Raw genomic sequence first — 110,858 nt, 5'->3', positions numbered from 1 at the left:
CCTCATCCCCACGATGATCCGGCTGGGCATCTGGCAGATGGACCGCTACCACGAGCGCGATGCCAGGAACCAGCTGGTCACGGACGCGCTCAGCGCGAAGCCCGTACCCGTGGAGGACCTTGCGTCCCCCGGCCACGTCGTCAACAGCCACGAGCGGTACCGCTCGGTGACCGCGAAGGGCCGCTTCGACACCGACGACGAGGTCGTGGTGCGGCGCCGCGTCAACTCCAACGAAGAGGTCGGCTACCACGTCCTGACCCCGTTCGTCCTGAAGGACGGCAAGGTCCTGCTGGTCAACCGCGGCTGGATCCCGGCGAACGGGGCGCAGACCTCCTTCCCGAAGGTCCCCGCCCCGCCGCGCGGCGAGACCACCGTCACCGGCCGTCTGATGCCCAATGAGACGACCGAGGCCAGCGGCATCAAGGACATCAAGGACCTGCCCGACCGGCAGGTCATGCTGATCAACAGCAAGCAGGAGGCCGAGCGCCTCGGCAGAACGGTGCTCGGCGGCTACGTCGCCCAGACCGCGCCCGAATCGAAGAGCGGAACCCCTGAGCTGGTCGGAGCCCCCGGCAAGGAGGACTCCGCGCTGAACTACGCGTACGCCATCCAGTGGTGGCTGTTCGCCGCCGCGGTGCCCGTGGGCTGGGTGGTGCTGGTGCGGCGCGAGCTGCGGGAGCGGCGCCGCAAGGAAGAGACGGCCACGTCCGAGGACGAGACACCGGCCGCCGTCGCCTGACCGAGCGCCTCACGGGTCCCACCCGAAAAGCGACCCACCCGAAATGTGATGCAACCCCGGGCCGATGACGGGGAACCCATGGCGTGTGCGCCCACATATCGAGGATTACGCCCTCATCGGTGACCACCAGACCGCCGCCCTCGTCGGCAGGGACGGGTCGATCGACTGGCTGTGCCTGCCCCACTTCGACTCCCCCGCCTGTTTCGCCGCGCTGCTCGGCAGCGAGGAGAACGGCCACTGGCGGCTCGCGCCCAAAGGGGCCGAACACTGCACCACGCGCGCGTACCGCCCCGGCTCCCTCGTGCTCGACACCGAGTGGGAGACGCCGGACGGCAGCGTTCGCGTCACCGACTTCATGCCGCAGCGCGACGAGGCCCCGGACGTCGTCCGCATCGTCGAGGGGCTCAGCGGACGCGTCACCCTGCGCGGCACGCTGCGCCTGCGCTTCGACTACGGCTCCGTCGTGCCGTGGATGCGGCGCTGCGACGGGCACCGGGTCGCCGTCGCGGGCCCGGACTCGGCATGGCTGCGCAGCGAACCGGGCGTCCACACGTGGGGCGAGGACTTCGGTACCCACTCGGAGTTCACGGTCGAGGCCGGCGAGACCGTCGCCTTCGTCCTGACCTGGCACCCCTCGCACGAGCAGCGTCCGGAGCTGATCGACCCGCACGAGTCGCTGCGGCACAGCCTGGAGGACTGGCAGGCGTGGGCGGACCGCTGCCGCTACGAAGGTCCGCACCGGGAGGCCGTGCTCCGCTCCCTCCTCACGCTGAAGGCCCTCATCTTCGCGCCGACCGGCGGCATCGTGGCCGCCCCCACCTCCTCGCTGCCCGAGGAGATCGGCGGCGTACGGAACTGGGACTACCGGTACTGCTGGCTGCGCGATTCGACCCTGACGCTCGGCGCGCTGCTCTCGGCCGGCTATCTCGACGAGGCCGAGGCCTGGCGCGACTGGCTGCTGCGGGCCGCCGCGGGCGACCCGGCCGACCTGCAGATCATGTACGGGCTCGCGGGCGAACGGCGCCTGCCCGAGCAGGAGCTCGGCTGGCTGAGCGGCTACCGCGACTCCCGCCCCGTGCGCGCGGGCAACGACGCCGCGCACCAGCTCCAGCTGGACGTGTACGGCGAGGTCGTCGACTCCCTCGCGCTCGCCCGCCGCGAGGGCCTTCAGGCCGGCTCGCACGCCTGGCGGCTGCAGTTGGCGCTGCTCGACTTCCTGGAGGAGGCGTGGCGCGAGCCCGACGAAGGGCTGTGGGAGGTGCGCGGTCCGCGCCGGCACTTCGTGCACTCCAAGGTCATGGTGTGGGTCGCCGCCGACCGCACCGTGCGCGCCATGGAGGACGACCCGAGCCTGCCCGGCGACATCGACCGGCTGCGCAAGCTGCGCGACGCCGTCCACCGTGAGGTGTGCGAGCGCGGCTACGACGCGGAGCGCGGCACGTTCACCCAGTTCTACGGCTCGTCCGAACTGGACGCCGCGCTGCTGCTCATCCCGCGCGTGGGCTTTCTGCCGCCGGACGACCCGCGGGTGCGCGGCACGGTCGACGCGGTGCGCGACGAGCTGTCGTACGACGGTCTCGTGCACCGCTACAGCGCGGACGAGTCCGTCGTCGACGGGCTTCCGGGCCAGGAGGGCGCCTTCCTGGTCTGCTCGTTCTGGCTGGCGGACGCGCTGCACATGACGGGGCGCACGAAGGAGGCGCGCGAGCTGTTCGAACGGCTCGTGGCGCTCCGCAACGACGTGGGGCTGCTCGCCGAGGAGTACGACCCCGTGGCCGGCCGGCAGCTCGGCAATTTTCCGCAGGCGTTCAGCCATATCGGCCTCGTGGGCACGGCGCTGACCCTGTTCGGCACGGCGGGCGAGGGAGAGGGAGGATAGGGCCATGGATCTTGGACTGAAGAACCGTGTGTACGTAGTCACCGGCGCGACGCGGGGCCTCGGCAACGCGGCCGCGCGCGAGCTGGTCGCCGACGGCGCCAAGGTCGTCATCAGCGGGCGCGACGACCAGAAGGCCAAGGAGGCGGCGGCCGAGCTCGGGCCGAACGCGTACGGCGTCGCCGCCGACAACGCCGACCCGGACGTCGCCGAGCGGCTCATCGGGGCGGCCCGCGAGCAGTTCGGCGGCTTCGACGGGATTCTGGTGAGCGTCGGCGGGCCCGCGCCCGGCTTCGTCGCCGACAACACGGACGAGCAGTGGACGGCCGCGTTCGAGTCCGTGTTCCTCGGGGCGGTGCGGCTCGCGCGGGCGGCCGCGGCACAGTTGGACGAGGGCGGGGTCATCGGCTTCGTGCTGTCCGGCTCCGTGCACGAGCCGATCCCCGGGCTGACCATCTCGAACGGACTGCGTCCCGGGCTGGCCGGTTTCGCCAAGTCCCTCGCGAACGAGCTGGGGCCGCGGGGCATTCGGGTCGTGGGGCTGCTGCCCGCGCGTATCGACACGGACCGGGTGCGCGAGCTGGACGGTCTCGCGGCGGACCCGGAGGCGGCGCGGACGGCGCAGGAGTCCCGCATCCCGCTGCGGCGGTACGGAACTCCGGAGGAGTTCGGACGGGCGGCGGCGTTCTTCCTGTCACCCGCCGCGTCGTACCTCACCGGTGTGATGCTGCCGGTGGACGGCGGCTTCCGGCACGGGTTCTGACATCTGAAAGAAGAAATCGAGCCCGTCCGGCGATCGCCGGACGGGCTCGAAATGTGCTCGCGTTCACATGCTGAGCGGGCTCAACTCACCCGTTCCGCACGGTGCTTGACCGCCCTCAGCCGGACCTCCGTCGGGAGTTCCTCCAGGCCCGCCGACTCCCTCGCCTGCCTCAGGGAGTCCTGGCTCAGCAGCCGCAGCGCCTCGCCCGGGACCGCGTGCGGCTCCAGGGTGAGGGTCGCGCGGGCCTGCGGAGTGGAGCGGCGGCCGGTCAGCCGCACGCCGGCCCGGTCGACCCCGTCCAGGGACTCCGCGCCGCTCGCGAGGACGTTCTCCAGGGCCCGGCCCCGCAGCAGCGCTCCCTCGCCGTCGCCGCTGTCGACCAGCACCTCGGCGAGCCTGCGGCTGCGCAGTTGGGCCACCAGCCACCACAGGGCGAGCAGGACGACGACGGCGAGCACGGCGATCACCGTCGGCCAGAACCAGCCCTCGTCGTGCCAGCGCGCCCGGTCGGCATCGCTGACCAGCACGTCGTCCGGGCCGTCGTGGATCCACCACGACGGCGCCTTCACCCCGAGCCCGACGGCGAGCACCGAGCCGCCGCCGACCACGAGGACGAGCCCGAGCACCCCCAGCACGATCCGGTTGACGGTCCTGAGCACGCCGCTCACCCCTTCTTCCCCGGCCGTGCGACATGCACGGAGAGGCCGGGGGCCTTGCCGAGCCCGAGCTGCTTGATCCCGTCACCGAGTGTGGCGTCCAAGTCGGCCCGTACGTCGTCGAGTTCACGGAAGTGCGAGAGCGCCCGCACATCCACCTTGCGGCGCTTCATCCGGACCCGGGCGGACTGCACGCCCGACACCTCCATGGCCCGGTCGCGCAGCACCATCGCGGCGGCGTCGCGGTGCAGCACCGCACGGACCTCCGGATGGGTGTGGCGCATCGGCAGCAGGGCCCGCAGTCCCGGCGTCACCGCGAGCACGAACAGCCACAGGCCGAGCGCGGCCGCGACGCCCGCACCGATGAGGACGGCGGTGTCGTCGAGGGTCCGCGTGGAGAGCTCGTCGGCGAGCGTCCGCCGCCACTGCATGGACGCGTGCCCCGCCCGCACGGCGGCCACGTCGTAGAGCAGCAGTCCCGCGGCGGCCAGGATCACCAGGGCCACGAGCGCCGCGGGGACGCGCCGCCCCGACCAGAAACGGCTCGCCTTCTGTTCGCCCTCCAGCGTGGGATGCGGCTCGTACGAAGCGGCGGACGCCGACTGGTCGAGCTCGCTCTCCTCCCGCTCGACCACCGGAATCGGCCGGGTGGGTTCGCTCATCGGATCCTCCCCCGGTCCGTCCCACGGGTGTGCGCCGAGTGCAGCCGCTCGACCTGGACGGCCACCTCGGGCACTTCCATTCCCGCCAACTCCCTTACCCGCTGGGACACTTGACGACGCACGGCACCGCACTGGCGGCCGATGTCCGTCGGATACTCCAGCTCAAGGCTGATCCGGACCCGCGCGCTGTCCTGCCGCACGGTGACCGTGGCGCCCGGCGCCGCCCCGTCCTCGGGGATCCGGTCGAGTGCCTCTCGTGCCGCGTGCGCGGCGATCTTCGCGACGACCCGGTCGGCGATCCGGGTCGCGCCGCGCTCGGCCGGCGCGACCTGTGCCGCCATCGGTCACCCCCGCCGATCGCCGCGCGAACGGAAGAACTCGCCGACTTCCAGGTCCCCTTCCAGGAACCGGCCCGCGACGAAACCGATGGCGCCGAGCGCCGCCACCAGCAGGAAGGCCCCGAAGCCGCCGAAGTATCCGGCGAATCCGAGGGCCATGCCGGCGATCATGCCGACCACGGCCAGATTCATCGTGCGCTCCTCCTAGGGAAGCCCGTAGCTACGCCCGCAGATCTCATTGGAGCCGTGACTCCGGCTCTTCGTCCTCCTCGTCCGGCAGCTTCACGTCGCTGACGGCGATGTTGACCTCGACGACCTCGAGCCCGGTCATGCGCTCGACGGCCGTGATCACGTTCTCCCGTACGTCGCGCGCGGTGTCCGCGATCGACACGCCGTACTCGACGACGATCTCCAGATCGAGCGCCGTCTGCACCTCGCCGACCTCGGCCTTCACGCCGCGCGACACGGACTTGGTGCCGCCGGGCACCCGGTCGCGCACCGCGCCGAACGTGCGGGAGATGCCGCTGCCCATGGCGTGGACTCCGTCGACGTCGCGCGCCGCGAGGCCCGCGATCTTCTCGACGACGCCGTCGGCGATGGTGGTCCGTCCCCTGCTTGCGGGGTCGCCGCTGCCCCGCTTGGTCACATTGGTCCTGGCTGCGGTCGAACCGGGCGTCTCGCCCGGCTTCTGCGCGGTGTCACTCATCGGGCCGTCCCCTCGGTGAGGTGGGATCTCGGTGGGGTGCTGCTTTCTTTTGCCCACATTAAGTGCGCTTACGCGAAGGCGCGCCCGCTATGGGGCAGCCTGGGGCAATGACGGCTGATCGATGGACACAGGCAGTGCGTACGCAGCTGGGGCTCGGCAGGCTGTTGCCGCTCGGCGGGCCCGGTGACGGTGCGTGGATCACGGAGCCGGCGGCGACACAGGCGCTGCGTCGTGCGGTTCAAGGGGTGCGCGGCGTACGTCTCGGCGCACTGCGTCTCGGTCTCGCCGACCCCGACGCGGCGGAGGAGCCCGCGGTGCCGGCCCCGCCGAGCGCGCTGCCGCCTGGACCCTTGCGGCTCACGGCGGACTGCGCGGCGACGGCCGAGGAACCGCTGCCGGTTGCCGCCGATCGGCTGAGGGAGGCGCTCGCGGGGGCGGCGGATCGGGTCGGCCTGGTGGTGGCGGAGGTCGACCTCCAGGTCACGGCGCTGCTCGATGAGGCCGATCAGGTGGCGGACGCGGAGCCCGGTTCCGCCGATGAGCCGGAGGCGGAGCCGGCGCCCGCCCCGAAGCCGGGCGGTTCCGGGGACGTGGACCGGGTGGCGGAGGCGGTGCTCGGGGTGCCGGGGGTGACGCGGCTGACCGGGGCGCTCGGTGGGCTCGGGCGCGCGGTCCACATCGAGGACCACTCCGGCGAGGCGGCCCTCCCCCGGCGCCATGTACGCGTGGAGTTGGGGGTGGCCGCGGACACCCGCGCCATCGAGGTGACCGGGGCTGTCCGGGCGGCCGTGGCCAGGGCGCTGCCGAACAGTCCGACCGTTGCGGTGCTGGTCACGGAGCTCACGACGTAGATCGCCCCCGCCGCCCCTTCCCGTCCCGATCCCTGGGGGCTGCGCCCCCAGACCCCCCTGTCCTCAAACGCCGGACGGGCTGAGAGGCGCCGGGCGGGCTGAAGTGGCGTCAGTAGACGTCGCGCGGGCTGAAGTGGCTCTCAGTCGCCGAGGCCCGCCAGGTCGCGCAGGCGGCGGCCCTGGGCCGCGCGCTCCGCGGTGCGCTGGTCGTCGAGGGTGCGGTCGGACGCTCCCTGGAGCAGTGCCTTCGTCTCGATCACGGCGTCGCGGGGCGCGGCGACGAGGGCCGCGACCAGGTCCTGCGTCGCGTCCGCGAGCTCGCCCGCGGGGACGGACACGTTGGCCAGGCCGCTGCGGACGGCCTCGTCGGCGTGGACGTAGCGGCCGGTGACGCAGATTTCGAGGGCGCGCGCGTAGCCGACCAGCGAGACGAGCGGATGCGTGCCCGTCAGGTCCGGCACCAGGCCGAGGCTGGTCTCGCGCATGGAGAACTGCACGTCGTCGGCGACGACGCGCAGATCGCAGGAGAGGGCGAGCTGGAACCCGGCCCCGATGGCATGCCCCTGCACCGCGGCGACCGACAGGATGTCGCTGCGCCGCAGCCAGGTGAACGCGTCCTGGTACTCGGCGATCGTCGCGTCGAGGACGTCGTCGCCGCCGCGCGCCAGGTCGAGGAAGGACGGCTCACCGTCGAAGCCCTCGGGCGTGAAGGCCCGACGGTCGAGGCCCGCGGAGAAGGACTTGCCCTCACCGCGCACCACGACGACCCGCACGGACCCCGGCAGGGCACGCCCGGCCTCGCCCAACGCCCGCCACAGAGCGGGACTCTGGACGTTGCGCTTGTCCGGGTTGGTCAGGCTGACCGTGGCGATCGCATCGTCGACGGTGAGCCGGACGCCGTCCTTGTCGAGCAGCGGTGCGGGCAGGTTCATCTGGACCTCCGGGTCTGCGCAGCCGTACGGCACGTAGTCGTACGAGACGTAAGTGACTGCACAGTAACCACCCGGCCGGACAGCGGACCGACCGGGTGGTCAGTTGGAGCCAGTGAGCAGAACGAGCCCTGCGAAGGTCAGGCCGACGCGGCCTTGTTCTTGCCTCGCGTGGCCCCGCCGCGACCCCGCAGCGTGACCCCGGATTCGCTCAGCATCCGGTGCACAAAGCCATACGAGCGACCGGTCTCCTCGGCCAATGCCCGAATGCTCGCACCGGAGTCGTACTTCTTCTTCAGGTCTGCCGCGAGCTTGTCGCGCGCGGCGCCGGTTACCCGGCTGCCCTTCTTCAGAGTCTCGGCCACCCGTGCCTCCTCGTGGGAAGTGCGCTCTGGATTTCCCATGATCACCCCTTGCGGGCTTCCTGGCCACCCATTCGGCAAGGTCCATAGACCCTCAATTCCGGGTGCGACGGGGATCCACACGAGTGGAATCGGGAATTCCGGCGGGTTTTCGCGGCCCCGGAAAACGCCTGCGCGACAGAACTGGCAGGTCAGCCACGGCCCAGGCGCCGCAAGGGCGCCATGCACGACGAGGCGCCGAATTCCGTGCACGACACACCTGGGTACGAGGAGATCTCACCCAGATGATGGATCACGGATCGGCCGAATGATCCAGACGGAGTGGATCATTCAATGGATCAACCGGTGCCCACCGAGTGGATCACTCGGTGGGCACCGAGTTGATCATGCGAGGGCCACGAGATCCGCGTACGTCTGGCCCCACAGGTCCTCGATTCCGTCCGGAAGCAGAATGATCCGCTCCGGCTGCAGGGCCTCGACGGCGCCCTCGTCGTGCGTGACGAGGACGACGGCGCCCTTGTAGGTGCGCAGCGCGCCGAGGATCTCCTCGCGGCTGGCCGGGTCGAGGTTGTTCGTGGGCTCGTCGAGGAGCAGCACGTTCGCGGACGACACGACGAGCGTGGCGAGCGCGAGACGGGTCTTCTCGCCGCCCGAGAGGACCCCGGCCGGCTTGTCGACGTCGTCGCCGGAGAACAGGAACGAGCCGAGCGTCTTGCGCACCTGGATCAGGTCCAGGTCGGGGGCCGCGGAGCGCATGTTCTCCAGGACCGTGCGCTCCGGGTCGAGGGTCTCGTGCTCCTGCGCGTAGTAGCCGAGCTTGAGGCCGTGGCCCTCGATGACCTGTCCCGTGTCGGGCTTCTCCGCGCCGCCGAGGAGCTTGAGCAGGGTCGTCTTGCCCGCGCCGTTGAGGCCGAGGATGACGACGCGCGAGCCCTTGTCGATGGCCAGGTCGACGTCCGTGAAGATCTCCAGGGAGCCGTACGACTTCGACAGGCCCTCGGCCATGAGCGGCGTCTTGCCGCACGGCGAGGGTTCGGGGAAGCGCAGCTTGGCGACCTTGTCGGACTGGCGGACCTCTTCGAGGCCCGCGAGGAGCTTGTCGGCGCGCTTGGCCATGTTCTGCGCGGCGACGGTCTTGGTCGCCTTGGCGCGCATCTTGTCGGCCTGCGCGTTCAGCGTCGCGGCCTTCTTCTCGGCGTTCTGCCGCTCGCGCTTGCGGCGCTTCTCGTCGTCCTCGCGCTGCTGCTGGTAGAGCTTCCAGCCCATGTTGTAGACGTCGATCTGGGAGCGGTTGGCGTCCAGGTAGAAGACCTTGTTGACGACCGTCTCCATGAGTTCGACGTCGTGGGAGATGACGATGAAGCCGCCGCTGTACGTCTTGAGGTAGTCGCGCAGCCAGGCGATCGAGTCCGCGTCCAGGTGGTTCGTGGGCTCGTCGAGGAGCAGGGTGTCCGCGTCCGAGAAGAGGATGCGGGCCAGTTCGATACGGCGGCGCTGACCGCCGGAGAGCGTGTGCAGGGGCTGGCCGAGCACACGGTCCGGGAGGTTCAGGGCGGCGGCGATGGTGGCGGCCTCGGCCTCGGCGGCGTATCCGCCCTTGGTGAGGAACTCCGTCTCCTGGCGCTCGTACTGCCGCAGGGCCTTGGCCTGCGTGGCGCCCGAGCCGTTCGCGATGCGCTGCTCGTTCTCGCGCATCTTGCGGATCAGGGTGTCCAGACCGCGGGCGGAGAGGATCCGGTCACGGGCCAGCACGTCGAGGTCGCCGGTGCGCGGGTCCTGCGGGAGGTAGCCGACCTCGCCGGAGCGGCTGATGGTGCCGCCGGCCGGGATGCCCTCGCCGGCCAGGCACTTCGTGAGGGTCGTCTTGCCCGCTCCGTTGCGGCCGACCAGGCCGATGCGGTCGCCCTTGGCGATACGGAAATTGGCGTTCTCGATGAGCATGCGCGCGCCCGCGCGCAGTTCGATGCCGGATGCGGTGATCAAGGGAGGTACTCCAGGACAGGATTAACGGCTGGTTGACAGGGCGGGGGCCAATCAGCGCCGCTAATGCACCCAGAGAAGAAACGTCATACGAACCAGTTTACCGGTGCCGTGCAAGCGCTTTTCCCAGGTGTGCGCGTCCCCCGTTCGGCCCTCGGATCAGGACCCGCTGACCAGGGACGTAACAGGATGAGGGGGTCGGTGACCGGCGAGAAGGCGGTGCGCATGCAGTTCGACGACGACGCGCGTCTGGACACATCGGAGGTCCAGGACGTGCGCGGCAGCCGGCTTCCGGGCGGCAGGGCCACCATGGGCGGCGGCCTCGTCGGCGTGATCGCGCTCGTCCTCGGGCTGCTCTTCGGCACGGACCAGTTCGGGCTCTCGGACGGGACCACCGGCGCCCCGGCCGTGCAGATGTCCAGCGAGGCGCAGGTCCAGGAGCAGTGCCGGACGGGTTCGGACGCGAACAGCAGGCAGGACTGCCGGACGGTCGCCGTGGTCAACAGCGTGCAGGACTTCTGGGGCTCGGAGTTCGGGCGCAGGGGCGCCACGTACACGCCCGCGTCGACGGTGTTCTTCACCAACCAGGTCGCCACCGCGTGCGGCTCCGCGACCTCGTCGGTCGGGCCCTTCTACTGCCCCGGCGACCGGCGGGTCTATCTCGACCTCGGCTTCTTCGACGAGCTGCGTACGAAGTTCGGTTCGACCGGCGGGCCCTTCGCGCAGGCGTACGTCGTGGCGCACGAGTACGGGCACCACGTGCAGAACCTGATGGGCACGCTGACCCGCGCCCAGGACGGGCGCACGGGCGAGAACAGCAACGCGGTGAAGGTCGAGCTCCAGGCCGACTGCTACGGCGGCGTCTGGGCGCGGCACGCGACGAAGACGCCCACCGAGTCCACGGGCCGGCCGCTGATCACGAGCCTCACCGACGCGGACATCCGCGACGGCCTGGACGCGGCCGCCGCGGTCGGCGACGACCGGATCCAGGAGCGGTACCAGGGCCGGGTGACGCCCGAGACGTGGACGCACGGCTCCGCGCAGCAGCGCCAGCAGTGGTTCTACCGGGGCTTCGAGAGCGGCGACATGGCCCAGTGCGACACCTTCCGGTGAGACCGGGCCGCCGAGGCCGCTGACGTCCTACGCGCCGCCGGTGTGCACCTGGAAGGCCGCCCTGCGGACCGCCTTCGCGAGGGCCGGGTCGGGGTGCGCGGCGGCGAGCGCGACGAGCACCTGCACCGTGCGCGGGTGCCCGACGGCGCGCACCTCCTCGATCAGCGCGGGCACCGTCGGCTGCACCGCGGCCTCCAAGTGCCGTACGAGGAGCGGGGCTTCGCCGTGGTCGGCGACGGCTGCGGCGGTGTCCACCCACAGCCAGGTCGCCTCCTCGCGGCTGAGCACCGTGTGCACGTCCTCGGGGTCGGCGCCCTCGTACTCGGCGAGCCACAGCAGGACGTAGGGCCGCAGGTGCGGGTCGTCGGCGGCGCGACGGACCTCGGGCTCGGCGGGGGCGCCGACGACGCGCAGCGCCTCGAAGGCGAGGCCCCGCAGCAGGGCGTCCTCGCCGCGGGCGGCGTCGAGGAGGTCGGTGACGGCGGTGCCGATGTCGCGGGCGGCGAGCCAGGCCCGGTACTCGTCGCGCGCCGCCTTCGGGCGCAGCCGCGCGCAGCCGCGCAGCATGTCCTCGGCGGACACCTCGATGTTGCCCGCCGGGGACTGGGCGGCGACGCAGATCTGCTCCAGCTTGACCCACACCGCCCAGCTGCCCAGCGGGGTGAGGGTGGCGTGCCCGTCGTCGTACGTGAGCGCGCCCACGGCGGCGAGGCCGCGCAGGGACCAGTCGAGCAGCGGGCGCAGCGGGGTGTCCTGCGGTGGCGTCGGTTCCGGCTGGGGCCCGTAGGGGATCTCGCAGCGTTCCGTGCGCAGTTCCGTGACGCGCTGGTCGAGGAGGTCCAGGAGCTGGGTCGCGGCGACCCGGTCCGCCATCAGCTGCAGGAAGCTCAGCAGCTGCGGCATCGCCTCGACGACCTCGGCCACCGCGGCGGGGCCGACCTCCTCGGGCGCCGGGTGGACCAGCGACCAGGCGTCGAACAGGGCGACCCAGCCGCGCAGCACGGCGGTGTCGTCGCGGTCCCAGGCGCGCAGCCGCCAGCCGGGCCTGGCGCTGGCTCCGTGCACCTCGACGAGTCCGGCGAGGCGGGCGGTGTCCCAGTCCGCGCGGACCTGATCGACCGTCAGTCCGAGCTCCTCCGCGGCGCGCAGGGCGGTCGCGTCGGAGAGGGTGCCCTTGCCGTCGCGGGCGGCCATGTTGTTGCCGGGGCCGATCCTGGTGTCCGCCCAGCGGGCCACGCGGACGGCCGCGGCGAGGTCGCGGCGCGCCGCGCGGGCGAGCTCCGCGGGCGGTGGGGTGCCCTCCGGTGGGCGGGGTGCGGGACGGCGTGCGGCGACCGGCCGCGGGGTCGGGGCGGCCAGGGGCTGGCGGCGCGGGCTGACGAGTCGGAGCCGGGAGTCGCGCGGGGTACGGGACGTCACGAAGGGCAGTCTCTCGGTTGACCCTGCCAATTCCCAAACGGGCGCCCTGTGGAGCCGCCGCCGAGCCGCGCGCGGACGCCCCCAGGAGCCGCCCGTAGAGCTGCTACATCAAGGGCGTCAGGAACCTTCTCAGCGCTTCCTCGTAGCCCTTCGCGTCCGCGTTCCACATCGCGTTGTGCGGGGCCTCGTCCACCTCGTGGAGGGTGACCAGGTCCGGGCGGCGGTCCGCCAGGCGGCGGGAGAGCGCCCACGGGGACACCTCGTCGCCGGGGCCGTGGATCAGGAGCGTGGGGACCTTCAGGGCGCGCGGGTCCGCGACCTCCGCGAGGCGGTCGCCGCTCAGGCCCGTGCGGCCCTGCGCGGCGCGGACCGCGAGCGGGAGCAGCGGGCCCGGGGTGCGGCGGGCGCGGGCCAGGGCGCGCAGCGTCGCCTCCCAGCTGAGTACCGGCGAGTCCAGGACGAGGCCCTTGACGCGGTCGCGCAGCGCCGAGTGGGCCGCCGCGTGCAGGGCCATCGCGGCGCCCGTCGACCAGCCGAGCACGATGACGTCCCGGGCGCCGTAGCGCACGGCGTAGCGGATCGCCGCGTCCAGGTCGCGCCACTCCGTCTCGCCGAGGTGGCCGAGGCCGTCCGGGGAGCGGGGCGCGCCGAGGTCGCCGCGGTAGGCGAGGTCGAGCACCGGGAACTGGTGGCGGTGCAGGAACTCCATGAGGTTCATGGGGTGTTCGCGGGTGGTGCCGAGGCCGTGCACGGTGATCACCCACGTGTCCCGGGTGCCGGGCACGAACCAGGCGGGCAGCGCGCCGAGTTCGCCGGGCACGTCGACGTCGGCGTGGTCGAGACCGAGGGCGGCCTTGGGGTCGCCGATGTGCACCTGGGGCGTGAGCCAGGCCTTGGCGCCGGGCTCCAGGGTGCCGTGGGTGACCCGCTCCAGGCGGCGTACGACGGTGTCGGCGGAGGTCGTGGCCGATTCGACGACCGGACCGACCACCGCGTGGTAGCCGTCACCCTGCAACCCGTACCTGCCGGGGCGCAGCGAGGCCAGGTCGCGGGTCAGGGTGACCTGGCCCGCGGCGGTGGCGTGCACGGTGAGTCGCGGTTCGGTGGGCAGCGGGCGGCCCGCGGGCGCCTTGAGCGCTGCGTCGCTGGCCAGACGGCCCGCGGCGATCGCGGCGGCCGAGGCCCCTAGGACGGCGGTGACGGCAGCGGCCGTCGCTTTGGCGGTGCGCACCCGTCCAGTGTCCTGGCCCGCGCCCGCCCCGGCCAGTGGGGCGACGGCTACGGGTGACGCGAACGGCGCGGACCGGTCATCGCGCGCCCTGCTGCCCGTACCCGCTCAGCCGCTCCCCCACCTCGCGCAGCTGCTCCTCGGTCAGCAGCGACGGGGTCAGGCCGGGGACGGAGTGGGCGGTGAGCCACAGGCGGCACATCCACTCAAGCTGGGCGGTGCGGTCGTAGGCAGCGGCGAGGGTGTCTCCGTATGTGAGGGCGCCGTGGTTCTGGAGTAGGCAACCTGTGCGCCCGGCGAGCGCGCGCAGCATGTTCTCGGCCAACTCCTGTGTTCCGTACGTGGCATAGGGGGCGACACGGACGGGGCCGCCGAGCGCCGCCGTCATGTAGTGCACGGGCGGGAGCTCGGCCACGAGCGTGGAGACCGCGGTGGCGTGCACGGCGTGGGTGTGCACGACGGCGCGGGCGTCGGTGTGCCGGTAGACGGCGAGGTGCATGGGGAGCTCGCTGGTCGGCTTCAGGGTGCCGGCCCGCCGTTCGCCGTCGAGGCCGAAGGCGAGGAGCTCGTCCGGGCGGAGATCCTCGTACGGGACGCCGGTCGGGGTGACGAGAACCGTGTCGCCCACGCGTACCGAGACATTGCCCGAGGTCCCGACGACCAGGCCGTCGGCCACCGTCCGACGGGCCGTCAGCACCAGTTCCTGCCATGCCTCGTCGAGTTCCTGAAGCTGTGTCATGGCGCGCATCCTGCCAGCCGCCCGGCGCGGCGGCCGGAGCGGATGAACGCGGAGCCCGACCCTCCGGAATACCCCATATGGGGATTGATCACCCTCCCATGTTATTTGGCCGACCTTGACCGGGTAATTGATGATCTCTCGCTACTCTCTGGGAGTTCCCTGGGGATTTGTCATGCACGTCGTCACTTTCGGGGGTAACCATGGCTCGCAGCCGCACAGCGTCCCGGCGTCGCCACCGCGCCGCCGCGCTCACGTCCGTCGCCGCACTGACCATCGGCGCCACCCTGCTCGCGGAGCTTCCGGCCCAGGGCGCGGGCAAGCCGCGCGGGCACGACGTCTCGTCGCACCAGAAGAACGTGAACTGGCAGAAGGCGAAGAACAAGGGCGCCCGGTTCGTCTACGTCAAGGCGACCGAGTCGACGAACTACCGAAGCCCCTACTTCTCCCGGCAGTACAAGGGCGCCCGCAACGCGGGCATCATCCGCGGCGCCTACCACTTCGCGCTGCCGCAGAAGTCCTCGGGCAAGGCGCAGGCCTCGTACTTCGTGCGCAACGGCGGGGCCTGGCGGCGCGACGGCTGGACGCTGCCGCCCGCGCTCGACATCGAGTACAACCCGTACGGCAAGGGCAAGCACCCCTGCTACGGGCTGCGGAAGTCGACGCTGGTGTCCTGGATCAGCTCCTTCAGCAACGAGGTCGTCCGCAGGACCGGGCGCCGTCCGGTCATCTACACCAACGCGCGATGGTGGAAGCAGTGCACCGGCAACAGCGGGGCCTTCGCCGCCAACCACGCGTTGTGGCTCGCCCGGTACGACGAGCGCGCCGGCGCACTTCCGGCAGGCTGGAACTACTGGACGTTCTGGCAGTACGCCGACAGCGGCCGGCTGCCGGGTGATCAGAATCTCTTCAACGGCTCGATGGCCCAGCTCAAGCGGTTCGCGAGGGGGTAGTCGAAAGGCCTGGCCGAAGGTCCCCGGAGCCCCTGGTTCCGGGGCCGTGGCGTCCTCGAACCGGAACGGGCGGCGCCGCCTCGCGACAAGCCGAACAAGGCCCCTCCGGATCGGGTCACCGGGGCGCCCGGCCCAGTTCATCTTCCGTTCACCCGGGCTCTTTACGTTCCAAAGAACCACTGACGTCCAACCGAAGCCTGGGTAAATGGAACACATCACGCTGCTCCTAGCGATCGTGATCGTTACCGCGCTGGTCTTTGATTTCACCAACGGTTTCCACGACACCGCCAACGCGATGGCGACGACCATCTCGACAGGCGCTCTCAAGCCGAAGACGGCGGTGGCCATGTCCGCCGTGCTGAACCTCGTCGGAGCGTTCCTCTCCGTCGAAGTCGCGAAGACGATCTCCGGCGGCATCATCAACGAGGACGGCCTCAAGACAGAGGTCATCTTCGCGGCGCTGGTAGGCGCCATCCTCTGGAATCTGCTGACCTGGCTGCTCGGCCTGCCGTCCAGCTCCTCGCACGCCCTGTTCGGTGGCCTCATCGGCGCCGCGGTCATGTCGATGGGCTGGTCCTCGGTCAACGGCGGCACGGTCGTCACCAAGGTGCTGCTGCCCGCGGTGGCCGCGCCGCTCGTCGCCGGCATCGCCTCGATGCTGGCCACCCGCCTCACGTACCGCATCAGCAAGAAGACGGACCAGAAGGCGACCGCCAAGGGCTACCGCGCCGGGCAGATCGCCTCCGCCGGTCTCGTCTCCCTCGCGCACGGCACGAACGACGCGCAGAAGACGATGGGCATCATCACCCTCGCCCTGATCACCGGCGGTGTCCTCGGGCACGACGCGGACCCGCCGCTGTGGGTCATCGTCTCGGCCGGTCTGGCGATCGCGCTCGGCACCTACCTGGGCGGCTGGCGCATCATCCGCACCATGGGCAAGGGCCTCACCGAGCTCGCGCCGCAGCAGGGCTTCGCTGCGCAGACCAGTGCGGCGACCGCGATCCTCGCCTCCTCGCACCTGGGCTTCTCCCTCTCCACCACGCAGGTCTGCTCCGGCGGTGTGATGGGCGCCGGCCTCGGCCGCAAGGGCGGCGTCGTCCACTGGTCCACCGCCACCCGGATGTTCGTGGCGTGGGGCCTGACCCTGCCGGCCGCGGGCCTGGTGGGCGCGGGCGCCGAGTTCCTGACCAAGCAGGGCCCGTGGGGCATCGGCCTCACCGCCGCGCTGCTCGTGACCGGCTCGGCGGTCATCTGGAAGCTGTCGCGCCGCAACTCCATCGACCACACCAACGTCACGGCGGACGCGCCGCACACCGCCCCCGCGCAGGAGGCCCCGGGCGTCGTGACGACCGCGATCGCCTCGGTCTCCCCGCCGCCGGTGGGCACGATCGAGACGGTCGAGTCCGAGGCGAAGGTCGCCGACCGGCCGAAGGCCGGTGCGGTGAACGACCCCGCGCGCCCCGCCGGCGCCACGCTGTAGTCAGCGCCGTAGTCAGCGCCGTAGTCAGCGCCGTAGTTCAGAAGGAAGCAGGGCAGGAATGAAGATCGACTGGGCGGCCCTCGGCTCCGTCTTCGGTGTCTCTCTCGTCGTCACCGTGGCCCTCGTCGGCCTGTTCACCCTCGGCATCGTGGGCCTCTCCAAGCGGGAGTCGGCGGCGCGTGACGGTGGCTCGGCGGCGGTCGCGACGTCCGGGGCGTACGCCTGCTTCGCACTGTGCGCGGCGGCTGTGGCCTACGGGATCTATCTGATCGTGGCCTGACACCCAGGTCTGCGTGAGCGGGGTGCGGGACGTGCGACGTCCCGCACCCCGCTTGCGTGATCAACAGCAAGTTGACGTGCCAACTCGGAGCGTGGTGGACTTCCCCCGCCATATACGGCAGCAGTTGAGGAAGCCGGTGCGAATCCGGCGCGGTCCCGCCACTGTGAGCCCCCTTCTCGAAAGGGGCGAGCCAGGAACTCTCGCTGCCGGTCTCGTCGAACCAGGGCGTGGACACCCTGAGTGAGGACACCTACCGCCATGCTCGCCCCGCGCGGCACCTGGCGGCACGAGCGCGTGTACGCGTGCGGTGCCGCCGCCGGAATCTTCGCCGACCTTCTTCTCGGCGATCCGCGCCGTGGGCACCCCGTCGCCGGATTCGGGCGCGCCGCCGCGGCCGTCGAGCGCCGTCTGTGGCGGGACCACCGTGGCGCGGGCGCCCTGCACACCGTGGTGTGTGCCGGTGGCGCCGCCGCTCTCGCCGCCGTCGCCTCCCGTGCCGTACGCCGCTCCCCCGCCGCCTCCGTCGCGTTGACGGCCGCCGCCACCTGGGCCGTCGTCGGCGGGACCTCGCTGGGCCGGGAGGCACGCGGCGTAGGGGCCGCCCTTGAGGCCGGTGACGTGGAGCGCGCGCGGGAGCTGCTGCCCCGGCTGTGCGGCCGTGATCCGCAGGGGCTCGACGCCGACGGGATCGCCCGCGGCGTCGTCGAGTCCGTCGCCGAGAACACCTCCGACGCCGTCGTGGGCGCGCTCGTGTGGGGCGCGCTCGGCGGGGTTCCGGGCCTGGTGGCCTTCCGCGCCGTGAACACGCTCGACGCGATGGTCGGGCACAAGTCCGCGAAGTACCGGCGGTTCGGCTGGGCCTCGGCCCGCCTCGACGACGTGGCCGGCTGGCCGGGGGCCCGGCTGACGGGTGCGCTCGCCGTCCTCGCCGGTGGCCGCCCCCGGGAGGCGCTGGACGCGTGGCGGGCGGACGCCGGGCGGCATCCGAGCCCGAACGCCGGTGTCGTCGAGTCCTCCTTCGCGGGGGCGCTCGGGGTGCGGCTCGGCGGGACCTTGGCGTACGGCGGCCGGGTCGAGCACCGGCCGGTGCTGAACGCGCCGGGGCGGGCGGTCGAGGTGCGTGATGTGGATCGGGCCGTGCGCTTGTCGCGGCGGGTGTCTCTGTTGGCGTTGGGAGTCTGTGTGGGTGCGCGAGTCTGTGTGGGTGCGCGACGGATACGAGCGCGGGGGCGACGATGACGGGCGGCGGACTGCTCGTCGCGGGGACCACCTCCGACGCGGGCAAGAGCGTCGTCACCGCCGGGATCTGCCGGTGGCTGGCGCGCCAGGGCGTGAAGGTCGCGCCGTTCAAGGGGCAGAACATGTCCCTGAACTCGTTCGTGACCAGGGAGGGCGCCGAGATCGGCCGGGCGCAGGCCATGCAGGCGCAGGCCGCGCGGGCCGAGCCGAGCGCGCTGATGAATCCGGTGCTGCTCAAGCCCGGCAGTGACCGCAGCAGCCAGGTCGTGCTCATGGGCAAGCCCGTGGGCGAGCTGAGTGCGCGCGGTTACCACGGAGGGCGGCAGGCTGCCCTGCTCGACACCGTGGTGGGGTGCCTGGAGGAGCTGCGGGCCACCCATGACGCCGTGATCTGCGAGGGCGCGGGGTCGCCCGCCGAGATCAATCTGCGGCGGACCGACATCGTGAACATGGGGCTCGCGCGGGCGGCGCGGCTGCCGGTGCTTGTCGTGGGGGACATCGATCGGGGTGGGGTGTTCGCGTCCTTCTTCGGGACGACTGCGCTGCTGGCTCCTGAGGATCAGGAGCTCCTTGCCGGGTATCTGGTGAACAAGTTCCGGGGTGACGTGAGCCTGCTGGAGCCGGGGCTCGACATGCTCAAGTCCCTTACGGGGCGCGACACTTATGGCGTCCTGCCGTTCCAGCACGGGCTCGGGATCGACGAGGAGGACGGGCTCCGGGTGTCCCTGCGGGGCGCCGTACGGGAATCGGTCGTGGCGCCGCCCGTGGGCGAGGACGTGCTGCGGGTCGCCGTGTGTGCGGTGCCGCTGATGTCGAACTTCACCGATGTGGACGCGCTGGCCGCCGAGCCCGGCGTCGTCGTGCGGTTCGTCGACCGGGCCGAGGAGCTCGTCGACGCGGATCTGGTCGTGGTGCCGGGGACGCGGGGGACCGTGAAGGCGCTTGAGTGGTTGCGTGAGCGTGGGCTTGCGGAGGCTTTGAAGCGGCGGGCCGCCGAGGGGCGGCCGGTGCTCGGTATTTGTGGTGGCTTCCAGTTGCTGGGTGAGTCCATCGACGACGAGGTCGAGTCGCGGGCCGGGGTCGTGGACGGGCTCGGGCTGCTTCCCGTGCGGGTGCGGTTCGAGGCCGAGAAGACGCTGGCGCGGCCGGTCGGGGAGGCGCTCGGGGAACACGTCGAGGGGTACGAGATCCATCACGGGGTCGCCGATGTGCGGGGTGGCGAGGCGTTCCTCGACGGGTGCCGGGTGGGGTCCGTGTGGGGGACGCATTGGCACGGGTCGCTGGAGGCGGACGGGTTTCGGAGGGCGTTCCTGCGGGAGGTTGCGGCGGGGGCCGGGCGGCGGTTCGTGCCGGCGGCGGACACGTCGTTCGAGGCGTTGCGGGAGGAGCAGCTTGATCGGCTCGGGGATCTGATCGAGCGGCATGCCGATACGGATGCGTTGTGGCGGTTGATCGAGGGGGGTGCGCCTGGGGGGTTGCCGTTTGTGCCGCCCGGGGCGCCGTGATGGGAGTCGCCCCCGCCGCCCCTTCCCGTCCCGTCCCTGGGGGCTGCGCCCCCTTGCCCCCCCCAAAAAAAGATTGCGCAGTTCCCCGCGCCCCTGAAATGCCTCCACTCCCCTAAAGCTGTTCGTCTCTCTGGAGGGTCGATGACTACGCCGTACCCGTTCACCGCCGTTGTCGGGCAGGATGATCTGCGGCTTGCCCTGTTGCTCAATGCCGTGTCTCCCGCCGTCGGCGGTGTGCTCGTGCGTGGGGAGAAGGGGACTGCCAAGTCCACCGCCGTGCGGGCGCTTTCCGCGTTGATGCCGGATGTCGATGTCGTCGCCGGGTGTCGGTTCTCGTGTGATCCGGCGGCGCCCGATCCGCAGTGCCCGGACGGGCCGCACGCCGAGACGCCCGGTGCTCAACGCGGTGCGCGCATGGTCGAGTTGCCCGTCGGTGCCTCCGAGGACCGGCTCGTGGGCGCGCTCGACATCGAGCGGGCGCTCTCCGAGGGCGTGAAGGCCTTCGAGCCGGGGCTGCTCGCCGACGCCCATCGCGGGATTCTCTATGTGGATGAAGTCAATCTGCTGCATGACCACTTGGTCGACCTGCTGCTCGATGCTGCTGCCATGGGGGCCTCTTACGTAGAGCGTGAGGGTGTGTCCGTGCGGCATGCCGCACGGTTCCTTCTCGTAGGGACGATGAATCCCGAAGAGGGCGAGCTGCGGCCGCAGTTGCTCGACCGGTTCGGGCTCACCGTGGAGGTCGCGGCTTCGCGTGAGCCGGAGCAGCGGGTGGAGGTCGTCAAGCGGCGGCTCGCCTATGACGACCACCCGGAGGAGTTCGCCGGGCGGTGGGCCGAGGACGAGGCCGAGGTGCGGGCCAGGATCGTCGCCGCGCGTGAGCTGCTGCCCCAAGTACGGCTCGGCGACCGGGCGTTGACGCAGATCGCGGCGACGTGCGCGGCCTTCGAGGTGGACGGCATGCGCGCCGACATCGTGATGGCGCGCACGGCCACCGCGCTCGCCGCCTGGGCGGGGCGCACCGATGTGCTCGCGGAGGACGTGCGGCAGGCCGCACTGCTCGCGCTCCCGCACCGCAGGCGCCGGAACCCCTTCGACGCGCCGGGACTCGACGAGGACAAGCTCGACGAGACCCTGGACGAGTTCGCGCCCGAGGACGAGCCCGAGGGGAACTCCGAGGGCGACGGAGACGGGGACGACGATCCCGACGGGGGGCCCGACGGTGGTGGCCCCGGTGGTGGCGTGCCGCCGCAGGACGGGCCGCACGACGCCCCGCAGGAGACCCAGGACACGCCGAACCCGCAGGGCGACGCTCCGGCCGGTGACGGCCGGGAGGACTCCCCCGAGGAGCCCGCCGCCGCCCCCGCGTCCGGTGGCGGGGCCCCCGAGCAGAAGCCCGTGGCGGCCGGCGAGCCCTTTCGTACGAAGATGCTGAGCGTCCCGGGACTGGGTGAAGGCGCCGCGGGGCGGCGGTCCCGCGCGCGTACCGAGCACGGGCGCACCACCGGCGCGACGCGGCCCCGCGGCGCCCTGACGAAGCTGCACCTGGCGGCGACCGTGCAGGCCGCCGCCCCGCACCAGCGGGCGCGCGGCCGTGCGGGGCGGGGGCTCGTCGTGCGCCGCGACGACCTGCGCCAGGCGACCCGCGAGGGGCGCGAGGGGAACCTCGTCCTGTTCGTGGTCGACGCCTCGGGGTCGATGGCGGCGCGGCAGCGGATGACCGCCGTGAAGGGCGCCGTGCTTTCGCTGCTGCTGGACGCGTACCAGCGGCGCGACAAGGTGGGGCTCGTGACCTTCCGGAAGTCGGCGGCCGAGGTCGCCCTGCCGCCCACGTCGAGCGTGGACGCGGCGGCGAGCCGCCTCGAGTCGCTGCCGACCGGCGGGCGCACCCCGCTGGCGGCCGGACTCCTCAAGGCGCACGAGGTGCTGCGCGTGGAGCGACTGCGGGATCCGGCGCGGCGGCCGCTGATGGTCGTCGTGACCGACGGGCGGGCCACCGGCGGCCCCGAGCCCGTGCAGCTGGCGGGCCGCGCGGCCGGGCTGCACGCGGCCGAGGGGACGGCGAGCGTCGTCGTGGACTGCGAGACCGGCATGGTGCGGCTCGGGCTCGCCACCGAACTCGCGGGCCGGCTGGGCGGCACCGCCGTCACATTGGACGAGCTGCGGGCGGATTCGATCGCCGGGCTCGTGAAGGACGTCACTGGAACGCAGAACACCATCAGGAGGGCCGCTTAAATGCCGCAGGGACAGCCGAGTGTCGTACCGAACGACGGGCTGACGACACGTCAGCGTCGCAACCGCCCGCTGGTGTTCGTGCACACCGGCATCGGCAAGGGCAAGTCGACGGCCGCGTTCGGGCTCGCGCTGCGCGCCTGGAACCAGGGCTGGCCGATCGGGGTATTCCAGTTCGTCAAGTCGGCGAAGTGGAAGGTCGGCGAGGAGAACGCGCTCAAGACGCTCGGCGCGAGCGGCGAGGGCGGCACCGTGGCCTGGCACAAGATGGGCGAGGGCTGGTCGTGGGTGCAGCGCGACGACCAGGCCGACAACGAGGAGAAGGCGCGCGAGGGCTGGGAGCAGGTCAAGCGGGACCTGGCCGCCGAGACGTACAAGCTGTACGTGCTCGACGAGTTCGCCTACCCGATGCACTGGGGCTGGATCGACGTGGACGACGTCGTCGAGACGCTGCGCAGCCGTCCCGGGCAGCAGCACGTCGTCATCACGGGTCGCAACGCCCCTGAGAAGCTGGTCGAGTTCGCGGATCTCGTCACCGACATGTCGAAGGTGAGGCACCCGATGGACGAGGGCCAGAAGGGCCAGCGGGGCATCGAGTGGTAGCCACCCGGACCGTGAGTGTGCCCCGCCTGGTGGTCGCCGCGCCCGCCTCCGGCACCGGCAAGACGACCGTGGCGACGGGCCTGATGGCCGCGTTCGCCGAGCGCGGGCTCGCCGTGTCGCCGCACAAGGTGGGGCCCGACTACATCGACCCCGGCTATCACGCGCTCGCGACCGGCCGTCCCGGGCGGAACCTCGACGCGTACATGTGCGGGCCCGAGCTCGTCGCCCCGCTGTTCGCGCACGGTTCGGCGGGGTGCGAACTCGCCGTCGTGGAAGGCGTGATGGGGCTGTTCGACGGCGCGTCGGGAGAGGGCGAGCTGGCGTCGACGGCGCACGTCGCGAAGCTGCTCAAGGCGCCGGTCGTGCTCGTCGTCGACGCGTCCTCGCAGTCGCGGTCGGTGGCGGCGCTCGTGCACGGCTTCGCCTCCTTCGACCCCGAGGTGCGCCTCGCGGGCGTCATCCTCAACAAGGTCGGCTCCGACCGCCACGAGCAGTTGCTCCGCGAGGCCATGGAGGAGGTCGGGGTTCCGGTGTACGGGGCGCTGCGCCGCACCCCTCAAGTAGCCACACCTTCCCGCCACTTGGGTCTTGTCCCGGTGGCCGAGCGGAGCACGGAGGCGGTGGACTCGGTCCGGGCGTCGGCGGCGATGGTACGAGAGGGCTGCGACCTGGAGGGCCTGCTGGCCCTGGCAAAAACGGCTCCCCCGCTGACGACGGAGGCCTGGGAAGCAGGTGACCCAGGGGCGCGGGGAACTGCGCAAACCACAGACGGTCCGCACCCGCCGACGAATCCGACAGTCGCAATCGCAGGAGGCGCAGCCTTCACCTTCTCGTACACCGAGCACACGGAACTCCTCCGCGCCGCCGGCGCCGACGTCGTCACGTTCGACCCGCTCCACGACGAGCACCTCCCGGAGGACACCGCGGCGGTGGTGATCGGCGGCGGCTTCCCCGAGGTCTACGCCCCGGAGCTGAGCGCCAACGAACAGCTCCGCAAGGCCGTGGCCGAGCTGGCCCGCGGTGGCGCCCCCGTGGTCGCCGAGTGCGCCGGCCTGCTCTACCTCTCCCGCTCCCTCGACGGACAGCCGATGTGCGGGGTGCTCGACGCGGACGCGAAGATGTCCGGCCGGCTCACCCTCGGCTACCGGGACGCCGTGGCCCTGACCGACAGCCCGCTCACCCCGGCAGGGGCCCGGCTGCGCGGACACGAGTTCCACCGGACCGTCCTCGAGCCGGGCGCGGGGCCCACGCCCGCCTGGGGCATGCGGCTGCCGACGCCGCGCGTCGAGGGCTTCGTACAGGGCGGCGTGCACGCCAGCTATCTGCACACGCACTGGGCGGCGCTGCCGGACATCGCGCACCGTCTGGTCCAGTGGAGCGGCGCACGGTGAACGGGTCAGCCCGCGATGCCCACCACGAGCCAGATGAAGGCCGCGCCCGCGACGGTGCACAGCAGCGTCGAGCGGGCCGGGTGCTCGTGGTGGGCCTCGGGAAGGATCTCGGCGGCGGCCAGGTAGAGCAGCACGCCGCCGAAGAAGCCGAGATAGCCGCCGAGCAATTGCTCCGGAATGGTGAACAGGAGCGTGGACGCGGCGCCCACGACGGGCGCCGCCGCGTCCGCGAACAGCATGATCAACGCCTTGCGGCGGGCGTTCCCGTAGAGCCGGGTGATCGTGTACGTGTTGAAGCCGTCGGCGAAGTCGTGGGCGATCACGGCGAGCGCCACGGCCGTGCCCATGCCGCCGCCGATCTGGAAGGCGGCGCCGATCGCCATGCCGTCCATCAGGCTGTGCCCGACCATCGCGGACGCCGCCGTGAGCCCCACCTCGGGGGCCCTGCCGGGCACCACGCCCTCCTCCGCCCCGTGGGCGGCCTGGCGGCGGGCCAGCAGGTGCTCCATGATGTGCGCCCCGAGGAATCCGGCCACGAACAGCAGCAGCGCCGCCGGCACCCCGAACACCTCGCCGCCCGCCGCTTCCAGTGCCTCGGGCAGCAGGTCGAGGCCGACCACGCCGAGCATCAGGCCGCCGGCGAGGCCGAGCACCAGGTGGCGCCGGTCGGTGACCCGCTGCGCGGTCCAGCCGCCGACCAAGGTCATCAGGAAGGCGCTCAGCGCCACGATCACGGCCATGGCCCCTTGCTAACCCATCCGGGGGCCTCCGCGCACATCCTGCGTGGCGTGGTCGTCGGTGTCGGGGCCCGGTCCGGTGCCCCGGCGGACGAAGTTCTCGGGCTCGTCCGGGCCGTGCTCGCCGAGGCGGGCAGGGCGGACGTCCTGGCGCTCGCGACGGTCGACGCCAAGGGCCGGGAGCCCGGCATCGTCGCGGCGGCCGAGGCGCTGGGCGTGCCCCTGGAGACGTACGACGCCGAGCGGCTCGCCGCCGTTCCCGTGCCGCATCCGTCCGCGCGGGCCCGTGATGCCGTGGGCACCCCGTCGGTCGCCGAGGCCGCCGCGCTCGTACGGGGCGGTGAACTGCTCGTCCCGAAGCGGACGTCGGCCGGGGCGGGCGGGGGCCCGGGCCGGGTGACGTGTGCGGTGGCGCGGCCGGGGTAGGGACCGGCCCGGCTTCTCCCCCCTGCAGGATTCCCCCTCTCGCCCTCCCCGCAAGGAGCCCGTCCCCATGCACACCCCTCCCCCGGCCCTGCTCGCCGCCCTGGAGCAACGGCTCGACGACGTTCTGGGCGGCGGCCCCCGCACACCGCGCGACCGGGCCGATGTGACCGTGCTGCTCGTCGGCGCCGGCTCGGCCGACTCCGCGGTCAACGCCGAACTCGCCGCCGCCGCACGGCTGTTGTGGGAGGGCAGCGGCTACGCGGGCGTGGAGCCGGCGTATGTGTCGGCGGCCCCCGACGTGCCCGCGGGGCTCGACCGGTGCGCGGCGCTCGGCGCGCGGCGGGTCGTCGTACTGCCCTACGGAGCCCTGCCGTCGGAGCGGTTCCACGCGCAGGCCGTGGGGTGGGCCGCGGCGCATCCGGAGGTGGACGTGCGCTGCGCGGCCGCCCCTGACGTGGCGGATCCGGTCGGCGGACCCGATCTGCGGCACCACGGTGACGCCGAAGTCCGCGACGACGGCGAGAAGTTGACCGATCTCGCGGTGAACGTGCGCACGGGCACGCCGCCGTCCTGGCTGCGGGAGCACATCGCCGAGTCTTTGGACGGGCTCGCGGCGTACCCGGACGGGCGGGCCGCGCGCGCCGCGGTGGCCGCGCACCACGGGGTACCGGTGGAACGGGTGCTGCTCACGGCCGGGGCGGCGGAGGCGTTCGTGCTGCTCGCGCGGGCGCTGCGGGTGCGCAGGCCCGTGGTCGTACACCCTCAATTCACCGAGCCCGAGGCGGCGTTGGAGGATGCCGGACACGCGGTGGGGCGGGTGTTGTTGCGCGAGGAGGACGGGTTCCGGCTCGATCCGGCGCTCGTGCCGCACGACGCGGATCTGATGGTCGTCGGCAACCCCACGAATCCGACCTCCGTGCTGCACCCGGCGGACGCGCTGACCCGACTGGCGCGCCCCGGGCGGTTCCTGGTGGTCGACGAGGCGTTCATGGACGCCGTGCCGGGCGAGCGGGAGTCCCTGGCGGGGCGGACGGACGTGCCGGGGCTCGTGGTGCTGCGGAGCCTGACGAAGACGTGGGGCCTGGCCGGGCTGCGGGTCGGGTATGTGGTGGCGGAGCCGGAGGTGGTCGCGGCGCTCGAGCAGGCGCAGCCACTGTGGCCGGTGTCCTCGCCCGCGCTCGTCGCCGCGCAGGCGTGCGTGTCCGCCCGCGGGGTGGCGGAGGCGGCGGACGCGGCGGTCGCCGTCGCGGCGGACCGGGAGTATCTGGTGGGCCTGCTGCGGGGGTTGGCGCCGCGCGGGGTGTTCGTGGCGGGGCCTGCGGAGGGCCCGTTCGTCCTGGTGCGAATCCCGGACGCGGGTTCCGTGCGGGAGCGGCTGCGGGGTATCGGTTTCGCGGTGCGCCGCGGCGACACCTTCCCGGGCCTCGGCCCGGACTGGGTCCGCGTCGCGGTGCGGGGTCGGCGCACCAGCGACGCGTTCGCTGCCGCGTTGGCCGGGGTTCTGGATTAAAGCCCCTGCGGCGATTGAGCCAATTCAGCCCCTCCGGCGTTTGAGGAGCGGGGTCCGGGGCGGAGCCCCGTGACCTCGGCGCCGGAGGGGCGAAACGATTGGGGCTCTGCCCCATACCCCGCTGCTCAATCGCCGCAGGGGCTTGATTTGGCCGATTGAGTTACACCCTGCTACGGCCCCGGCGGGCCATGGCCACCGCTCCACCGCCGGCGGCGAGCAGCACGATCGCACCTCCCGCAATGTACGGAGTCATCTCGTTGCCACCCGTCTCCGCGAGGTCCTGCTTGTCGGCCGCCGGCTGCGCCTGCGTCTTCTGGACCGGGGTGTCGGCCTGCTCACCCTGAGGCTTCGGCTTCGGGGCCGGCGCCTCCGCCGCCTTCGGCGTCTCGCACGTCGCCTCCGCGAGCGTGACCTCGCCGTCGACCTCCGCGACGTTGAGGTTCAACGGGTTGACGTGAACCTTGAGTTGGAGGGCGGAGGCCGCCGCCGTGGTGTCCGTCGTGGACCGGTTGGAGAGGCCGAGGGTCACCTCGCCGACCCCCGGGACCTTGACGGACGTCGTACCGCCGGTCGACAGCGTGATCTTCTTGCCGAGGACGGTGACGCCGCCCAGCAGGTTCGACTCGGCGACCGGCTTCTCGCCCGCCACGCACGTCGCCTTGGACGTCACCTGGCCGACCTCGATCAGGGAGAGCAGCGGGAGACCGGGGACGTGGACCTTGGCGTGGGCGAGCTCCGTGAAGCCCTCCGCCGTGTCGCCCTCGACCGTGGCCTTCGTCCGCGCCACGTCCGCGCGCAGCACGCTGAACGGCTGTCCGCCGTCGACCCCGTCCAACTGGGCGGTCAGCGCGGTCCTGTCGGCGCTCTTGGGTGCCTGCACCTCGTTCAGCGAGACCTTGAGCGGGACGTTCACGGTCTTGTTGAGGAGCGACACGTCGAGTCCTGTGCGGAGCACGACCGCGCCGGCCTTGCCGCCGCTGTGCTCGGTGGCGGCGGCCGGGCCCGCGGTCGCGAGCACGGTGGGGCCGAGGGCGAGCGCGGTGGCGGCGGCGGTCGCGGCGACGCGACGGGCGGGCGTGCGCAGGACGGTGTTCAGGGTGGAGCTGGGCATGCTGGTGGGACCCCCACTGGAGAAAATGAACCGGGACAGCGCCGGGACGGGACGGTCCCGACTGGTCATCGTTGAGGGAATCTTTACGCACTGAGAGTGAACGGTCAGCAACCAGGCGTGAGTTCACCCCAACGGGGCGTTTCCGCGCACGTCTTCGAATCTTCGGGCTCGCGCGTTCCCATCCGCCCCACCGCTTTCGCCCACGGGTCGCCCGTACTGTCGATGCGCCGCTTGTACGCGGGTTGACCGCGCGGGCGCCGCCGAGTGGTGTGCAACGAGCCCCGGGGCGCGGGAGTAACGCTGCGTCAACCCACCACGTTGCCCCGCAGCACGATCCTGCGCGGCGCCGCCAGCGCCCGTACGTCCTCGCGCGGATCGGACCCGTAGACCACGAGGTCCGCGGGCGCGCCCTCCTCCAGGCCGGGGCGGCCGAGCCAGGAGCGCGCGCCCCACGCCGTCGCCGACAGCGCCTCGACGGGCGGGATGCCGGCCCGCACCAGCTCCTCGACCTCGCCCGCGACCAGTCCGTGCGCGAGGGAGCCGCCCGCGTCCGTGCCGACGTAGACCGGGATCCCGGCGTCGTAGGCGTTGCGGACCGTGTCGTAGCGGCGGTCGTACAGGCGGCGCATGTGGGCCGACCAGTCGGGGAACTTGCTCTCGCCGCCCGCCGCGAGCTGCGGGAACGTAGCGATGTTCACGAGGGTCGGGACGATCGCGACACCGCGCTCCGCGAACAGCGGGATGGTGTCGTCGGTCAGGCCGGTGGCGTGCTCGATGCAGTCGATGCCCGCCTCGACGAGATCGCGCAGCGAGTCCTCCGCGAAGCAGTGGGCCGTGACGCGGGCGCCCAGGCGGTGCGCCTCGGCGATCGCCGCCTCGACCGCGTCGCGCGGCCAGCAGGCGCCGAGGTCGCCCGTCCCCCGGTCGATCCAGTCGCCGACGAGCTTGACCCAGCCGTCCCCGCGCCGCGCCTCCTGGGCGACGTACGCGACGAGCTCATCGGGCTCGATCTCGTGCGCGAAATTGCGAATGTAACGACGTGTACGGGCGATGTGGCGGCCGGCGCGGATGATGCGCGGCAGGTCCTCGCGGTCGTCGACCCAGCGGGTGTCGGAGGGGGAGCCCGCGTCGCGCAGCAGCAGCGTGCCGTGGTCGCGGTCGGTCAGGGCCTGCTTCTCGGCGGTCTCGGCATCGACGGGGCCATGTGTGCCGAGCCCGACGTGGCAGTGCGCGTCGACCAGGCCGGGCAGCGCCCAGCCCTCGACCGTGGTGACGTCGAGGCCCGCCGTCACGGGCCGGTCGTATGCGATCCGGCCGTCCACCACCCACAGTTCGTCGCGTACGTCGTCGGGCCCGACGAGGACCCGTCCCTTTACGTGCAGTACCCCGCCAATACTCATGCGCGCAGCCTATGAGGCGGTGGGTACGCTCGGCACTGGCACCCGTACGAACCCGTGAGCGAAGAGAGCACCACCGTGACGCATCCGTTTCTCGACCTGGCCCCGTTGAGCGCCGAGCATTTCGCCTCCATCGAGGACCGTGTGGCCCGGCTGATGGACACCTCGCAGAACGTCGTGATCATGCAGGGTGAGGCGCTGCTTCCGCTGGAGGGCGCGATCCGTGCCGCCGCGGGGCCCGGCACGGTGGCGCTGAACGTGATCACCGGTCCGTACGGGCAGACCTTCGGCGACTGGCTGCGCGACTGCGGCGCCACGGTGCACGACCTGGCGGTGCCCTTCCACACGGCCGTCACCGCCGAGCAGGTCGGGCAGGCGCTCGCCGAGCACCCGGAGATCGACTTCGTCTCCCTGGTGCACGCGGAGGCCGCGACAGGCAACACGAACCCGGTCGCCGAGATCGGTGAAGTGGTGCGGGCGCACGGTGCGTTGTTCTACCTGGACGCCGTCGCGTCGATCGCCGCGGAGCCGGTGCTTCCGGACGCGTGGGGCGTGGACCTGTGCGTGATCGGCGCGCAGAAGGCGATGGGCGGTCCTGCCGGCGTCTCGGCCGTGTCGGTGAGCGCGCGGGCCTGGGAGCGGATGGCCGCCAATCCGAACGCGCCGCGCCACTCCTACCTCTCGCTTCTCGACTGGAAGCAGCGCTGGGTGGACGGCGGGCGCAAGGCGCTGCTGCACGCGCCGGCGCAGCTGGAGATGCTCGCCCTGGAGGCGTGCGTGGAGCGCATCGAGGGCGAGGGCCTGGACGCCCTGATGGCGCGGCACGCCTCCGCCGCGGCCGCCACCCGCGCCGGAACGCTCGCGCTGGGCGGTGGACTTGAGCCATACGTTCACGAAGCCCGGGACGCCGCCCCTGTCGCCACTACACTGCGCGCGCCGGCCGGTACGGACGCCCGCGAGCTGGTGGCGAAGGCGCTGGCAGTGGACCCGGTCCTGCCGCTGGTCGCCGGGGGCGGCGCGCTCGCCCAGGAGATGATCCGGGTCAATCACTACGGTCCGCAGGCGACCCGTGGCGTCGTGCAGTCCTCGCTCGCCGCGCTCGGCGGGGCGCTCGCGGAGGCCGGGTTCGAGGTCGATCTGGAAGGGGCGCGAAAGGCAGTCGCGGCCGCCTGGGAATAAGCACCCCGGCGCACGAACCGGCGCACTCACCTCTAGGCGTCGCCCTTTTCGGGGCGGCGCCTTTGTTTTTATCCAGGAATTGTTCAGACAGAATTGTCCCGCGTTTTATCAGAGCCATCCGGCGAGGCTTCCTGTTCTGCTTCTGCCCGCTTTCCCGCAGGGTAAACACCTAGATTTCATCAACGGGAACCGACGTAATTCGGACGCGTCTCGTAGCGATTACGACGCTGTGACGTACTCCACACGAATTTAGATACGACCATTTTGTCCCCATCAAACCGGGACATACCGCCGCGATCTCGTGCGCGCGCTCACCTGCGCGCGATAACACAGAAGCCCTCGTTACGTAACCCCTTCTGCGGGTGCAATCCCGAAAATTGCTCGGTAAATTCAATTTGCATGACCGCCGCACAAGCGCAATTCCTGGAAGTCGCCGAAGTGGCCCCGGTCCCCGACGGACTGAAGATCGACCACCCCGAGGTGGCCGACGGAGCCGCGATCTGGCGTATCGCCCGCGACTCGAAGGTGCTCGACCTCAACTCCTCCTACAGCTACCTGCTGTGGTGTCGCGACTTCGCCGCCACGTCGGTGATCGCCCGCGACGAGAAGGGCGAGGTGGCCGGTTTCATCACCGGTTACGTACGTCCCGACCGACCCGACATCCTCGTGGTGTGGCAGGTCGCCGTGGACGCTGCGCAGCGTGGGCGCGGCCTGGCGGCCGCACTGCTCGACGGGCTGGCCGCACGGGTCGCGGCGGCGCGTCCGGTCACCACCCTCGAGACCACCATCACGCCCGACAACGCCGCGTCCCAGGCCCTGTTCACCTCGTTCGCCCGCCGGCACCGCGTCGGCGTGGCCCGCACGGTGCTGTTCGACGCGGGCCTGTTCCCGGACGACGGGCACCTGCCCGAGGAGCTGTACCGCATAGGCCCGCTGGCCTGAGCGCGCCCTCGACCCCACTCATCCCGAACCCCCCTCAACTTCCCTCCCTAGAGGAGCTTTCGCTGTGACCATCACCCAGCCGGACCTGAGCGTCTTCGAGACCCTTGAGTCGGAGGTGCGCAGCTACTGCCGCAGCTGGCCCACCGTCTTCGACCGGGCCCAGGGCAGCCGTATGTACGACGAGGACGGCCACGAGTACCTCGACTTCTTCGCCGGTGCCGGATCGCTCAACTACGGCCACAACAACCCGGTCCTGAAACGCGCCCTGATCGACTACCTGGAGCGCGACAGCGTCGTGCACGGGCTCGACATGTCGACCACGGCGAAGCGCAACTTCCTGGAGTCCTTCCAGAACATCATCCTGCGCCCGCGCGACCTGCCCTACAAGGTCATGTTCCCGGGCCCGACGGGCACCAACGCCGTCGAGTCCGCGCTGAAGCTGGCGCGCAAGGTCAAGGGCCGCGAGTCGATCGTGTCCTTCACCAACGCCTTCCACGGCATGTCGCTCGGCTCGCTCGCGGTGACCGGCAACGCGTTCAAGCGCGCGGGCGCCGGCATCCCGCTGGTGCACGGCACGCCGATGCCGTTCGACAACTACCTCGACGGCCAGACGCCGGACTTCATCTGGTTCGAGCGCCTTCTGGAGGACTCCGGCTCCGGCCTGAACACCCCGGCCGCCGTGATCGTCGAGACGGTCCAGGGCGAGGGCGGCATCAATGTCGCCCGTGCCGAGTGGCTGCGCAAACTGGCGGATGTCTGCGAACGTTGGGACATGCTCCTGATCGTCGACGACATTCAGATGGGCTGCGGCCGCACCGGTGCCTTCTTCTCCTTCGAGGAGGCGGGCATCACGCCGGACATCGTGACCGTTTCGAAGTCCATCAGTGGGTACGGGATGCCCATGTCCCTGTGCATGTTCAAGCCGGAGCTCGACGTCTGGGAGCCGGGCGAGCACAACGGCACGTTCCGCGGCAACAACCCCGCGTTCGTGACGGCCGCCGCGGCCCTGGAGACGTACTGGACCGACGGCGCGGCCATGGAGAAGCAGACCCTGGAGCGCGGCGAGCAGATCGACGAGGTGCTCGGCGCCCTGCGCACGGAGTACCACGACGAGATCGTCGAGTACCGCGGCCGCGGCATGGTCTGGGGCATCGAGTTCCGCGACAAGGACCGGGCCAACAAGGTCGCCAAGCGGGCCTTCGAGCTGGGCCTGCTCATCGAGACCTCCGGCCCCGAGAGCGAGGTCGTCAAGCTGCTTCCGGCACTGACGATCACGCCGGAGGAGCTGGACGAGGGTCTGCGCACGCTCACGCGAGCCGTGCGCGAGACCGTCTGACACGCACCACCAAGTTTACGAGGAAAGGCAGCAACTCACCGTGATTGTCCGTTCGTTCAAGGAGATAGAGAACACCGACCGGCACGTGAAGTCGGCGACCGGCACCTGGGAGAGCAAGCGCATCGTGCTTGCCAAGGAGAAGGTCGGCTTCTCTCTGCACGAGACGATCCTCTACGCGGGCACCGAGACCGACATGTGGTACGCCAACCACATCGAGGCCGTGCTGTGCGTGGAGGGCGAGGCCGAGCTCACCAACCGGGAGACCGGTGAGACGCATTGGATCGAACCGGGGACGATGTACCTCCTGGACGGTCATGAGAAGCACACCCTGCGCCCGAAGACCGACTTCCGCTGCGTCTGCGTGTTCAACCCTCCGGTGACCGGACGGGAGGACCACGACGAGAACGGCGTCTACCCGCTGCTGACAGAGGACGAGGAGGCCTGATCCCGATGACGACCGCACCCGACATCACGGACCTGTACCCGACGCGAGGCGCCTCCGAGGTGGCCACGCCGCGTGTCGACCCGGTCGTCTGGTCGGCGGAGGGAGCGCGAGGGCCGATTCGCCAGTCGGACCTCGCCTCCTTCGAGCGGGACGGCTTCCTCGCCATCGACGAGCTGATCGGCCCGGACGAGATCGGCACCTACCAGGCCGAGTTGAACCGTCTGGTGACCGATCCGACGATGCGCGCCGACGAGCGTTCCATCGTCGAGAAGCAGTCGCAGGAGATCCGCTCGGTCTTCGAGATCCACAAGATCAGCGAGGTCTTCGCCAACCTGGTGCGTGACGAGCGCATCGTGGGGCGGGCCCGTCAGATCCTGGGCTCGGACGTCTACGTCCACCAGTCGCGGATCAACGTCAAGCCCGGTTTCGGGGCGCGGGGCTTCTACTGGCACTCGGACTTCGAGACCTGGCACGCCGAGGACGGCCTGCCGAACATGCGGACGGTGTCCGTCTCCATCGCGCTGACGGAGAACTACGACACCAACGGCGGGCTCATGATCATGCCCGGCTCGCACAAGACGTTCCTCGGCTGCGCGGGTGAGACGCCGAAGGACAACTACAAGAAGTCGCTGCAGATGCAGGACGCGGGCCTGCCCTCGGACGAGGCCCTGAGCAAGTTCGCCGACGCACACGGCATCCAGCTGTTCACCGGCAAGCCCGGCTCGGCGACCTGGTTCGACTGCAACGCCATGCACGGCTCCGGTGACAACATCACCCCGTACCCGCGCTCGAACGTGTTCATCGTGTTCAACAGCGTGGAGAACAAGGCGGTGGAGCCGTTCGCGGCGCCGGTAAGGCGTCCGGAGTTCATCGGTGCGCGGGACTTCACTCCGGTGAAGTGATCCTCGTAGGCGCACGAGTTGGGGCGGGACCGCCGGACGGCCCCGCCCCAACTGCTGTTACGGGGATCAACGGGCCTAACGGGCCGGGTAGTCCGTGTAGCCCTTCTCCGTGCCGCCGAAGAAGGTCGCCGGGTCCGGGGCGTTGTACGGACCCTCACTCCTGAGACGGGCCGGCAGGTCGGGGTTGGCGAGGAAGAGGGCGCCGAAGCTGAGGATGTCGGCGACTCCCTCCTCGACCAGACCGAGGGCCCGGTGGTCGGTGGGGCCGTCGGTGTGCGCGTTGAGCACGAAGGGGCCGCTGAACCGCTTGCGCAGATCGACGGTCACGTCACGGCTCTGCTCGCCGACCTCCAGTACGTGCAGGTAGGCGAGGCCCAGCGGTTCCAGGGCGTCGACGAGCGCGGTGTAGGTCTCGACCGTGTCGTGGTCGCCCATCGAGTTGTACGGGTTGCCGGGCGACAGGCGGATGGCGGTGCGCTCGGCGCCGATGGCGTCGGCGACGGCCCTGACCGCCTCGACGGCGAACCGGATGCGGTTGTCGACGCTGCCGCCCCACTCGTCGGTGCGCAGGTTCGTGCCGGGCGACAGGAACTGGTGGATCAAGTAGCCATTGGCGCCGTGCAGTTCGACGCCGTCGAAGCCTGCCGCGACGGCGCCGCGGGCGGCCTCGGCGAAGTCGGCGACGGTCGCGCGGACCTCGTCCGGGGTCAGTTCGCGCGGGGTGGTGAAGTCCTGGAAGCCCTCGTTCGTGAAGGCCTGGCCCTCCGGGGCGACGGCGGACGGGGCGACCGGCGCGCCGCCGTCCGGCTGGAGCGACGGGTGGCCGATCCGGCCGGAGTGCATCACCTGGGCGAAGATCTTGCCGCCCCCGTCGTGCACGGCGTCGGTGACCGGGCGCCAGGAGGCGACCTGCTCCGCCGTGTGCAGACCCGGCGTCCAGGCATAGCCCTGCCCCACGGCCGAGGGCTGGATCCCCTCCGTGATGATGAGCCCCGCGGAGGCGCGCTGCGCGTAGTACTCGGCGGTCAGGGCGGTGGCGGTGCCGCCCTCGCCGGCCCGGCTGCGGGTCATGGGGGCCATGGCTATGCGGTTGGCGAGGCGGGTGCCGGGGAGGTCGATGGGGTCGAAAGCGGTGGTCATGGCTACTCCGTTCAACGGGATGCGACACAGGTCGACAAGCGGACGACACGAGGCGACACGAAGGCGACACAAGGCCGCAATAAAACATTGGTCGACCAAGCAATCGAACCGACTTCACTGTAGCTCATTAGTTGGCCGGCCAAGGTAATGTTGTGGACAAGCCGAGAGGAGCCCCCATGTCCCCCACCGCCGACGACCCTGCCTGTTCCGGCCGGATCCCGGTCGCCGCCCGCAGCGGCCCCGTCAGCCTGGCCCTCTCCCGCGTCGCCCGGCTGCACCGGATCGCCGCGGGGCAGCGGCTGCGCGGGCTCGGCCTCTATCCGGGGCAGGAGTTCGTGATGATGCACCTGTGGGACAAGGGGCCCGTGCGTCAGTCGGAGCTGATCAAGACGCTCGACCTGGATCCGTCCACGGTCACGAAGATGCTGCAGCGCCTGGAGCAGTCCGGGCACGTGCGCCGCACCCCCGACCCAGGCGACCGCCGCGCGTCCCTCGTCGAGGCGACGGACCGCAGCTGCGGGCTCCTGGAGGACGTGGCCGGGGTGTGGGGGGCACTGGAGGAGCAGACCCTGGCGGGGCTCTCCGAGCGGGACCGGGCGGAGTTCGCGCGGCTACTGGGCGTGGTCGAGGGCAATCTGTGCGCGGAGGCCGGGGCGGAGGAGTGCCCGTAGGGGCACCTCGGGGGGGGCGATGGGAGCCCGGTTTGTCACAGCCAGGCCAGTCGGGCCGCCCGGTTCAGGAGGGTGCGGGCCGCCGTCGGGTCGCCGGTGCCCGGCGGGAGGGCATCGGGGGCGGTGCGGCCGCCGATGAGGAGGCAGAAGTCGACCGGATCCAGGGCGAGTTCGGCCCGCACCGGTTCGTCCTCGGAGCCGAGGATCCACTCCGTGGTGCGGCTCGCGTCCGTGACGGTGAGGGCGACGGGCGTGGCCTTCGGGCCGAGCGCCTGGCCGAGGATCCGCACGGCCAGCCGGACCAGCTGCCACAGATGACCTGCGGGCGGCGGGGGCACGGGGCGGTCCAGGGCGCGGCCGATGTCGTAGCCGTGGATCCACGTCTCGAAGGCGCGGACCAGATAGTGCTCGGCGACGGGCAGCCGCGCCCCCATCAACGTAGCGGCCTGCGCGGCGAGTTCGGGATCGCGGGCGGCCGGGGCGGCGAGCAGCTCGGCGGCCCGGGCGTGCCAGACGGCGACGGTGGCGTGCGGTTCACGCGCGCGCTCGTGGGCGATGACCGTTCGGGTGCGGGCCTCCCACACCGTGCGCCAGTCGCCGTCGCCCACCGCGTCGGCGGGCGGTTCATGGGCCGGCAGCCCCAGATGGACGGCGAGCGGCTCGTCGGCGGCGATGAGGTGCGCGACCGTGTCACGCACCGTCCAGCCGTGAACCACCTCCGTGGACCAGGCGTCGTCCGCCTCGGCGAGCAGCGCCTGGAGGGCGGCGACGGTGGCCGCGTAGGGCTGGGCGTGCGGGGCGGCGGTGGGGACGGCGCGGGGTGCGGGCGGGCGGCGGGCCAGGGCCGCCGCGAGCGGTCCGTTGTCGGTGCGGAGCGGCGGGTGCCCTGCCGTGTCGCCCTGCGGCGCTCCGGCGGCCCCGTGCCCGTTCGCCCCGATTCCGGCCCCGTCCTCGTTCCCGTTCCCGTTCGTTCCGTGTCCGTTCGGGCCGTTCAGGGACCGTACGGTCGCCCGCAGCCGTTCGGCCTCGGCCGCGCACTCCTCGCAGTCCGCCAAGTGGGCGGGGACGGCGCGCTGTTCGTCGGACGGGAGGGCCTGCAGGGCCCAGGCGCCCAGGAGTTCGCTCACTGTCGCGTGGTCGCGCGCGTCCGTGGCCATCAGGCACCCCTTTCATGGGCCTCGTAGCCCGGCTCCGCCGGGTCCGCCAGGGTTTCGGCCAGGCGGTGCAGAGCCGTGCGCAGGCGGGTCTTGGCGGTCCCTTCCGGGATGCCGAGTTCCACCGCCGCCTGACGGTACGTCCGGCCCGCGAAGTACGCCAGATGTACCACTTGCCGCTGATGCAACGGGAGTTGGGCCAGGGCCGAATGCAGGAGCAGTGAGCGCTCACGGTCGACGACCCGCTCGTCGGGCCCCGGGTCGGGGGCCGGGATGGCGTGCAGCGCCGCGTCGTCCGCGGTGTGGGCCTTGCGGTGCCGGGCCTCGCTGCGCACCCAGTCGACCGCGCGGCGGTGCGCCAGCATGCTCAGCCAGGTACGGAGCGAGCCGCGCCGCGGGTCGAAGGCGTAGGGCCGCGCCCACAGATGCGCGAAGACCTCCTGCGCCACGTCGTCCGCCGCCCCCGCCGAGCGGGTCACCCGCACGGCGACGCCACGGACGAGCCCGCTGTACACGTCGTACGCCTCGGAGAGCGCGGCCTCGTCCCCGTAGACGAGACGTCGGTGCAGTTCGGCGTCGTCCGCGACCCGGTCCTTGGGGTCGTACGCACCCGTACGGGCCACCGGCACCACCACCTCCAGGTCCCGTCCGCGGACGGGAGTCCGGCGGCAGGGCCTAGTGCCTTCCTAGCGTCCTGGAGAGGCGGGCGCCAGGGTCCGGCCGGACTTCACGAGGAGCTCGCGTCGCTTCACGAGGAGAGCGCGTCGAGGAGGCGGTCGACGTCGGCGGGCGTGTTGTAGAGGTGGAAGGAGGCCCGCAGGTTCCCTGCCCTGTTGGAGAGTTCGATACCGGCACGCTGCAAGTCGGGCTGTTTCACGCCGAGTTCGGGCACCGAGACGATCGGGGATCCGGGTGAGCGCACCGGTTCGTGCCCGAGCCGCGCGAGGCCCGCGCGGAACCGGTCCGCGAGCGCCAGGTCGTGGGCGTGGATCGCCTCGGGGCCCAACTCCTCGATCAGGGCGAGGGATCGACGGGCTCCGGTGTACGCGACGAGGCTCTGGGTCTCGTCGAACCGGCGGGCCGAGCGGGCGGGTTCGGTGACGGGCCCGTAGCAGCTGTCCCAGGGGTTCTCCCCCGAGACCCAGCCGCCGAAGACCGGCGTGAGCGCGTCGAAGCCCTCGGCGTCCCGCGGCCCGACGAAGAAGACGGCGCCGCGCGGGCAGGTCAGCCATTTGAAGCCGACGGAGGCCAGATAGTCGGCGTCGGCCGCCTGCGCGGCGACCGGGTACCAGCCGGCCGCCTGTGAGACGTCGACGTAGAGCCGGGCGCCGTGCGTACGGGTGGCGGCGCGCAGCGCGGGCACGTCGGCGACCCTGCCGTCGGCCGACTGGGCCGCGCTCACCGCGACGAGCGCGGTGCCGGAACGTACCGCGTCGGGCAGCGCGTCGAGCGGCACGGCACGGACCTTGAGGTCGCCGCGTACGTGGAACGGGTTGACGGTGGAGCTGAAGTCGCCCTCCGCCGTGAGGACTTCGGCCCCCGCGGGCAGGGACGCGGCGATGAGCCCGCTGTAGACGGCGACGGACCCGCCGGTCGCGACCCGGCCCACGGGGACGCCGACGATCCGCGCGAAGGCCGCACGGGCCTCCTCGACGTCGGCGAAGAGCGAGTCGGGGGAACGGCCCTCGGTCATGTCGGTGATCGCGGCCCGCATCGCGTCCCCGGCCCGCGCCGGGAGCAGACCGGAACTCGCGGTGTTCAGGTAGGTGGTGGCGGGGGTGTACTGCGCGCGGACGAGCTCCACGTCGAGGACTTGGGCCTCGACCTGGGCCTGGTGCTCACCGGAAGTCTCCATGGCACCCACTGTGCCCCGCCGCCAACTACCCGTCTATTGCGAATATTTACGGAGTACGTCCAAGCAACGCTTATCAGCGCAGGTCAGGCGCTCGGGACCGCGCAGCCGTCGGGGCCGCAGGCGTCGCCGCCGGCCGCGCTGTCGATGACGGTGAGCGGGGAGCGGTCGGCCCACGCCTGGGTCAGCGCCTGCGTGAACACCTCGGCGGGCTGGGCGCCGGAGACGCCGAACTTGCGGTCGAGCACGAAGAACGGCACACCGTTCGCGCCGAGCTCGGCGGCCTCGCGCTCGTCGGCGCGCACCGCGTCCGCGTACGCGTCGGGGTCGGCGAGCAGCGCCCGGACCTCGCCCTCGTCGAGACCGGCCTCGACGGCGAGCCGTACGACGGTCTCCTCGTCGCCGAAGACGGAGGACTCCTCGGCGAAGTTCCCCCGGTACAGGGCGTCGATCATCGCGTCCTGTACGCCCTTGTCCTTGGCGAGGTGGAGCAGCCGGTGCAGGTCGAAGCTGTTGCCGAAGTCGCGGCCCTCGGTGAGGTACGGCAGGCCGAGGGCGCCGGCCTGCTTCCCGAGCCCCTGCTCGTTGGCGGCGGCCTGGGCCTCGCTGATGCCGTACTTCTTGGCGATGTACGGGACCACGAGGCCGGTCTCCCCCGGCTTGGCGTTCGGGTCGAGCTCGAAGGACCGGTGCACGACCTCTACGTCGTCCTTGTGCGCGAACCCGTCGAGCGCCTCCTCGAAGCGGGCCTTGCCGATGTAGCAGAACGGGCAGTTGATGTCGGTCCAGATCTCGACGCGCATGGAGGTTCTCTCGGTCTCTCGTTCCGGGGTACGGAAGCGTGTGCGGGGGGGGGCGGTGCGGGTGTGCGGGTGTGCGGGTGTGCGGGTTACGGCTGCGCAGGAGTATGCCTCTGCGTTCCGCTACAACCGGATGGGGCCTCCGCTCATTCCCTGCCGAGGGTGAGGCGCATCCGGCGGTGTGTGCTCCCGCTGCTCTCCGGCCCCTCGTCTGCCCAGCCGTGCCGGGCGTAGAAGGACTGGGCGCGGGTGTTGTCCCCGTGCACGATGAGGTGGACCTCGGTGACGTCGTCGACCCGCCACTGCTCGACGCAGGCGGCGTGCAGCTCCGTGCCGATGCCGCGGCTCCAGTGGTCGGGGTCGACCTGGAACTGGTACAGCACGGCCGTGTCGGCCGGGGCCTCGTCGGGCCGCCGGAAGGAGGCGAGCCCGACGACGACGCCGTCCCTGACACAGACGAGTACGTGCCCGTGCGGGCGGGCTATGGCCACGGACCACCGCTCGACCCACGCGTTCGGATCCCCGTCGTCCGGGAATCCCTCCTGGTAGTACGTGGCACGGGCTCTGCGGTGCAGGGTGGCGAGAACGGGGGCGTCGGCGGGTACGGCGGTACGGATCATGCTCCGAAGGACGCGGGCCGATGGCCTCGGGGTTTCATCGGGGTGGGGGTGGGGGTGGGCGGCGTGATTTGTGCGGGTGGGTGGGACGGGGGGGTGTCCGGCCCCGGGGGGGGGTATCGCCGGAGGGCACGGCCGCGGTCGGCGAGCAGTACCGACCGGCAGGCGCCCCCACGGCAGCGTGCGAGCCGTCCCGGCCGGGAGCGCCCCAACGTCCCAGGGCGGCCGATTTCCGGGGACGGAACCGACTGGGCACCGGGACCGGGCACCGGCGGTAAGCGGTAGCAGCCGGCAGACGCCTCACGGCACCGCGCGAGCCGTCCCGGTCGTGCGCTCCGTCCGTCCTCCGCACCGTTCCTCGCCCATCTCCCACCCACCCGCCCCCTCCGGGGGCTTCGGTCGGAGTGCGTGGGCCCGGCGGCCCCGGCCGCAGGCCGAGGACGCGGCGACCTGCCCGTCACCACACCACAGCCACACGCGGCGGGGGCCGCCGACTACGAGGAGCGGACACCCCGCCGGGGGGGCCGAATCCCCTGAGCCAGGGAGGAGACCAGGCCGATCTACAGCCCCAAGGGGTGACCGGGCGAAGTGGGTAATTCGGTGAAGCTGTCGCTCACGGCCGCGTAGGCCCCGGATCGTGCCGTTACGTGAGTCCGCGAGTGCTCTCGTTGCCCGTGGCGTCCGGCCTCGCGAGGGCGTGGCCGTCGGCCACATCGAGCAGGCAGCCACAGCAGCCAACGGCCCGGACCAACTGGGCCCGCCCCCACCCGCCTCAGCCCACATCCAGGGCAACCCCGCGGGGCCGAAGCCTCTGGAGGGGCAGGTGGATGGGAGGTGAGCGAGGAACGGGAACCGGGTCGAGCCGAGCCGCACGCCACGCGAGGCTGAGAGGCCGATACCCGGTCGGGGTGGGCAGTCGCCCCAGGGGGCCGGCCGGACTGTCGCCCATCTGGAATGGAGTCCGCACCAGCCTCCCGGCCCGGCCCTCGTCGGGCCGACCCCATTCGGACCGTGCCCACCCGGACCGAAGCCCCCGGAGAGGGCGGGAGGGTGGGAGATGAGTGAGGCACGGGAACCAGGCCGAGCCAAACAACAGGCCACGCGAGGCTGAGAAGCGGATGCCCGGTTGAGGCCAGCAGCCGTCTCCGGGCGCCCCGGCAGCGTCGGCCTTCTGAAACGGGGGCCGAACCAGACTCCGGCCCGCCCCACCTGCCCCACCCGGACCGAAGCCCCCGGAGAGGGCGGGTGGATGGGAGGTGAGCGAGGAACAGGCACCGGGCCGAGCCGCAGGCCACACGAGACCGCGAGGCGGATGACCACCCCGAGGTGGGCAGTCGCCCCGGAATGGTCGGCCAGGGGTGAGCAGTCGCCCCGGAGCGGTCGGCCGGGGCCGTCGTCCATCTGGAACGGCGTCCGTGCCAGCCCCCGGCCCGTACCACCCGGGCCCACGGGGGGCCCGGGAGCCCGGGGGGCCCGGGAGCCCGGAGGCCTTGGAGCCCCGAGGCCCCGAGGGCCCTCGGGCCGGACGTATCCGGGCCGAACCCCTCCGGACCCAAGCCCCCGGAGGGGGCGGGAGGGTGGGAGATGGGCGAGGCACGGGGCCTGGGGCTGGGCCGCGGTGCGGGTTGAGCGGGACACAGTCGTTGGCTGCCACAAGCGGGTAGCCGCACCAAGCCGGGGGCATCAGCCACCCCACCGGCCAGCCGGGCGAGACCACCGGCCTCGACCACCCCACCCGGTAGCCGACCGAGGCCGACGGCATCAGCCGCCCCCCACCGCGCAGGCCGCCGCGCCCGCTCCCGTCAGGAGCCGTCCCGCAGGCCCTTCGGCCACGTAGGCCTGTACTCGATGTGGTCGTACGTGACCACGCAGCCCTCCCCCACCGGGGACTGCGCCAGGAAGCCGACCAGGGCCGCCGACGCGGACTTTTCGTCGCCGAGGGAGAAGATGCGGATGAACGTCCACGTCGAACCGTCGGTCGAGGCGTGGAAGGCGAAGGCCGAGCCGGTGCGGCTGACGCGGAGCCAGACGGAGGACCCCGGCACCACGAACGCGTTCGCGTCGTCGGAGTGGCCGCGGGTCACGACCGTACAGATCGTGGGCTCGTCCGGGGACCGCTCGAAGCAGAGCTTCGCCCACTCCCGGTCGCCCACATGAACGTAGAGCACCCCCGCGTCGAAGGCCGCCGCGAAGCCGACCGTGACGCGGGCGATCAGCTGGAAGTCCCCGTCGGGAGCCCCGAGGAGGCGCGGCGCGTCCGACGCCGGTTCCAGCGAGGACCCCGTCGGCGGCACGAAGCGGTCCTGGCGGGGCCCCGCCCACCCGGTGAGCACCCCGTCCTCGTACGACCAGTGGCCGTCGGGTCCGTACGTGCGCAACGGGTAGGGCAGGGGCGGTATTTCGAGATCCATGCCGCCAGTCTCGCAGGGGCCCGGGGGCCTCGTCCGGTCAGAGCTCCAGGCGGCCGTTGAAGCGGCGCGGCAGCCCCAGCGGGTTGTCGTCGCGCAGCTCCTGCGGCAGCAGCGCCTCCGGCGTCGTCTGGTACGAGACCGGGCGCAGCCAGCGCTCGATCGCGGTGCCGCCCACCGACGTGGACGTCGACGTCGTCGCCGGGTACGGGCCGCCGTGGTGCTGCGCGGGCGCGACCGCGACACCGGTCGGCCAGCCGTTGACGAGGACGCGGCCCGCGATGGGCGTCAGCTCGGCGAGGATCTCCGCGCCGCGGCCCTCACCGGCGGCCTCGGACGAGGACAGCTGGACCGTCGCCGTGAGGTTGCCGGGGAGCCGGTTCAGGACCGCCGTGATCTCGTCGGCCGTCTCGTAGCGGGCGACGACCGTGACCGGGCCGAAGCACTCCTCCAGGAGGAGGTCGTGCGCGCCGCCCTCGGTCGCGAGCCGGGTGGCCGGAACCGTGAGGAAGCCGGGCGCCACCGTGTGCTCGCTGCCGGCGCCGGGGGTCACCGGGGCTTCCACGTCCGGGAGTTCGGCGCGCTCGGCGACACCGGCGATGAAGTTGTCGCGCATGCGGTGGTCGAGCAGCACGCCGGAGGCGGTGTCGCTGACGGCGGCCGTGAGGGACTTGACGAGCGTGTCGCCCGCCTCGCCCTTCGGCGCGAAGACGAGACCCGGCTTCACGCAGAACTGGCCGACGCCCAGCGTCATCGAACCGGCGAGCCCTGTGCCGATCTGGTCGGCGCGCTCGGCGGCCGCGGCCTCGGTGATCACGACCGGGTTCAGCGAGCCCAGCTCACCGTGGAACGGGATCGGCACCGGCCGCGAGGAAGCGGCGTCGAAGAGCGCGCGACCGCCGCGTACGGAGCCGGTGAAGCCGGCCGCGGACACCAGCGGGTGCTTGACCAGCTCGACGCCCGCGTCGAAGCCGTGCACGAGGCCGAGCACGCCCTCCGGGATGCCGTGCTCGGCGGCGGCCCTGCGGATGGTGGCGGCGACCAGCTCGGAGGTGGCCGGGTGGTCGGGGTGCGCCTTGACGACGACCGGGCAGCCGGCCGCGAGCGCGCTCGACGTGTCGCCGCCGGGCACGGAGAAGGCGAACGGGAAGTTCGAGGCCGCGTAGACGGCGACGACGCCCAGCGGGATCTTGTAGCGGCGCAGGTCCGGGATGGGCGGCGTCGCCGTGTCGTCCGGGTGGTCGATGACGACGCCGAGGAAGGCGCCCTCGTCGACGATGTCCGCGAACTTCCTCAACTGGAAGCAGCTGCGGGCGAGTTCGCCGGTGAGCCGGACCGGGCCGAGCGCGGTCTCCGCGTCCGCCGCCTCGACGAGGTGATCCTTGGCCTCTTCCAGGCGGTCGGCCGCGGTGCGCAGGAACGCGGCACGGACGGTGCGGTCGGCGAGGGCGGAGCGGGCGGCCTGCGCGGCGCGCACCGCCTCGTCCACTTCCTGCGCCGTGGCCTCGTCCGCGACCTGCTCCCGCTGCTTCCCGGTTCGGGGGTCGACACTCCAGACTGGTGTTGCTGCCACGGCACATTCCTCCAGCTTTTCTCGCCGCGCACCAGGGTGAGCAACGAGGATCGTTCGATATACTGAACGCTGTCTCTGATGATGAACTACTCACCGAGACTATTTCTCGTCGAACGAAGGGGTCAAGGGCGATGTCGGCAGACGAGACGGGGGCCGCGGCAGGCGGCGGGCAGGTCAAGTCCGCGGTGCGGACCGTGGAATTGCTCGAATACTTCGCGGGCCGACCCGGGATGCACTCCCTGGCCGCGGTCCAGGAGGCCGTCGGGTACCCGAAGTCCAGCCTCTACATGCTGCTGCGCACACTCGTGGACCTGGGCTGGGTGGAGACGGACGCGACCGGTACGCGGTACGGCATCGGCGTCCGCGCCCTCCTCGTCGGCACCTCGTACATCGACGGGGACGAGGTCGTGGCGTCGGCCCGCCCCACCCTCGACCGGCTCTCCGACGACACGACGGAGACCATCCACCTGGCCCGGCTCGACGGTACGAACGTCGTCTACCTCGCCACCCGCCAGTCGCAGCACTACCTGCGCCCCTTCACCCGGGTCGGCCGCCGGCTGCCCGCGCACTCCACGTCGCTCGGCAAGGCGCTGCTCGCCACCCACACCGACGAGCAGGTCCGCAAGCTGCTCCCGGAGACGCTCCCGGCGCTGACCGAGCACACGATCACCGACCGGGAGAAGCTCATCGAGGAGCTGCACCAGATCCGGGAGCAGGGCTTCGCGGTCGACCGCGAGGAGAACACGCTGGGCCTGCGCTGCTTCGGCGTGGCGATCCCGTACCGCACCCCGGCCCGGGACGCGATCTCCTGCTCGGTCCCGGTGGCGCGGCTCACGCCCGCCCACGAGCAGATGGTCAAGGACGCGCTGTTCGACGCCCGCGACCGGCTGACCCTCGCGACACGGAGGCTCTGATGGATCTGGCCCTGCGCCCCGTCCTCCCCGGTGACCTGCCGGCCTTCTTCCGTCAGCACAACGACCCCGAGTCGATGCACGCGGCCGCGTTCGTCTCGCCGAGGTCGGCGCAGTGGGACCTGTTCGAAGCGCACTGGCACCAGATCTGCGAGAAGTACGTCGTACGGACCGTGCTGCTCGACGGCGCCGTGGTCGGCAGCGCGTCCGTCTACGGCGACCCCGGCGAGCTGGAGGTCACGTACTGGATCGACCGCGCGCACTGGGGCCGCGGCGTGGCGACGGCGGCGCTGCGGGCGCTGCTCGCGGAGGTCACCGAGCGTCCCCTGCACGCCCGTGCCGCCGCCGACAACAAGGGCTCGATCCGCGTCCTGGAGAAGTGCGGGTTCGTCGTCACCGGACACGACCGGGGCTTCGCTCACGCGCGGGGCGAGGAGATCGAAGAGGTCGTACTGCGGCTCGGCTGACCCGGCCGGCCGCCTCGTGCCGCACATGACCGGCCCGGCCGGCCGGTACCCGCCCCACATGAACGTACGGTGAGAAAACGCACGGTCAGGAACGAATCGCGCCCGCCCGCTCGTCTTTCGTACGCAATGAACAAGACGATCAGGCGCGCCTCCGTCTTCACGCTGCTCCTCGTGTTCGCCCTGCTGGTCAGGGCGACCTGGGTGCAGTTCTACGACGGCCAGGCCCTCGCCAACAGCGACGACAACCGACGGAAGACGATCTCGCAGTACGCGAATCCGCTCGGCGACATCATCGTGGGCGGAAAGGCGGTGACCGGCTCGACGAAGACGGGCGACTCCAGCGACCTGAAGTACAAGCGGACCTACACGGACGGTTCGCTGTACTCGGCGGTGACCGGCTACACCTCGCAGGTGTACGGGGCCACCCAGCTCGAGGGGATCTACCAGAGCGTGCTCGACGGCACCGACACGCAGCTGAAGAACCCGCTGGACACCCTCACCGGCAAGAGCAGCGACCCCGGTGACGTGATCACGACGATCGATCCGGGTGTGCAGAAGGCCGCGTACAGCGCGCTCGGCGACAAGAAGGGCGCCGCCGTCGCCATCGACCCGGACTCCGGCAAGATCCTCGGCATGGTGTCGACGCCGTCCTTCGACCCGTCGAAGATCAGCGGCTCCGGTTCCTCGGACGCCGCGGCGTGGAAGAAGCTCGCGAAGGACAAGGAATCGCCGACCACGAACCGGGCGCTGAAGCAGGCGCTGCCGCCCGGTTCGACGTTCAAGCTGGTGGTCGCCGCGGCGGCGCTCGAGGACGGCCTGGTCTCGTCGATCGACCAGAAGACGGACACGCCGAACCCGTACAAGCTGCCGGGTACGAGCACGTACCTGAAGAACGAGACCACCTCGATGCCCTGCGAGGACGCCTCGGTCCGCACGGCGCTTCAGTACTCCTGCAACACCGTCTTCGGAAAGCTCGCCGCCGAACTGGGCCAGGACAAGGTCAGGGCGATGGCCGAGAAGTTCGGCTTCAACGACGAGAAGAAGGACGTCCCGGTGCGGGCCGCCAAGAGCAACTACCCGTCGAAGATGGACGACGCGCAGACGGCCCTGTCCGGCATCGGCCAGTTCGACGTGACGGCCACGCCGCTGCAGATCGCGATGGTCTCCGCGACCATCGCCAACGGCGGCGAGCAGGCGTCCCCGCACATGGTGTCGCAGGTGACGGACGCCGACGGCGACGCGGTCAAGTCCTTCGAGGACGGCGACGACACCCGCGTGATCAGCGAGTCGACCGCCTCGCAGCTGCAGTCCGCGATGCAGACCGTGGTCTCCAAGGGCACCGCCACGGTCGCGCAGATGGACGGCGCGACGGTCGGCGGCAAGACCGGTACGGCGCAGCACGGCGAGAACAACAGCGAGACCCCGTACGCCTGGTTCACGTCCTACGCGAAGGACGACTCGACCGGCAAGCAGGTCGCCGTGGCGGTGCTCGTCGAGCAGTCGGACGCGGCCCGCTCCGAGGTCAGCGGCAGCGGCCTCGCGGGTCCTGTCGCCAAGGCGATGATGCAGGCGGCACTCAAGAACTGACGCCGGCTGACGCTTCCTCAACCACAGTTCCACCGAAGGGTGTCCGGTATCACGGACACCCTTCGGTGCGTCGTACACAACGCTGGTACGCTCACGCCTCCCCCATCGGGCCGCCACTGTGAGGGAGGGATCGCGTGAGCACGGTTGTGGACACCCGGGACGATTCCGCTTCCGCCGAGTTTCATGCCTTCTTCGAACGGCACCACCGTGAACTCGCCCGCCTCGCCCACCTGTTGACGGGAGAGGCGGACGCCGCGGACGACCTCGCCGCGGACGCCCTGCTCGCGCTCTGGCACCGCTGGGACCGGGTGCGGGACGCCGAGCACCCGGTCGCGTACGCGCGCGGCGTCGTCGCCAATCTCGCGCGCACCCGGATCCGCAGCGCGGTGCGCGAGCGGCGGCGCGTGGCCCTCTTCTGGTCCGGCCGCCAGGACCGCACCGAGGGGCCGGACGTGCCGGCGGTCGTCGACGTGCAGGGCGCGCTGCGCGAACTCCCGTTCCGCAAACGGGCCTGCGTGGTGCTCCGGCACGCCTTCGACCTGTCGGAGAAGGACACCGCGCTCACGCTCGGCGTGTCGGTCGGTACGGTGAAGAGCCAGACCTCGAAGGGCATGGCCGAGCTGGAACGACGGCTGGGACACGGCGAACCGAACGGCCGGACGCCCGGGCGCGTACGCTCGGTCGGCGCCGCACTCGACGCCACGGAAGGAGGGCGCGGATGAGCGAGGAGCACCTTCGGCAGCAGCTGCGCGAGGCCGCCGACGCGCACCGCCCCGACCGTGCGCGGATGCTCGCCCGCGTCGAGCGCGGCATGCACGAGCGACCCGCCGCGGACGAGCCCGAGCGGCGGCCCGCGGTGGGCTGGGTGCGGATCGCCGGGATCACCGCGGGGGTCGTCGGGGCGCTCGCCGTGGGCGGCTTCGCGGTCGGCTCCGCGCTGCGCCCCGATCCTGCGCCGCGCCAGCAGCAGGTCGCCGTGTCACCGACACAGACGCCGCCGCAGGCCGGAAACCCGCTGTGGGCGGACGGTTCGGTGGACCCCGGCTCCAACGCCTACTGGGCCCAGTCCAACGTCACGTTCAAGACAAACAGCCAACTGACCGGTCTCACGGTCGAGTTGCGGGTGGCGCAGACCGGGAAGGTCAACAGCACGGGCCACTGGCGCTCCCTGCCCGCCGACGACTTCACGGAGTCCGTCACCGAGCGGGACGGGTTCCTCGTCTACCGGTGGGTGCTGAGGCCGGGCCGTTCCGTGCCGGTGGGTGAGCACGTGTTCGCCGGGCAGTACAACCACGCCGAGGGCGGGCGGGACGCGGGCGCGGACGACTACGTCGTGACCGGGCGGACGCGGGACGGTCAACGGGTCTCCGTGGACGGCGACTTCGCTGAGAAGTGAAGTCGCGGCAACCCTTCCGCGGTCGGTGACCACTGAAGGGCATGAACAACACAACACGACACTCACATCGCCGCCGCACCACCCGTCGCAGAGCGCTGCTCGGCGGGCTCGGTGCGCTCACACTGACCGGGGGCGCTCTCATGGCGAGCGGCATGCTCGGCACGGCGGGGGCCGCGGCCGCCTGGCCGTCGCCCACCGGCACCAAGGCCGTCAGCAGCTCGATCTCCGTCTCGGGCACGTACGACGGCGGGCTCAAGCGTTTCTACGGCTCCGGGGACCTCGGCGGCGACGGGCAGGAGGAGGGCCAGGACCCGATCTTCAACCTGAAGGACGGCGCCACCCTCAAGAACGTGATCATCGGCTCGCCGGCCGCCGACGGCGTGCACTGCGCTGGCAGTTGCACGCTGCAGAACGTGTGGTGGGAGGACGTCGGCGAGGACGCGGCCACCTTCAAGGGCAAGTCGACCGGATCCGTCTACACGGTGTCCGGAGGCGGCGCGAAGAAGGCCGACGACAAGGTGTTCCAGTTCAACGGCGCCGGCAAGCTCGTCGTCACCAAGTTCCAGGTCTCCGACTTCGGCAAGCTGGTCCGCTCCTGCGGCAACTGCTCGACGCAGTACAAGAACCGCAGCATCACCATCAACGACGTCGACGTGACGGCGCCGGGCAAGTCGCTCGTCGGCATCAACTCGAACTACGGCGACACGGCGGCCCTGCGCAATGTGCGCATCCACGGCGACAGCAGCAAGAAGATCAAGCCGTGCATCCGGTACGAGGGCAACAACACCGGTGCCGAACCCAAGGAACTGGGCAGCGGCCCCGACGGCACGTACTGCCGGTACACGGCCTCCGACCTGACGTACGACTGAGCCAAGAAGCCCGGTGGGACGCGGCCGCCCACGGCCGCGTCCCACCGCACCATCGGCGTCAGTCCACGTAGTACGTCGGGTTCGGGAGCTTGTACGTCCTGTCCGCGTAGCCGCCCTCGAGGTCCGAGTACTGGTCGCCGAAGTTGCCGACGATGTCGTAGCCACGGGACTCGATGTGCTTGCGCGTCCCCGACTTGTACTGCACCGTCGTGCAGTTCCAGGCGGCGGCCGTGGCGCAGTCGGCCAGGTACGCGGGCGGGTCGGCCTTGTCCTTGAGGAAGACGTGGTCCGCGTCGAGGTTGACGTCGATGCCGGCCTTCTTCAGGTTCTCCACGGCGGCGGAGCGCTGCGTCTCACCGAGCCCCGAGTTGTAGAAGACCTCGACACCCTTGGACTCGGCGTACCGGATGAGCGCGGGCGTGCCGAAGACGGCGGGGCGGTCCGCCTTGCCCACGTACTCCTTCCAACTGGCGTCGTTGTAGACGTAGTTGGTCTTCTTCTCGTAGTCGAGGCTGAGCAGCAGCGTGTCGTCGATGTCGAAGACGATCGCGGGCTTGTCGCCCTTGCCGTGGTGCTTCTTCGCCGCCGCGGCGATCTGGCGCTTCGCGCCCTTCTCGATGCGGGCGAGGTCCTGGGCGTACGGGCTGTCTGGCGAGGCCTGCCAGACGCCGTCGGCGTCCTGCTTCGCGCCGTAGTAGGAGTCGATCTCCTTGGTGAGCAGGCCGATGTTGTGCGGTTCCGCGGTGGCCTTGTCGTTCGCGGAGCTCGCTCCGCCCGCGTCGGCGGAGCCGGCGGTGACGACGCCGGCGAGTACGAGGGAAGCGACCGTCGCTGTGGCGGCGGCGAGATGGCGCTTACGCATCGATGACGTGTTCCAATTCTGGCCGTGACGGCTGTGGAAGCCGTCGGGGTCGGGGGGACTCCGTGCAGGTGAATGCATGTCTACGCGCATCACATCAGCCCCGCGACCGGCTTTACCCGATCGATACCCGACTCGACACCCGACGCCGATATGGCCGCACCATTGCTCCTGCATGGCGCCTTGTTGACCGTGCCTTGAAGGGGCCCCTTCTAGGGTCTAGGCAAGCGCTTCGACCCACAGAATGCAGGCCCCACCGTGACCGTGACCCCGACGAGTCTTCTCCCCCTCGCCGCCGGCGAGCGCGCCACATCGCCGGTCCTCCTCGGCTTCTTCGCCGTGGGCGGCGTCATCGCCATGACAGCCGGACTGAGCTGGGCTTTCGACGTCCGCGGCCTGGGCCCGGTGGGCTACCTCCGGGTCCTGGGCGCCGCATTGACCCTCGCGGGCCTGGTGCTGCTGTTGGTCACCTACGCCTTGTGGCACCTCGGCTGACCGACGTCTACAGCACGTCGTCGAGCCAGCCGAAGACCGCGTCCTGCATCGGCTCCACGAAGACGTGCCCGAGCCCCTGCCAGGTCTCCGTCCGCAGCCGGTCGTCCGCGCGCCGGGAGCGCCACACCGCGCGCATCCTGGCGTACGCCGCCTCGACGCCCTCGGCGGTGAAGAGCGTGTCGTCCGCGCCGTCGAGGAAGTACATCGGCCGGGGCGCCGCGATGCTCGCGACATCGGGGATGTCGAGATGTCGGGCGAGTCCCGGATGGAGCATGTAGTACGAGGACTGGCCACGCAGCGTGTTGTTGCCGGGCACCATCATTTCCTTGAGCCCGGTCATCCAGCACACGCTGACGGCGGCCGCGACGGCGTCGCTGAGCGCGGCCGTCTGCCAGGCGCGGTAGCCGCCCATGGAGAAGCCGACGGCGGCCACGCGGCGCCGGTTGACGCGGTCGAGCCCGGCGAGGAAGGCGGCGGCGCGGGCGTCCTCGCGGGCCACGAGCCCGGCGAGCGACGAGCCCAGGTTGTAGAAATTGCTCGCCAGGGCCTGCTGCTCTTCGTACGTGACGGGTCCGCGGTCGCCCCAGCCGTACGCGTCGAGGCAGAGCACCACGTAGCCGCGGCGCGCCAGTTCGTCGCCGACGAAGCGGCCGGTGAAGTACTTCTCGGCCCAGGACCGCGCGGAGACGAGGCGGGTGTCGTCGTACCAGGGGCGGACGAACTTCTCCTTGCCGATGTCGAACCTGGCGCCGTGGTCGTGCAGGAGCAGCACGGCCGGGTGGGGTCCGGGGCCGTCGGGGGTGAGCAGGGCGCCGCGCACCCGTTCGTAGCGGGTGAGGGAGACATCGACCAACTGGCGGGTGAATCCGTCGTCTTGGGAGGCCTCGCCGAAGTGCGGCGCGTACGGGACGTCGTCCTGCCGGTCGACGAGGAGCAGTTCCTCGACCTTGGCGCGGGCGGCCCGCCGCCATGTTCCGAAGTCCCGGACCGGTGAATTCCCCCACGCCAAGGGGAAGTCGAGCTCGCGCTTGAGCAGCGGGTGGAAGTCGGGAAGGTTGCCGCCGACGAGTTCGGCGGCGCCCGCCTCGCCCGCTCCGGCGGTGGTGGCGAGCGCCGCCGCGGCGGCACCGGTCACGAACCGGCGCCGCCCCATCGGAACGTCACGCATACGGCCTCCAGTCACCGAGGTAGGTCTTCCGGGTGTGCGACGCGGCCTCCGCCGCGCTCAGCTGCGGCCGGTTCTCGGGAGCCGAAATCGCTGCCCCGGGACCGGAGTTGGCGTACTCCGCGAACCGCTGGTTCTGCCAGGGGTAGCTGTCCGACATGTTCGTGTAGGGCGCCGCCGCGTCGATGCCGCGGCCGAGCCGGGATTCGCGGACGACGAGGGCGGGCCTGGCCGTCGTGTCGGAGCTGGGCACCCAGGGGCGTGCCAGCTTGTAGTACGCGGCCGGGGCGGTGGAGTCGATCCGTGCGCGGTTCACCAGGAAGCCGCGCGGGTTGGCGCCCGCCGTGGACGGCGCGAACACGAAGCCGTACGGCGCCGATGCCAGGTCGGTGCGGTCGAGCGTGCGGAAGTGGCAGCGCTCGAAGACCGCCGTGCCGCGCCCGAAGACGAAGTCGACGTCGCCCTCGGCGTAGCAGTCGCTGAAGTACTGGCGGGCGAAGGTGGTGAGCGCGGTCGAGTCGGCGTACAGGGTGTCCTGGTGGCCGAGGAACCGGCATGTGAAGAATGCCGAGCGGTCGCCCATGACCTTGACCGCGACGGCCTGCGTCCCGGTGATCTCCGGGTGGTCCGCGCGCAGCCAGTCGTTGGCGAAGGTGAGGTGGTGCGCGGTGAAGCCGTCGGGGCGCAGGGTGACGGTGGCGCTGCCGGTGGTGCCGTAGGTGCCGGAGCCGTCGGGCTTCGGGGTGCCGGCGGCGTTGTCGTACACGATGACCGTGTCGCGGGGGTCGCCGGTGGCGCCGATCCAGGTCGTGCCGGTGGCCGTGGCCGGGACGGTGACCGTTTCCCGGTAGGCGCCGGGGGCGATGACGAGGGTGTGGCCGGGGTCCGTCGCGGCGGAGGCGGCGGCTTGGACGGTGCGGTGGTCGCCGGCGCCGTCGGGGTGTACGTAGAGGGTGGTCGGGGTGAGGCGGGCCCTCGGGGAGCCGTAGCGGCCGAAGGGGTTTCGGTGGGTCGGGCCGGCGTGGGCCGGGGCGGCGGTGGCGCTCAGGGCGAGCGCCGCGCCGGCGATGAAGCTTCTTCTGCCGAGGCGGGTGGGCATGGTGCGGCTCCTGGGAGGGGGTGGGCGGCGATTGAGGCACACGTCTCGGGGCTCCGCCCCGGACCCCGCGCCTCAATCGCCGGCGGGGCTCAATTCGCCGGACCGGCGTCCCGTGCCACGACGCGCGGCACCGACTTCACCGGGTCGACGTCGCGTCGCAGGGTCGGCTTCCAGCCCGCGTTCTCGCGGATCGGGGTGGCCGCGTTGGCGGCGTTGTACGCGGCGATCAGGTCGACCGTTCTCCCGTTGACCTGGTTGCCGGTCGCCGTCACCGGATAGTCGTTCCAGCGGTGCAGGACGGCGTCCGCCCCGGCCCCCTTCGGCAGCGTGAACGCGTTCTTCTCCGCGTAGAGCTGCGACTCGAAGCCGATGCCGAACGAGTAGGAGTAATCGGCGTTGCCCACATACGAGTTGTTGTAGACGTCGACCTGGCCGAACCTCACGCGCGGGGCCCGCTCGACGAGGTTCTTGAAGAGGTTGTGGTGCAGCGTCACGCGCAGCTTGCCGCGGTCCGTGGCGGCCGCGCCGTCGCTGTTGCCGATCATCAGCGTCTTGTCGTGGTCCGCGAAGACGTTCCAGGAGGCGGTCACATAGTCGGCGCCCTTGACGATGTCGAGCTCGCCGTCGTGCTGCTGGTAGATGCGGCCGTAGTAACTGGGCAGCGTGGAGTCCGGGTGGTCGCCGTCGGTGAACTCGTTGTGGTCCAGCCAGACGTGCGTGGAGTTGTAGACGACGGCCGCGTCGTACTCGGAGTTCCAGTTGCCGGTGTCGCCGTCCGTCGGGTCCCACTGCGGGAAGCAGTCGAGCGGGGACTCCAGGGTGAGGCCGCGCACGATGACGTTGTCGACGCCGTTGATCTGGAGGCTGCCGCCGACGATGCCCGGGTTCTTGCCGACGCCGATGATCGTGGTGTTGGCGGGGACATTCGCCTTGATGGCCTTGGCCTGGGCGGCGGCGGACGCGGCGCGCAGGTCCTCCTGCTCGCCGGTCACCTCCTTGTCATAGCCCCAGGTCGCCGGGTCGTAATCGGCGAGGTACTGGTCGAGGTCGTAGCCGTCGGCGGCGAAGTCGGCGCAGGTCGCGCCGTCCGCGTCGAGGGTGCCCCTGACCTTGATGATCTTCGGCGCGGTGCCGCCCGCGGCGAAGGCGGCCTTCAGTCCGGCCCAGGTGGTGACGGTGTAGACGTGTGCGGCGTCGGCGGTGGCGCCGCCCGTGGTGCCGGTGGTGGCCGAGCCCCAGCCGTCGCCCTTCGCGAGGGTCTGCCGGGCGGGGTCGTGCCCGTGTGCGTGGGGCTCGGCGGCGCCCGCGGAGGCGACCGTGCCGGTCATGGCGAGGACCACGGCGGTGCAGCCGGCGACACCGGCTGCGACGAACGCGTATGTCTTGCTGGATCTCATCTACGGCTCCTGGCGCACTCGTTGAGGGAAGTCAGGCGGGGGTGGTCCCGGCGAGCCAGGACAGGCGCGAGGGCCACGCCGGGTCCAGCTCGTCGATCTCGTCTCCGGTACGGCGCACGTCGCGATGGGCGAGCACCTTGCGGTCGAGCAGCTCGGTGGCGACCAGGCGGGCCACCGCGATCGCGCCCGGCGGGTTGAAGTGCGTGTTGTCCTGCTCGGTCGCGGTCCAGTTGAAGTACGTCTTCGTGTCCTCGACGCCGAGCTTTCGCCACAGCGCGAGGGACAGCGCCTGGATGTCGAGCAGCGCGACGCCCTCCCGTTCGCCGAGGGCGCGCATCGCCGCCGGGTAGTCGCCGTGGGTGGGCAGGGAGTTGCCGCTCGCGTCGAACTTTCTGCGCTCGACGGCGGTGGCGAGCACCGGGCGGGCGCCCTTGGCCCGCGCCCCGTCGACGTACAGCTTCAGACAGTCCTGGTACGTCGACCAGGGCTCGGTGTAGCGGGTGGGGTCCGCGCTCTTCTCGTCGTTGTGCGCGAACTGGATCAGGAGGAGGTCGCCGGGGCGGATCGCGGCGACGATCGTGTCCAGGCGGCCCTCGTCGACGAAGCTCTTCGAACTGCGGCCGTTGACCGCGTGGTTGGCGACCCGGGCGCGGTCGGAGAGGAAGAACGGGAGGGCCATGCCCCAGCCGGTCTCGGGCTTGGCGTCGAGGTACTTCTGGGCTGCGGTGGAGTCACCGGCGATGAAGAGGGTCCGCCGGTCGTGCCGGGCGGTGGCCGCCGGCGCGGGAGACGCGAGGGCCGCCGCGAGCGGCAGGGCCGCGAGGGCGGCCAGCGTGGTTCTTCGGGTGGTCGACACGTCGATGTGCCGTCCTTTCCGGGGCATGGGTGATGGAGCCGGCGGCGGGAGCCGCGGGGCACGAAGCGTCCCGCCGCCGGCCCGGTTCAGGAGTGAACAGACCTGCTCTGTCTGCTAGTTGGCCTGCTGCTTCCACTCGGCCTGCGCCTTGTTGAGCTGGTCGGCGAGCGAGTCCAGGAAGGCCTTGGCCGTCATCTTGCCGAGCATGACCTTCTGGAAGTCGTCCTCGTTGTCGGCCTTGGAGATGGTGTTCCAGTCGGGCAGGTAGTACGGCAGCTGCACGATCTTGGTGGTGCCGGACTGCAGCGCCTCGGCGGCGAGCTTCGTCGGCTCGGACTTCTGCACCCAGTCGTCCTTGGCGGCCTCGGTGTTGGCCGGGATCTGCTTGGCCGACTCGTTCCACTTGCTGTTCTCCGCGTGCGAGGCGGCGAACTCCATGAACTTCCAGGCGGCCTTCTTGTTCTTGCTGGCCTTGAACAGGCCGAGCCCGTCCACCGGGTTGGAGACCTGGACGCGGGTGCCGCCCGGGCCCGTCGGGTTGGGGATGCCGCGGAACTTGGTGCCGAAGGCCTTCACGTGGTCGCCGTACGAGCCGAGGTTGTGGCTCAGCATGCCGATCTTGCCGCTGTCGTACTGCGCGACCATCTTCGTGAAGTCGTTGTTGACGTCGGCGGACGGCGTCGCCTTCTTGTAGAGGGCGGCGTACTTCTGGAGCGCGGCCACGTTCTTGGGGTCGTTGACCGTGGTCTTCTCGTTGTCCGCGTCCCAGAACGACGTGATGCCGCTCTGCCCGTACGACGCGTCGAGGGCCTGCGCGATGGAGCCCTCGCCGCCGCGGATGGTGTAACCGAACTCGTTCTTACCGGTGTTGGTGAGCTTGGACGCCGCCTCGAAGAACTTGTCCCAGGTCGTCGGCGCGCCCAGGCCCGCCTTCTTGAACAGGTCGGTGCGGTAGTAGAGGACACCGTTGTTGGCGGACGTCGGCAGCTCGTAGATCTTGTCCCCGGCGCCCGCGGCCTTCACCGACTCCATGAAGGAGTCGTTGAGCTTTCCGTTGAGCGAGCTCGTCGCTATGCGCTCGTCGAGCGGTTCGAGGGCGCCCTGCGCGGCGACACCGGCGAGCATCGCGGTGCCCACGCCGCCGACGTCGGGCAGGCCGCCGCCCTGGATGGCGGTGTCGTACTTGGACTGCACGTTCTCGGCGGGGATGCCGACGTACTTGACCTTGATGTTCGGGTACTTCTTCTCGAAGTCCTTGATGACCTCCATCCAGACGTCGCGGCGCACGGCCGTGTTGTTGTCCCAGAAGGTGATCTCGCCCTTGCCCGACCCCTCGTTCCCCTTGTCGCCGCCGGCCCCGCTGCCGTCGTCACCGCAGGCGGTGGCGGTCAGGGCGAGGACGGTGCTGATGGCGACGGCGGTGCCGGTGCGCAGCGCGGATCTGCGGATGCCTTTGCGGGTTCCTCTGCGTGCACTGATGGTCATGATCGGCTCTCTTCTTCTGGATCCAACTGGAGGGTGGTGCTGCGAAAGTGCGTGAACCGGGCGGCGCCGGCGGCCCGACCGCCGGGTGGTGCCGCCGCGAACAGGCCGAGCAGGGCGCCGACCCAGCGCCAGGGCTGCGCGGCGAACACCTGGCCCGAGCGCCGGAAGCCGTCTCCGGTGTCGACGGAGAAGCGGCAGCGGGCCCCGTCGGCGATGTCGACGCGCAGCCGCGCCGTCGCGTCGGGCGCCGCGCGGGGATGGGCCGCGTCCCGTTCCGCGTCGGCGGTGGTCTCGGCGAACCGGTGCACCACGTGGGCCGCTCCGTCCGCCCCGCGTTCGAGGCCGATCCACGTGTACGCGTCGCCGAGCACCACGAGTCCCGCGCGGGCTCCGGGAGTTGTGGCGTCGAGCCGGAGGTCGACCTCCACGCGGCTCGGCAGGAGCGGCAGCCGCTGCGTGAGCAGGTGCGGTACGCGGCGCAGGTCGCGCACCCCGTCGGCGGAGCGCACACAGGTGAGCAGCAGTCCGTCCCCGTCGTGCGAACTCGTCCAGTCCGCGCCGGAGTTGGCCGTCCACTGCCACTGCGGGCCGAAGCGTCCACCGGGGAAGGTGTCGTTCGTCGCGGGCGCCGTCACCGGTTGCTTCGGCAGCGCGGGCTTCTCGTGTACGTCGACGGGGGCGCCGTCGTCGCCGATCACCGGCCACCCGGAGGCGTCCCAGCGCATCGGCTGCAGATGCACCACCCGCCCGTACGGGCCGCGCTGCTGGAAGTGCAGGAACCAGTCGTCGCCCGCCGCCGTGCGCACCCATCCGCCCTGGTGGGGGCCGTTGACGTCGGTGTCGCCCTGTTCGAGCACGACCCGCTCCTCGTAGGGGCCGAAGAACGAGCGGGAGCGGAAGGCGCCCTGCCAGCCGGTCTCCACGCTGCCCGCAGGGGCGAAGATCCAGTACCAGCCGTCGTGCCGGTAGACCTTGGGGCCTTCAAGAGTGAACCAGCCGGGGATGCGGTCCCCGTCGATCAACACCGTTCCCTCGTCGAGGAGTTCACTTCCGTCGGGCGCCATGCGGTGTCCGGTGAGGCGGTTCTTGATGCCGGCGCGGGACTTCGCGTAGGCGTGCACGAGGTACGCCTCACCGGTCTCCTCGTCCCACAGCGGGCAGACGTCGATGAGGCCCTTGCCCGCCTTGAGGAGATGGGGCGCCGTCCAAGGCCCCGCGATCGACGGCGAGTTGATCTGGTGGATGCCGTGATCGGGGTCGCCCCAGAAGATCCAGAAGCGGCCGTCGTGGTGACGGAGCGACGGCGCCCACACGCCGCAGTCGTGGCGCGGGGCGGCGAAGGCCTCGGCGGGTTCGAGCCGGTCGAGGGCGTGTCCGACGAGCGTCCAGTTGACGAGGTCGCGGGAGTGCAGCAGCGGAAGGCCGGGGACGCGCCCGAAGCTGGACGCCGTCAGGTAGAAGTCGTCACCGACGCGGATCACGTCGGGGTCGGACCAGTCGGCGGCGAGCACGGGGTTGCGGTACGTGCCGTCGCCCAGGTCACCGGTTCTGTTCGGCGCGCGGTTCATGCGGCCACCGCCTTGCGGACGAGCGCCGTGGCCCGCTTCCGGTCGAGCGTGCCGTCGGCGACGACCGTGACCACGCGGCGTACGGCGGTGTCACCGGGGCCGATGGGCAGCCGGGCAGCGGAGGCGAGCGAGGAGCCGACGCCCGGGTACTCGTCGGTGCGGACGAACCACGGGTCGCGGCGGGTCTCGGCGGTGGCGCCCGCGAAGACGAGGGTCCAGCCGTCGCCCGCCATGGCCAGCCAGTCGGCGGGACGGCCGTGGACCGCGGACTCGCCCTCGGCGGCCTCCGTGAACACGGCCGGGGCCGCGGCCTCCTTCGGCGCCCGCCAGAAGAATCCTCCGTACGCGGCGCCCGGACGGCCGTTGGTCGCCGGGCTGCCGATGCTCAGCGCATCGTCCGCCGGGTTGGTGAGCGAGAACGTGAAGTCCAACGCCCAGGCATCGTCGGCCAATTGGGTGACGGCCACGGTGCGGCGCTCGCGCAGGAGCGGCACGCAGCCGTCCGCGATCCACTCCAGGTCCTGCACGAACCCGTCCGGGTCGCACAGCTTGAACTCGCGGTGCCGCTGCTCGCCGTGGTTGTCGAGCTCGGTCGGCCCCCGCCCCTCGACGTAGGTGCGCCCGCCCCAGAAGTTGCGCCCCGCGACGTCCGGCACGGCGACGCCCACCCCGAGGTGGTGCAGGTGGTCGGCGGGCGCGAACTCGGTGACCGGGGTACCGGCGAGCGTGGTCACCGGGTGCAGGAAGGGGCGCGGCGACAGGCGCCGCTCGACGTCGGGGCGGAGCTCGTAGCGGGCGACGGGGCGGCCCGCGCAGCTCAGTGTCAGCGGGGCGGTGACAAGACCGTGCAGGGTCCGGGTCATGACGAGGCCTCCGCTCCGGAGCGGGCCCAGGACGCGCCGAGCCCGGCGAAGCCGGTGAGTCCGTCGGCGCTCGCGGCGACGAGCCCGTCGGCGCCGTGCACCACCCGTCGTACGACGCCGGGCTTGTCCGCGGGCACCGTGCTCCACGCGTCCGCGGGCAGCGCCAGCGGGGCTGGGGCGCGCCGGATCGCCTCGACCACGCGCATGAACGCGCCGGTCGCGGCGGGCGGCACGAGCAGCGGTGTCTCCCCGTCGGTGGCGAGGTGGTCGATCAGGTTCGCCAGCAGGTCGGTGCGCCCGTGCACGGTCTCCTCCGGACCGTGGCCCGCGCGCTGCACGAGGACGCGGTCCTGCTTGTACCAGAAGGTGATCCGGCCGCGGCTGCCGTGCACGATCACGTACGGCTCGTCCGGCAGTTCGGCGCACAGGGTCGCGGCGACGGTGACGCGCGAGCCGGTACGGGTGGTCAGCTCGACGCACGAGGTGTCGTCGGCCTCGATGTCGTTGGCGCGGTACAGCTCGGTGCGGATCGCGGTGAGGTCGTCGCCGCCGGTCGCGCCGTCGAGGGCGAGGGAGGTGGCGACGGCGTGGGCGAGCGGGTTGGTGAGCACACCGTCCACGACGTCGACCGTGCGGCCCGTGCCGCTACCGTCGTCGAGGTGGCGGCGCCCGGCCCAGGGGGCGCGCCGGTAGTAGGCCTCGTCGCGGGCCCAGGCCCCGGCGGCGCCGATGCCGAGGGGCTCACCGATGGCGCCGTCGCGTACGAGATCTCGTATATGGGACACCGCATGCGAGCCGAGCGACTGGAAGCCGATCTGGCAGGCGATCCCCGCCTCGGCCACCCCGGCCGCCATGCGCTCGTATTCCGCGTACGACGGCGCGGGCGGCTTCTCCAGGAGCAGGTGCACGCCCCGCTGGGCGGCCACCAGGGCCAGGTCCGTGTGCGTGGGGATCGGGGTGCAGATGATCGCGATCCGGGCGCCGGTGCGGTCGAGCAGCTCCCCGAAGTCGGCGGACTGCACGACGTCATCGGCCTCGAATCCGTCGAGCTCCGCCGCGTCCAGCGGCCGCAGCTCGCACACTCCGGCCAGCTTAACCCGCCCCGCCTCCGCGAGGCCCCGCAGGTTGTTCAGGTGCCAGCGGCCGTGGCCCCGCGCGCCCGCGAGGACGACGGGAACAGGCTCGTGCTCCGGGCCGCTGTCGCGTGTCCGCATGCTCGAATTGATCTTCATAGTGGTTGTCATCCCTTCACCGCCCCCGCGCTGAACCCCGTGACGAGCCATTTCTGAATGAATGCGAAGACGATCACGACGGGCAGCGCGGCCACGACGCCACCGGCGGCGAGCGCGCCCAGGTCGACGGAGTCGGCGCCCATGAGGGTGGCGAGGCCGACCGGGATCGTCTGCTTGTCCTGGTTGGAGAGGAACATCAGGGCGAACAGGAAGTGGTTCCAGCTGTGCACGAAGGCGAAGGAACCGACCGCGATGAGCCCCGGTCGCAGCAGCGGGAGGACGACGGCGCAGAAGGCGCGGAAGCGTCCGCAGCCGTCGACCCAGGCGGCCTCTTCGAGCGAGTACGGCACGTTCTTGATGAAGCCGCTGATGAGAATCATCGTGAGCGGCAGCTGGAAGACGGTCTCGGCGATGATGACGCTGCCGAGCGAGTTGATCAGCCGCAGGTTGGCGAAGATCTGGAACAGCGGGACCAGCATCAGGGCGCCCGGAATGAACTGCGAGCACAGCAGCGCGAGCATGAAGCCCTGCTTGATCCGGAAGTTGAAGCGGGCGAGCGCGTAGCCGCCGGCCAGCGCCACGACCGTCGTCATCAGCATCGAGGCGAGGCCGACGAGCAGGCTGTTCTGGAAGAAGATCGCGAACGACCGCTCGTTCCACACCTTGTCGAAGTGCTCGAAGGTGAGCGGCCACGGCACGAGGGACGTGGATCCGGTGGGCCGGAACGCGAACAGCAGCATCCAGTAGAACGGGATGAGCGTGAAGAGGAGGTAGACGCCGAGCGGGACATAGATCTGCCAGCGCGGCACGTCCTCCCAGGAGGGCCCGCGGTCCTTCTTGGAGGGGCGGAGGGCGGCGCGGTGCCGGCCGCCGCCCGTCGTGGTGGCGGGCGCGGTCGTGGTGGCGGTCAATTCGGCTTCCTTGACGGTCACTTGTCCTCGCCCCCGAACTTGCTCAGGCGGAGATAGATCATCGAGCAGAACAGGAGGATCACGAAGGCGATGGACGTCAGCGCGGACGCGTAGCCGAAGTCGTGGCTGTCGACGGCGATGGAGGCGATGCGCAGCGGCAGAGTGGTCGTCTCACCCGCGGGTCCGCCGCCGGTGAGGGTGTAGAGCAGGTCGACGTTGTTGAACTCCCACACGGCGCGCAGCAGCGTGGACAGGATGATCGCGTCCTTGAGGTGTGGCAGTGTGATGTGGAAGAACTGGCGCAGCCGGCTCGCGCCGTCGACCTCGGCGGCCTCGTACAGGTCCTTCGACACGGACTGGAGGTCGGCGAGGATGAGGATCGCGAAGAAGGGGACGCCGCGCCAGAGTTCGGCGGTGACGACGGCGGGGAAGACGGTCGCGGTGTCCGAGAGCCATGAGGTGCCGTACGTTCCGATGCCCATGTCGGCGAGGTAACGCGTGATGCCCGTCTGGGAGTTGTAGAGCAGCATCCAGACGGCGGAGGTCAGCACGCCGGAGACGGCCCACGGCGAGAAGACGAGCGCGCGGGCCATGCCGCGGCCGATGAACGTCTGGTTGACCACGAGCGCGAGCCCGAGGCCGAGCAGCAGTTGCAGCACCACCTGGACGACGACCCATTGGAGGCTGAAGCCCAGCGTCCGCCAGAAGTCGGGGTCGTTGGTGAACGCGGTGACGAAGTTGTCGAGTCCCGCGAACCCGTTCCGCCACGGCTTGGTCGGGTTGAAGTGCTGCACGCTGTAGTAGAAGACGCTGATGACGGGATACGCGATGAAGCCCAGCATCAGCAGCCCGGCGGGCGCGATCAGCAGATAGGGGAGCCTGCGCGGGGTGGCTGACTTGCGGCGCCGGGGCGGCGATGCGCCCCCCGGTGCTTTGGCCACGGCTGCGGCTTGGGCCATGACGGGAACTCCGTTCTCGGTGGCTCAGGTCGGTACTTTTTGCGGTCCGTTGCGGTCCGTTGGGGGCCCGGCGCGGGTCCGTTGGGGGTCGATAGAAAGCGCTTGCACGACCCACATATCGAAACGCTTCACAGATGGTGTTCGGGGTGTCGGCCAGGAAGGCCGGCGGGTGGTGACTCAGCTCGCGTACGGGTCCTCAGCCGTGCCGGGCCCCGCCAGGAAGGCGAAGTCGCAGCCGGTGTCGGCCTGGGTGATCTGCTCGTTGTAGAGCACGCCGTAGCCGCGCTCGTGGCGCTCGGCGGGCGGCACCCAGTCGTTCCTGCGGCGCTGCAACTCCTCGTCGCTCACGTCGAGTTGAAGCGAGCGCGCGGCGACGTCGAGGGTGACGGTGTCCCCGCTGCGGACCAGCGCGAGCGGTCCGCCGACGTGCGACTCGGGGGCGATGTGCAGGACGCACGCCCCGTAACTCGTACCGCTCATCCGCGCGTCGGAGAGCCGCACCATGTCGCGCACGCCCTGCTTGAGCAGATGGTCGGGGATGGGCAGCATCCCGTACTCGGGCATGCCGGGTCCGCCCTTGGGGCCCGAGCCGCGCAGCACCAGGACGCTGTCGGCGGTGATGCCCAACTCCGGGTCGTTGATGGTGCGTTGCATGGTCTTGTAGTCGTCGAAGACCACGGCTGTGCCGGTGTGCTTGAGCAGCCGCGGCTCGGCGGCGATGTGCTTGATGACGGCGCCGTCGGGGCAGAGGTTGCCGCGCAGGACGGCGACGCCGCCCTCGGCCGCGACCGGGTTCGTACGGGTGCGGATCACGTCGTCGTTGTGCACCTCGACGCCCTCGATCTGCTCGCCCAACCGGCCGTTGACCGTGGGCCGTTCGAGGTGCAGCAGGTCGGTGATCCGGGAGAGGAACGCGGGCAGGCCGCCGGCGAAGTAGAAGTCCTCCATCAGGTACGTCTGCCCACCTGGCCGAACGTTCGCGAGCACGGGAACGGCGCGCGCGACGCGGTCGAAGTCGTCGAGGCTCAGCGGCACTCCGGCCCGCCCGGCCATGGCGATGAGGTGGATGACGGCGTTGGTGGAGCCGCCGAGCCCGAGCACCGTGGTGACGGCGTCCTCGAAGGCCTCGGGGGTGAGGATCTCGGAGGGCCTGAGCGCGGTCCAGGCGAGGTCGACGGCGCGCCGCCCGGAGGCCGCGGCCATCCGCTCGTGCGCGGAGTCGACGGCCGGGATCGAGGAGGCGCCCGGCAGCGTCATGCCGAGGACCTCGGCCGCCGCGGTCATGGTGGACGCGGTCCCCATGGTCATGCAGTGGCCGGGCGACCTCGCCAATCCGCCCTGGAGTTCCCGCAGTTCGCAGTCGGTGAGGTTGCCCGCGCGGTGCTCGTCCCAGTACTTCCACATGTCGGTGCCGGAGCCGAGCGTCTCGCCGCGCCAGTGGCCCGGCAGCATCGGCCCGGCCGGCACGAAGATCGACGGCACGTCGGCGGAGGCCGCGCCCATGAGCAGGGCGGGGGTCGACTTGTCGCAGCCACCGAGCAGCACCGCCGCGTCGACCGGGTAGGAACGCAGCAGCTCCTCGGTCTCCATGGCGAGCAGGTTGCGGTAGAGCATCGGGGTCGGCTTCTGGTACGTCTCCGAGAGCGTGGAGACGGGGAATTCGAGCGGGAAGCCGCCCGCCTGCCACACGCCCCGCTTCACGGCCTCCGCCCGCTCCCGCAGGTGTACGTGGCAGGGGTTGATGTCGGACCAGGTGTTGAGGACGGCGACGACGGGCCGGCCCTGGTACTCCTCGGCCTCGTAACCGAGTTGGCGCATCCGGGCATTGTGCGACCAGGTGCGCAGCTGGCCCTCCGTGCCGTACCACTGGTGGGAGCGGAGCTGTTCGGGGCTCAGCCTCCGGTCGTCGGGCCCTCTCCGGTCGGCCCGGTCGGCACTCCGGTCGGTACTCATATGGACCACCCCGCGGCGATCTCGGCGACCTCGGCGCGCGCCGCCTCCGGCAGTTCCCTGCTCGGCGGGCGGACGTCGCGGCGGCACAGGCCGAGGGAGGCAAGGGCCTCCTTGACGACGGTGACGTTGTTGGCGGAGGCGTCGGCGCCGCGCAGTTCCTCGAAGCGGCGGATCTGCTCCCACACCTTCATGGCGGCGGCGTAGTCGCCCGATCGAAGCGCTTCGATCATGGACAGCGAGACGCTGGGCGCGACGTTCACGAGCCCCGAGGTGAAGCCGGTGGCGCCCGCGGAGAAGTAGGAGGGCGCGTACGGCTCGGCGAGCCCGGCCACCCAGACGAACCGGTCGAGGCCCGCGTCCCGGGCGAAGCCGGCGAAGCGCGAGGCGTCCGGCACCGCGTACTTCACGCCGATCACGTTCGGGCAGGCCGCGCCGAGTTCGGCGAGCCGGGCGCCGGGGAGCGCCGCGTTCCTGAGGTACGGGACGACGCCGAGCTCGGGCACGGCCCGCGCGATCGCCCGGTGGTAGTCGACCCAGCCGACCTCGGAGACGTAGGGGTGCACGGGCTGGTGCACCATCACCATGTGGGCGCCGTGCTCACGGGCGTGCCGGGCGGCCTCGATCGCGGTCGGCACGTCGTGCCCGACACCGACGAGGACGATGCCGCGCTCCCCCACTTCTTCGAGGGTCAACTCCGTGACGAGACGGCGCTCTTCGGGAGCGAGGGCGTAGAACTCGCCGGTGTTCCCGTTCGGCGTGAGGGTGCGCACGCCGGCATCGAGCAAGCGCCGCAGCAGGGACCTGTACTGGCCCTCGTCGACGGAGCCGTCCTCGGCGAACGGGGTCACCGGGATCGCGACCACATCGGCGAGCGCGGCGCGCTGGGTCTCGAACACGGCCGGCGAGTGGGGTCTCCCCTGCTCGTACGGAGTGGAGTACGTGGGGCTGGTCATGAGTGGTGCTCACCCTACTTCTTCCCGGTCCTCCCGCAGGTCGGGGAAGGCCCGCTCGACGAACGACGCGATGTGGTCACGCAGCGCGCGCGAGGCCCCCTGGGCGTCACCGGCGAGGGCGAGCTCAAGGATCTCCCGGTGCTCGCCGGCCTCCCGCTCCCACGAGGGGTCGGCGGCCCACGCCACGGCGGACACCAGGGCGGCCTGGTCGCGGACCTCGTCGAGCATCCTGCCGAGCAGCGGATTGCCGCACGGGAGGTACAGGGCGCGGTGGAACTCCCGGTTGGCGAGGGAGCGTTGGGCCGTGTCGCTCGCGGTGGCGGCGCGGTGCAGCGCGTCGCGGGCGACGTCGAGGGAGGCGCGGCGGCACACGGTGCGACGCAGCGCCTCCGGCTCGAGCAGCAGCCGCACGTCGTAGACCTCGCGGGCCATGTCGGCGTCCACCATGCGCACCGTGACGCCCTTGTACTGGCTCATCACGACGAGCCCGGTCCCGGCGAGGGTCTTGAGCGCCTCGCGCACCGGGGTCTTGGAGACCCCGAACTGGGCGGCTACATCGGTCTCCACCAGGGCCTGACCGGGGCGCAGCCGCCCGGTCAGGATGCGGTGCTTGATCTCCTCCAGGACGTACTGGGTACGGGAGGGGATCGGCGTGGGCACAGAGGTCATGCGGGCCTCTCGTATGGCGTATCGCGTCTCATATATGACGTACGAAGTACGACGCGTTGAAGCTAGAAGCACGGCCCTGTTTCGTCAACGCTTCCGACGAAAGAAGTTCACACAACTTCCATGAATCTTGCGGAAGTTGATCATCCGCCGCGCTGCGCCGCCGACCGCGGCCATCCGCCGCCGGCCGCCACCGCCCGTCAGAGCTCCGCGAGCGCCCCCGCCACCGCCTCCAGATCCCCGTCCGACGCGAGCCCCGCGTGGTACAGCCGCAGCTGCGTGGCGCCCAGGTCGCGCGCGGCCCGGGCGTCCTGCGCGAGCGTGTCCGGGCTGCCACCCATGCCGCGCACGACGGTGAGGTTCGCGGCGACGACGCCCTTCCCCTGCTCCGCGAACGGGCGCACCAGGCCCGCGCCGCCCGTGCAGGGCACGACGACGCCGTCGGCGACGGAGAGGATGTGCTCCGGGTCGACACCGGCGTTGGCGCCGCAGTGGTACGAGACCGGGTCGGCGTGCAGCAGCACCTGGAAGTCGGCGGGGGCCGCGGCCCGTACCGCCGCCACGGCCGCTTCCTGGATGGTGCGGGCCGTGGTGTCGCGGTAGGCGCGCGTGGCCGCGGCGGTCTCGGCGCCGAGCAGCTTCTCGACCGTCACCCAGCCTTCGTCCGCCGCCCTCCCCCGCCATACGGGGTCCAGGCCGGACCGGACGGACACCGCCAACTCCACAGGATCCAGACCGTGTTGGCCGTAACCCTCTCGGCAGGATTCGCAGAAGCACAGCGACATCAGGTACTGCCCGGCCTCACCGAGACCGACGCCGCCGATCTTGTCGTGGGCGTGCAGATGCGCGAGGCCGTACCAGCCGAGCGATTCGAGTTCGGTGCCGCGCGCGCCGGGGCGCGTCGCCGCCTCCGCCGCCAGGTCGACGAGGTACGCGCGCGTGGCGGGCTGCGCGATGCACGGCGCCCACGGGTAACGGTCTCCGTAGGCGTTGACGACGGAGGTGTCCGGGTGCTCGGCGCCCATCCGGGAGTTGTGAGCGAGCACGACCCATGTGTGGACGTCGAGGCCGGCGCCGGCGAGGGCCTCGGCGGCTTCTCCATAGGCGTCGCCGGGGGCCCAGTCGCCGGCCTCGTACGGCACCAGTTCCCGCCCCTGCCAACGCTGTTGGTCGACGGGGTACAGCACGGCCGCATGCTCAGCCGTCACGATGCGGTGACGCGGATGGCGGGGCGTCAGCGCGCGCGTGGAGTGGTACGCGGCGGCGAGGGTGACCTGCCGGACGCCGAGGTCGGCGATGCGGCGGGCGGCGTCCGGGTCGCCGTTGACGTCCCAGGGGTAGACGAAGGTGGAGGCCCTCATGCGTCGGCTCCTTCCAGCAACTTGGCGCCCCGCTCGATGAGTTCGACGAGCCGCTCGACGTGTTCCGCGCGCGGCTCGTGCAGCGGCGGCCGCACCCCGCCGACGTCGAGCCCGCTGCGCCGTACGCCCGCCTTCACGAGCGATACCGCGTACCCCCGCCCCTGGTTGCGGAGTTCGACGAGGGGCCGGTAGAAGCCGTCGATGAGCCGGTTCACCGTGGCATCGTCGCCCGCGTTCAGCGCCTTGTGGAAGGCCTGCGCGAGCTCCGGCGCGAAGGCGAAGGCGGCGGAGGAGTAGAGGGTGACGCCGATGCCGCGATAGGCGAGGCCGGTGAGTTCGGCGGTGGGCAGACCGTTGAAGTAGAGGAACTCCTCCGCTCCGTCCGTCCGTACGGCGCTCACGATCCGCTGCATCAGGTCCAGGTCGCCGAGCCCGTCCTTGAGCCCGATCACCTTGGGGTGGCGGGAGAGAGCGACGACGGTTTCCGGGGTGAAGACCGCGTTGTCGCGCTGGTAGACGATGGTGTCGAGGGAGGTCGCGTCGGCCAGTTCGGTGTAGTGCCGCAGCAGCCCCTCCTGTCCTGCCACGACGAGATAGGGCGGCATCGCCAACAGGCCGTCCGCGCCCGCCCGTTCGGCCGCGCGCGCGTAGCGGACCGCGAGCGCGGTGCCGTATCCGGCGCCCGCGACGACGGGCACCCGGCCCGCCGTCGCCTCGACCGCGGCGGCGACGCAGGCCTCGAACTCCTCGGGCGTGAGGGCGTGGAACTCCCCGGTGCCGCAGCAGGCGAACACGGCGGCGGCCCCGGCCTCGACGCCGCGCCGCACGTGGGTGCGGAAGGTGTCGAGGTCCACGGTCCCGTCGGATCCGTAGGCGGTGACGGGGAAGAACAGCGGCCCGCTGGGAATGCTGAGGCGAGCGGCGAGAGGGACTGAGGTCACGAGCTCTCCCTGAGCGCGCACATCGCACGAAGTGCACGTTTGTGATCCGCGTTTACATTTCTGAACAAAGCCACGGTAGGACGCCCCTCAGGGGCCGGTCAAGCACGCAAAACACGCGAACTCACGACGTGCGCACGCCTCTTGACTGGCAGTGCGGCTGTTCATAGCGTGTCCATGAATGTGAATGCCGCTCACGCAACCGGAGATCACACGCATGCCAGTCCCTTCCCGATCCCGCACCATCCTGCTCACCGGCGCGGCCGGCGGACTCGGCACCCTGATGCGGGAGCTGCTGCCCCGGTACGGCTACGAGCTCCGCCTGCTCGACGTGCGCCCCGTCGAGGACGCGCCCGACGCGATCATCGCCGACCTCAACGACACGGACGCACTGCGCGAGGCGGTGCGCGGCGTCGACGGCGTGCTGCACCTCGCCGGCATCAGCGTGGAGTCGACCTTCGAGAAGATCCTCGACTCGAACATCAAGGGCACGTACCACCTCTACGAGGCCGTACGGGAAGAGGCCGCGTCCCGCGCGGACGGCACGGCCCCCCGCATCGTCTTCGCCTCCTCCAACCACGCGATCGGCTACACGCCGCGCCCGCGCGTGGAGGACGGCGCGCCGCTGGTCCCGGTCGAGACGCTGCGCCGCCCCGACACGTACTACGGCCTGTCGAAGTCGTTCGGCGAGGACCTCGCCCAGTTCTACTGGGACCAGCACGGCATCGAGACCGTCTCCGTGCGCATCGGCTCCTGCTTCAAGGAGCCCACGGACGTCCGCATGATGTCGGTGTGGATGAGCCCCGCGGACGGCGCCCGTCTCTTCGACGCGGCGCTGACCGCCGAGAAGGTCGGCCACACCGTCGTCTACGGCTCGTCCGCCAACACCCGCCTGTGGTGGGACCTTTCGAGCGCCCGCGCCCTCGGCTACGAGCCGCAGGACGACTCGGAGGTGTACGCGGAGAAGCTGCTGGCCGAGCACGGCCCGCTCAGCGACGACAACCCCGCGCACCAGTACATGGGCGGCCGCTTCGTCAACGACCCGCCGATCTGGCCCTACTGAGCACGATTGGGCATGCCTGGGCAAGCCTGGGCGCGACTGAGCACGGCACTTCCAGGCGGGCGGGCACCGAACGGGCCCGCCCGCCGCCTTGTTCGGGCACCCGCACCGCCCGAACCCACATGATCCCCCGCTCCCCCGCAGGTCCGCGCCGGACCGCGCGCCCCGGAAAACGGGCAGGAACGGGCGGCATCGGGCCCGCTCCAGGCCTGTTCACCTCGTCGTACCCCCGGTACAACTTCCGGTGCGGGTCCTTCCGGGCCCGAACGGGCAGTGTCGGGTACGTCAGGAGGTCGGCGGGCATGAGCGCGGAGGAACGACAGCGTGAGATCGTGCGGGCGGCCCGGCACTCCGGCTCCGTCGACGTCACCGAGCTCGCGGCCGCACTCGGCGTCGCGAAGGAGACCGTGCGCCGCGACCTGCGGGCCCTGGAGGACCACGGCCTGGTGCGGCGCACGCACGGCGGGGCGTATCCGGTGGAGAGCGCCGGGTTCGAGACGACGCTGGCGTTCCGCACGACGATGCACGTGCCGGAGAAGCGGCGGATCGCGGCAGCCGCCGCGGATCTGCTCGGGGACGCCGAGACGGTCTTCGTCGACGAGGGTTTCACCCCGCAGCTGATCGCCGAAGCGCTGCCGCGCGAGCGGCCGTTGACCGTCGTCACCGCCTCCCTCGCGACCGCGGGCGCGCTCGCCGAGAACGACAACACGACCGTGCTGCTGCTCGGCGGCCGGGTCCGCGCGGGCACGCTCGCGACCGTGGACCACTGGACGTCGAAGATGCTCGCCGGGTTCGTCGTCGACCTCGCCTACATCGGCGCCAACGGCATCTCCCGCGATCACGGCCTGACCACCCCCGACCCGGCCGTCAGCGAGGTGAAGTCGCAGGCCATCCGGGCGGCGCGGCGCACCGTCTTCGCGGGCGTGCACACCAAGTTCGGCGCGATCAGCTTCTGCCGCTTCGCCCCGGTGGGCGCCCTGGAGGCGATCGTCACCAGCACCCAGCTGCCCGCGTCCGAGGCCCACCGCTACTCACTGATGGGGCCTCAGGTCATCCGCGTCTGATCCACCCACGGCTCCACCGGTACGGGGGCGGGTTCCGCACACCCGTCGACGTACCGCTTCACCACATAAATCCCCTCCATCCCTTACGTCCAGGAGCATCGATGCGAACCCAGAGCCGACGCCGGCCACCGGGCCCCCTGCTCGCGATGGCTGCCGCAGGGACGCTGCTCACCCCCCTCCTGTCCGGCTGCTGGGCCGGCGCCGGCGGGCTCGGCACGGGCGGTGACTCCCTCAACGTCCTGATGGTCAACAACCCGCAGATGGTCGAGTTGCAGAAGCTCACCGCCCGCCACTTCACGCGGGAGACCGGCATCAAGGTGAACTTCACCGTGCTGCCGGAGAACGACGTCCGCGACAAGATCAGCCAGGACTTCGCCAACCAGGCGGGCCAGTACGACGTCGCGACCCTCTCCAACTACGAGATCCCGATCTACGCCCGCAACGGCTGGCTGCGCTCGCTCGGCCCGTACGTCGGCAAGGACAAGGGCTTCGACCAGAAGGACATCCTCGCCCCCATGCGCGAGTCGCTCACCGGCGAGGACGGGAAGCTGTACGGCGAACCGTTCTACGGCGAGTCGTCCTTCCTGATGTACCGCAAGGACGTCTTCGCCAAGAAGGGCCTGAAGATGCCGGAGCACCCGACCTGGCAGCAGGTCGCGGACCTCTCCGCGAAGGTCGACGGCGCCGAGCAGGGCATGAAGGGCATCTGCCTGCGCGGGCTGCCCGGCTGGGGCGAGTCGATGGCGCCGCTGACCACCGTCGTGAACACCTTCGGCGGCACCTGGTTCGACAAGGACTGGAAGGCCCGCCTCGACGACAAGGGCTTCAAGGACGCGACCAAGTTCTACGTCGGCCTCGTCCGCAAGCACGGTGAGTCCGGCGCCGCGCAGGCCGGCTTCGCCGAGTGCCTCAACAACCTCACCCAGGGCAAGACCGCCATGTGGTACGACGCGACCTCCGCGGCGGGCTCCCTCGAAGCGTCCAAGTCGCCGGTCAAGGGCAAGATCGGCTACGTCTCCGCGCCCGTCGAGAGGACGAAGTCGAGCGGCTGGCTCTACACCTGGGCCTGGGGCCTGCAGAAGGCCTCCGCCAACCCGGACAAGGCCTGGAAGTTCATCTCCTGGGCCTCAGGCAAGGAGTACGAGAAGCTCGTCGGCGAGAAGTTCGGCTGGGCCAACGTGCCCGCAGGCAAGCGCGCCTCCACGTACGAGATCCCGCAGTACCGCAAGGAGGCGGCCCCCTTCCAGGCGCAGACGCAGGCCGCCATCGAGGGCGCCCGGCCGCGCGACCCGGGCGTGCAGCCGCGGCCCGCGCCCGGCATCCAGTTCGTCGGCATCCCCGAGTTCACCGACCTCGGCACCAAGGTCTCGCAGGAGATCAGCGCGGCCGTCGCCGGACGCCAGTCGGTCGATTCGGCCCTGGCCAAGTCCCAGAAGCTCGCCGCCGAGATCGCGAAGGAGTACGAGGGCCGATGACCACGACCACCGCTCCGGCGCCTCCCACCACCCCCGCGCCGGTCGTCCCGAACACCCCGAGCAGGCTGCGCGCCTGGGCGACCCGCGCGCCGCTGCTCCCCGCCCTGGTCTTCATGGTCGTGGTCACCCAACTCCCGTTCGTGGCCACGCTCGTGATCTCGTTCTTCGACTGGAACGCGCTGTACCCGGACGCCCGCGAGTTCACCGGTTTCGGCAACTACTCCGAGGTCCTCACCGACCCGGACCTGCGCAAGTCCGTCCTGACCACGATCGTCCTGACGGTGTCGGTGGTCGTGGCGAGCCTGGTGCTCGGGCTGTGTCTCGCGCTGCTGCTCGACCGGCGGTTCAAGGGCCGCGGCCTGGTCCGTACGCTGCTGATCGCGCCGTTCCTGATCGTCCCGGTCGCCGCGGCCCTGCTGTGGAAGCACGTCCTCTACAACCCCGAATACGGGCTGCTCAACGGCCTGTTGCACTACGTGGGCGGCCCCCAGCCCGACTGGATCTCCAACACCCCGCTGCTCGCGGTGGAGCTCTCCCTCGTCTGGCAGTGGACGCCGTTCATGATGCTGATCCTGCTCGCGGGGCTCCAGTCGCGCTCCGCCGAGCAGATCGAGGCCGCCCGCGTGGACGGCGCGGGCCCGTGGCAGATCTTCCGTCACCTGACGCTGCCGCACCTGCGCAGGTACCTGGAGCTGGGCGCGCTGCTCGGTTCGATCTACATCGTGCAGAACTTCGACGCCGTCTTCACCATCACGTCCGGCGGCCTCGGCACGGCCAACCTGCCGTACACCGTCTACCAGTCCTTCTACCAGGCCCACGAGAACGGTCTCGCCTCGGCGGCCGGCGTCCTGGTCGTCATCGGTTCGATCATCATCGCGACGTTCGCACTGCGCGTCGTGTCGTCGCTGTTCCGTGAGGAGGTGTCACGCTGATGACGTTCTCAACTTTCGTGCGCGGCAAGGGACTCGGACTGCTCGCCTGGCTGGCCGGCATCGTCTTCTTCCTGCCGATCGCCTGGATGGCGCTGACGTCCTTCCACTCGGAGTCGGACGCGGCCACCAACCCGCCCTCCTTCGCCGCATCCCTCACCCTCGACGGCTACCGCGACTTCTTCGGCGCGGACGGCGGCGCGAGCCCCTGGCCCGCGCTCATCAACTCGACGGTGGCCTCGCTCGTCGCGACGGCGCTCGTGCTGGTGCTCGCGCTCCCGGCGGCGTACGCGCTGTCGATCCGCCGGGTCCGCAAGTGGACCGACGTCCTGTTCTTCTTCCTCTCCACGAAGATGCTGCCGGTGGTGGCGGGCCTGCTCCCGATCTACCTCTTCGCGAAGAACACCGGCTTCCTCGACAACATCTGGCTCCTGGTCATCCTCTACACGTCGATGAACCTGCCGATCGCGGTGTGGATGATGCAGTCGTTCCTGGCGGAGGTGCCGGTCGCGGTGATCGAGGCGGCGCAGATCGACGGCGCGCGCCTTCCGACGGTCCTGACCCGGGTGGTGGCGCCGATAGCCCTGCCGGGCATCGCGGCGACGGCCCTCATCTGCTTCATCTTCTCCTGGAACGAACTCCTCTTCGCTCGGGTGCTCACCGGCGTCGTCGCCCAGACCGCACCCGTCTTCCTGACCGGCTTCATCACCAGCCAGGGCCTGTTCCTCGCGAAGGTGTGCGCCGCGTCCCTCGTGATCTCCCTGCCGGTGCTCGCGGCAGGGTTCGCCGCCCAGGACAAGCTCGTCCAGGGCCTGTCCCTCGGAGCGGTGAAGTGAACCGAGTGCACCACTGCCACAACTCCCGTACGTGCTTTGGAGGTTGTCCATGAAGGCCGCGATCGTCGAATCGGTGGGCAAGGTCGTCGTCGGCGAGGTGCCGGACCCGACACCGGGCCCCCGCGACGTGATCGTCGAGGTCGCCGCCTGCGGGCTCTGCGGCACCGATCTGCACATCCTGCAAGGCGAGTTCGCCCCGACGCTGCCCGTGGTGCCGGGCCACGAGTTCGCGGGCACGATCGCCGAAGTGGGGCGTGATGTCACGGAGTTGAGGGTCGGCGACCGGGTGGCCGTCGACCCCTCCCTGCACTGTCACGAGTGCCGCTACTGCCGGGCCGGGCGGGGCAACCTGTGCGAGCGGTGGGCGGCGATCGGGGTGTCGACGGCGGGCGGGGCCGCGCAGTACGCCGTCGCCCCGGTCGCCAACTGTGTTCCGCTCCCCGACCACGTAGAGACGCAGGACGCGGCGCTCATCGAGCCGCTGTCCTGCGCGGTGCGCGGCTACGACGTCCTTCAGTCACGGCTCGGCTCGCACGTGCTGATCTACGGCTCCGGCACGATGGGCCTGATGATGCTGGAGCTGGCCAAGAAGACCGGCGCGGCGAGCGTCGACGTCGTGGACCTCAACCCGGACCGCCTGGCGACGGCCCAGCGCCTCGGTGTCTCGGCGTCGGCGGCGAACCCGGACGAGCTGGACCGGCCCACGGGCTGGGACGTCGTCATCGACGCGACCGGCAACGCCGCGGCGATCCAGGACGGCCTCGGCCGCGTCGCCAAGGCGGGCACGTTCCTCCAGTTCGGCGTGGCGGACTACGCGACGCGCGTGAGCATCGACCCGTACCGCATCTACAACCAGGAGATCACCATCACCGGCTCGATGGCGGTCCTGCACAGTTACGAGCGGGCGGCGGAGCTCTTCGCGGGCGGCGTCCTCGACCCGTCCGTCTTCATCAGCGACCGGCTTCCGCTGGACAACTACCCGCAGGCGCTCGACCAGTTCGCGTCGGGCGTGGGCCGGAAGATCGTCGTGGTGCCCTGACGCACTTCGGGCGCACGCCCCGGCGCGCAGCAGTGCGGGCCCGCCTCTCGGCCGGGCCCGCACGCTGCCTGCGCGGCCGTCAGTGTCGCGGCCCGCGACGGCCCCTGCCCTCTCCGGGCATGCCGTCGTCCTTCGGGTTGTCGTACTCGATCTTCTCCTTGCGGACGGTGTCGGAGACCTCCTTCGTCTCCGTGACCTTCTCGGTCTCCAGCCGGACACGCTCGACGGGGACGGTCTCCTTGCGGACGACCGCGCGCTCCGCGTGCAGCGTCACCTCGGTCTCCGCCTCGCCGATCGTGGCCTTTGCGCCGTCGCCCTCACGGATCGGTTCGCGCACGACGCGGACCTCTTCGTGGGAGACGGGCACCGACGTGGTGACGTTCTCCGTCTCCACCGTCTTGCGCAGGTGGGCGTGGCCGACTTCCTGCTCCTCGACGCCCACGCGCAGGCGCTCCTCGGAGCGGATCATCTCGTCGGCCTTGCGGTCGCCACCGGCGTCGGGGCCGGACCGCATGGCCGGCTCCCGTGCGGCGGCACCCGCGTGCCGCCCGGCGTCCGACCGGGCACCGGCTCCGGCGCCCATGGCACCGGCCGCGCCCGCGGCGCCCGCGGTGCCTGCCGCGCCCATCCGGCCGGTGTCGGCCTGACCCGGCCGCTGGGGCTGGGTGCCGGCGGCGCCCGCGGCGGGGCGCGTCATGCCGTAGTGCCTGTACAGCTCGTTCTTCTCGTCCTCGTCGAGGTGCTGGTCGGCGTCGACCCGCGGGGCGTCCTTGACCGCTTCCTTCGTGTACCGCACGTTGAGCCGGTCACTGTCGTGCGTGGCCCCGCTCAACGGCACGAAGGTCTCCTTCATGCCGAAGAGGCCGGTCTTGACCGTCACCCAGTCGGCGTTGCCGGTCCTGTCATCCAGGTAGACCCGCTCGACGCTGCCGATCTTTTCCCCAGTGCGGTCGTAGGCGGTGAGCCCGACAAGGGCATCCGGGTTGTTGATCTCGCCCTGCGTCATGCGTGATCACTCCCTTCGGGACATGGAGGCGGCTGGAGGCCGCCGCGTGGGCCATGTGCCTCAGGTCCATCCCGCGCCGGACCCGGGAAGTTCGCAACAAGGAGCTTCACTCGGTGTAGCCGTAACACCTGGTGGGGGTGCCTTTGCGGCCCCATGGAGGGCCGCGGGGCACGGCCCGGCCGAATACGCCGGGCACCGCCATACGGGTGAACGGTTGATGTTCACAACCGCCCCCGCGCTCCTACAGCGCCTTCGCCGCGGGCTTCACCATCCCGCGCACCGTCCGCGACTTCACGAACTCGCCGATCGCCGTCATCTCCCACTCACCGGAGAACTGCTTGATCAGCTTGGCCATCATCACGCCCGTCTGCGCCTCGGCGTTCGTGAGGTCGAAGCGGACCAGCTCCTCGTCCGTCGCCGCGTCGACGAGACGGCAGTACGCCTTGGCGACCTCGGTGAACTTCTGGCCGGTGAACGAGTTCACGGTGAAGACCAGGCCCGTGACCTCCTGCGGGATGCGGCCCAGGTCCACGACGATCACCTCGTCGTCACCGCCGCCCTCGCCCGTGAGGTTGTCGCCGGAGTGCTTGATCGCGCCGCCCACGATCGAGAGCTTTCCGAAGTAGCAGCTGTCGACGTGGTTGCGCTGCGGCCCGTACGCGATGACCGACGCGTCCAGGTCGATGTCCTTGCCCCGGTAGGCGGGCTCCCAGCCGAGGCCCATCTTGACCTGCGCGAGCAGCGGCTTGCCGCCCTTGACCAGGGACACCGTCTGGTTCTTCTGGAGGGAGACGCGGCCCTTGTCGAGGTTGATCTTCCCGGAGCCGGGCGCCGGGGCGGGCGCGGCGGCGGCAGGCGCGGCGGCAGGCGCGGGCGGGGCCGTCCGCGGGTCGAGCGGCGGCGTCGTCGGCGCGGGCATCCCGGCCGGCGGGGCGGGCGGGGCCTGCGGGGCCGGGGCCGGGGCAGCGGCGGGGGCCGCCGGCTCCTCCACCGACACACCGAAGTCCGTGGCGATACCCGCAAGCCCGTTCGCATACCCCTGGCCCACCGCGCGGGCCTTCCACGCGCCGTTCCTCAGGTATACCTCCATGACCACCAGCGCCGTCTCCGCGCCGAGCTGGGGCGGCGTGAACGTGGCGAGGACCGATCCGTCGTCCGCGCCGCGGATCGTGGCCGTCGGCTCGATGCCCTGGAACGACTGGCCCGCGGCGTCCGGGCTCGCGGTGACGACGATCTTCTCGATGCCCGGCGGGACGGCGGCCGTGTCCACCGTGATGGAGTCCGGCGCGCTGCCGCCGCCCGACGTGTATGTCACACCGGGGCCCGAGGGCTGGTTGTAGAAGATGAAGTCGTCGTCCGAGCGCACCTTGCCGTCGGCGGTGAGCAGCAGGCCCGATACGTCGAGCCGCACGGGCGCCGTGACGTCCACCGTCACGCGCTGCACGGCGAGCGGGATGTTCGAGCCGGGAGTCATTGCGGTCATGCCTGGGGTAACGATCGACCCCGCTTTACCGTTCCCTTACCCGGGACTTTTGCAGAGGACTTTTCTCGCTCCCGCACGCCTGCGGCGCGTAGCTGCGACGCCGGGCGGTCAATTTGCGAGAGTGCCCTTCGTGAACATGCACAAAGGCCACCAAACCGGACCGGCGGGTGAAGACCCCCACTTGGACGACCCGATCACCGCCGAGGGGGTCACCGACGCCGGTGACCTCGGGTACAGCAAGAGCCTCCAGCCGCGCCACATCAGCATGATCGCGATCGGTGGGGCGATCGGCACGGGGCTCTTCCTCGGTGCGGGCGGCAACCTCGCCAAGGCGGGTCCCGCCCTCGCGTTCGCCTACGCGATCTGCGGCGTGTTCGCCTTCTTCGTGGTGCGGGCGCTGGGCGAACTGGTCGTGCACAGGCCCTCGTCGGGCTCCTTCGTGAGCTACGCGCGCGAGTTCCTCGGCGAGCGGGGCGCGTTCGTGGCGGGCTGGATGTACGTACTGAACTGGTCCTCGGCCGGGATGGCCGACATCACCGCCGTCGCCCTGTACGTGCACTACTGGTCGATGTTCACGACGATCCCGCAGTGGGTGCTGGCCGCGGTCGCCCTCGCGATCGTACTGACGATCAACCTCATCTCCGTGAAGAGCTTCGGTGAGATGGAGTTCTGGTTCGCCATCGTGAAGGTCGCGGCCCTGGTGCTGTTCCTGCTGATCGGGATCTTCTTCCTGGTGACGGGCAAGCCCGTGGACGGGAACTACGACCCCGGCATCTCGCTCATCAGCGACAACGGCGGCTTCTTCCCGCTGGGCGTCATGCCGGTCGTCCTCATCACGCAGACCGTGGTCTTCGCGTACGCGGCGGTCGAGATGGTCGGTGTGACGGCGGGCGAGACCGCCGAGCCGGAGAAGGTCGTGCCGAAGGCCGTGAACTCGATCATGTGGCGTGTCGGCATCTTCTACGTCGGCTCGGTCGTGATGCTGACGCTGCTGCTGCCCTGGACGGCGTACTCGGCGGGCGAGAGCCCGTTCGTGACGGTCCTGTCGAAGATCGGGGTGCCGGCGGCCGGCGGGATCATGAACCTGGTGGTGCTGACCGCCGCGATGTCCTCGCTCAACTCCGGGCTCTACACCACGGGCCGCATCCTGCGCTCGATGTCGATGGCGGGCTCGGCCCCTTCGTTCACGGCCCGGATGAGCGGCAGCCACGTCCCGTACGGCGGGATCATGCTGACGGCGACCGTGGCGCTGTTCGGGGTCGCGCTCAACGCGTGGCTGCCGGACGACGCGTTCGCCATCGTCACGAACGTCTCCTCGCTCGGCGTCATCTCCACCTGGGTGATGATCATGCTCTGTCACCTGGTGTTCGTGCGGCGCGCCCGGGAGGGCGTCGTGCACCGGCCCTCGTTCCGGCTGTGGGCCTCGCCGTGGATCGAGCTGACGACCATCGCGTTCCTGCTCGCCGTGATCGTGATGATGTGGTTCGACAAGGACGGCGCGGGCCGTGACACGGTGCTGATGCTGATCCCGATCGCGGTGTGTCTGACGATCGGCTGGTACGCGGTGCGGGGGCGGGTCCACCGGATCGCCGCCGAGCGCGAGGCGCCGCCGGTGGACCCGCTCCAGTGACCGCTCAGCGCTGGCGCTTCCAGGGGCCCTTGATCGCCAGCATGATGCCGGGCGTCTGGATGTTGGCGTAGAGGGTCGAGCCGTCGGGCGAGAAGGTCACACCCGTCATCTCGCTGTACTCCGGCTCCGCCTCGGTGCCGATGTTGAGGTCGTTGCGCGCGATCGGGTACGTACGCCCCCGCTCGGTCGCGCCGAACAGGTGCTGGACGCCCTCACCGTCCTCGGAGATGACGATGCCGCCGTACGGGGACACGGTGATGTTGTCCGGGCCGTCGAAGGCGCCGTCCTTCGACGGGTCCCGGTTCACACCGAGCAGCACCTTCAGGGTCAGGGTGCGGCGCTTGGGGTCGTAGAACCAGACCTGCCCGTCGTGCGCGACGGGGCTCTCCTCACGGGCGAACGAGGAGACGACGTAGGCGCCGCCGTCGCCCCACCACATGCCCTCCAGCTTGCGGGCGCGGGTGATCTCGCCGTCCTTGAACTGCTTGCGCGTGGAGACCGACTTGGCGTCGCGGTCGGGGACGTCGACCCAGTCGACGCCGTACGTGGTGCCGACCTTCGTGGCGCGCGACAGGTCGTCGACGAAACGGCCGCCGGAGTCGAAGCACCGGGTCGCCTGCAGCACGCCCGCGTCGTCGGCGAGGGTGCGCAGCTTGCCGCGGCCGTGCTCGAAGCCCTTCGGCGGAACCCAGCGGTAGAGCAGGCCGTTCGGGCCCGAGGCGTCCTCGGTGAGGTAGGCGTGGCCGCGCTTGGGGTCGATGACGACGGCCTCGTGGGCGTACCGGCCGAACGCCTTGATGGGCTTCGGCGACCGGTTGGCGCGACGGTCCGCCGGGTCGACCTCGAAGACGTAGCCGTGGTCCTTGGTGAAGCCGTTCTTGCCGGCCTTGTCCTCGGTCTCCTCACAGGTCAGCCAGGTGTCCCACGGGGTGTGCCCGCCCGCGCAGTTGGTGGCGGTGCCCGCGATGCCGACCCACTCGGCGACCTCGCCGCCGCGGCGCACCTCGACGACGGTGCAGCCGCCGGCCGCCATCGGGTCGTACACGAGGCCCTCGGTCAGCGGCACCGGGTGCGGCCAGTCGGCGCGGGCGCCCGCCAGCTCGTGGTTGTTGACGAGCAGCGTGGCGCCGCGCGGGCCCGCGAAGGTGGCGGTGCCGTCGTGGTTGGAGGGGGTGAACTCGCCGGACTCCAGCTTGGTCTTCCCGCAGTACGTGATGACCTTGTACGAGAAGCCCTCGGGCAGCGCGAGGATGCCGTCGGGGTCGTCGATCAGCGGGCCGTAGCCGACGCCCTTGTCCTTGCCCTTGAGTACGTCGACGTCCGCGTCGTCGGTGGCCGCGAGGGCGTTGGGCGCGGTGGCCAGGGAGCCGACGGACCCGGCGAGTGCGATACCGGCGCCGGTGGCCGCGGATCGTCTGGTGAAGTCCCTGCGAGTGAGCGACATGCTGGCGTCTCCCGTGATGATCGATGAGAGTGAACGGGCCCTGTTTTCGGCCATACGTTCTCGCTCGCGTATAAACGGCGGTTGAACACCGTCCAACGTCGAGGGGCCCGCTTACATGACTTCCGTGAACCTTGAACCGTCCGGCCGCCGCGTCCTCGTCTCCGGGGCCTCGCGGGGCCTCGGCCGGGCCCTCGCCCGCGCCTTCGCGGCGAACGGCGACCGGGTGGCGGTGCACTACGGCTCGCGGGAGGACGAGGCGCGGGCCACGCTCGACTCGCTCGCCGGGGAGGGGCACGTCCTCGTCGGCGGCGACATCTCCGACCCCGAGGGCGCGGCGTCCGTCGCCGGGCGGGCGGCCGAGGGCCTCGGCGGCCTCGACGTCCTGGTCAACAACGCGGCCGTGAACCTGCCGCATCCGCCGGCCACCACCTCGTACGAGGAGTGGGCGCGGCTGTGGCAGAGCCATGTCTCGGTGAATCTGCTCGGTACGGCGAACCTCTCCCACCTCGCCGCGCAGCGCATGATCGGGCAGGGCACGGCGGGCCGGATCGTCAACATCGGCTCGCGCGGCGCGTTCAAGGGCGAGCCCGACCACCCGGCGTACGGGGCGACGAAGGCCGCCGTGCACGCGCTCGGCCAGTCCCTCGCGGTGGCGCTCGCGCCGCACGGGATCGGGGTCGCGTCGGTGGCGCCCGGCTTCATCGAGACGGAGCGGGTGGCGCACCGGCTGACGGACGAGGTGCGCGCGCAGAGCCCGTTCGGCCGCGTGGCCTCGGCCGAGGAGATCGCCGACGCTGTCCTGTGGCTCGCCTCGCCGGCCGCGCAGTGGGCCTCCGGCACCGTCCTCGACCTGAACGGCGCCTCGTATCTCCGTACGTGACCCGCGCTTTCCGTACGTGACTCCCGCCCGGACGAATCTTCGTAAAGAAGGTCAACAGGCGCATCCCGCACCCAAACCCAAGATTTCACGCAGAACGCCTTGACCGGACTGCCGTGCGGCAATAGACAGGCTGGAGCAGAGAGTCTCCTGCCCGCATCACCCACCGAGGGGGTGGCGAGCCGATGGACGTACGACAGGCACGCGGCCTCCATGAGAGCCGGCTGATGAAGCTGGCCCATGTCACCGGAGTCGGGACCGGGAAGGACGAGCACTCGGGCGAGGACGTCATCGTCGTCTTCGTGACCCGCAAAGTGCCCCGCGACCGGCTCCGTGCGGAGGATGTCATCCCCACGACGCTCGACGGGGTACCGGTGCGCGTGCTCGCGATCGGCGAAGTGCGCGCGCAGGACGACGAGTTGTGAGGTAACCCCCGCACTTCAGTGAAAGTCAGGGGAAGAAGAGGTGGTCTGGCGTGCGCCAGCCCGAATTGATGCGCGGACCCGCCGGGGGACAGCTCAGCGACAGCTCCCGGCAGCAAGCGACCAGCGACTTCCTGCGGCGCGAGGCGCCCCTTGCCAATGTGGTCGGCTTCGGCCACGGCGTGAAATGGCAGAACGGCGAGCCGACGGGCGAGGAGGCCGTTCTCGTCTTCGTGACCCAGAAGGTGCCCGAATCACTGCTGCCCGAGCGGGATGTGATTCCACGTCAGATGGACGACGGCACCCCGACCGACATCGTGGCCGTCGGCCACATCTCCGCCCAGCGCCGGCAGAGCCGCCCCTTGGGAGCCCGCTCCGAAGAGGTCACGTACGGCCCCGACGGCGGTGTCTCCCAGCAGTTCTCCGGCGCGGGCCAGCCGCTGCTCGAGGACCTCGGGGGCCTTGGGACCTTCGAACCGCAGCAGCTCGTACGCCGGATGCGCCCGTGCCCCTCCGGCTTCTCGGTCGGCAACGTGTCCATCACCGCCGGCACCCTCGGCAGCGTGGTCTACGACTTCCTGCCGGGCGCCACGGTGGACCCGCCGGGACCCGGGCTCGGCACCCCGGCGAAGTTCTACATCCTCTCCAACAACCACGTCCTCGCCGACTCCAACCGGGCCCAGCTGGGCAGCGCCATCGTGCAGCCCGGCCGGTTCGACGGCGGCACGGACCCCGCGGACCGCATCGCCACGCTGTCCCGCTTCATCACCATCCAGTTCGCCCCGCAGACACCGCTGGACCGGCAGAACAACGTGGTCGACTGCGCGCTCGCCGAGGTCCCGTTCCAGGACGCGACGCGCGAGCAGTACTTCAGCGGCGCGCCGCGCGCCTGGCGCCGCAAGGCGAACGTCGCCGTCGGCGACCTCGTGAAGAAGACGGGCCGCACGACCAACGTGTCCTTCGGCCGCATCATCTCGGTCGACGCCACGATCGACGTCAACTACGGCACGGCGGGCACGGCCCGCTTCAAGGACCAGATCCTCACCACGGTCATGTCGGCCGGCGGCGACTCCGGATCCCTGGTCACGTCCTACGACAACGTGGCGGTCGGCCTGCTGTTCGCCGGTTCGTCGACGGTCACGGTCGAGAACCACATCGAGAACGTCCGCGCGCTGCTGCGCGTGGAGATCTCCGAGCAGCTGGCATAGGAGGTGACGTGATGAGCACCCAGGCACGCAAGAGCAAGGGCCAGACCCGCGGGGAGCACCGCTTCCACAACCCGCAGGGCGCGGAGGTCAAGACGCGCGACGAGGCGTTCGCCGCGCAGCGCGAGGCCTCCGCGGAGGCACTCACGGTCGACTGCAAGCTGGAGCTGAACAACGGCTCGGTCACCTTCGCCATCACCGCGAAGGTGAACCCGAACACGCACCCCTTCGTGGTGACCGGCGGCCAGATCACGTCCGGCATCTGCGGGGCCCCGTGGGACATCACGGGCGGCTTCATCGGCGACACCATCCGCCTCGACGCGAAGCGCTCGGGCCAGGGTTCGTGCGCCTCCACGATCACCGTGGTCGGCGAATTCCAGAACCCACCGTCGTACCGCGGCACGTACGGCTTCGACGGCGCGTCATCGTCGTTCAAGCACACGACGCGCTATCTGTGCTGACCCACTGAAGCCCCGCCTTTCGAACGAGAGCCAGCGGGGTCCGGGGCAGAGCCCCGAGTCCGCAACACCGTTGCAGACCCGGGGTGACGCCCCTTCCTCAACCGCCGGAGGCCGACCGCGCCTTGAACGCCGCCTTGCGCGCCTCCTTGGCCACCTTCTTGTCGGGGTGCAACCGCCCCATCGCCTCCAACACATCCGCGGTAGCGGGATGTTCGACCCGCCACGCGGCCGAGAAGAACCCACTGTGCTGCGCCGCAAGCCCCTCCACCAGCGCCTGCAGCTCGTCCGAATTACCCTCCACCGAAAGCTGCGCGGCGATCGTGTCGACGGTCAGCCAGAACACCAGGTCCTGCGACGGCGCCGGCACATCCGCGAACCCGTGCTCGGCCAGCCACACCCGGGCAAGCCCACCCAGCTCCGCGTCGTCGAGGACCTCCCGCAGCGCCGGCTCGGCCTCCGCGCCCACCAGCGACAGCGCCTGCTGACACCGCAGCCGCCTGAGCGGCCCCCACTCGTCGGCCCCACGCGCCGCACCCAGCAACTCCCGCGCCGCGCCCAGCGGTTCGCGCCGCCCCAGCCACCCCTCGATCTCGACCTGCGCCGCGGCCTGCGGAAACGCCGCGGTGCCGTCGAGCAGCGCGTCCGCACCCTTGTCGGCGAGGTCCCCGACGGCCGGGGCATCGAGGCCGGCATCGAGCATCCGCGCCCGGACCCCGTACAGGCCGAGAGGCGTGAGCCGCACCATCCCGTATCGGGAGACGTCACCGTCGTCGACCGGCTCGGCCACCGACTCGTCGGCGTCCGCCATCAGCGCCTCGTCGACCGGCTGGAACTCCACGAGCCCGATCGGGTCGAGCAGCCGGAACTGGTCGTCGAGCCGCATCATCGCGTCCGAGACCTGCTCGAGGACGTCGTCCGTCGGCTCGCCCATGTCGTCGGGCACGATCATCGACGCGGCGAGCGCGGGCAGCGGCACGGCCTCCTCGCCGGCGCCGCCCTCGCTGACGGTCAGCAGATACAGGTTGCCGAGCACGCCCTCAAGGAACTCGGACTCCGCCTCGGGGTCCCAGTCGAGCTGCGAGAAGTCGATCTCGCCGCCCTCCTCCATGGCTCCGACCAGGTCGTCGAGGTCGGGCACGCTGGCGTCGGCCAGTACGGTGTCGAGCGCGCCCAGCCACAGCGTGAGCACGTCGGAGGGGCCGCCCGAGGTGAGCGTGCCGAGCTCCTCGCCGACCGTGACGGTGCCCTCCTCCTCGTCGACGACCTCCACGAGGCCGGTGTCGACGGCGACGCGCCAGGCCTCGCTCGCGTACGCGGCGCCGTCCTCGTCATCGGTGAGCGCCAGCTCGGCCGCGGCGGCGGGCAGCTGCTCCTCGACCAGTTCTCCGCCCGCGCCGACCCGGGTCTCGGGGCCGGCCCAGCGGGCGAGCTTCACCGCGCGGGACAGGAGCGGGGTGGCAAGGGCGTCCCGCGCCAGCTCCGCTTCGGCGGGCAGCCGCACCGGCGGCAGGGGGGAGCTGTCTGACATCGGCTGGTTCTCCTAGAGGGACGTGCATGAAGGCCTACGTTGCGACCGCCCAGCCTAGACGGATTTGCACCCATGCTGCCGGGTTCACGGACCGGTCGACTTCTCCTAACGCCCCCGACACCCGCGAAACCTTGACAACTCGCGCGCGCAGGAAGGAAATTGACGCGCGTAGAAGTACACGAGGGCGCCCGGCGCCCACGACGCGCCCCGCCCGCGGCCCCCGCTCCGCCACCACGTCCCGGCACCCGCCGGCCGCACGTCTCCGGAGGATCCGTTGTCCCACTCGACGTCCCACACGTTCTCCCGGTCGCGCCTCGCCGCGCTGACCGTCGCCTGCGCGGCGGTGTCCGGCACCCTCGCCACACTCCCCGCCCACCCGGCCGCGGCCGCCGACGTCGCCATCCACGACATCCAGGGCGCCACCCGCATATCCCCGCTCGCCGGGCAGCAGGTCACGGGCGTGACGGGGGTGGTGACGGGCGTCAGAACGTACGGCTCGTCCCGCGGCTTCTGGTTCCAGGACACAAGGCCCGACGGCGACCCGGCCACCAGCGAGGGTGTCTTCGTCTTCACGAGTTCCACTCCCACCGTGAAGGCCGGCGACTCCGTCACCGTCTCCGCGACGGTCTCCGAGTACGTGCCCGGCGGCGCCTCCTCCGGCAACCAGTCGCTCACCGAGCTGACGAAGCCGACCGTGACCGTGAACTCCTCGGGCAACCCGGTGCCGGTCACCACGATCAGCGACAAGTCGGTTCCGGACGCGTACGCGCCGCAAGGCGACCCGGCGGCGAACGGTTCGGTCAACAAGCTGCCGCTGCGCCCGCGCGCGTACGCCCTCGACTACTACGAGTCCCTGGAGGGCCAGAACGTCCGCGTCGGCTCCTCCCGCGTCGTCACCGCGTCCGACGCTTATGGCGAGCTGTGGGTCACGGTGAAGCCGCACGAGAACCGCACGAAGGGCGGCGGCACCCGCTACGCCTCGTACGAGGACCAGAACGGCGGGCGGCTCCAGATCCAGTCGCTCGGCGCGCTCGCCGACTTCCCGGTGGCCGACGTCGGCGACGTCCTGACCGGCGCCACCGAGGGCCCGCTCGACTTCAACCAGTACGGCGGATACACGCTGGTGGCACGGGAGTTGGGCGACCTGAAGCAGTCCGGCATCGAGCGCGAGACGACCCGCGCGCAGAAGCCGGGCGAGCTGGCGGTGGCGACGTACAACGTGGAGAACCTCGACCCGTCCGACGCCACCTTCGACGCGCACGCGGCCGCGATCGTCGACCGCCTGCGCTCGCCCGACATCGTGTCCCTGGAGGAGATCCAGGACAACAACGGCGCGAAGAACGACGGGACGGTCGCCGCCGACGCGACGATGGGCAAGCTGATCGACGCGATCGTCGCGGCGGGCGGTCCGCGCTACGACTGGCGGTCGATCGACCCGGAGAACAACAAGGACGGCGGCGAGCCGGGCGGCAACATCCGCCAGGCGTTCCTGTTCAACCCGGACCGCGTGTCCTTCACCGACCGCCCCGGCGGCGACGCCACCACGCCCGTGGGCGTGACCAGCAAGAACGGCAAGGCGGCGCTCACCGCGTCGCCCGGCCGCGTGGCGCCCGGCGACGCCGCGTGGGCGAACAGCCGCAAGCCGCTGGCCGGCGAGTTCACGTTCCGCGGCAAGCCGGTCTTCGTGATCGCCAACCACTTCGCCTCCAAGGGCGGCGACCAGGGCCTGACCTCCCAGTACCAGCCGCCCGCGCGCTCCTCTGAGACGCAGCGGCACGCGCAGGCGACCGTGGTGAACGCCTTCGCCAAGGACATCCTGAAGGCGCAGCGGAACGCGGACGTGATCACGCTCGGCGACATCAACGACTTCGAGTTCTCCGGCACGACGCAGCGCCTGGAGGCCGGCGGCGCGCTCTGGTCGGCGATCAAGAGCCTGCCGAAGCACGAGCGTTATACGTATGACTACCAGGGCAACAGCCAGGTCCTCGACCAGATCCTGATCAGCCCGTCGATCGTGGCGAGGGACGCGTTCGCGTACGACAGCGTGCACATCAACAGCGAGTTCCACGACCAGATCAGCGACCACGACCCGCAGGTGCTGCGCTTTCGTCCCTGATCCGCCTGACGCCCCTGCTCCCTAGGGGAAGATCTGCGCCAGCCAGTCGGCCCACTCGACCTCGTTCCGCCCCGCGTCCGCGTCCGGCGCGAAGTCGTGCACGCTGACGCCGACGGGGGCGCCCCAGTGGCCGCGCCCGAAGAAGCGGTACAGGGCGTCCTCGGTGCGCAGGCCGAGGAAGTAGGCGTCGCGGTAGTCGAGCACGGCGTCCAGGGCCTGCCCTAGGGGGCCCTGGACGCGGACCCGCGCGCCCTCCGTCGCGTCGGCGGGCAGGCCGAGCGCGCGGCCGACGGCGGTGAGCGCCTCGCGGTTCGCGGAGCTGCCGGGCCCGTCGAGCGTGGCGAAGGCGATCGGGCGGCCCGCGAAGTACGTCACGTACTGGCGCAGCGTGTGCAGATAGAAATCGGTGTGCTTGTCGGCGCCGTCGTAGAGGACGTCCCAGTCCGCGGTGAACACGCCGCTGTGGACGTAGCGGACCCGGGACCGGCTGCCGCCGTCACGCGGCTCGACGGCCCAGTCGATCTGGTTGAGCGGCTGGCCGGGCGGCAGGGCGGCCGGGTCGTCGGAGCGGACGGTGAGCCGGCGCGGCGGGTCCCACACGGTCAGCACGGAGTGGAAGGGGCCCTCGCCGCCCTCCTTGGGCTCGTACTCCATGGGCCACAGCCAGCCGCCGGCCCCCTTGGTGACGGCGTCCCACACCTGCTGGGGGCCGGCGCCGACCTCGAACTCGCGCGGGATCTCGAACGGCTTTCCGCCGGCCCGCGACCCGCTCATGTCCGCCGCCTTCGTCGCATGAAATCACGGTGCCACAACTCGGCCGAGCCCGCCCCCGCGCGACTACCCGCCACCCCCCATCGCCCGCCCCAGGCGCGCCAACTGCCCCTGGAACCAGTCGAGTCGCGCCTGGAGCAGTGCGGCCTCCGCGGCCAGTTCGGGCATTCCGGGGGTGACCCCCTGCGGCCCCACGCCCGGTGCGGCGCGCACCCGCAGCCCGTCGCCCGCGAGCCGGGCGAACGCCTCCAGGGTCCAGCGCGGCCTCCCGCCCACGCACCCCGCGCAGACACCCTCCAGCGCAAGACGCCCGGCCCGCCCCCACCCGGCGTCGGCGAGCACCGCAGTCTCGGCGCCGCACCGGCACGGCCCGATGGTGGCGGAGCGCACCCGCTGGCGTCCGTAGCGGAACCCCTGCTCGAACCGGATGTAGGGCCCGAGGACGGAGACCTCGAGCAGCGCCGCCCTGCGGTACTCGGCCTGCACCAACATCCCTTGCGCGGACCGGAGTTCGTATACGCAGTGGAATCCGCAGTCGCAGCGGCGGTGCGGTGCGCGGTGGCGCCGCCCGTACACGCAGCGCGCTTCGTCGAGCACCTTGTAGGGCGCGGCGGCGCCGAGTGAGACACCCAGAAATCCGGCGCTCCCACCGTCCGCATCGATCACGGGGTGGGCGATTTTATAACCGGTGGGCGGCTCCGCCGGACGCTCCTGAGGGAGCCGCAGCCTCATCGCGCGGCCGGGACCTCGGCGGGCTCCGGTACCGCTTCGCGTACGGCGGCCTCGGCCGCCAACTCCTGCGCCTTGTCGTCCACTTCGGGCCGCTCTGTCTCCTGCGGCGCTTCTTCGGCGATTCCGGTGGCGAGTGCCTTTCCGAGCCTCATGATGCCTCCCCTGAACGGCCTTCGGCGATCCGGTTGCCGGTCACCGGCCTCTCATGGTGGCGCATACGACCCGATTTGGCACCAGCGCGTTCGGCATCCTGCACGAGCAGGGCGTGCTCGTCGGCCACCACGGCCTCGGCCACGGCCACCACCCGCTCCCCCGCGAGCCTCAGCCCTGCCTGCGACCAGGGCTCGGGCGCCGGGTGCCGGCGCCGCCACCACGCGGCGCAGGCCGCGTAGACCCCACTCGCACACATCACCGCGGGCGCGGCAAGCGCCATCACCACGTCTCGCACCACACGCACCTCGCGAACGGACTCTTCAGCAGTGCTTGGCACCACCTCGTAGCAGAATTAAGTGGAGCTACATCGCGCCCGGGCCGACACTCCCCTCATGACCGACGCAACCCCACGCCCCTCCCCTTTCAACCGCGCCCTGTGTGCCATGGTCACGCCCTTCACACGTACGGGGGCGCTCGACCTGGGCGCCGCCCAGAAGTTGGCCGACCGGCTGGTCACCGAGGGCTGCGAGGGACTCGTCCTGTCCGGCACGACCGGGGAGTCGCCGACCACGACGGACGAGGAGAAAGCGGACCTCGTACGGGCGGTGCGCGAGGCGGTCGACGGCCGCGCGAAGGTCGTCGCCGGCATCGGCACGGCCGACACCCGCCACACCGCCGAGCTCGCCCATCAGGCCCAACAGGCAGGCGCGGACGGCCTGTTGGTGGTCACCCCGTACTACAGCCGCCCGCCGCAGGACGCGATCGAGGCGCACTTCCGCTCGATCGCCGACGCCACGGACCTCCCCCTGATGCTGTACGACATCCCCGGCCGCACCGGCACCCGCATCGAGCCGGACACGATGATCCGGCTCGCGGACCACCCCCGGATCGTCGCCGTGAAGGACTGCGCGTACGACCTCCTCGGCACCCAACGAGTTATGTCCGAAACGGACTTGGCGTACTACACGGGCTGCGACGAGTACGTCCTGGCGCTGTACGCACTGGGCGGCGCGGGCTACGTCTCGACGGTGGCGAACGTGGCACCCGCCGCCTTCCGCGCCATCATCGACGCGTACGACGCCGGCGACACGGCGGAGGCCGCGCGTCGCCAGCAACTCACCATCCCGCTCACCCAGTTGATGATGAACGCGGGCCTGCCGGGAACGGTCACCGCGAAGGCCCTCCTCGGCGGCCCGGTCCGCGCGCCGCTGCGGCCCGCCGGCCAGAAGGCGACCGACGGGCTGCGGGCGGCGCTCGAAAAGCTGCTCAGCGCGTCGTGAACTGGGGCGACCAGCGTCCCGGATAGTCGGCCGACGCCTTGCGGAAGTCGCTCAGCTGGACGACCTTGTCGCTGCCGATCGTCACCAACAGCAGCTGGTTGCGGAACTCGCCCTTGCCGCCGCACTTCTTGGGGTCGCAGCCCCAGGCGACGAGCCGCTTGTCGTCGGCCCAGGCGAGCAGCTGCTGCCCGGGCAGCCTGTCGACGAGCTTGCCGGTCCGCGCGTCGTTCACGGCGACGGCGATCTTGTCGCCCTTGCCCGCGAAGTCCCCTCCGGCGAGCTTCCCGTTCGGCGAGAGCCCGGCCTCGGAGTACATCAGCCAGTGCCGCAGCTTCGCCGGCGTCGGCACCCGCTTGCCGTCGAGGCCGTAGACCTGTGGGCCACTGTCCGTGATCGAGGTCCCGACCACCAGGCTCCCATCGGGCGAGAACTGGAAGTCCTCACGGGCGTTGGGGTTGAACTCGTCGCCCTCCTGCGGTGCCGCCGCCCATTTCCCCTTCCCGCTCCCCACGTCGATGACGGAGAACCCGGTCCTGGACGGGTGCCCTGTACTCGGCTCGTCCGGGCCGCTGCCGTCGTTCATCGGCCGGTCCTTGTACAGATGGTCCGGATCGGTCTTGTACGTCGTCACGACGAGCTTGCCGCCGTCCGCGGAGAACTCGGCCGCGGCGGCCCCCTGCGGCACCGGGATCCAGCGCGTCACCTTGTTCGTCGCCAGGTCGAGGATGCCGACCCGCTTCGCGGGCAGCTTCTTCTCCAGGACGGCGGCGGTACGCAGCCCGGGGGCGACGGTCAGCCAGGACCACGCGGTGGTCTTCCGGTAGGTCTTGGTCGTCGGGTCGAGCACCCCGTACGTCCGGGTCAACCGGCCGTCCCCGTCGGCGAACTTGACCGACTTGTACGTGACGAACGAGGCGAGCGCCGTGCGCCCCGCCGCGATGGCGTCCTTGGGCGGCGACTGGTCCGGGTGCGCGACGACGTCGGCGGAGCCGATCACGTCCGCGGGCGGCGCGTCCTCCGCGTCGTCCATCCGCGGCACCACCACCGCGGCGACGACCACCGCGGTCGCGGCCACGAACGCGCCCACGGCCGTGCCGGTGCGGCGCCTGCGCCGCACCGCCAGGACCCGGTCGGCGAGGTCGCCGGGCGCGGGCCCGACGCTGTCGGCCTGCTCGCGCAGCGCCTCCTTGAGCATGACGTCGACGTTCACGGGCGCACCTCCACCGGGGCGTAGTCACGGGAGGACGGCGGCAGGTCGCCGCCGTCCTCGGCCAGTTCGGGGGCGAGCCCGCGCAGCTTGGCGAGCGCACGGTGGGTCGTGGACCGCACGGTGCCCACGGAAATGCCGAGCACCCGGGCGACGTCGCCCTCCGGCAGATCCTCGAAGTACCGGAGCACGAGCACGGTGCGCTGCCGCGCGGTGAGCCGGGCGAGCGCGGCCCGCAGGACGACGCGCAGTTCGGCCTCGGCCGCCCCGTCGCTCCCCGCGGCCCCGTCCGGCACACTCCCGTAACTGACCTCCCGCTTCGGCCACTTCAGCCGCCACCGGCTGATCTGCTGCCGGTAGAGGACCTGGCGCACATACGCCTCCGGGTCCTCGATCCGGTCCCATCTCCCGGCCACCTTGATCAGCGCGCTCTGCAGCAGGTCCTCGCCCGCGTGCCGGTCACCACCACTGAGCAGTACGGCCGTCTTCAACAACGCCGACGACCGCCCCGCCACGAACTCCCTGAACCTCTCCGCACCCGCATTCCGTACGGCATCCATCGCCACCTTCTCTTTCCCCCCGGGCTGCCCCCGGCTGTTCCCGCTGTCACCCGTGATGACGTGTGCGGCCCCGGGCCGCTATGCCTCCGCAAGGGGATGAGATCGGCCAACATCCGTCCCCTGGTGCGCCTGTTTTCGCTCGATTGTGGCGGATGGAAGGACGACGTCCGAATGAGTGGACACCGTTCCACTTCAGCGGAAAAGAACGACTTTCCCCTCCATTTCTGCATCTTCCGGTGATTGCGCTCCGTCGCGACACGGAGGGGGCGATCCCTTCCCCCATGGAGGAGATGTGCCCGTCATGTGCGCTTTGCGTGCGGGCGGCATGATCCCGAGCGGCGCGTTTGCGTACCGCGCCGCGCCGACCCTGCGTGCAGGACCGGGTAGCGGTGAGTGATCGTCGGGCCGATGAGGAGCGGGAAGGACCGGTTCAGGCCACTGAGATCAACTCTGTTGTTCCGGCGTGAACATGCCCCTTACATTCCTGCCTGGCGTCGCCGGGGGTGATTGCGAGACCGGCCCCGGCGTCGTCAACTACCCCAATCTGAACGGCAGTCGGGACTCCCCGCCTGCCGTTCGTGACGAAAGGACCTGTCCGTGCGCGTCAGAAGAATGGCCCTGGCCGGCGCCGTCGCCCTCGCCGGGCTCGGCACCGCGCTGTCCACCGCCGGCACGGCGAACGCCGCCGAGAGCTGCACCAGCGGTTACGCGTGCCTCTACTACAACAGCAACTACTCCGGCGCCTTCTACCGGCAGTACTTCAACATCTCCAACTACGCCAACTACTACTTCAGCGCCAGCGCCTCCGGCAGCGCCGGTGCCGGCCTCCCGGTCAAGAACAACACCGCGTCGGTGGACAACTGGGACTTCTACAACGGCATCCGCATCTACTACAACAGCGGCTACACGGGTGCTTCCCAGTCCATCGGCGCCGGCGGCCAGGCCAACCTGAACACGACGCTCAAGAACGAGAACGCGTCGGGCAAGTTCTACTAGGCCGACCCGAGTTCGTCGGTACGCCGCGTCTGTAACGCATCGCGGCTCGCAGGGCGTCTAGAGAACACGTCCAGAGAACACGTCCGGAGAACAAGGAAGGGGTGTGCTGCCCAATGCAGCTGGGCAGCACACCCCGCTTCGCAGTCTAGCCAGTGGCCTTCCCCCACCCGAGAGAACCATCGTCACCTGAAGGATGAGCATCACCATGCGCAGGCGCCCTCTTCCCCTGTCTCTGATCGCCTTCGGCGGCATCGCCACTGTGCTGGCCGTGGCCGGCTGCGGCTCCACCGGTTCGGACAGCTCGAAGGACTCCGCCGGGGGCGACTCCGTACCCAAGGTCGCCACCGCGCCCAAGCTGGCCTCCACGACGGACAAGTCGCTGCCGATCGAGGCGTACATGTACACCAAGGAGCAGACCGACCAGCTGAACAACGCGGTCGTGACGCTCCGTCAGAACTGCATGCGGGGCTTCGGGTTCACGTACGAGGACCAGAAGGCGCAAGGCATGTTCCAGCCCAAGAGCATCACGCAGTTCCGGTACGGAATGACGGACGCCGACGACGTGGCCGTGCACGGTTACAAGCCCGCCGGCTCCGAGAAGAAGGTCGTCAAGCCGGCTCCGGTGAAGCTGTCCCCCGCCGCGACCACGGCCCTGACCGGCACCGAGGACGCGAACGTCAAGCCGGGCTCGACGGAGGCCAAGGGCGGCCAGGACATCAACGGCAAGAAGGTCCCGGCCGGCGGGTGCATCGGGGAGGCCAACCGCAAGCTGGGCGCCTCCTCCGCACAGGGCTTCGGGGACGCGCCGGTCGTGGTGAAGGTCAACACCGACAGCTGGGCCAAGTCGTACAACGACAAGCGGGTCCGGGCGGTGTTCACCAAGTGGTCGGCCTGCATGAAGCAGAAGGGGTACGCCTACGCCGACCCGATGAAGGCCGGCGACGACCCGCAGTGGCAGAAGACGACCACCGCCACCCCTCGTGAGCAGCAGGTCGCCTCCGCCGATGTCGCCTGCAAGCAGAAGAACAACGTGCTGGGCGTCTGGTACTCCGTCGACGTCGCCTACCAGAAGCAGATGATCGAGCAGAACGCCGAGGCGCTGGGCGACGTGAAGAAGCGGCTCGACAAGCAGTTGAAGCTGGCGGCCGACGTCGCGTAACGCGGTGGGCACTTCGAGGCGTCCACGACGTGTGAAGTGCGCATCGGGACCCGACGGCCACCAGACGACGAGCGCCGGACGTCACCGGCCTGGAGAGACACGATGATCGAATCCGAGGCCCGCAGCGCCCGCGGCGCCGCCGACATTCCGGGCGAGGATGCCGCTCCGGGTGAGGACACGGCGCACGTGGATCGCCCTTTGCGCACGGGGCGCGGCCGGCGGCGACGCCGCGGCGGCGACGTGGCGATACCGACGGACGACAGCCCGGCCGAGGCCGCCGGGCTGGGGCGGCGGCGCCGGGTCGTGGCCCTCGTCGCGGGCGGCGCGCTGGTGCTGACCGGCGCGGGCGTCGCCGCGTCCTTGGTGGTGCGCTCCCCCGCCCAGGTCGCGGCCGAGGCCAAGGCCCCGCACCAGGGGGTGTTGACCGCGCCGGTGGAGAAGCGGGTGCTGAAGGACTCCGTCGTGCTGCGCGGCACGGTGGCGGCCGGACAGTCCGTGGACGTCACGGTGTCGGGGGCGGCGGGCACCGCGGGCACGAGCCGCTCCGTCGTCACCAAGGCGCCCAAGCCGGTCGGCTCCAAGGTCGTGGCGGGGCAGGTGATCGCCGAGGTCTCGGGGCGCCCGGTGTTCGCCCTCAAGGGGAAGGTGCCGGTCTACCGGGACCTGAAGTCCGGGGCGACCGGTGACGACGTGGCTCAACTTCAGTCCGCGCTCGCCCAGTTGGGGCACGCGTCGAACCCGGACGCGCGCGGCACGTTCGGCTCCGGCACCCGCCGCGCCCTCGCCGACTTCTACACCTCCATCGGCTACGACCCGGTGTCCGCGCAGACCGACGGCGCCACCGCCGTGCAGGACGCGCAGGACGCCGTGACCGCCGCGGAGCGGACGGCGCAGGACGCCGAGGACGCGCGGGACGCGCACGCGACGCAGGAGACCCGGCGGGCCGCGGACCGCGCGGACCAGGACCTCCAGCGGGCACGGACCCGGCTGAGCAGGGCGCAGGCCGAGGCGGGGCCCATGCTCCCGGCCTCGGAGGTGGTGTATCTGTCGGGGTTCCCTGCGCGGGTGGACAGTGTGACCGCGGTGCTCGGCTCGGCCGTCACGGGCAAGGTGATGACACTGTCCGCGGGCCGCCTCGTGGTGGACGGCTATCTCCAGGAGGCGCAGAAGGGCCTGGTCAGGGCAGGCCAGAAGGCGGAGATCCTGCAAGAACAGACGGGCAACGTGACCCGGGCGAAGGTGCGGTCGGTGGCGGACACCCCCGAAGCGGCCGAGCAGTCCGGCGACGGCTCCGCATCGGCGGCGAGCGGCGGCGGGGGCGGCGGTGGCGAGGCGGGCTCCGGGCAGCAGTCCGCGGCCCAGGGCTACCGGATGGTCGTCGCGCCCGACACCCCGCTCGCCTCGGGCGCCGTGGGTCAGGACGTTCGGCTCACCGTCGAGGCCGCGTCCACCGAGGGGGAGGCACTCGTCGTCCCGGTCTCCGCCGTCTCCGCCGCGTCGGACGGCGGCACGGTCGTCACCGTCGTCTCCTCCAGTGGCAAGCAGCGCAGGGTCGCGGTCCGCACCGGCACCAACGGCGACGGCTATGTCGAGGTCAGGCCGATGGACGGCGCGGCCCTCGCCGAGGGCGATCAGGTCGTCACCGGTGTCCGGTCCGGGTCGGGGGACGCCGGGTGAGCGGCGACGAAAGAGCGGCGCGGCCGCCCGTCATCGAGTTCCAGCGGGTCGCCCTGACCTACCCGGGCCCACCCCCCGTACCGGCTCTGCTCCCTTGCGAACTCCGCATCGAACAGGGCGAGTTCGTGACCGTGGTCGGCCCGTCCGGGTCCGGCAAGTCGACGTTCCTGAACATCGCGGGGCTGCTCGACGCGCCGACCGAGGGCCGGTACCTGCTCGACGGCATCGACACCGGCGCGCTGCGCGACGGCGACCGCACCGCGCTGCGCGGACGCCGCATCGGATTCGTCTTCCAGTCCTTCCACCTGCTGCCGCACCGCAGCGCCCGGGAGAACGTGCAGTTGGCGATGGTCTACAACGACACCCCGCGCGGCGAACGCGCGGGCCGCGCCCGCCAGGCGCTGGAGCAGGTCGGGCTCGGCCACCGCCTGGACGCGGCGCCGACCCGGCTGTCCGGCGGTGAACGCCAGCGGGTGGCGATCGCCCGCGCCCTGGTGTCGCGTCCCTCGCTGCTGCTGTGCGACGAGCCGACCGGCAACCTCGACAGCAAGAACGCCGAGTCGGTCCTCGTCCTCCTCGAAGAGCTGCACCGCTCGGGGATGACCGTCCTCGTCATCACGCACGACCCCGCGGTGGCGGCGCGCGGCGCCCGTACGGTGGCCATCCGCGACGGTGTCCTGCGCGAGCAGGTGGCCGTATGAGCGGCCACCGCGGCACCGGCCGGCGCCCCGCCCTGCGGTGGCCGGGACGCCGGCGCCGTGACCCCGCCGTCGAGCCCTCCGTGCTCAACCCCCGCGATCTGCTCGGCGAGTCCCTGGCCGGTGTGCTCCAGCGCCCGGCCCGCTCCGCCCTCACCGCGCTCGGCACCGTCCTCGGCGTCGGCACGTTCGTGGCGATCCTCGGCCTCACGGCGACGACGTCCTCGCAGATCGACTCCCGGTTCAACGCGCTGACCGCGACCGAGGTCAACGTCGACGACGTGGGCATCGAGCAGAACGAGTTCGTCCACCTCGCCTTCCCCAAGGATGCCGACGCGCGGATCGAGCGGCTCTCCGGCGTCGAACACGCGGGCGTGTACTGGACGGTGGACACCCGCGGCACCGACGCCACCGTCCGCTCCTCGCCCGTCGGCGACGCGGCGGACGGCGAGCGGGCCGGCATCGTCGCCGCGTCGCCGGGCGTCATCGAAGCGGCGGTGCCGCACATGGCCCAGGGCCGGATCTACGACGAGTACGCGGAGCGGACCGCCCAGCCCGTCGTGGTGATCGGCGCCGGGACGGCCAGGCGGCTCGGCATCACCACGCTGGAGACCCGGCCCGCGCTGTTCATCGGGGACCAGCCGTTCACCGTCGTCGGCATCATCGACGACGTGGAGCGCAAGGCGGACCTGCTGCTCTCGGTCGTCGTCCCGCGCTCCACCGCGCTGAAGACCTGGGGCGAACCGCAGTCCGGCGGGGCCAAGATGCTCATCTCCACGAAGATGGGCGCGGCCCGCCAGGTCGCCCACCTCGCCGCGACGGCCCTGCGCCCCGACCACCCCGAGTACTTCAAGTCGGTCCCGCCGCCCGACCCCCGCACCCTGCGCGGGAACGTGACCGACGACCTTCAGCAGCTGTTCCTCCTGCTCGCCGCGATCTGCCTGGTCATCGGCGCCGTGGGCATCGCCAACACCACGCTGGTGGCGGTCCTCGAGCGCACCGGCGAGATCGGGCTGCGCCGCGCTCTGGGGGCCCGGGGCGGGCACATCACGGCGCAGTTCCTCGCGGAGTCCGGGGCGATGGGCGCGCTGGGCGGCCTGATCGGGACGAGCCTCGGCACGCTCACCGTCGTCGGCGTCGCCATAGCCCGGGACTGGACGCCTGTGCTGCACACGTCGACGGTGGCGTCGGCGCCCGTCATCGGTCTTGTGACCGGCGTGGTGGCGGGCCTGTATCCGGCGTGGCGGGCGGCGCGCATCCAGCCGGCGGAGGCGCTGCGGCGCTGAACGCCGCTCGGCGGGATCCGGCCTCGTGAAGGTGTAACGCGAGTGCCGTGCCAAGGCGTCAACAGTGTGGAGCGTACGCACGGCCGGGAGGGGACACAGATGCGCGGATCAGCGCACCGGACCGAGGAGATCGAGGAGTTCATGCGGACCGTCAGCCCGAGCCTGCTCCGGGCCGCGCTGCTGGTCTGCGGGGACCATCATCTCGCCGAGGACCTGGTGCAGACGACTCTGGGCAAGGTGTTCGTGTCCTGGCGGCGCGTACGCAAGGCCGACCACCCACCGGCGTATGTGCGCGCGATGCTGATGCGCACCTACCTCTCGTATGTCCGGCTGCATCGGACATACGAGAAGCCGATGGGCGAGCTGCCGGAGCAAGTGTCCGGCACTCGCGACCCGACCCTGCGGCTGACGCTGGTGGACGCACTGGCACAGCTTCCGCCGCAGGACCGGGCCGTGGTCGTCCTGCGCTACTGGGAGGACCGCAGCGTCGCCCAGACCGCCGCCGAACTCGGCCTGAGCCAGGGCAATGTGCGCATCCGCAGCATGCGGGCGCTGAAGATCCTGCGCAACGCCCTGGCGGGCCAGCACGACATCCTCACGGGGAAGTAGGTAGGGAGCAGTCATGAAGCGAGTGGAGCGGCCGGTACACCAACTGTCGGGTGAGGACACGGAGTTCGAGCGCCGCCTCGGTGCCCTCCTGGACGAGCACGCGAAAGACACTCCCGTGCCCACCGACTCCCTGGTGGCCGGCGGACTGGCCCGGGGCCGGCGGATGCGCGCACGCCGCAGGGCGTTGTGGGGCGCGGGCACCGTCGCCTGCGCGAGCGCGCTCGCCGCGGTGGTGGTCGTGTCCTGGGGCGCCCCCGACCATGCACCGGCCCAGGCGGGCGGTGTGACCGTCCCCGAGTTCGCACCGGCCGCGGCCGCGACGGGGGCGCCGCCGGGCAAGACGGCACTGACCGGGAAGGAGGCCGTCGCCGAACTGCGCGACCTGCTGCCGGAAGGCGCGGCGACGGGAGTCCGCTGGTGGGACGGCGACGACGACCCGGCGCGGCCCGCCGCTGGCGGTCGGCTGCTGCTGGACGGCGCCGAGGTCACCGTCGGCGTGCAGGGCAACTTCCAGCTGACCGGCGCCGACGGACTCACCAAGGAGGCGGCGCGCAAGACGGCCCGGGCCACGGACGGCCGTCAGGACAAGAGCGGGAAGGCGGCACCCGACAAGTCGGCAGCGGCTCAGCGAGCCAAGGAGGAGAGCAAGAGCGACGGCAAGCACATACGCCCCGCCACCCGCGCCGAGCTGCGCACGTTCTACTCCTGCGCCGCCCGGACCGCGCCCGACGCCGCCCTGTCCGACTGCACCGCCCGCAACCTCACCGACGGCGCGGTCCTGATCACGTACCAGGAACGCCACGGCGACATCGTGGAGCGCACCGCAGACCTGCTGCGCAAGGACGGCACCCGCGTGGTGCTGACCGCCGCCAACGCCTCCGACGCGAAGAAGGGCCCCGCGAGCACGGCCACTCCCCCGCTCACGGCGGAGCAACTGACCGACATGGCACGCAGCAAGGAGTGGCAACCCTGGGTGTAGCCGACTGAGCAGACCGAGCGGTGAGCTCCCCGCCTCCCCGAACCAGGTACAGCTACTCATGACACCGGCGCGGCCCGCCGCGACGATGGAAGGAGAACGACCACTTCACGACCCACGGGGAGCCCGATGAACGCCCGCAAGGTACTGCGCCTGACCGTCACCAACCCGGCGTCGGCGATCTACCTCGGCCTCGTCGGCGCGACGGTCGTCTTCACGGCCGGCGTCGTGCTCTTCTCCTCGGACCCCGGCTTCGTCGGCGTCTGGCCCTTCTTCCTCACCGCCCCTACCTCCCTCATCATGGCGGGAATCGTCGGTGCTGTCGGGGGCCTGGACGCCCCCATCTGGCTGCTCGCCCTCGGCCTCACCGTGAGCGCCCTGCTCCAGTCCCTGGCCCTCGGCGCGACGCTGGAGGCCCTGCGCGGCGGCCGCCGCCTCGGCCGGGCCGCCTGACACCCTCCGGGGACACACGGGCGCGGACACACGAGCGCCCTCCCGTGAACCACGGAAGGGCGCTCGCCTGTACCGGCTGCCGCAGGTCACGGCCGTCGGTGATCAGTTGTGGCTGTGCAGCACCTCGTTGAGGCCGCCCCAGACCGCGTTGTTCGGGCGGGCCTCGACCGTGCCGGTCACCGAGTTGCGGCGAAAGAGGATGTTGGAGGCGCCGGAGAGCTCGCGGGCCTTGACGACCTGGCCGTCGGGCATCGTGACGCGGGTGCCGGCCGTGACGTACAGGCCCGCCTCGACGACGCACTCGTCGCCGAGCGCGATGCCGACGCCGGCCTCGGCGCCGACGAGGCAGCGCTCGCCGATGACGATGCGGACGTTGCCGCCACCGGAGAGCGTGCCCATGGTGGAGGCGCCGCCGCCGATGTCGGAGCCGTCGCCGACGACGACGCCGGCGGAGATGCGGCCCTCGACCATCGACGTACCGAGCGTGCCGGCGTTGAAGTTCACGAAGCCCTCGTGCATGACCGTGGTGCCCTCGGCGAGGTGCGCACCGAGGCGGACGCGGTCGGCGTCGGCGATGCGCACGCCCTTCGGGGTGACGTAGTCCGTCATGCGCGGGAACTTGTCGATCGAGGTGACGGAGAGGTGCAGGCCCTCGGCGCGGGCGTTCAGGCGCACCTTCTCGACGTCGTCGACGGCGACGGGGCCGAGCGAGGTCCAGGCGACGTTGGAGAGGAAGGCGAACTGGCCGTCCAGGTTCACGCCGTGCGGCTTGACCAGGCGGTGCGAGAGCAGGTGCAGGCGCAGGTACACGTCGTGCGCGTCGAGCGGCTTGTCGTCGATGGACCCGATGACCGTGCGTACCGCGACGATCTCCACGCCACGGCGGGCGTCGGGACCGATCGCCTTCGCCGCGCCCTCGCCGAGCAGTTCGACGGCCTTCTCGGCGGAGAGCTTCTCGGTCCCGGCGGGGCCGGGCTCGGCGACGAGCTCGGGCGCGGGGAACCAGGTGTCGAGAACGGTGCCGTCGGTGGTGACGGTGGCGAGGCCGGCGGCGACGGCGCCGGTGGAGCGAGTGGCAGTGGTGTCGGTCATGCCCCAAACCTAATCGGCACGGGCCCGCGGAGGCTAACCGGTCCGGGCCCCCGTCTCACGTGCCGGGCGCCGGCCGCCCGACCACCCCGGTGTCACCGGATCAGCCGCGCCAGCATCTCCCGCGTGTACGCGGCGTCGTACTCACCGTCCGTCAGCAGCACTTGGAGCGAGATCCCGTCCATCAGCGCGACGAGCGCCCGTGCGGTGACCGGGTCGGTGCGCCGGGCGACGACCTCGGCGAGCTCCTCGCACCACTCGGCGGCGACGGGCCGCAGGGCGGGCCTGCGCAGCGCCGCCAGATACAGCTCGTACTCCAGCTCCACGCCGTCCCGGTCCCCGGCCAGCCACTCGCCGAGCACCTCGGCGAGCTCGTGCGGGAGGTCGCTGTCGGGGTCCTGGAGCCCGTCGTGCGCCGCGACGACCTTCGCGAAGCCCTCGTTGGCCTGCCGCAGCGCGGCCACCATCAGCTCGTCCAGGGTCTTGAAGTGGTACGTGGTGGAGCCGAGCGGGACGTCGGCCTCGCGGGCGACGGTGCGGTGGCTGAGCCCGCCGATCCCCTTCGCCCCGACGACCCGGATCGCGGCGTCGATGATCCGCTGGCGGCGCTCGGGATCGTAGCGGCGCGTCCCCATCAGTGCGCCCCGCCCAGATTGAGCAGCACGACGCCACCGATGACGAGGACGATGCCGCCGACCTTGGCGAGCGTCAGCCCCTCCCCCAGGAACAGCATGCCGATCGCGGCGATGACGGCGGTGCCCGTGCCCGCCCAGATCGCGTACGCGGTGCCGATCTGCACGGTCTTCAGCGTCTGCGCGAGCAGCGCGAACGCGACGATGTAGCCGGCGACGGTGAGCAACGAGGGCCAGAGCCTGCTGAACCCCTCGCTGTACTTCATGGCGGTGGTGGCCCCCACCTCGGCGGCTATGGCGCCGGCCAGCAGCACGTATCCCATGTGTACGAGTGTACATAACGGTGGGCGTGAAAAAGCCCCGCCTTTGGACGAGAGGCAGCGGGGTCCGGGGCAGAGCCCCGCAACCGCGCCCGCCCCCTCGATCTCCGGCGGGGCTTGATCAGCTCACACGTTGAAGCCCAGCGCCCTAAGCTGCTCGCGGCCATCGTCCGTGATCTTGTCCGGGCCCCACGGCGGCATCCAGACCCAGTTGATCCGCAGCTCGTTGACGATGCCGTCGGTGGCGGACTTCGCCTGGTCCTCGATGACGTCGGTGAGCGGACAGGCCGCCGACGTCAGCGTCATGTCGATCGTCGCGATGTTCGCGTCGTCGACGTGGATGCCGTAGATCAGGCCCAGGTTGACGACGTCGATGCCCAGCTCGGGGTCGACGACGTCGTACAGCGCCTCGCGGACCTCCTCCTCGGAGGCCGGCTTCATCTCCACTGCCGTGCTGTCACTCATGCTGTCTTCGCCTCCTCAGCGAAAGCCTGGGCCGTCGCGTCCTTCCACGCCATCCAGCTCAGGAGGGCGCACTTGACTCGGGCCGGGTACTTGGAGACACCGGCGAACGCGACCGCGTCCTCCAGGATCTCCTCCATGTCGTCGTCCGGCTCCAGCTGCCCCTTGGACTGCATCAGCTCCAGGAACGTCGCCTGGATCTTCCGCGCGTCCGACAGTTCCTTGCCGACCAGAAGGTCGTTGAGGACGGACGCCGAGGCCTGGCTGATGGAGCAGCCCTGACCCTCGTACGACACGTCCGCGATCTTCTCGCCTTCGTACTTCACGCGGAGCGTGATCTCGTCGCCGCACGTCGGGTTGACGTGGTGCACCTCGGCGTCGCCGTCCCGCAAGCCCCGGCCGTGCGGGTGCTTGTAGTGGTCCAGGATGACTTCCTGGTACATCGAATCCAGCTTCACTGTCCCCAGCCCTTAACCGAAGAAGTTCCGTACGTGCTCCAGGCCGTCGACCAGAGCGTCGATCTCGCCGGGCGTGGAGTACAGATAGAACGACGCTCGCGTGGTCGCAGGAATTCCGTACCGCAGGCAGACCGGCCGCGCGCAGTGGTGGCCGACCCGGACCGCGATGCCCTGCTCGTCGAGGACCTGGCCCACGTCGTGCGGGTGGATGTCGCCGAGCGTGAAGGAGATCGCCGCGCCGCGCTCCTCGGCCGTGGTCGGGCCGATGATCCTCAGGTCGGGGACCTCCTGGAGGCGCTTGACCGCGTACTCGGTCAGCGCGTGCTCGTGGGCGAGGATCTTGTCCATGCCGATCGAGTTCAGGTAGTCGATCGCCGCACCGAGGGCGATGGCCTGCGAGATCGGCGGCGTACCGGCCTCGAACTTGTGCGGCGCCGGAGCGTACGTCGACGAGTGCATCGACACGGTCTCGATCATCTCGCCGCCACCGAGGAACGGCGGCAGGTCCTCGAGGAGTTCCTGCCGGCCCCAGAGCACACCGATGCCGGTCGGACCGCACATCTTGTGGCCGGTGAAGGCCACGAAGTCGGCCTGCAGCGCCTGCACGTCGAGCGGCATGTGCGGAGCGGCCTGCGAGGCGTCGATGCAGACCAGGGCGCCGACTTCCTGGGCGCGGCGCACGATGGCCTCGACCGGGTTGTGGGTGCCGAGGATGTTCGACACGAGCACGAAGGAGACGATCTTCGTCTTCTCGGTGATGATCTCGTCGATGTTGCTCAGGTCGAGACGGCCGTCGTCGGTGAGACCGAACCACTTCAGCTTCGCGCCGGTGCGCTGCGCGAGCAGCTGCCACGGAACGATGTTGGAGTGGTGCTCCATCTCCGTGATCACGATCTCGGTGTCGTGATCGACCTTGTACGGCTCGTCGGCCCAACCCAGCATGTTGGCAACGAGGTTGAGCGACTCCGAGGCGTTCTTCGTGAAGACGACCTCGTCGCGGCTCGGCGCGTTGATGAACGCGGCGACCTTGTCGCGCGCGCCCTCGTACAGCGCCGTGGCCTCCTCGGCGAGCACGTGGACGCCGCGGTGGACGTTCGCGTTGTGCTGTGTGTAGTACTCGTCGATGGCGTCGAGGACCTGGCGCGGCGTCTGCGAGGTCGCCGCGTTGTCCAGGTACACGAGCTTCTTGTCATCGTGGAGCACCCGGTCGAGGATCGGGAAGTCCTTGCGGATCGCCTCGGTGTCGAGGAGGCCCGGCAGCTGTGTCACGCGGATACGCCACCCTTCGTGTACTTCTCGTAGCCCTCGGCCTCGAGGGTGTCGGCCAGCTCCGGGCCGCCGGACTCGACGATGCGGCCGTTGGAGAACACGTGCACGAAGTCCGGCTTGATGTAGCGCAGGATGCGCGTGTAGTGCGTGATCAGCAGCGTGCCGACCTCGCCGGTCTCGCGGACGCGGTTGACGCCGTCCGAGACCTGGCGAAGGGCGTCGACGTCGAGGCCGGAGTCGGTCTCGTCGAGGATCGCGATCTTCGGCTTGAGGAGCTCCATCTGGAGGATCTCGTGGCGCTTCTTCTCACCGCCGGAGAAGCCCTCGTTCACGTTGCGCTCGGCGAAGGCCGGGTCCATCTGGAGGGTCTCCATCGCGCCCTTGACCTCCTTCACCCACGTGCGCAGCTTCGGGGCCTCGCCGCGGATCGCGGTGGCCGAGGAGCGCAGGAAGTTGGAGACGGAGACGCCGGGGACCTCGACCGGGTACTGCATGGCGAGGAACATGCCGGCGCGGGCGCGCTCGTCGACGGACATCTCGAGGACGTCCTCGCCGTCGAGGGTGACGGTGCCCTGCGTGATCGTGTACTTGGGGTGACCCGCGATGGAGTAGGCGAGGGTCGACTTGCCGGAGCCGTTCGGGCCCATGATGGCGTGCGTCTCGCCCTGCTTCACGGTGAGGTCGACGCCCTTGAGGATCTCCTTCGTGGCGTTGTCGGCCTCGACGGTGACGTGCAGGTCTCGGATTTCAAGCGTAGCCATGGGTGTCTCAGGACTCCTGGGTGAGGGAGGCGGTGACGTCGACGAGGACGCTGCCCCCTTCGATCTGTACGGGGTATACGGGGACGGGGCGCGTGGCGGGAAGGCCGGACGGCTTGCCGGTGCGCAGGTCGAAGGCGGAACCGTGCAGCCAGCACTCGATCTGGCAGTCCTCCACCTCGCCCTCGGAGAGGGAGACGTTCGCGTGCGAGCAGATGTCGTTGATCGCGAACACCTCGCCCTCGGTGCGGACGACCGAGACCGGCGTGCCGTCGAGCTCGACCCGCTTGGGGGTGTCGCTCTCCAGCTCGCTGAGGTCACAGGCGCGGACGAAGGCCATCAGACCGTCGCCTCCAGCTCGGCCGCGATCTTCTCGAGCAGCCGCTCCTGGATGTCCGGGACACCGATCTGCTGGACCAGCTCGGCGAAGAAACCGCCGACGACGAGGCGGCGCGCCTCGTCGGCCGGGATGCCACGGGCCATCAGGTAGAAGAGCTGCTCGTCGTCGAAACGGCCGGTCGCCGAGGCGTGGCCCGCGCCGACGATCTCGCCGGTCTCGATCTCGAGGTTCGGCACCGAGTCGACCCGCGCGCCGTCCGTGAGGACCAAGTTGCGGTTCAGCTCGTACGTGTCCGTGCCCTCGGCGGCGGCCTCGATGAGGACGTCACCGATCCACACGGCGTGCGCGTCGTCGCCCTGGAGCGCGCCCTTGTAGACGACGTTGGACTTGCAGCGCGGGGTGGCGTGGTCGACCAGGAGGCGGTGCTCCTGGTGCTGGCCCGCGTCCGTGAAGTACAGGCCGAAGAGCTCGGCCTCGCCGCCCGTGGACGCGTAGTTCACGCGCGGGTGCAGGCGGACGACGTCGCCACCGAAGGTGACGACGACCGACTTGAAGGAGGCGTCGCGGCCGACGAGCGCGTTGTGCTGCGCCACGTGAACGGCCTTGTCGTCCCAGTCCTGCACGGACACGACGGTCAGCTTCGCGCCGTCGCCGAGCAGGAAGTCGACGTTGGCGGCGAGCACCGCGTCACCGGTGTGGTCGATGACGACGACGGCCTCGGCGAAGGCACCCAGCTCGATGACCTGGTGGCCGTAGGCGACGCCGCCCTCGCCGTGCACGGCGATCCGGATCGGCTCGTCGAGGACGGTCTCCTTGGGCACGGAGACGACCGACGCCTGCTCGAACGCGGAGTACGCCTGCGCGGCGACCCGGTCGACGGGCTTGCCGGCCTTGCCGACGCGGGCGTCGTCGCGGCCCACCGACTCGACGGTGACGCCGGCCGGGGCCTGGACGTCGACCTTCACGCCGGTGCCGGTCGCGGTGGCGGTGCCGTCGTGCAGCCCGCGCAGCCGCTCCAGCGGCGTGAACCGCCACTCCTCCTCACGGCCGTGCGGGACCGCGAAGTCCTGCACGTCGTAGGAGGGGGGCGCGCTCATGCGCGTGGCGACGGTCGACTCGGCGGCGACCGCGATGTTTCCGGTGGTCGTCGACCCCGCCGGGATGTTCTGAGCCTCAGCCATGGCTGTCGTAGTGCTCGCTTTCGGTTACGTAAGTGACGTGATGGGGACGGCAGTTGGCGGTTAGCCGACCGCGCCCTCCATCTGGAGCTCGATCAGCCGGTTGAGCTCGAGCGCGTACTCCATGGGCAGCTCCTTGGCGATCGGCTCGACGAAGCCGCGCACGATCATCGCCATGGCCTCGAACTCGCTCAGACCGCGGCTCATCAGGTAGAAGAGCTGGTCCTCGGAGACACGGGAGACGGTCGCCTCGTGCCCCATGGAGACGTCGTCCTCGCGGACGTCGACGTACGGGTACGTGTCGGAGCGCGAGATCGTGTCGACGAGCAGCGCGTCGCACAGCACGTTCGACTTCGAGCCCGGGGCGCCCTCGCCGATCTCGACGAGACCGCGGTAGGACGTACGACCGCCGCCGCGCGCCACGGACTTCGAGACGATGTTGGACGACGTGTTCGGCGCCATGTGGACCATCTTGGAACCGGCGTCCTGGTGCTGGCCCTCGCCCGCGAAGGCGATGGACAGCGTCTCACCCTTGGCGTGCTCGCCCATCAGGTAGACGGCCGGGTACTTCATGGTGACCTTGGAGCCGATGTTGCCGTCGATCCACTCCATGGTCGCGCCCTCGTACGCCACGGCGCGCTTGGTGACCAGGTTGTAGACGTTGTTCGACCAGTTCTGGATGGTCGTGTAGCGGCAGCGGGCGCCCTTCTTGACGATGATCTCGACGACCGCGGAGTGCAGCGAGTCCGACTTGTAGATCGGCGCGGTGCAGCCCTCGACGTAGTGGACGTAGGCGTCCTCGTCGACGATGATCAGCGTCCGCTCGAACTGGCCCATGTTCTCCGTGTTGATACGGAAGTAGGCCTGGAGCGGGATCTCCACGTGCACGCCCTTCGGCACGTAGATGAAGGAGCCACCCGACCACACGGCGGTGTTCAGCGCGGCGAACTTGTTGTCGCCGGCCGGGATGACGGTCCCGAAGTACTCCTTGAAGAGCTCCGGGTGCTCCTTGAGGGCCGTGTCGGTGTCCATGAAGATGACACCCTGCTCCTCCAGGTCCTCACGGATCTGGTGGTACACGACCTCGGACTCGTACTGGGCCGCGACACCGGCGACGAGGCGCTGCTTCTCCGCCTCGGGGATGCCGAGCTTGTCGTACGTGTTCTTGATGTCCTCGGGCAGGTCCTCCCAGGACTCCGCCTGCTTCTCCGTGGAGCGCACGAAGTACTTGATGTTGTCGAAGTCGATGCCCGACAGGTCCGAGCCCCAGTTCGGCATGGGCTTCTTGCCGAACAGCTTCAGGCCCTTGAGGCGGAGCTTGGTCATCCACTCCGGCTCGGACTTCTTGGCGGAGATGTCCTTGACGACGTCCTCGTTGATACCGCGCTTGGCAGAGGCGCCGGCCGCGTCGGAGTCCGCCCAGCCGTATTCGTACTTGCCCAGGCCGTCGAGCTCAGGGTGGGCAGTCTCCTCGATGGGGAGAGTCATGCGGGGTTCCTCCCGGCCGTGCTTGCAGATGCGTTGGTGGTCGTGTTGGGGGTGTTCTTGGGGATGAACGTCGTGCAGACCCCGTCGCCATGGGCGATGGTGGCCAGCCGCTGTACGTGAGTACCGAGCAGCTGGGAGAACATTTCCGTCTCCGCCTCGCACAGCTGCGGGAACTGCTCGGCCACGTGGGCGACTGGGCAGTGGTGCTGGCAGAGCTGCTCACCGACCGGTGCGCTACGCGCCGTAGCAGCGTACCCGTCCGCGCTCAAGGCCCTCGCCAGGGCCTGGGCGCGCTCCTCGGGGGCCGCCGCCTCGATCGCCGCCTTGTAGGGCCCTGCCTGCGCGGCGATCCGCGCGCGGGCGAAGGAGACGAGCGCCTCGTCGCCGCCGGCCTGCTCCTTGATCCAGCGGAGCGCTTCCGCGGCGAGCTTGTCGTAGGACTGGTCGAAGGCGTCCCGGCCGCAGTCGGTCAGCGCGAACACCTTGGCGGGGCGGCCGCGGGTGCGGGCGCCGTAGACGCGCTGATCCCTGGGCTCCACGACATTGTCGGCACCGAGTGCGTCGAGGTGGCGGCGGACCGCGGCCTGGGTGAGGCCGAGGCGTCCCGCGAGCTCGGCGACGGTGGACGGGCCGTGGTCCAGGATGGAGCGCGCGACTCGGTTGCGGGTGGACCGCTCCCCGGTCGTGAGCTCCTCTGGGGCCTCGCCGACGTTTTTCACAACGCCATTGTTGCGTAATTCCTCAGACCCTGACAAGCGCGGCGGTGATCGCGACTCGGTGCCGTACATCACTTAGGTAAACCTAAGTGTTCACCTGCCGTGACCTGCGGAAACGATCTTTGATCGATCGAAACGCAGGTCGGACCGCCTGTCGGGCCGCGCATGCGCGAAGGGCCGCCGCCGACTAATTCCGTGGCGCCCGAACGCCCCCGCGAGGACACTCGCTCCATGCCCACACCCCTCCCGACCGGCCCACTCGTCACGCAGGCGTCCCTCGCGGCGGATCTGAGGGCACTCGGCGTCCGACCGGGCGACACCCTCCTCGTCCACACCTCCCTCAGCAGCCTCGGCTGGGTGAACGGCGGAGCGGTCGCGGTGGTCCGCGCCCTCCTCGACTCGCTCGGCACCGAGGGCACCCTCGTCGTACCGACGCAGTCCGCGGACATCTCGGACCCGGCCGAGTGGAGCCGCCCGCCGGTCCCGCGCGAGTGGTGGGAGACGATCCGGGCGACCATGCCCGCGTACGACCCGGCGACCACGCCCACGCGCGGTGTCGGCATCGTCCCGGAGGCCGTACGGACCTGGCCGGGAGCCCTGCGCAGCGCGCACCCGCAGACGTCCTTCGCGGCGCTCGGACCGCGCGCCGCCGCGGTGACCGAAGGGCATGCGGTCGACTGCCGGCTCGGCGAGCAGAGCCCGCTGGCGCGCCTGGAGGAACAGCACGCGCGCGTACTGCTCCTCGGCGCGGGATACGAGGCGTGCACGGCCTTCCACCTGGCCGAGTACCGGATCCCGGCCGGGCACGAGGACGTCGGGCGGCCGGGGCCCCACGGCTGGGAACACGTGCGCGAGGTCGCGATCGACTCCGACCGCTTCGACGAGCTGGGCGCCGCCTTCGAGCGCGACACCCCGGTCGTCCGCGGCCGGGTCGGCGCCGCCGGGGCCCGCCTCTTCCCGCTCGCGGACGCCGTGGCGTACGCGGAGAAGTGGCTTCCCGAGCACCGCCCCGCCGCTCCCTGAAGGGTGTTTCGCGTACTTGTGCCCCGCGCGTCCGGGAGCCGCGCCGCGTACCTAGACTTGCCCACCATGCGAAGTGAGCCAGTCGTCCACATCACCGGTCTGGTGAAGCGGTACGGAACCAAGACCGCGGTCGACGGCCTCGACCTCACGGCGGCCCCCGGCATCACGGCCGTCCTCGGCCCCAACGGCGCGGGCAAGACCACCACGATCGAGACCTGCGAGGGCTACCGCAGGCCGGACTCCGGCACCGTCCGCGTCCTCGGCCTCGACCCGGTCAAGCAGGCCTCCGCGCTGCGTCCCCGGATCGGCGTCATGCTCCAGTCCGGCGGCGTCTACTCCGGTGCCCGCGCCGACGAGATGCTCCGCCACATCGCCAAGCTGCACGCCCACCCGCTCGATGTGAACGCCCTCATCGAGCGCCTGGGACTCGGCAGTTGCGGCCGCACCACCTACCGGCGCCTGTCCGGCGGCCAGCAGCAGCGGCTCGCGCTCGCCATGGCGGTGGTCGGCCGCCCCGAGCTCGTCTTCCTCGACGAGCCGACCGCGGGCCTCGACCCGCAGGCCCGGCACGCGACCTGGGACCTGGTGCGGGACCTGCGCGCCGACGGCGTCTCCGTCATCCTCACCACGCACTACATGGACGAGGCGGAGCAGCTCGCCGACGACGTGGCGATCGTCGACGCCGGCAAGGTCATCACGCAGGGCTCCCCGGAGCAGCTGTGCAAGGGCGGCGCCGAGAACACGCTCCGCTTCTCCGGGCGGCCGGGCCTCGACGTGGCCTCGCTCCTCAAGGCCCTGCCCGCCGACGCCGCGGCCGCCGAGCTCACCCCCGGCTCCTACCGGGTCAGCGGCAAGGTCGACCCCCAGCTCCTCGCGACGGTCACCTCCTGGTGCGCCCAGCACGGCGTGATGCCGGAGAAGATCTCCGTGGAACGGCACACCCTCGAAGACGTGTTTTTGGAAATGACCGGCAAGGAGCTGCGCGGATGAGCGCGGGTACATACACCCCCAGCCCCGGAGCCGCCCCGCTCCCCCGCATGATCGCGACGCAGGCCGCGCTCGAGACGAAGATGCTGCTGCGCAACGGCGAGCAGCTGCTGCTCACGGTCGTCATCCCGACGCTGCTGCTCGTGCTGTTCTCGGCGGTCGACATCGTCTCTGTGCCTACTGAAACAGCGGGTGGTTCCGGCAAGGCCGTCGACTTCCTGGCCCCCGGCATCCTCGCGCTCGCCGTGATGTCCACGGCCTTCACCGGCCAGGCCATCGCCACCGGCTTCGAGCGGCGCTACGGGGTGCTGAAGCGGCTCGGTGCGTCCCCGCTCCCCCGCTGGGCGCTGATGACGGCGAAGACGCTCTCGGTCCTGGTCACCGAGGTGCTCCAGGTCGTCCTCCTCACGGTCATCGCGTTCGCGCTCGGCTGGTCCCCGCACGGGAACCCGTTCGCCGTTCTCCTCCTCCTGGTGCTCGGCACGGCGGCGTTCTCCGGTCTCGGCCTCCTGATGGCGGGCACGCTCAAGGCGGAGGCGACGCTGGCCGCGGCGAACCTCGTCTTTCTGCTCCTCCTGGTCGGCGGCGGCGTCATCGTGCCGCTCGACAAGTTCCCCGACGCGGCGCAGTCGGTCCTCGGCCTGCTGCCCATCTCGGCGCTCTCCGGCGGCCTGCGGGACGTGCTGCAGCACGGCGCCGCGATGCCGTGGGGCGACCTGGGGATCCTGGCTGTCTGGGCGGTCGTGGGGCTGGGCGCGGCGGGGCGCTTCTTCCG

General features: G+C 71.1%; 110 protein-coding genes, 1 pseudogene and 1 riboswitch (2 of these 112 only partly in view). Of the genes and pseudogenes, 52 read left to right on the top strand and 59 right to left on the bottom strand.

The features are described 5' to 3' along the window. The 3 genes from ACOKM3_RS31240 to ACOKM3_RS31230 all read left to right on the top strand — a co-directional run. A protein-coding gene (locus ACOKM3_RS31240; protein WP_426904411.1) for an SURF1 family cytochrome oxidase biogenesis protein crosses the window boundary here: on the top strand, positions 1 to 739 show its 3' portion. 56 nt of this gene lie to the left of the window's left edge; only the last 739 of its 795 coding nucleotides appear in the window; the start codon falls outside the window, past its left edge; its stop codon occupies positions 737 to 739. 85 nt (positions 740 to 824) lie between these two features. Beyond that, positions 825 to 2,618 (top strand): glycoside hydrolase family 15 protein, encoded by a 1,794-nt coding sequence (locus ACOKM3_RS31235; RefSeq protein WP_426904409.1) that lies wholly within the window; start codon positions 825 to 827, stop codon positions 2,616 to 2,618. Positions 2,619 to 2,622: 4 nt separating this feature from the next. Continuing rightward, entirely contained in the window at positions 2,623 to 3,378 is a 756-nt protein-coding gene (locus tag ACOKM3_RS31230; protein ID WP_327669889.1) for an SDR family oxidoreductase, read from the top strand. Between the two features lie 80 nt (positions 3,379 to 3,458). Here ACOKM3_RS31230 and amaP read toward each other — a convergent pair whose 3' ends face one another. The 5 genes from amaP to ACOKM3_RS31205 are packed head-to-tail and all read right to left on the bottom strand — an operon-like array spanning position 3,459 to position 5,740. Continuing rightward, positions 3,459 to 4,037, bottom strand: coding sequence for an alkaline shock response membrane anchor protein AmaP (amaP, locus tag ACOKM3_RS31225; protein ID WP_426904407.1), 579 nt, complete (start codon positions 4,035 to 4,037; stop codon positions 3,459 to 3,461). Positions 4,038 to 4,042: 5 nt separating this feature from the next. Then, the gene (locus ACOKM3_RS31220) at positions 4,043 to 4,696 is read right to left on the bottom strand and encodes a DUF6286 domain-containing protein (RefSeq protein WP_426904405.1); all 654 of its coding nucleotides are present in this window, start codon (positions 4,694 to 4,696) and stop codon (positions 4,043 to 4,045) included. Further along, positions 4,693 to 5,037 (bottom strand): Asp23/Gls24 family envelope stress response protein, encoded by a 345-nt coding sequence (locus ACOKM3_RS31215; RefSeq protein ID WP_266721072.1) that lies wholly within the window; start codon positions 5,035 to 5,037, stop codon positions 4,693 to 4,695. The genes ACOKM3_RS31220 and ACOKM3_RS31215 overlap by 4 nt, the downstream gene beginning before the upstream one ends. 3 nt (positions 5,038 to 5,040) lie before the next feature. After that, a complete protein-coding gene (locus ACOKM3_RS31210; protein WP_266721070.1) occupies positions 5,041 to 5,226 on the bottom strand; it encodes a hypothetical protein in 186 nt (61 codons plus the stop codon). A gap of 43 nt (positions 5,227 to 5,269) precedes the next feature. Then, positions 5,270 to 5,740: an Asp23/Gls24 family envelope stress response protein gene (locus ACOKM3_RS31205; protein WP_426904403.1), complete on the bottom strand. Its 471-nt coding sequence runs from the start codon at positions 5,738 to 5,740 to the stop codon at positions 5,270 to 5,272. Positions 5,741 to 5,847: 107 nt separating this feature from the next. Here ACOKM3_RS31205 and ACOKM3_RS31200 point away from each other — a divergent pair, with 107 nt between their 5' ends. Beyond that, positions 5,848 to 6,591, top strand: a complete 744-nt coding sequence (locus tag ACOKM3_RS31200) for a nucleopolyhedrovirus P10 family protein (protein WP_426904401.1) — start codon at positions 5,848 to 5,850, stop codon at positions 6,589 to 6,591. 140 nt (positions 6,592 to 6,731) lie between these two features. Here ACOKM3_RS31200 and ACOKM3_RS31195 read toward each other — a convergent pair whose 3' ends face one another. The 3 genes from ACOKM3_RS31195 to ACOKM3_RS31185 form a co-directional block, all read right to left on the bottom strand. Then, the gene (locus ACOKM3_RS31195; RefSeq protein ID WP_426904399.1) at positions 6,732 to 7,523 is read right to left on the bottom strand and encodes an enoyl-CoA hydratase/isomerase family protein; all 792 of its coding nucleotides are present in this window, start codon (positions 7,521 to 7,523) and stop codon (positions 6,732 to 6,734) included. A gap of 137 nt (positions 7,524 to 7,660) precedes the next feature. Further along, complete coding sequence (locus ACOKM3_RS31190; protein WP_426904397.1) at positions 7,661 to 7,885, bottom strand: helix-turn-helix domain-containing protein; 225 nt, start codon at positions 7,883 to 7,885, stop codon at positions 7,661 to 7,663. Positions 7,886 to 8,266: 381 nt separating this feature from the next. Further along, positions 8,267 to 9,865: an ABC-F family ATP-binding cassette domain-containing protein gene (locus ACOKM3_RS31185; protein ID WP_426904395.1), complete on the bottom strand. Its 1,599-nt coding sequence runs from the start codon at positions 9,863 to 9,865 to the stop codon at positions 8,267 to 8,269. A gap of 222 nt (positions 9,866 to 10,087) precedes the next feature. Here ACOKM3_RS31185 and ypfJ point away from each other — a divergent pair, with 222 nt between their 5' ends. Then, a complete protein-coding gene (gene ypfJ / locus ACOKM3_RS31180) occupies positions 10,088 to 10,975 on the top strand; it encodes a KPN_02809 family neutral zinc metallopeptidase (protein ID WP_426906945.1) in 888 nt (295 codons plus the stop codon). A gap of 27 nt (positions 10,976 to 11,002) precedes the next feature. On the opposite strand, the gene ACOKM3_RS31175 is transcribed toward ypfJ, so the two are convergent. The 3 genes from ACOKM3_RS31175 to ACOKM3_RS31165 form a co-directional block, all read right to left on the bottom strand. Beyond that, entirely contained in the window at positions 11,003 to 12,394 is a 1,392-nt protein-coding gene (locus tag ACOKM3_RS31175) for a hypothetical protein (RefSeq protein ID WP_426904393.1), read from the bottom strand. Positions 12,395 to 12,497: 103 nt separating this feature from the next. Next, the gene (locus ACOKM3_RS31170; RefSeq protein ID WP_426904391.1) at positions 12,498 to 13,625 is read right to left on the bottom strand and encodes an alpha/beta hydrolase; all 1,128 of its coding nucleotides are present in this window, start codon (positions 13,623 to 13,625) and stop codon (positions 12,498 to 12,500) included. Between the two features lie 76 nt (positions 13,626 to 13,701). Further along, positions 13,702 to 14,361 (bottom strand): class II aldolase/adducin family protein, encoded by a 660-nt coding sequence (locus ACOKM3_RS31165; protein WP_426904389.1) that lies wholly within the window; start codon positions 14,359 to 14,361, stop codon positions 13,702 to 13,704. 200 nt (positions 14,362 to 14,561) lie between these two features. Between ACOKM3_RS31165 and ACOKM3_RS31160 the strand changes: the two genes are divergently transcribed. From ACOKM3_RS31160 to ACOKM3_RS31125, 8 genes are all read left to right on the top strand, one after another. Next, on the top strand, positions 14,562 to 15,311 hold the full coding sequence (locus ACOKM3_RS31160; protein ID WP_426904387.1) for a lysozyme: 750 nt from the start codon (positions 14,562 to 14,564) through the stop codon (positions 15,309 to 15,311). 205 nt (positions 15,312 to 15,516) lie between these two features. Further along, entirely contained in the window at positions 15,517 to 16,791 is a 1,275-nt protein-coding gene (locus ACOKM3_RS31155) for an inorganic phosphate transporter (protein WP_426904385.1), read from the top strand. Between the two features lie 58 nt (positions 16,792 to 16,849). After that, positions 16,850 to 17,071, top strand: coding sequence for a hypothetical protein (locus ACOKM3_RS31150; protein ID WP_351336529.1), 222 nt, complete (start codon positions 16,850 to 16,852; stop codon positions 17,069 to 17,071). A 79-nt stretch (positions 17,072 to 17,150) separates the two neighbouring features. Continuing rightward, a riboswitch (cobalamin riboswitch) is annotated at positions 17,151 to 17,292 on the top strand. 37 nt (positions 17,293 to 17,329) lie between these two features. After that, positions 17,330 to 18,310 carry a cobalamin biosynthesis protein gene (locus tag ACOKM3_RS31145; RefSeq protein WP_426904383.1) on the top strand — a complete coding sequence of 327 codons (981 nt, stop codon included), beginning with the start codon at positions 17,330 to 17,332 and terminating at the stop codon, positions 18,308 to 18,310. Further along, entirely contained in the window at positions 18,307 to 19,815 is a 1,509-nt protein-coding gene (locus tag ACOKM3_RS31140; protein ID WP_426904381.1) for a cobyric acid synthase, read from the top strand. Before ACOKM3_RS31145 ends, ACOKM3_RS31140 begins: the two co-directional genes overlap by 4 nt. 141 nt (positions 19,816 to 19,956) lie before the next feature. Further along, a complete protein-coding gene (locus tag ACOKM3_RS31135) occupies positions 19,957 to 22,050 on the top strand; it encodes a putative cobaltochelatase (RefSeq protein WP_426904379.1) in 2,094 nt (697 codons plus the stop codon). Continuing rightward, on the top strand, positions 22,051 to 22,650 hold the full coding sequence (cobO, locus tag ACOKM3_RS31130; RefSeq protein WP_426904377.1) for a cob(I)yrinic acid a,c-diamide adenosyltransferase: 600 nt from the start codon (positions 22,051 to 22,053) through the stop codon (positions 22,648 to 22,650). It begins immediately after the preceding gene. Between the two features lie 11 nt (positions 22,651 to 22,661). Further along, complete coding sequence (locus ACOKM3_RS31125) at positions 22,662 to 24,041, top strand: cobyrinate a,c-diamide synthase (protein WP_426904376.1); 1,380 nt, start codon at positions 22,662 to 22,664, stop codon at positions 24,039 to 24,041. A gap of 5 nt (positions 24,042 to 24,046) precedes the next feature. Here the strand turns inward: ACOKM3_RS31125 and ACOKM3_RS31120 are convergent, their stop codons facing one another. Next, entirely contained in the window at positions 24,047 to 24,781 is a 735-nt protein-coding gene (locus tag ACOKM3_RS31120) for a ZIP family metal transporter (protein ID WP_426904374.1), read from the bottom strand. Between the two features lie 48 nt (positions 24,782 to 24,829). On the opposite strand from ACOKM3_RS31120, the gene ACOKM3_RS31115 reads away from it, so the two are divergent. Continuing rightward, positions 24,830 to 25,204, top strand: a complete 375-nt coding sequence (locus tag ACOKM3_RS31115) for a cobalamin biosynthesis protein (RefSeq protein ID WP_426904372.1) — start codon at positions 24,830 to 24,832, stop codon at positions 25,202 to 25,204. 67 nt (positions 25,205 to 25,271) lie between these two features. Then, entirely contained in the window at positions 25,272 to 26,714 is a 1,443-nt protein-coding gene (gene cobC, locus ACOKM3_RS31110) for an Rv2231c family pyridoxal phosphate-dependent protein CobC (RefSeq protein WP_426904370.1), read from the top strand. A 160-nt stretch (positions 26,715 to 26,874) separates the two neighbouring features. Here the strand turns inward: cobC and ACOKM3_RS31105 are convergent, their stop codons facing one another. Both ACOKM3_RS31105 and ACOKM3_RS31100 read right to left on the bottom strand, forming a co-directional pair. Further along, positions 26,875 to 27,825 carry an SCO1860 family LAETG-anchored protein gene (locus ACOKM3_RS31105; RefSeq protein ID WP_426904368.1) on the bottom strand — a complete coding sequence of 317 codons (951 nt, stop codon included), beginning with the start codon at positions 27,823 to 27,825 and terminating at the stop codon, positions 26,875 to 26,877. 305 nt (positions 27,826 to 28,130) lie between these two features. Next, the gene (locus tag ACOKM3_RS31100) at positions 28,131 to 29,225 is read right to left on the bottom strand and encodes an amidohydrolase family protein (RefSeq protein WP_426904366.1); all 1,095 of its coding nucleotides are present in this window, start codon (positions 29,223 to 29,225) and stop codon (positions 28,131 to 28,133) included. 75 nt (positions 29,226 to 29,300) lie between these two features. Here ACOKM3_RS31100 and ACOKM3_RS31095 point away from each other — a divergent pair, with 75 nt between their 5' ends. From ACOKM3_RS31095 to thpD, 5 genes are all read left to right on the top strand, one after another. Continuing rightward, positions 29,301 to 30,401, top strand: a complete 1,101-nt coding sequence (locus tag ACOKM3_RS31095) for a pyridoxal-phosphate-dependent aminotransferase family protein (protein WP_327655066.1) — start codon at positions 29,301 to 29,303, stop codon at positions 30,399 to 30,401. A gap of 399 nt (positions 30,402 to 30,800) precedes the next feature. Continuing rightward, positions 30,801 to 31,343, top strand: a complete 543-nt coding sequence (ectA, locus tag ACOKM3_RS31090; protein WP_266721032.1) for a diaminobutyrate acetyltransferase — start codon at positions 30,801 to 30,803, stop codon at positions 31,341 to 31,343. A gap of 64 nt (positions 31,344 to 31,407) precedes the next feature. Next, positions 31,408 to 32,679: a diaminobutyrate--2-oxoglutarate transaminase gene (gene ectB, locus ACOKM3_RS31085; protein ID WP_426904364.1), complete on the top strand. Its 1,272-nt coding sequence runs from the start codon at positions 31,408 to 31,410 to the stop codon at positions 32,677 to 32,679. 40 nt (positions 32,680 to 32,719) lie between these two features. Further along, positions 32,720 to 33,124: an ectoine synthase gene (locus tag ACOKM3_RS31080; RefSeq protein WP_426904363.1), complete on the top strand. Its 405-nt coding sequence runs from the start codon at positions 32,720 to 32,722 to the stop codon at positions 33,122 to 33,124. 5 nt (positions 33,125 to 33,129) lie between these two features. Continuing rightward, the gene (gene thpD / locus ACOKM3_RS31075; protein ID WP_426904361.1) at positions 33,130 to 34,026 is read left to right on the top strand and encodes an ectoine hydroxylase; all 897 of its coding nucleotides are present in this window, start codon (positions 33,130 to 33,132) and stop codon (positions 34,024 to 34,026) included. Positions 34,027 to 34,101: 75 nt separating this feature from the next. Here the strand turns inward: thpD and ACOKM3_RS31070 are convergent, their stop codons facing one another. Beyond that, on the bottom strand, positions 34,102 to 35,166 hold the full coding sequence (locus ACOKM3_RS31070) for an alkene reductase (RefSeq protein ID WP_426904359.1): 1,065 nt from the start codon (positions 35,164 to 35,166) through the stop codon (positions 34,102 to 34,104). Positions 35,167 to 35,342: 176 nt separating this feature from the next. Between ACOKM3_RS31070 and ACOKM3_RS31065 the strand changes: the two genes are divergently transcribed. Then, entirely contained in the window at positions 35,343 to 35,837 is a 495-nt protein-coding gene (locus tag ACOKM3_RS31065) for a MarR family winged helix-turn-helix transcriptional regulator (protein WP_426904357.1), read from the top strand. Between the two features lie 35 nt (positions 35,838 to 35,872). Here ACOKM3_RS31065 and ACOKM3_RS31060 read toward each other — a convergent pair whose 3' ends face one another. The 7 genes from ACOKM3_RS31060 to ACOKM3_RS31030 form a co-directional block, all read right to left on the bottom strand. Beyond that, entirely contained in the window at positions 35,873 to 36,994 is a 1,122-nt protein-coding gene (locus tag ACOKM3_RS31060; protein ID WP_426904356.1) for a maleylpyruvate isomerase family mycothiol-dependent enzyme, read from the bottom strand. Then, positions 36,994 to 37,626, bottom strand: a complete 633-nt coding sequence (locus ACOKM3_RS31055) for a sigma-70 family RNA polymerase sigma factor (RefSeq protein ID WP_426904354.1) — start codon at positions 37,624 to 37,626, stop codon at positions 36,994 to 36,996. The genes ACOKM3_RS31060 and ACOKM3_RS31055 overlap by 1 nt, the downstream gene beginning before the upstream one ends. A 113-nt stretch (positions 37,627 to 37,739) precedes the next feature. Further along, entirely contained in the window at positions 37,740 to 38,846 is a 1,107-nt protein-coding gene (locus ACOKM3_RS31050; protein WP_426904352.1) for an aminotransferase class V-fold PLP-dependent enzyme, read from the bottom strand. Positions 38,847 to 38,929: 83 nt separating this feature from the next. Continuing rightward, a complete protein-coding gene (locus tag ACOKM3_RS31045; RefSeq protein ID WP_426904350.1) occupies positions 38,930 to 39,646 on the bottom strand; it encodes a DsbA family oxidoreductase in 717 nt (238 codons plus the stop codon). Positions 39,647 to 39,789: 143 nt separating this feature from the next. Beyond that, on the bottom strand, positions 39,790 to 40,263 hold the full coding sequence (locus tag ACOKM3_RS31040; protein WP_426904348.1) for a GNAT family N-acetyltransferase: 474 nt from the start codon (positions 40,261 to 40,263) through the stop codon (positions 39,790 to 39,792). A 1,799-nt stretch (positions 40,264 to 42,062) separates the two neighbouring features. Further along, positions 42,063 to 42,671, bottom strand: a complete 609-nt coding sequence (locus ACOKM3_RS31035; RefSeq protein ID WP_426904347.1) for a DUF1349 domain-containing protein — start codon at positions 42,669 to 42,671, stop codon at positions 42,063 to 42,065. A 37-nt stretch (positions 42,672 to 42,708) separates the two neighbouring features. Continuing rightward, entirely contained in the window at positions 42,709 to 44,241 is a 1,533-nt protein-coding gene (locus tag ACOKM3_RS31030) for an aldehyde dehydrogenase (NADP(+)) (RefSeq protein WP_426904345.1), read from the bottom strand. Between the two features lie 131 nt (positions 44,242 to 44,372). Between ACOKM3_RS31030 and ACOKM3_RS31025 the strand changes: the two genes are divergently transcribed. The 6 genes and pseudogenes from ACOKM3_RS31025 (at position 44,373) to ACOKM3_RS31000 (ending at position 49,471) form a co-directional block, all read left to right on the top strand. After that, on the top strand, positions 44,373 to 45,155 hold the full coding sequence (locus tag ACOKM3_RS31025) for an IclR family transcriptional regulator (RefSeq protein ID WP_426904343.1): 783 nt from the start codon (positions 44,373 to 44,375) through the stop codon (positions 45,153 to 45,155). Beyond that, positions 45,155 to 45,619, top strand: coding sequence for a GNAT family N-acetyltransferase (locus ACOKM3_RS31020; RefSeq protein WP_426904341.1), 465 nt, complete (start codon positions 45,155 to 45,157; stop codon positions 45,617 to 45,619). Before ACOKM3_RS31025 ends, ACOKM3_RS31020 begins: the two co-directional genes overlap by 1 nt. A 126-nt stretch (positions 45,620 to 45,745) precedes the next feature. Then, positions 45,746 to 47,176: pseudogene (locus tag ACOKM3_RS31015) on the top strand (peptidoglycan D,D-transpeptidase FtsI family protein); the annotation flags it as partial. A 164-nt stretch (positions 47,177 to 47,340) separates the two neighbouring features. Then, positions 47,341 to 47,928 carry a SigE family RNA polymerase sigma factor gene (locus ACOKM3_RS31010; protein ID WP_426904340.1) on the top strand — a complete coding sequence of 196 codons (588 nt, stop codon included), beginning with the start codon at positions 47,341 to 47,343 and terminating at the stop codon, positions 47,926 to 47,928. Further along, positions 47,925 to 48,602, top strand: coding sequence for a hypothetical protein (locus ACOKM3_RS31005; RefSeq protein WP_426904338.1), 678 nt, complete (start codon positions 47,925 to 47,927; stop codon positions 48,600 to 48,602). The genes ACOKM3_RS31010 and ACOKM3_RS31005 overlap by 4 nt, the downstream gene beginning before the upstream one ends. 41 nt (positions 48,603 to 48,643) lie before the next feature. Further along, positions 48,644 to 49,471: a pectate lyase gene (locus tag ACOKM3_RS31000; protein ID WP_426904336.1), complete on the top strand. Its 828-nt coding sequence runs from the start codon at positions 48,644 to 48,646 to the stop codon at positions 49,469 to 49,471. Between the two features lie 58 nt (positions 49,472 to 49,529). Here the strand turns inward: ACOKM3_RS31000 and ACOKM3_RS30995 are convergent, their stop codons facing one another. Next, entirely contained in the window at positions 49,530 to 50,333 is an 804-nt protein-coding gene (locus ACOKM3_RS30995) for an HAD family acid phosphatase (protein ID WP_426904335.1), read from the bottom strand. 255 nt (positions 50,334 to 50,588) lie between these two features. Here ACOKM3_RS30995 and ACOKM3_RS30990 point away from each other — a divergent pair, with 255 nt between their 5' ends. Then, entirely contained in the window at positions 50,589 to 50,825 is a 237-nt protein-coding gene (locus tag ACOKM3_RS30990) for a hypothetical protein (RefSeq protein ID WP_426904333.1), read from the top strand. A gap of 7 nt (positions 50,826 to 50,832) precedes the next feature. On the opposite strand, the gene ACOKM3_RS30985 is transcribed toward ACOKM3_RS30990, so the two are convergent. From ACOKM3_RS30985 to ACOKM3_RS30915, 15 genes are all read right to left on the bottom strand, one after another. Further along, the gene (locus tag ACOKM3_RS30985) at positions 50,833 to 51,993 is read right to left on the bottom strand and encodes a dienelactone hydrolase family protein (RefSeq protein ID WP_426904332.1); all 1,161 of its coding nucleotides are present in this window, start codon (positions 51,991 to 51,993) and stop codon (positions 50,833 to 50,835) included. Further along, on the bottom strand, positions 51,986 to 53,089 hold the full coding sequence (locus ACOKM3_RS30980) for a pectinesterase family protein (protein WP_426904330.1): 1,104 nt from the start codon (positions 53,087 to 53,089) through the stop codon (positions 51,986 to 51,988). Before ACOKM3_RS30980 ends, ACOKM3_RS30985 begins: the two co-directional genes overlap by 8 nt. A gap of 89 nt (positions 53,090 to 53,178) precedes the next feature. Then, the gene (locus tag ACOKM3_RS30975) at positions 53,179 to 54,486 is read right to left on the bottom strand and encodes a pectate lyase family protein (protein WP_426904328.1); all 1,308 of its coding nucleotides are present in this window, start codon (positions 54,484 to 54,486) and stop codon (positions 53,179 to 53,181) included. A 31-nt stretch (positions 54,487 to 54,517) separates the two neighbouring features. Beyond that, positions 54,518 to 55,342: a rhamnogalacturonan acetylesterase gene (locus ACOKM3_RS30970; RefSeq protein WP_426904327.1), complete on the bottom strand. Its 825-nt coding sequence runs from the start codon at positions 55,340 to 55,342 to the stop codon at positions 54,518 to 54,520. A gap of 114 nt (positions 55,343 to 55,456) precedes the next feature. Beyond that, positions 55,457 to 56,827: an ABC transporter substrate-binding protein gene (locus tag ACOKM3_RS30965; RefSeq protein WP_426904325.1), complete on the bottom strand. Its 1,371-nt coding sequence runs from the start codon at positions 56,825 to 56,827 to the stop codon at positions 55,457 to 55,459. Continuing rightward, the gene (locus tag ACOKM3_RS30960; RefSeq protein ID WP_426904324.1) at positions 56,824 to 58,395 is read right to left on the bottom strand and encodes a glycoside hydrolase family 43 protein; all 1,572 of its coding nucleotides are present in this window, start codon (positions 58,393 to 58,395) and stop codon (positions 56,824 to 56,826) included. The genes ACOKM3_RS30965 and ACOKM3_RS30960 overlap by 4 nt, the downstream gene beginning before the upstream one ends. Further along, positions 58,392 to 59,258: a DUF6807 domain-containing protein gene (locus tag ACOKM3_RS30955; protein ID WP_426904322.1), complete on the bottom strand. Its 867-nt coding sequence runs from the start codon at positions 59,256 to 59,258 to the stop codon at positions 58,392 to 58,394. Before ACOKM3_RS30955 ends, ACOKM3_RS30960 begins: the two co-directional genes overlap by 4 nt. Continuing rightward, the gene (locus ACOKM3_RS30950) at positions 59,255 to 60,472 is read right to left on the bottom strand and encodes a Gfo/Idh/MocA family protein (protein WP_426904320.1); all 1,218 of its coding nucleotides are present in this window, start codon (positions 60,470 to 60,472) and stop codon (positions 59,255 to 59,257) included. The genes ACOKM3_RS30955 and ACOKM3_RS30950 overlap by 4 nt, the downstream gene beginning before the upstream one ends. Before the next feature lie 26 nt (positions 60,473 to 60,498). After that, positions 60,499 to 61,422, bottom strand: coding sequence for a carbohydrate ABC transporter permease (locus ACOKM3_RS30945; protein ID WP_426904318.1), 924 nt, complete (start codon positions 61,420 to 61,422; stop codon positions 60,499 to 60,501). Further along, on the bottom strand, positions 61,419 to 62,360 hold the full coding sequence (locus ACOKM3_RS30940; protein ID WP_426904316.1) for a carbohydrate ABC transporter permease: 942 nt from the start codon (positions 62,358 to 62,360) through the stop codon (positions 61,419 to 61,421). The genes ACOKM3_RS30945 and ACOKM3_RS30940 overlap by 4 nt, the downstream gene beginning before the upstream one ends. Before the next feature lie 177 nt (positions 62,361 to 62,537). Beyond that, a complete protein-coding gene (araD, locus tag ACOKM3_RS30935) occupies positions 62,538 to 64,313 on the bottom strand; it encodes an L-arabinonate dehydratase (protein ID WP_426904314.1) in 1,776 nt (591 codons plus the stop codon). Continuing rightward, the gene (locus ACOKM3_RS30930; RefSeq protein ID WP_426904313.1) at positions 64,310 to 65,266 is read right to left on the bottom strand and encodes a dihydrodipicolinate synthase family protein; all 957 of its coding nucleotides are present in this window, start codon (positions 65,264 to 65,266) and stop codon (positions 64,310 to 64,312) included. Before ACOKM3_RS30930 ends, araD begins: the two co-directional genes overlap by 4 nt. Positions 65,267 to 65,275: 9 nt before the next feature. Continuing rightward, positions 65,276 to 65,935 (bottom strand): GntR family transcriptional regulator, encoded by a 660-nt coding sequence (locus tag ACOKM3_RS30925; RefSeq protein ID WP_426904311.1) that lies wholly within the window; start codon positions 65,933 to 65,935, stop codon positions 65,276 to 65,278. 197 nt (positions 65,936 to 66,132) lie between these two features. Continuing rightward, complete coding sequence (locus ACOKM3_RS30920; RefSeq protein ID WP_426904309.1) at positions 66,133 to 67,293, bottom strand: hypothetical protein; 1,161 nt, start codon at positions 67,291 to 67,293, stop codon at positions 66,133 to 66,135. Continuing rightward, positions 67,290 to 68,234, bottom strand: a complete 945-nt coding sequence (locus ACOKM3_RS30915; protein ID WP_426904308.1) for a 5-dehydro-4-deoxyglucarate dehydratase — start codon at positions 68,232 to 68,234, stop codon at positions 67,290 to 67,292. The genes ACOKM3_RS30920 and ACOKM3_RS30915 overlap by 4 nt, the downstream gene beginning before the upstream one ends. 214 nt (positions 68,235 to 68,448) lie before the next feature. On the opposite strand from ACOKM3_RS30915, the gene ACOKM3_RS30910 reads away from it, so the two are divergent. The 6 genes from ACOKM3_RS30910 (at position 68,449) to ACOKM3_RS30885 (ending at position 74,634) form a co-directional block, all read left to right on the top strand. Beyond that, positions 68,449 to 69,294, top strand: coding sequence for an NAD-dependent epimerase/dehydratase family protein (locus ACOKM3_RS30910; RefSeq protein ID WP_426904306.1), 846 nt, complete (start codon positions 68,449 to 68,451; stop codon positions 69,292 to 69,294). Positions 69,295 to 69,593: 299 nt separating this feature from the next. Continuing rightward, complete coding sequence (locus tag ACOKM3_RS30905) at positions 69,594 to 70,355, top strand: DeoR/GlpR family DNA-binding transcription regulator (protein WP_426904305.1); 762 nt, start codon at positions 69,594 to 69,596, stop codon at positions 70,353 to 70,355. Positions 70,356 to 70,456: 101 nt separating this feature from the next. Continuing rightward, the gene (locus tag ACOKM3_RS30900) at positions 70,457 to 71,830 is read left to right on the top strand and encodes an ABC transporter substrate-binding protein (protein ID WP_426904303.1); all 1,374 of its coding nucleotides are present in this window, start codon (positions 70,457 to 70,459) and stop codon (positions 71,828 to 71,830) included. Continuing rightward, entirely contained in the window at positions 71,827 to 72,762 is a 936-nt protein-coding gene (locus ACOKM3_RS30895; protein ID WP_426904302.1) for a carbohydrate ABC transporter permease, read from the top strand. Before ACOKM3_RS30900 ends, ACOKM3_RS30895 begins: the two co-directional genes overlap by 4 nt. After that, complete coding sequence (locus tag ACOKM3_RS30890; RefSeq protein WP_426904300.1) at positions 72,762 to 73,595, top strand: carbohydrate ABC transporter permease; 834 nt, start codon at positions 72,762 to 72,764, stop codon at positions 73,593 to 73,595. Before ACOKM3_RS30895 ends, ACOKM3_RS30890 begins: the two co-directional genes overlap by 1 nt. A gap of 49 nt (positions 73,596 to 73,644) precedes the next feature. Then, complete coding sequence (locus ACOKM3_RS30885; protein WP_426904298.1) at positions 73,645 to 74,634, top strand: zinc-dependent alcohol dehydrogenase family protein; 990 nt, start codon at positions 73,645 to 73,647, stop codon at positions 74,632 to 74,634. 79 nt (positions 74,635 to 74,713) lie between these two features. On the opposite strand, the gene ACOKM3_RS30880 is transcribed toward ACOKM3_RS30885, so the two are convergent. Together ACOKM3_RS30880 and ACOKM3_RS30875 are read right to left on the bottom strand one after the other, a co-directional pair. Next, positions 74,714 to 75,640 carry a PRC and DUF2382 domain-containing protein gene (locus ACOKM3_RS30880; protein WP_426904296.1) on the bottom strand — a complete coding sequence of 309 codons (927 nt, stop codon included), beginning with the start codon at positions 75,638 to 75,640 and terminating at the stop codon, positions 74,714 to 74,716. A 241-nt stretch (positions 75,641 to 75,881) separates the two neighbouring features. Then, entirely contained in the window at positions 75,882 to 77,114 is a 1,233-nt protein-coding gene (locus tag ACOKM3_RS30875; protein WP_426906944.1) for a TerD family protein, read from the bottom strand. A gap of 145 nt (positions 77,115 to 77,259) precedes the next feature. Here ACOKM3_RS30875 and ACOKM3_RS30870 point away from each other — a divergent pair, with 145 nt between their 5' ends. Next, entirely contained in the window at positions 77,260 to 78,753 is a 1,494-nt protein-coding gene (locus ACOKM3_RS30870; RefSeq protein WP_426906943.1) for an amino acid permease, read from the top strand. A 4-nt stretch (positions 78,754 to 78,757) separates the two neighbouring features. On the opposite strand, the gene ACOKM3_RS30865 is transcribed toward ACOKM3_RS30870, so the two are convergent. After that, the gene (locus ACOKM3_RS30865; protein WP_426904295.1) at positions 78,758 to 80,197 is read right to left on the bottom strand and encodes an alkaline phosphatase PhoX; all 1,440 of its coding nucleotides are present in this window, start codon (positions 80,195 to 80,197) and stop codon (positions 78,758 to 78,760) included. Between the two features lie 115 nt (positions 80,198 to 80,312). Between ACOKM3_RS30865 and ACOKM3_RS30860 the strand changes: the two genes are divergently transcribed. The 4 genes from ACOKM3_RS30860 (at position 80,313) to ACOKM3_RS30845 (ending at position 83,162) form a co-directional block, all read left to right on the top strand. Continuing rightward, positions 80,313 to 81,077 (top strand): SDR family NAD(P)-dependent oxidoreductase, encoded by a 765-nt coding sequence (locus ACOKM3_RS30860; RefSeq protein ID WP_426904293.1) that lies wholly within the window; start codon positions 80,313 to 80,315, stop codon positions 81,075 to 81,077. 182 nt (positions 81,078 to 81,259) lie between these two features. Then, entirely contained in the window at positions 81,260 to 81,499 is a 240-nt protein-coding gene (locus tag ACOKM3_RS30855) for a hypothetical protein (RefSeq protein ID WP_426904292.1), read from the top strand. Positions 81,500 to 81,549: 50 nt separating this feature from the next. Beyond that, positions 81,550 to 82,704 carry a chymotrypsin family serine protease gene (locus tag ACOKM3_RS30850; RefSeq protein WP_426904291.1) on the top strand — a complete coding sequence of 385 codons (1,155 nt, stop codon included), beginning with the start codon at positions 81,550 to 81,552 and terminating at the stop codon, positions 82,702 to 82,704. Positions 82,705 to 82,715: 11 nt separating this feature from the next. Beyond that, on the top strand, positions 82,716 to 83,162 hold the full coding sequence (locus tag ACOKM3_RS30845; protein ID WP_426904289.1) for a hypothetical protein: 447 nt from the start codon (positions 82,716 to 82,718) through the stop codon (positions 83,160 to 83,162). Between the two features lie 97 nt (positions 83,163 to 83,259). Here ACOKM3_RS30845 and ACOKM3_RS30840 read toward each other — a convergent pair whose 3' ends face one another. Next, positions 83,260 to 84,690 carry a hypothetical protein gene (locus ACOKM3_RS30840; protein WP_426904288.1) on the bottom strand — a complete coding sequence of 477 codons (1,431 nt, stop codon included), beginning with the start codon at positions 84,688 to 84,690 and terminating at the stop codon, positions 83,260 to 83,262. Positions 84,691 to 84,964: 274 nt separating this feature from the next. Between ACOKM3_RS30840 and ACOKM3_RS30835 the strand changes: the two genes are divergently transcribed. After that, a complete protein-coding gene (locus ACOKM3_RS30835) occupies positions 84,965 to 86,806 on the top strand; it encodes an endonuclease/exonuclease/phosphatase family protein (RefSeq protein ID WP_426904286.1) in 1,842 nt (613 codons plus the stop codon). 21 nt (positions 86,807 to 86,827) lie between these two features. Here the strand turns inward: ACOKM3_RS30835 and ACOKM3_RS30830 are convergent, their stop codons facing one another. From ACOKM3_RS30830 to ACOKM3_RS30815, 4 genes are all read right to left on the bottom strand, one after another. Beyond that, complete coding sequence (locus ACOKM3_RS30830; RefSeq protein ID WP_426904285.1) at positions 86,828 to 87,580, bottom strand: SRPBCC family protein; 753 nt, start codon at positions 87,578 to 87,580, stop codon at positions 86,828 to 86,830. A gap of 63 nt (positions 87,581 to 87,643) precedes the next feature. Then, the gene (locus ACOKM3_RS30825) at positions 87,644 to 88,309 is read right to left on the bottom strand and encodes a hypothetical protein (protein ID WP_426904283.1); all 666 of its coding nucleotides are present in this window, start codon (positions 88,307 to 88,309) and stop codon (positions 87,644 to 87,646) included. Next, the gene (locus tag ACOKM3_RS30820) at positions 88,306 to 88,461 is read right to left on the bottom strand and encodes a hypothetical protein (protein WP_426904282.1); all 156 of its coding nucleotides are present in this window, start codon (positions 88,459 to 88,461) and stop codon (positions 88,306 to 88,308) included. The genes ACOKM3_RS30825 and ACOKM3_RS30820 overlap by 4 nt, the downstream gene beginning before the upstream one ends. Beyond that, positions 88,458 to 88,757, bottom strand: a complete 300-nt coding sequence (locus tag ACOKM3_RS30815; protein ID WP_426904280.1) for a hypothetical protein — start codon at positions 88,755 to 88,757, stop codon at positions 88,458 to 88,460. Before ACOKM3_RS30815 ends, ACOKM3_RS30820 begins: the two co-directional genes overlap by 4 nt. Positions 88,758 to 88,854: 97 nt before the next feature. On the opposite strand from ACOKM3_RS30815, the gene dapA reads away from it, so the two are divergent. Beyond that, the gene (dapA, locus tag ACOKM3_RS30810) at positions 88,855 to 89,742 is read left to right on the top strand and encodes a 4-hydroxy-tetrahydrodipicolinate synthase (RefSeq protein WP_426904278.1); all 888 of its coding nucleotides are present in this window, start codon (positions 88,855 to 88,857) and stop codon (positions 89,740 to 89,742) included. Here the strand turns inward: dapA and ACOKM3_RS30805 are convergent. Further along, positions 89,729 to 90,952, bottom strand: a complete 1,224-nt coding sequence (locus ACOKM3_RS30805) for a WD40 repeat domain-containing protein (protein ID WP_426904277.1) — start codon at positions 90,950 to 90,952, stop codon at positions 89,729 to 89,731. The two genes, dapA and ACOKM3_RS30805, sit on opposite strands and share 14 nt — an antisense overlap. Next, entirely contained in the window at positions 90,949 to 91,509 is a 561-nt protein-coding gene (locus ACOKM3_RS30800) for a SigE family RNA polymerase sigma factor (RefSeq protein ID WP_426904275.1), read from the bottom strand. Before ACOKM3_RS30800 ends, ACOKM3_RS30805 begins: the two co-directional genes overlap by 4 nt. A gap of 597 nt (positions 91,510 to 92,106) precedes the next feature. Here ACOKM3_RS30800 and ACOKM3_RS30795 point away from each other — a divergent pair. From ACOKM3_RS30795 to ACOKM3_RS30760, 8 genes are all read left to right on the top strand, one after another. After that, positions 92,107 to 92,505, top strand: a complete 399-nt coding sequence (locus ACOKM3_RS30795) for a hypothetical protein (RefSeq protein ID WP_426904274.1) — start codon at positions 92,107 to 92,109, stop codon at positions 92,503 to 92,505. Positions 92,506 to 92,710: 205 nt separating this feature from the next. Beyond that, entirely contained in the window at positions 92,711 to 93,664 is a 954-nt protein-coding gene (locus ACOKM3_RS30790; protein WP_426904273.1) for a hypothetical protein, read from the top strand. 102 nt (positions 93,665 to 93,766) lie between these two features. Next, a complete protein-coding gene (locus ACOKM3_RS30785) occupies positions 93,767 to 95,341 on the top strand; it encodes a peptidoglycan-binding protein (protein ID WP_426904272.1) in 1,575 nt (524 codons plus the stop codon). After that, the gene (locus tag ACOKM3_RS30780) at positions 95,338 to 96,042 is read left to right on the top strand and encodes an ABC transporter ATP-binding protein (RefSeq protein ID WP_426904271.1); all 705 of its coding nucleotides are present in this window, start codon (positions 95,338 to 95,340) and stop codon (positions 96,040 to 96,042) included. Before ACOKM3_RS30785 ends, ACOKM3_RS30780 begins: the two co-directional genes overlap by 4 nt. After that, a complete protein-coding gene (locus ACOKM3_RS30775; protein ID WP_426904270.1) occupies positions 96,039 to 97,325 on the top strand; it encodes an ABC transporter permease in 1,287 nt (428 codons plus the stop codon). The genes ACOKM3_RS30780 and ACOKM3_RS30775 overlap by 4 nt, the downstream gene beginning before the upstream one ends. 99 nt (positions 97,326 to 97,424) lie before the next feature. Beyond that, on the top strand, positions 97,425 to 97,934 hold the full coding sequence (locus tag ACOKM3_RS30770; protein WP_426904269.1) for a SigE family RNA polymerase sigma factor: 510 nt from the start codon (positions 97,425 to 97,427) through the stop codon (positions 97,932 to 97,934). A gap of 13 nt (positions 97,935 to 97,947) precedes the next feature. Then, positions 97,948 to 98,913, top strand: coding sequence for a hypothetical protein (locus tag ACOKM3_RS30765; RefSeq protein WP_426904268.1), 966 nt, complete (start codon positions 97,948 to 97,950; stop codon positions 98,911 to 98,913). A 126-nt stretch (positions 98,914 to 99,039) separates the two neighbouring features. After that, complete coding sequence (locus ACOKM3_RS30760) at positions 99,040 to 99,363, top strand: SCO4225 family membrane protein (protein WP_426904267.1); 324 nt, start codon at positions 99,040 to 99,042, stop codon at positions 99,361 to 99,363. 102 nt (positions 99,364 to 99,465) lie between these two features. On the opposite strand, the gene dapD is transcribed toward ACOKM3_RS30760, so the two are convergent. The 11 genes from dapD to ACOKM3_RS30705 all read right to left on the bottom strand — a co-directional run bounded on the left by dapD (position 99,466) and on the right by ACOKM3_RS30705 (position 108,076). Continuing rightward, a complete protein-coding gene (gene dapD / locus ACOKM3_RS30755; RefSeq protein ID WP_426904265.1) occupies positions 99,466 to 100,455 on the bottom strand; it encodes a 2,3,4,5-tetrahydropyridine-2,6-dicarboxylate N-succinyltransferase in 990 nt (329 codons plus the stop codon). Between the two features lie 92 nt (positions 100,456 to 100,547). Further along, positions 100,548 to 101,087, bottom strand: a complete 540-nt coding sequence (locus ACOKM3_RS30750) for a TetR/AcrR family transcriptional regulator (protein WP_426904263.1) — start codon at positions 101,085 to 101,087, stop codon at positions 100,548 to 100,550. Next, positions 101,087 to 101,407: a DMT family transporter gene (locus ACOKM3_RS30745; RefSeq protein WP_422406617.1), complete on the bottom strand. Its 321-nt coding sequence runs from the start codon at positions 101,405 to 101,407 to the stop codon at positions 101,087 to 101,089. Before ACOKM3_RS30745 ends, ACOKM3_RS30750 begins: the two co-directional genes overlap by 1 nt. A gap of 123 nt (positions 101,408 to 101,530) precedes the next feature. After that, positions 101,531 to 101,869 (bottom strand): metal-sulfur cluster assembly factor, encoded by a 339-nt coding sequence (locus tag ACOKM3_RS30740; protein ID WP_266720908.1) that lies wholly within the window; start codon positions 101,867 to 101,869, stop codon positions 101,531 to 101,533. Next, on the bottom strand, positions 101,866 to 102,324 hold the full coding sequence (sufU, locus tag ACOKM3_RS30735; protein WP_426904262.1) for a Fe-S cluster assembly sulfur transfer protein SufU: 459 nt from the start codon (positions 102,322 to 102,324) through the stop codon (positions 101,866 to 101,868). The genes ACOKM3_RS30740 and sufU overlap by 4 nt, the downstream gene beginning before the upstream one ends. A 12-nt stretch (positions 102,325 to 102,336) precedes the next feature. Beyond that, complete coding sequence (locus ACOKM3_RS30730) at positions 102,337 to 103,593, bottom strand: cysteine desulfurase (protein WP_426904261.1); 1,257 nt, start codon at positions 103,591 to 103,593, stop codon at positions 102,337 to 102,339. Continuing rightward, positions 103,590 to 104,354 (bottom strand): Fe-S cluster assembly ATPase SufC, encoded by a 765-nt coding sequence (gene sufC / locus ACOKM3_RS30725; protein WP_426904260.1) that lies wholly within the window; start codon positions 104,352 to 104,354, stop codon positions 103,590 to 103,592. The genes ACOKM3_RS30730 and sufC overlap by 4 nt, the downstream gene beginning before the upstream one ends. 7 nt (positions 104,355 to 104,361) lie before the next feature. Beyond that, a complete protein-coding gene (locus ACOKM3_RS30720) occupies positions 104,362 to 104,691 on the bottom strand; it encodes a bifunctional 3-phenylpropionate/cinnamic acid dioxygenase ferredoxin subunit (protein ID WP_389283919.1) in 330 nt (109 codons plus the stop codon). After that, on the bottom strand, positions 104,691 to 105,872 hold the full coding sequence (gene sufD, locus ACOKM3_RS30715; protein WP_426904259.1) for a Fe-S cluster assembly protein SufD: 1,182 nt from the start codon (positions 105,870 to 105,872) through the stop codon (positions 104,691 to 104,693). The genes ACOKM3_RS30720 and sufD overlap by 1 nt, the downstream gene beginning before the upstream one ends. Positions 105,873 to 105,932: 60 nt before the next feature. Beyond that, positions 105,933 to 107,357, bottom strand: coding sequence for a Fe-S cluster assembly protein SufB (sufB, locus tag ACOKM3_RS30710; RefSeq protein WP_426904258.1), 1,425 nt, complete (start codon positions 107,355 to 107,357; stop codon positions 105,933 to 105,935). Further along, the gene (locus ACOKM3_RS30705) at positions 107,354 to 108,076 is read right to left on the bottom strand and encodes a helix-turn-helix transcriptional regulator (protein WP_399232390.1); all 723 of its coding nucleotides are present in this window, start codon (positions 108,074 to 108,076) and stop codon (positions 107,354 to 107,356) included. Before ACOKM3_RS30705 ends, sufB begins: the two co-directional genes overlap by 4 nt. 228 nt (positions 108,077 to 108,304) lie before the next feature. On the opposite strand from ACOKM3_RS30705, the gene ACOKM3_RS30700 reads away from it, so the two are divergent. From ACOKM3_RS30700 to ACOKM3_RS30690, 3 genes are all read left to right on the top strand, one after another. Next, positions 108,305 to 109,096, top strand: a complete 792-nt coding sequence (locus ACOKM3_RS30700) for an AAC(3) family N-acetyltransferase (RefSeq protein ID WP_426904257.1) — start codon at positions 108,305 to 108,307, stop codon at positions 109,094 to 109,096. 66 nt (positions 109,097 to 109,162) lie between these two features. Further along, the gene (locus ACOKM3_RS30695) at positions 109,163 to 110,086 is read left to right on the top strand and encodes an ABC transporter ATP-binding protein (protein WP_426904256.1); all 924 of its coding nucleotides are present in this window, start codon (positions 109,163 to 109,165) and stop codon (positions 110,084 to 110,086) included. Continuing rightward, a protein-coding gene (locus ACOKM3_RS30690) for an ABC transporter permease (RefSeq protein ID WP_426904255.1) crosses the window boundary here: on the top strand, positions 110,083 to 110,858 show its 5' portion. The gene runs 10 nt beyond the window's last position; 776 of the gene's 786 nt are visible here — the first part of the coding sequence; it begins with the start codon at positions 110,083 to 110,085; the stop codon falls past the right edge of the window. Before ACOKM3_RS30695 ends, ACOKM3_RS30690 begins: the two co-directional genes overlap by 4 nt.

The organism is Streptomyces nidicola (assembly GCF_050106155.1).
Taxonomy (GTDB): domain Bacteria; phylum Actinomycetota; class Actinomycetes; order Streptomycetales; family Streptomycetaceae; genus Streptomyces.
The sequence above is the reverse complement of the archived record's forward strand: the minus strand, read 5'-3'. Positions and strand labels throughout refer to the sequence as shown.

Bases quoted from the DNA above. Each gene is read 5' to 3' on its own strand.
- ACOKM3_RS31230 (WP_327669889.1), top strand. From the start codon at position 2,623: ATGGATCTTGGACTGAAGAACCGTGTGTACGTAGTCACCGGCGCGACG.
- ACOKM3_RS31220 (WP_426904405.1), bottom strand. From the start codon at position 4,696: ATGAGCGAACCCACCCGGCCGATTCCGGTGGTCGAGCGGGAGGAGAGC.
- ACOKM3_RS31215 (WP_266721072.1), bottom strand. From the start codon at position 5,037: ATGGCGGCACAGGTCGCGCCGGCCGAGCGCGGCGCGACCCGGATCGCC.
- ACOKM3_RS31210 (WP_266721070.1), bottom strand. From the start codon at position 5,226: ATGAATCTGGCCGTGGTCGGCATGATCGCCGGCATGGCCCTCGGATTC.
- ACOKM3_RS31205 (WP_426904403.1), bottom strand. From the start codon at position 5,740: ATGAGTGACACCGCGCAGAAGCCGGGCGAGACGCCCGGTTCGACCGCA.
- ACOKM3_RS31200 (WP_426904401.1), top strand. From the start codon at position 5,848: ATGACGGCTGATCGATGGACACAGGCAGTGCGTACGCAGCTGGGGCTC.
- ACOKM3_RS31195 (WP_426904399.1), bottom strand. From the start codon at position 7,523: ATGAACCTGCCCGCACCGCTGCTCGACAAGGACGGCGTCCGGCTCACC.
- ypfJ (WP_426906945.1), top strand. From the start codon at position 10,088: ATGCAGTTCGACGACGACGCGCGTCTGGACACATCGGAGGTCCAGGAC.
- ACOKM3_RS31165 (WP_426904389.1), bottom strand. From the start codon at position 14,361: ATGACACAGCTTCAGGAACTCGACGAGGCATGGCAGGAACTGGTGCTG.
- ACOKM3_RS31160 (WP_426904387.1), top strand. From the start codon at position 14,562: ATGGCTCGCAGCCGCACAGCGTCCCGGCGTCGCCACCGCGCCGCCGCG.
- ACOKM3_RS31155 (WP_426904385.1), top strand. From the start codon at position 15,517: ATGGAACACATCACGCTGCTCCTAGCGATCGTGATCGTTACCGCGCTG.
- ACOKM3_RS31150 (WP_351336529.1), top strand. From the start codon at position 16,850: ATGAAGATCGACTGGGCGGCCCTCGGCTCCGTCTTCGGTGTCTCTCTC.
- ACOKM3_RS31145 (WP_426904383.1), top strand. From the start codon at position 17,330: ATGCTCGCCCCGCGCGGCACCTGGCGGCACGAGCGCGTGTACGCGTGC.
- ACOKM3_RS31140 (WP_426904381.1), top strand. From the start codon at position 18,307: ATGACGGGCGGCGGACTGCTCGTCGCGGGGACCACCTCCGACGCGGGC.
- ACOKM3_RS31135 (WP_426904379.1), top strand. From the start codon at position 19,957: ATGACTACGCCGTACCCGTTCACCGCCGTTGTCGGGCAGGATGATCTG.
- cobO (WP_426904377.1), top strand. From the start codon at position 22,051: ATGCCGCAGGGACAGCCGAGTGTCGTACCGAACGACGGGCTGACGACA.
- ACOKM3_RS31120 (WP_426904374.1), bottom strand. From the start codon at position 24,781: ATGGCCGTGATCGTGGCGCTGAGCGCCTTCCTGATGACCTTGGTCGGC.
- cobC (WP_426904370.1), top strand. From the start codon at position 25,272: ATGCACACCCCTCCCCCGGCCCTGCTCGCCGCCCTGGAGCAACGGCTC.
- ACOKM3_RS31105 (WP_426904368.1), bottom strand. From the start codon at position 27,825: ATGCCCAGCTCCACCCTGAACACCGTCCTGCGCACGCCCGCCCGTCGC.
- ACOKM3_RS31100 (WP_426904366.1), bottom strand. From the start codon at position 29,225: ATGAGTATTGGCGGGGTACTGCACGTAAAGGGACGGGTCCTCGTCGGG.
- ectA (WP_266721032.1), top strand. From the start codon at position 30,801: ATGACCGCCGCACAAGCGCAATTCCTGGAAGTCGCCGAAGTGGCCCCG.
- thpD (WP_426904361.1), top strand. From the start codon at position 33,130: ATGACGACCGCACCCGACATCACGGACCTGTACCCGACGCGAGGCGCC.
- ACOKM3_RS31070 (WP_426904359.1), bottom strand. From the start codon at position 35,166: ATGACCACCGCTTTCGACCCCATCGACCTCCCCGGCACCCGCCTCGCC.
- ACOKM3_RS31065 (WP_426904357.1), top strand. From the start codon at position 35,343: ATGTCCCCCACCGCCGACGACCCTGCCTGTTCCGGCCGGATCCCGGTC.
- ACOKM3_RS31060 (WP_426904356.1), bottom strand. From the start codon at position 36,994: ATGGCCACGGACGCGCGCGACCACGCGACAGTGAGCGAACTCCTGGGC.
- ACOKM3_RS31050 (WP_426904352.1), bottom strand. From the start codon at position 38,846: ATGGAGACTTCCGGTGAGCACCAGGCCCAGGTCGAGGCCCAAGTCCTC.
- ACOKM3_RS31045 (WP_426904350.1), bottom strand. From the start codon at position 39,646: ATGCGCGTCGAGATCTGGACCGACATCAACTGCCCGTTCTGCTACATC.
- ACOKM3_RS31040 (WP_426904348.1), bottom strand. From the start codon at position 40,263: ATGATCCGTACCGCCGTACCCGCCGACGCCCCCGTTCTCGCCACCCTG.
- ACOKM3_RS31035 (WP_426904347.1), bottom strand. From the start codon at position 42,671: ATGGATCTCGAAATACCGCCCCTGCCCTACCCGTTGCGCACGTACGGA.
- ACOKM3_RS31025 (WP_426904343.1), top strand. From the start codon at position 44,373: ATGTCGGCAGACGAGACGGGGGCCGCGGCAGGCGGCGGGCAGGTCAAG.
- ACOKM3_RS31020 (WP_426904341.1), top strand. From the start codon at position 45,155: ATGGATCTGGCCCTGCGCCCCGTCCTCCCCGGTGACCTGCCGGCCTTC.
- ACOKM3_RS31005 (WP_426904338.1), top strand. From the start codon at position 47,925: ATGAGCGAGGAGCACCTTCGGCAGCAGCTGCGCGAGGCCGCCGACGCG.
- ACOKM3_RS31000 (WP_426904336.1), top strand. From the start codon at position 48,644: ATGAACAACACAACACGACACTCACATCGCCGCCGCACCACCCGTCGC.
- ACOKM3_RS30995 (WP_426904335.1), bottom strand. From the start codon at position 50,333: ATGCGTAAGCGCCATCTCGCCGCCGCCACAGCGACGGTCGCTTCCCTC.
- ACOKM3_RS30985 (WP_426904332.1), bottom strand. From the start codon at position 51,993: ATGCGTGACGTTCCGATGGGGCGGCGCCGGTTCGTGACCGGTGCCGCC.
- ACOKM3_RS30980 (WP_426904330.1), bottom strand. From the start codon at position 53,089: ATGCCCACCCGCCTCGGCAGAAGAAGCTTCATCGCCGGCGCGGCGCTC.
- ACOKM3_RS30975 (WP_426904328.1), bottom strand. From the start codon at position 54,486: ATGAGATCCAGCAAGACATACGCGTTCGTCGCAGCCGGTGTCGCCGGC.
- ACOKM3_RS30965 (WP_426904325.1), bottom strand. From the start codon at position 56,827: ATGACCATCAGTGCACGCAGAGGAACCCGCAAAGGCATCCGCAGATCC.
- ACOKM3_RS30960 (WP_426904324.1), bottom strand. From the start codon at position 58,395: ATGAACCGCGCGCCGAACAGAACCGGTGACCTGGGCGACGGCACGTAC.
- ACOKM3_RS30955 (WP_426904322.1), bottom strand. From the start codon at position 59,258: ATGACCCGGACCCTGCACGGTCTTGTCACCGCCCCGCTGACACTGAGC.
- ACOKM3_RS30950 (WP_426904320.1), bottom strand. From the start codon at position 60,472: ATGCGGACACGCGACAGCGGCCCGGAGCACGAGCCTGTTCCCGTCGTC.
- ACOKM3_RS30940 (WP_426904316.1), bottom strand. From the start codon at position 62,360: ATGGCCCAAGCCGCAGCCGTGGCCAAAGCACCGGGGGGCGCATCGCCG.
- araD (WP_426904314.1), bottom strand. From the start codon at position 64,313: ATGAGTACCGACCGGAGTGCCGACCGGGCCGACCGGAGAGGGCCCGAC.
- ACOKM3_RS30930 (WP_426904313.1), bottom strand. From the start codon at position 65,266: ATGACCAGCCCCACGTACTCCACTCCGTACGAGCAGGGGAGACCCCAC.
- ACOKM3_RS30925 (WP_426904311.1), bottom strand. From the start codon at position 65,935: ATGACCTCTGTGCCCACGCCGATCCCCTCCCGTACCCAGTACGTCCTG.
- ACOKM3_RS30920 (WP_426904309.1), bottom strand. From the start codon at position 67,293: ATGAGGGCCTCCACCTTCGTCTACCCCTGGGACGTCAACGGCGACCCG.
- ACOKM3_RS30910 (WP_426904306.1), top strand. From the start codon at position 68,449: ATGCCAGTCCCTTCCCGATCCCGCACCATCCTGCTCACCGGCGCGGCC.
- ACOKM3_RS30905 (WP_426904305.1), top strand. From the start codon at position 69,594: ATGAGCGCGGAGGAACGACAGCGTGAGATCGTGCGGGCGGCCCGGCAC.
- ACOKM3_RS30900 (WP_426904303.1), top strand. From the start codon at position 70,457: ATGCGAACCCAGAGCCGACGCCGGCCACCGGGCCCCCTGCTCGCGATG.
- ACOKM3_RS30895 (WP_426904302.1), top strand. From the start codon at position 71,827: ATGACCACGACCACCGCTCCGGCGCCTCCCACCACCCCCGCGCCGGTC.
- ACOKM3_RS30890 (WP_426904300.1), top strand. From the start codon at position 72,762: ATGACGTTCTCAACTTTCGTGCGCGGCAAGGGACTCGGACTGCTCGCC.
- ACOKM3_RS30885 (WP_426904298.1), top strand. From the start codon at position 73,645: ATGAAGGCCGCGATCGTCGAATCGGTGGGCAAGGTCGTCGTCGGCGAG.
- ACOKM3_RS30880 (WP_426904296.1), bottom strand. From the start codon at position 75,640: ATGACGCAGGGCGAGATCAACAACCCGGATGCCCTTGTCGGGCTCACC.
- ACOKM3_RS30875 (WP_426906944.1), bottom strand. From the start codon at position 77,114: ATGACTCCCGGCTCGAACATCCCGCTCGCCGTGCAGCGCGTGACGGTG.
- ACOKM3_RS30870 (WP_426906943.1), top strand. From the start codon at position 77,260: ATGCACAAAGGCCACCAAACCGGACCGGCGGGTGAAGACCCCCACTTG.
- ACOKM3_RS30865 (WP_426904295.1), bottom strand. From the start codon at position 80,197: ATGTCGCTCACTCGCAGGGACTTCACCAGACGATCCGCGGCCACCGGC.
- ACOKM3_RS30860 (WP_426904293.1), top strand. From the start codon at position 80,313: ATGACTTCCGTGAACCTTGAACCGTCCGGCCGCCGCGTCCTCGTCTCC.
- ACOKM3_RS30855 (WP_426904292.1), top strand. From the start codon at position 81,260: ATGGACGTACGACAGGCACGCGGCCTCCATGAGAGCCGGCTGATGAAG.
- ACOKM3_RS30845 (WP_426904289.1), top strand. From the start codon at position 82,716: ATGAGCACCCAGGCACGCAAGAGCAAGGGCCAGACCCGCGGGGAGCAC.
- ACOKM3_RS30840 (WP_426904288.1), bottom strand. From the start codon at position 84,690: ATGTCAGACAGCTCCCCCCTGCCGCCGGTGCGGCTGCCCGCCGAAGCG.
- ACOKM3_RS30830 (WP_426904285.1), bottom strand. From the start codon at position 87,580: ATGAGCGGGTCGCGGGCCGGCGGAAAGCCGTTCGAGATCCCGCGCGAG.
- ACOKM3_RS30825 (WP_426904283.1), bottom strand. From the start codon at position 88,309: ATGAGGCTGCGGCTCCCTCAGGAGCGTCCGGCGGAGCCGCCCACCGGT.
- ACOKM3_RS30820 (WP_426904282.1), bottom strand. From the start codon at position 88,461: ATGAGGCTCGGAAAGGCACTCGCCACCGGAATCGCCGAAGAAGCGCCG.
- dapA (WP_426904278.1), top strand. From the start codon at position 88,855: ATGACCGACGCAACCCCACGCCCCTCCCCTTTCAACCGCGCCCTGTGT.
- ACOKM3_RS30800 (WP_426904275.1), bottom strand. From the start codon at position 91,509: ATGGATGCCGTACGGAATGCGGGTGCGGAGAGGTTCAGGGAGTTCGTG.
- ACOKM3_RS30790 (WP_426904273.1), top strand. From the start codon at position 92,711: ATGCGCAGGCGCCCTCTTCCCCTGTCTCTGATCGCCTTCGGCGGCATC.
- ACOKM3_RS30785 (WP_426904272.1), top strand. From the start codon at position 93,767: ATGATCGAATCCGAGGCCCGCAGCGCCCGCGGCGCCGCCGACATTCCG.
- ACOKM3_RS30775 (WP_426904270.1), top strand. From the start codon at position 96,039: ATGAGCGGCCACCGCGGCACCGGCCGGCGCCCCGCCCTGCGGTGGCCG.
- ACOKM3_RS30770 (WP_426904269.1), top strand. From the start codon at position 97,425: ATGCGCGGATCAGCGCACCGGACCGAGGAGATCGAGGAGTTCATGCGG.
- ACOKM3_RS30765 (WP_426904268.1), top strand. From the start codon at position 97,948: ATGAAGCGAGTGGAGCGGCCGGTACACCAACTGTCGGGTGAGGACACG.
- ACOKM3_RS30760 (WP_426904267.1), top strand. From the start codon at position 99,040: ATGAACGCCCGCAAGGTACTGCGCCTGACCGTCACCAACCCGGCGTCG.
- dapD (WP_426904265.1), bottom strand. From the start codon at position 100,455: ATGACCGACACCACTGCCACTCGCTCCACCGGCGCCGTCGCCGCCGGC.
- ACOKM3_RS30750 (WP_426904263.1), bottom strand. From the start codon at position 101,087: ATGGGGACGCGCCGCTACGATCCCGAGCGCCGCCAGCGGATCATCGAC.
- ACOKM3_RS30745 (WP_422406617.1), bottom strand. From the start codon at position 101,407: ATGGGATACGTGCTGCTGGCCGGCGCCATAGCCGCCGAGGTGGGGGCC.
- ACOKM3_RS30740 (WP_266720908.1), bottom strand. From the start codon at position 101,869: ATGAGTGACAGCACGGCAGTGGAGATGAAGCCGGCCTCCGAGGAGGAG.
- sufC (WP_426904260.1), bottom strand. From the start codon at position 104,354: ATGGCTACGCTTGAAATCCGAGACCTGCACGTCACCGTCGAGGCCGAC.
- ACOKM3_RS30720 (WP_389283919.1), bottom strand. From the start codon at position 104,691: ATGGCCTTCGTCCGCGCCTGTGACCTCAGCGAGCTGGAGAGCGACACC.
- sufD (WP_426904259.1), bottom strand. From the start codon at position 105,872: ATGGCTGAGGCTCAGAACATCCCGGCGGGGTCGACGACCACCGGAAAC.
- sufB (WP_426904258.1), bottom strand. From the start codon at position 107,357: ATGACTCTCCCCATCGAGGAGACTGCCCACCCTGAGCTCGACGGCCTG.
- ACOKM3_RS30700 (WP_426904257.1), top strand. From the start codon at position 108,305: ATGCCCACACCCCTCCCGACCGGCCCACTCGTCACGCAGGCGTCCCTC.
- ACOKM3_RS30695 (WP_426904256.1), top strand. From the start codon at position 109,163: ATGCGAAGTGAGCCAGTCGTCCACATCACCGGTCTGGTGAAGCGGTAC.